Here is a 115,343-nt window from a genome sequence, read left to right on the forward strand (position 1 = left end):
CAGCCAAAAGGTCGGCCAGTGGCATTTCTTCAAGCGCAACGACGCGATCATCGAGTCGTTCGTCGAGCGCATCGGCCAGGAACTCTGAGTCCCTTTTCGCACCACCAGTAAAGGAGCGGTATTGCTATGCCCACACTTTTCGACCCGATCAAGATCGGCGATCTGGAACTGCACAACCGCGTCATCATGGCGCCGCTGACCCGCTGCCGCGCCGAGCCCGGCCGCGTACCCGGCGATCTTATCGCCGAGTACTACGCCCAGCGCGCCGATGCTGGTCTGATTATCAGCGAAGCCACTTCGGTGACCCCGATGGGCGTCGGCTACCCGGACACTCCCGGCATCTGGTCCGCCGAACAGGTTCAGGGCTGGAAGAAGGTTACCGACGCGGTGCACGCCAAGGGTGGCAAGATCGTCCTGCAGCTCTGGCATGTCGGCCGTATCTCCGACCCGATATATCTCGACGGACAGCTGCCAGTCGCGCCCAGCGCTATCAAGCCAGCCGGTCACGTCAGCCTGGTTCGACCAAAGAAGGATTACGAGACACCGCGGGCGCTGGAAACCGCTGAGATTCCCGGCATCGTCGAGGCCTACCGCAAAGGTGCGGAGAACGCCAAGGAAGCCGGTTTCGACGGCGTGGAGATTCACGGCGCCAATGGCTATCTGCTCGATCAGTTCCTGCAGGACAGCACCAACCAGCGCAGCGACGCCTACGGTGGCTCGTTGGAGAACCGTGCACGGCTGATGCTGGAAGTGACCGATGCCGCCATCTCCGTATGGGGTGCCGGCCGCGTTGGTGTGCATCTGGCGCCACGAGCCGACTCCCATGACATGGGCGATTCGGACCGTGCGCGAACCTTCGGCTACGTCGCTCGAGAGCTGGGCAAGCGCGGCATCGCCTTCATCTGCACTCGCGAAAAAGCCGGTGAGGACAGCCTCGGCCCACAACTGAAGCAGATATTCGGTGGCATCTATATCGCCAACGAACGCTTCACCAAGGAACAGGCCAATACCTGGCTAGATGAGGGCAAGGCCGATGCCGTGGCCTTCGGCATCCCTTACATCGCCAACCCTGATCTGGTTGAGCGGTTACGTAAGGACGCTCCGCTTAACGAAGCAAAGCCCGAGCTGTTCTACGCTCAGGGTCCGGTTGGCTATACCGATTATCCGTCGCTCTAGCTCCTTGCGATGGAAGGCCCGACCGGTCACCCGGCCGGGCCTTTTTTGTTTCTCCCAGGCATCAGGCCGCCGCGCAGGGTGGGCATCGGCCCACCACCCAACGGCGGATTACGCGCCCCAACATCAACGTTTCAACGCCTCGGCATGATGCTGCAGGTGGTCATCGATGAAGCTGGCGATGAAGAAGTAGCTATGATCGTAGCCCGGCTGGATGCGCAGCGTCAGCGGGTGATTGGCCGCGTTTGCTGCCGCCTGTAGCGCCTGCGGCTTGAGCTGGCCATCCATGAAGTCATCGCGATCGCCCTGATCGATCAACATCGGCAGCTTTTCCCTGGCGTCGGCGATCAGCGCACAGGCATCCCACTCGCGCCAGCGCGAACGATCCTCGCCCAGATAACGACTGAAAGCCTTCTCACCCCACGGGCAGTTGAGTGGATTGCTGATCGGCGCAAAAGCCGACAGCGACTGGTAGCGACCAGGATTCTTCAGTGCGCAGATCAGCGCACCGTGGCCACCCATCGAGTGCCCACTGATGCCACGGCGGTCGGAGACCGGGAAGTTCGCCTCGACCAAAGACGGCAACTCGTCGACCACGTAATCGTACATCCGGTAATGCTGCGCCCAGGGCTCCTCCGTAGCATTGAGGTAGAAGCCGGCGCCAAGACCAAAATCCCAAGCACCGTCAGGATCGTCCGGCACGCCGGCACCCCGCGGGCTGGTATCCGGCGCAACGATGATCAGGCCGAGCTCGGCAGCCAGACGCAGCGCCCCGGCCTTCTGCATGAAGTTCTCGTCGGTGCAGGTCAGCCCGGACAGCCAGTACAGCACCGGCAGCTTCTCGCCCTGTTCTGCTTGGGGTGGCAGGTACACGGCAAAAATCATGTCGCAGTTCAGGCTGGTGGAACGGTGACGATAGCGTTTGTGCCAACCGCCGAAGATCTTGTTGCTGGAAACGATTTCAAGACTCATAGGCCCTCCGGGCAGCACAACGCGGCAAGCCACAAGCGGTTGCTCAGCCATTGCTTGTGGCTTGTCGCCGTTGACTTAGAAATGGATGACGGTACGAATGCTCTTGCCTTCGTGCATCAGGTCGAACGCTTCGTTGATCTGGTCCAGCGGCATGTTGTGGGTGATGAAGGTATCCAGCGGGATCTCACCGCTCTGCGCCTTCTCCACGTAGTTCGGTAGCTCGGTACGGCCCTTTACGCCGCCGAACGCCGAGCCGCGCCAGACACGCCCGGTGACCAGTTGAAATGGCCGGGTGCTGATCTCCTGCCCGGCGCCGGCGACGCCGATGATGGTCGACTCACCCCACCCCTTGTGACAGCACTCCAGCGCCGCGCGCATCAGCTGCACGTTGCCAACGCACTCGAAGGAGTAATCGACGCCGCCGTCGGTCATCTCGACGATCACCTCTTGAATCGGCTTGTCGTAATCCTTCGGATTGACGAAGTCTGTAGCGCCCAGCTCTTCGGCGATGGCGAACTTGCTAGGGTTGATGTCAATGGCGATGATTCGGCTGGCCTTGGCCATCTTCGCGCCAATGATTGCCGCCAGGCCGATGCCGCCCAGGCCGAAGATCGCCACGGTCGCGCCTTCTTCGACCTTGGCCGTGTTCAACACCGCGCCAATGCCGGTGGTCACGCCGCAACCGAGCAGACAGACTTTTTCCAGCGGTGCCTCTTTCGGGATCTTAGCCACCGAGACTTCCGGCAGCACGGTGTATTCGGAGAAGGTCGAACAGCCCATGTAGTGGTAGATCGGCTCGCCCTGATAGCTGAAGCGGGTGGTGCCGTCTGGCATCAGGCCCTTACCCTGAGTGGCGCGAACGGAGCTGCAGAGGTTGGTCTTCTGAGACTTGCAGAATTTGCACTGACCGCACTCGGCGGTATAGAGCGGGATCACATGATCGCCAACGGCGACCGAGGTGACGCCCTCACCCACCGCCTCCACAATCCCGCCGCCCTCATGGCCGAGGATGCAGGGGAACACGCCTTCTGAATCCTCGCCGGAGAGCGTGTAGGCGTCGGTGTGACAGACGCCTGTGGCCACAATACGGATCAGGACCTCGCCAGCCTTGGGCGGCGCGACATCCACTTCAACGATCTGTAGGGGCTGATTAGGGCCGAAGGCAACGGCAGCACGCGACTTGATGGTCATGGTCATCACTCTCGATGATTGGGAAAGCCAACAGTGTAATTCACGGCCAAGATGGGATTAACGATCGCTTTTGGAAAACATTATTGCCATACAGGGACAATGCTCGTGCAGACAGCTACGATCACACCCCATTAGTGTTGATGCCGCTGGATACTCTAATCATTGGAGAACCTCATGAACCGCTGGGAAGGCCTCGACGAATTCGTCGCCGTAGCCGAATGCGGCAGCTTCATGCGTGCCGCCGAGCGCCTGCGCGTGTCGTCCTCGCATGTCAGCCGACAGGTTGCGCGCCTAGAAGAGCGCCTGCAGGCGCGCCTGCTCTATCGCACCACCCGCCGCGTCTCGCTCACCGAAGCCGGGCATACCTTCTTCGCACGCTGCCAGCGGCTGATCGAGGAACGTGACGAAGCCTTTCTCGCCATCAGCGACCTGCACAGTGCGCCCACCGGATTGCTACGCATGACCGCAGCTGTGGCCTATGGCGAGCGCTTCATCGTGCCGCTGGTAAACGAATTCATGGCCCGGCACCCGCAACTGCGAGTGGATATCGAGCTGTCCAATCGCACCCTCGACCTGGTTCAAGAAGGCTATGACCTCGCTATCCGCCTCGGCAAGCTGGGCGAGTCGCGGCTGGTTGCCACGCGTATCGCACCGCGAGCCATGTACCTGTGTGCCGCGCCTAGCTATCTGGAGCGCTACGGAAGGCCGCACACCCTGTCGGAATTGGCGCGCCACAACTGCCTGATTGGCACGAGTGACATTTGGTCCTTCCAAGTCGAGGGTCGCGAGCAGCACTTCAAGCCCAGCGGCAACTGGCGCTGTAATAGCGGTGAGGCGGTACTGGACGCCGCCCTGCGTGGTTTTGGTCTCTGCCAATTGCCGGACTACTACGTGCAGGCGCCGCTGCATCGCGGTGAGCTGGTGTCATTGCTGGAAGGCAACCAGCCACCGGATACCGCCGTCTGGGCTGTCTACCCCCAACGCCGGTATCCGCTACCGAAGGTTCGCCTGCTGGTGGAAGCGCTCAAGACCGGTCTCGCCAGGCGCAACGAATACGCCGCCGGCCGAAACTGAACAGGACTTGAACCGCGCGTCCGGGGCCAGCCTTACCGTGGAACCCGCCAGAATCCCCCACGTCGTACCTTGTGTAGCTGCAACTCTTTAAGCCGAGTGCGCTGGAAGGGTGCAGCGCTGCAATCAGGAGGAAACCATGCAGGTTCTGGTGAACAGCAACCGCAGCATCAGCGTTACCAGTGAGCTTGAAGAGCGGGTCAAAGCAACGATCGAAACCGAGCTGGAGCGCTTCGATGATCATCTGACCCGAGTCGAGGTGCATCTCAACGACGAAAACAGCAACAAGAGCGGACCGCAGGACAAGCGCTGCCAGATGGAAGCGCGGGTCAAGGGCCACGACCCTATCTCGGCCACCCACAAGGCCGAATCACTTGACCTTGCAATCAACGGCGCAGCGGAAAAGCTGAACCACGCACTAGGTCACGCGCTGGACAAACTCAACCGCCACTGACCTGGCCCTCGATGGCCATTGAGCGCGCCATCGACATTTCTGCGAGGGACCGAACCACCGCTACTGGAGGCCACGCATGAACCGACTACTCGATCGAGAAACCCTGACCAAACTGTTGTCACAGCGCGATGGACCCTGCCTATCCGTTTATCAGCCCACTCATCGCAGCTTCCCGGAACGCCAGCAAGATCCGATCCGCTTCAAGCATCTGGTCAAGCAATTGGAAGACTCCCTCAAGCGACAAGGCCACGCGGACCAGACGCCCGCCTTGCTCCAGCCATTCTATGCCCTGATCGATAACAGCGACTTCTGGAACCACAGCCTCGATGGTCTGGCGGCGTTCGCCGCAAAGGACTATTTCCAAGTCTATCGTCTGCAACGCAGCGTGCCAGAGATGGCGGTCGCTAACGCGCGCATGCACCTCAAACCGCTGGTACGCATTGCTCAATCCGCTGATCGCTTCCAGATTCTCTGTCTGTCGCGCGACTCGGTGCGCCTGCTTGAAGGCAACCGCGACGCTCTTGACGAGGTCAAGCTGCACGAGGGCGTACCCAAGACACTTGCCGATGCGTTGGGCAGCGACCTTACCGAAAAAGGTCAGAGCGGCTTTCCCCAGGGTTATGGCCGCTCCAGCGAACGAGGCGATCCGATGCAGGTGGAAGCTGGCGGTAGCGGCAAGCAGGCAGAGATCGACCGGGACCGTGATCGTTACTTCCGCGAAGTCGATCGCGCCATCATGGAGCACCATTCCAAGCCTTCAGGCCTACCCCTGATTCTCGCCGCGCTACCAGAGCAACAGCCGCATTTCCGCCGGATCAGCCACAACGAGTGCCTGCTACCGGAAGGCATCGAGACTGGCCAGAGCGCCTTGAACATCAATGAGCTGCGTGAAAAGAGCTGGAAGGTAATGCAGCCGCGCTATCTCAAGCGGCTGGAGGGACTGCTCAATCAATTTGGGGCATCCCACGGGCAGGGGCTTGCTTCTGACCATCTGGAAGACATCGGCCAGGCCACTCGCCAAGGCCGGGTAGCAACGCTGCTGGTGGAAGCCGAGCGGCAGATACCCGGACATGTCGACAAGTCTGACGGAACGGCGACACCCACCAGCGAAGACGCCGTCAATACACCCGACGTGCTCGACGAGCTGACTATCTGGACGCTCGAACAAGGTGGCGAGGTCGTCGTGGTACCAACTGAACGCATGCCAACCGGCACCGGGGCGGCGGCGATCTACCGCTTCTGATGGCAAATGGCGGGCAGGCAAACCTGCCCGCTTTCAACTTGGATGGTCGGCGCTCCAGCGCTGCGCAAGCCACTCAAGGTCTTCGGGCCGAGTCACTTTGAGATTGTCTGCTCGCCCTTCCACAACCCGGGGCGAGTGACCGCCCCACTCCAGCGCGGAAGCCTCGTCAGTAACCTTTACACCGGCAATGAGCGCCGCCTCAAGTGCCTCACGCAACATTCCGAGGCGGAACATCTGTGGCGTGAAAGCTTGCCAGATGACGCTGCGGTCAACCGTCTCCACCACGTGCCCATCCGCCCCTACGCGCTTGAGCGTATCTCGCGCCGGTACTGCCAGCAGACCGCCGACCGAGTCGCACGCCAACTCGGCCAGTAACTTGTCCAGATCTCCCCGCGCCAGATTGGGCCGGGCTGCGTCATGCACCAGTACCCAGTCATTGTCAGCTGCACCCAACTCGCCAAGGCGCTGTAATCCATTGAGGACCGAATCACAACGCTCCTGCCCACCCGAAGCACGCTCAATCCGAGCGTCGCTCGCACAGGGCAGACTTGGCCAGTAGGGGTCTTCCGCGGCGATGCAGACCACGACTCCGGCCAGCGCCGGGTGATTCAGAAAACAATCGAGGGTATGTTCGATGATGCTGCGCTCGCCCAGCAGCAAGTACTGCTTGGGGCGATCAGCGCCCATGCGGCTGCCAACGCCGGCGGCCGGGATGACGACCCAGAAGGCAGGCGGCTTGCGCGAGGTCATTCGATCAGCTGATAGAGGGTTTCGCCCTCTTTGACCATGCCCAACTCCTGACGCGCGCGCTCCTCGACGGTCTCCATCCCCTGCTTGAGCTCCAGAACCTCGGCTTCGAGAATTCGATTGCGCTCCAGAAGCCGTTCGTTCTCGCCCTGCTGATCGGCGATCTGCTTATTCAGACCATTAACCTGCGCCAGGCTGCCCTCGCCCACCCAGAGACGGTACTGCAGCCCGCCGAGGAGCAGTATCAGTACGACGAACAACCAATAAGGGCGACGCATAGAAGGCATGAAACGACTTCGGCAGTAATTCAGGTATTGGGCGACAGCGTTGGCAACTCGCGCACGATGAAGTGAATGCGCAAAAGGTGCGGTGCCGATTGAAACAAAAAAGGGCGACTTGCGCCGCCCTTTTTTATAATCCGCCGATCAACCGCGGAACTCGGCGCGCCCCTTGTAAGGTGCCTTGCCAGCCAGCTGCTCTTCGATACGCAGCAGCTGGTTGTACTTCGATACACGGTCCGAGCGGCACAGCGAACCAGTCTTGATCTGACCGGCGGCAGTACCCACAGCCAAGTCAGCGATGGTGCTGTCTTCGGTCTCACCGGAACGGTGCGAGATAACCGCGGTGTAGCCAGCAGCCTTCGCCATCTGGATAGCCTCCAGGGTTTCGGTCAGCGAGCCGATCTGGTTGAACTTGATCAGGATGGAGTTGGCGATGCCCTTGTCGATACCTTCCTTGAGGATCTTGGTGTTGGTCACGAACAGATCGTCACCCACCAGCTGCATCTTGCCCCCGAGCTTTTCAGTCTGCACCTTCCAGCCAGCCCAGTCGGACTCATCCATGCCATCTTCAATGGAAATGATCGGGTACCGCTCGGCCAGTCCGCCCAGATAGTCGCTGAAACCAGCAGCGTCAAAGACCTTGCCTTCACCGGCCAGATCATACTTGCCGTCCGAGTAGAACTCGCTGGACGCGCAATCCAGCGCCAGAGTGACGTCGTCGCCCAGGGTGTAACCAGCATTGGCCACGGCTTCAGCAATCGCGCTCAGGGCATCCTCATTGGACTCAAGGTTTGGCGCGAAGCCGCCCTCGTCGCCGACCGAAGTGCTCAGGCCGCGAGCCTTGAGCACCGCCTTGAGGTGATGGAAGATTTCCGCACCCATGCGCAGCGCATCGGCGAAAGTCTTGGCGCCGACCGGCTGAATCATGAATTCCTGGATGTCGACGTTGTTGTCGGCATGCTCGCCGCCGTTGATGATGTTCATCATCGGTACCGGCATTGAGTACTGACCCGGCGTACCGTTGAGGTTGGCGATATGCGCGTAGAGCGGCAGGTCCTGATCCTGTGCGGCGGCTTTGGCAGCAGCCAGAGACACGGCGAGGATGGCATTGGCGCCCAGCTTGCCCTTGTTCTCGGTACCGTCGAGCTCGATCATCGCGTGGTCCAGCGCTTTCTGATCAAGCGGGTCCTTGCCCAGCAGCAGGTCACGAATCGGGCCGTTGATATTGGCCACGGCTTTCAGTACGCCCTTGCCCAGGTAGCGGCTTTTGTCGCCATCGCGCAGTTCCAGAGCCTCACGGGAACCGGTGGATGCACCAGACGGCGCACAGGCGCTGCCGATGATGCCGTTGTCCAGAATCACGTCGGCTTCCACGGTGGGGTTGCCACGGGAATCGAGAACTTCACGCCCCTTGATGTCGACGATCTTTGCCATTGTTATTAACACTCCGTAGATAGCTGCAAGGCTTCAAGCAGTTTCGATTGGCGGGAAATTCTTGACGAGATCATCCAGCTGCTTGAGCTGGGTAAGGAAAGGCTCGAGCTTGTTTAGGCGTAGCGCGCACGGGCCGTCGCACTTGGCGTTGTCCGGGTCCGGATGCGCTTCGAGGAACAGACCGGCCAGGCCTTGGGACAGGCCGGCCTTGGCCAGATCGGTGACCTGGGCGCGACGTCCACCCGCCGAGTCGGCGCGGCCACCCGGCATCTGCAGGGCGTGGGTAACATCGAAGAACACCGGGTACTCGAACTGCTTCATGATGCCGAAGCCGAGCATATCGACAACCAAGTTGTTGTAGCCGAAGGACGAACCACGCTCGCAGAGAATCAGTTGATCATTCCCGGCCTCCTCGCACTTGCGCAGGATGTGCTTCATTTCCTGCGGCGCGAGGAACTGCGCCTTCTTGATATTGATAACTGCACCGGTCTTGGCCATCGCCACAACCAGATCAGTCTGCCGGGAAAGGAAGGCCGGCAACTGAATGATGTCGCAGACTTCCGCGACCGGCTGCGCTTGCCAGGGCTCGTGCACATCGGTGATGACCGGCACACCGAAGGTCTTCTTCACTTCCTCGAAGATCTTCATGCCCTCTTCCAGGCCCGGACCGCGGAAGGAGGTAACGGAAGAGCGATTGGCCTTGTCGAAGCTGGCCTTGAACACATAAGGGATTCCGAGCTTTTCGGTGACCCTTACATACTCTTCGCAGGCCTGCATGGCCAAGTCACGGGATTCCAGCACGTTGATCCCACCGAACAGCACGAATGGCTTGTCGTTGGCGATCTCGATGTTGCCTACGCGGATGGTCTTCTGGCTCATGCCTTGCTCGCCTTATGTTCCAGCGCTGCCTTGACGAAACCGCTGAAAAGCGGATGGCCATCACGCGGCGTGGAAGTAAATTCAGGGTGGAACTGACAGGCGACGAACCAGGGATGATCCGGCGCCTCGACCACTTCCACCAGCGCGCCGTCACCGGAGCGCCCGGTAATCTTCAGACCTGCTGCCTGCAGCTGCGGCAACAGGTTGTTGTTCACTTCGTAACGATGGCGATGACGCTCGACAATACGTTCCTGGCCATAGCACTCGAATACCTTGGAGCCCGCTTCGAGGCCGCATTCCTGAGCGCCAAGACGCATGGTGCCACCCAGATCCGAGTTATCGCTGCGAGTTTCGACAGCGCCGCTGGCGTCTTCCCATTCGGTGATCAGGCCGACTACCGGGTGCCCACTGTCCTTGTCGAACTCGGTGGAGTTGGCGTCGGACCAGCCCAGCACGTCACGGGCGAACTCGATGACCGCGACCTGCATACCCAGACAGATGCCCAGATACGGAATCTTGTTCTCGCGGGCATAACGCACCGTAGCGATCTTGCCCTCTACGCCGCGCAGACCGAAGCCGCCCGGAACGAGGATAGCGTCGACACCTTCCAGCAGGTTTGTGCCCTGATTCTCGATGTCTTCCGAGTCGATATAGCGCAGGTTCACTTTGGTACGGCTCTGGATGCCAGCGTGGCTCATCGCCTCGATCAGAGATTTGTAAGCGTCCAGAAGTTCCATGTACTTGCCGACCATGGCGATGGTGACTTCCTTCTCCGGATGCAGCTTGGCATCGACAACGCGATCCCACTCGGATAGATCAGCCCCCCCGCATTCAAGGCCGAAGCGCTCTACGACGTAGTCATCCAGCCCCTGTGCGTGCAGGATGCCGGGAATCTTGTAGATCGTATCGGCGTCCGGCAGGCTGATAACAGCGCGTTCTTCGACGTTGGTGAACAGCGCGATCTTGCGGCGCGAGGACACGTCGATTGCCCGATCCGAGCGGCAGACCAGCACGTCAGGCTGCAGGCCGATGGAGCGCAGCTCCTTCACCGAATGCTGCGTGGGCTTGGTCTTGGTTTCGCCGGCAGTAGCGATATAGGGCACCAGCGTCAGGTGCATCAGCATGGCGCGCTTGGCGCCCACTTCCACACGCAACTGGCGGATCGCCTCAAGAAACGGTTGCGACTCGATGTCGCCAACGGTGCCGCCGACTTCGACCAAGGCCACGTCGGCATCGCCCGCGCCCTTGATGATCCGACGCTTGATCTCGTCAGTGATGTGCGGAATGACCTGAATGGTCGCACCCAGATAATCACCCCGACGCTCGCGACGCAGGACGTCTTCGTAGACGCGACCGGTGGTGAAGTTGTTGTTCTGGGTCATGCGGGTGCGAATGAACCGCTCGTAATGGCCCAGGTCGAGGTCGGTCTCAGCGCCGTCATGAGTGACGAACACCTCACCGTGCTGGAACGGGCTCATGGTGCCCGGATCGACGTTGATGTAAGGGTCCAGCTTGAGCATCGTGACCTTCAGGCCCCGCGCCTCCAGGATGGCCGCCAATGAAGCCGAGGCGATGCCTTTCCCCAATGAAGAAACAACACCACCCGTGACGAAGATGTAGCGCGTCATGAAAAACCCTAGAAGTCTGCGTTAAGCGGCTAGCGCCGCCGGGGGAAAGCGAAGATGCCATTGCGCCCTTGGCGGCAATAGCGCAACTGCCACGGATTTCGAAGAAACCGCAGAAGCTGTATTGAGACGGGAGCGTAGTCTACCGGAAAGGCCCTATCAGCTCAAACCACTTAGAACGGCGGCGCGCACCAATACAGGGCGGGACATCCCTGACTGAGTTGCGGCAGATTGGCCACCGCGATCAGGTCGTCGTCGCAGTAAAGCAATGGCAGTCGACTGCGCACGAAACGGGGTACGCCGGCCTCGTTGAGCAAACGCTTAAGGTCGCGCCTGCCCCGGCCCACCACAAGCAGGGCCTCGCCACCTTGCCGATAGCGAACCTGGAGTTTACCGGCAGGCAGTCCACCCTCCGCGCGGAGCGAACCATTGCCGGGGAGCACCAGACCAGCAGACTTATCCGACCAGTCGATCGGCGCAACAGGCGATTTCAGCCAGACATCAGGCAGCCACCAGAGCCGATCCCCACTGCGTTGCAGCTCGCCCCCCGCCAAGCGCCATCGGGGAGAGGCATCCGGCCTGGCATCCAGCAGCGATGCCCAGCCTGCCCAGTGATCCTCATCCGGTGACAGCGTGAAATCAGCCAGCCAATGACGCAGCGCATTGCGCTGGCGCGCTGGCGTCAATGCCCGTAACGGCGGTAGCGCAAGACTGGGCAAGCGCAGCCATTCGAAAGTGCTGGCCGTGTTCGCGGCGAGCAGATCCAGTTGCGCCAGCTCATCCAGCAGCTTTTGCGCTTCGGCCATATGGGCCGATGCTCGGGCCATGCTCGACACCGCCTGCGGCCAACGCTGTTGCAGCAGCGGCATGACCTCGCCGCGAAGGAAATTACGCGCATACCCGTGATTCTGGTTGCTCGGATCCTCGACCCAGTGCAATGCGTTGCGCCGTGCGTAGGCGTCGAGGTCGACGCGTGACGCGCCGAGCAGCGGTCTTACCAGCCTGCCTAGACCCAACGGCCGCTCAACAGGCATCGCTGCCAGGCCTCGTACGCCAGCACCTCGCAGCAGACGAAACAGCACCGTCTCGGCCTGGTCGTCACGGTGCTGGCCTGTCAGCAGCAGCTCGCCCTCCCCCAGGCAGCCAGAGAACGCTTCATAGCGAGCCTCGCGAGCTGCGCGCTCCAGACTTGCGCCAGGCGCGACCTCCACGCGAACCACTTGCAGAGGGACATCTAAACGGTCACAGACCGCCTGACAGTGCGCCGGCCAGTCATCACCAGCGGTCTGCAGACCATGATGCACATGGATCGCGCGGATAGCGGGCAGCTCATGCTGGTCAGCGAGCCGTACCAGCGAATGCAGCAGGACGGTCGAATCAAGACCACCAGAAAACGCCACCCACCACGTCGGTGAATGACGCCAAGGCGCGAGCACTGAAAGCAGGAGGGAATCGAGGGACATGCGAGCGCTTCGATAGCCAACGTTGACGGCAAGCATAAAGCTCAGCGGCTGAAGCAGCGATAGGACAGGGCGATCGCCCCACTGACGTTCGCGTCTCGATTTCTGAACGATCGAAAATCGAGACGCGAATACAGGCGTGACGGATCAGGCGATGCCGTAGCTCATCAGACGCTCATAACGGCGCGCGAGCAGTGCATCGGTATCCAGCGACTTGAGCATATGCAACTGACTGTTCAGCTGTTCACGCATTGCGGCGGCCATGACAGCCGGATTACGGTGCGCGCCACCCAGTGGCTCGGGGATCACCTTGTCGACGATACCAAGGTCCTTGAGGCGCTCAGCCGTAACGCCCATCGCCTCGGCCGCCTCCGGTGCCTTCTCGGCAGTGCGCCAGAGAATCGAGGCGCAACCTTCCGGCGAAATCACAGCGTAGGTGGAGTACTGCAGCATGTTCAACTGGTCGCAGACGCCGATAGCCAGCGCGCCGCCGGAACCACCCTCACCGATCACGGTGGCGATGATCGGCGTCTTAAGGCGAGCCATGACGCGCAGGTTCCAGGCGATGGCCTCGCTCTGGTTGCGTTCTTCGGCATCGATACCCGGATAAGCGCCAGGCGTGTCGATAAAAGTCAGGATCGGCATCTTGAAGCGCTCGGCCATCTCCATCAGACGGCAGGCCTTGCGATAACCCTCGGGCCGCGGCATACCGAAGTTACGGCGTACCTTCTCGCGCACCTCGCGACCTTTCTGGTGGCCGATGATCATTACCGGCTGACCGTCCAGGCGAGCGGTACCGCCAACGATCGCCGCGTCATCGGTGAAGTGCCGATCACCATGCAGCTCTTCGAACTCGGTGAATAGGTGATTGATGTAATCAAGGGTATAAGGCCGCTGCGGGTGGCGGGCCAGACGAGCGATCTGCCAGCTGGTCAGATTGCCGAAGATGCTTTCGGTGAGCGACTCGCTCTTGTCCTGCAGGCGGGCAATCTCATCGCCGATATTCAGCGAGTTATCGTTACCGACCAGGCGCAATTCTTCTATCTTGGCTTGCAGGTCGGCGATCGGCTGTTCGAAATCCAGGAAATTCGGGTTCATAGGCATCCGTCATGCGTCGACGGCCAGGAGGCCGGAGGCTGTTCCGTTTTTTGCGCCTTACCTTACGGGACGGGCGCATTCAGGTCGAACAAAAATTGTTCTGAACCATGACCCGGTTGATACCGGGCCGTTCGGGCCTAGCTCGGAAAGCGCACATCAGCCGCTCTCCGGGCATCCGCCCTCTATCGGTATTGCAGAAAGACGTTGTCGCGCCCGAACTGGTCACGCAATGCCTGAATCAAGTTGTCGGCTGGATCAATCCGCCAGGCTTCACCAAATTGCAGCAAGGCCCGCGCATCACGTCCGGTGTACTCCAGGGTGATCGGGCAGGCCCCGCGATGACGACCACAAACCTCGGCCAACCAGCGCATACGTTCACCCTTGAGCGCTTCGCCAGCAACCTTCACGCGCAAGCTTTCGGCCAACCCGGTACGCGCCTCTTCCAGGCTCATCACCCGCTTGGCCCGCAGACGCAGGCCACCAGAAAAGTCATCGTTGCTTACCTCGCCCTCCACCACAACCAGCGCATCGGTCTGCAGCAACGCTTGAGCCGTATTGAATGCCTCGGCGAACAGCGACGCTTCGATACGACCGGAGCGGTCATCCAGGGTGATGAACCCCATCTTGTCGCCTTTCTTGTTCTTCATCACCCGCAGGTTGACGATCAGCCCGGCAATAGTCTGCTCACCCCGCGCCGGCCGCAGATCAATAATGCGCTGACGGGCAAAACGACGCACTTCGCCTTCATACTCGTCGATTGGATGACCGGTCAGATAAAGGCCCAGCGTGTCCTTCTCACCCTTGAGGCGCTCTTTGAGCGAAAGGTCGCGCGCATTGCGATGATTGGCATAGACGTCCGCTTCGGGCTCGGCGAACAGGCCACCGAACAGGTCCATGTGACCACTATCAAGACTACGGGCCGTCTGCTCGGCAGACTGCACCGCCTCCTCCATAGCCGCCAGCAACACCGCCCGATTACGGTCAATATTGGCCTGATAGGCCTTGGCCTCTTCGAAAAAATATGGCCCGAGGCGATCCAGCGCGCCGGAGCGGATCAGTGCCTCGAGGGTACGCTTGTTGATGCGCTTGAGCTCGATCCGCGCGCAGAAATCGAACAAATCCTTGAACGGCCCGCCTTCGGCGCGGCATTCGGCAATGGCCTCCACCGGCCCCTCACCAACACCCTTGACCGCCCCCAGCCCGTAGACGATGCGACCGTCGTCGTTCACGGTGAACTTGAACTCGGAAACGTTCACATCCGGCGGGTCGATGCGCAGCTTCATGCTGCGGCATTCCTCGATGAGGATTACCACCTTGTCCGTGTTATGCATGTCCGCCGAAAGCACGGCAGCCATGAACGGCGACGGGTAATGCGCTTTGAGCCACGCGGTCTGGTAGGACACCAAGCCATAAGCCGCCGAGTGCGACTTGTTGAATCCGTAACCGGCGAACTTCTCGACCAGGTCGAAGATGTTGCCTGACAGCTCCTTGTCGATGCCGTTGTTCGAACAACCTTCGATGAAGCCACCGCGCTGCTTGGCCATCTCTTCGGGCTTCTTCTTACCCATGGCGCGACGCAGCATGTCCGCACCGCCAAGGGTATAGCCAGCCATGACCTGGGCAATCTGCATCACCTGTTCCTGATACAGGATGATGCCGTAGGTGGGCTTGAGTACAGGCTCAAGCCCTGCGTACTGGTAGTCAGGATGCGGGTAGGAGACTTCGGCACGCCCGTGCTTGCGGTTGATGAAGTCATCCACCATGCCCGACTGCAGCGGGCCGGGACGGAACAGAGCCACAAGTGCGATGAGGTCTTCGAGGCAGTCGGGTTTGAGCTTCTTGATCAGCTCCTTCATGCCGCGCGATTCCAGCTGGAAGACCGCGGTGGTTTCAGCCTTCTGCAGCAACTGGTAGGTCGGCTTGTCATCCAACGGAATGAAGTCGATGTTGATCGGCTCCAGCCCGCTCTTGGCCTGCTCCCGGTTAATGGTTTCCAGCGCCCACTTGATGATGGTCAGCGTACGCAGGCCAAGGAAGTCGAACTTCACCAGGCCGGCAGATTCGACATCGTCCTTGTCGAACTGGGTCACCAGACCGCCACCTTCCTCGTCACAAGCGATCGGCGCGAAATCGGTCAGCTTGGTCGGCGCGATCACGACCCCACCGGCATGCTTGCCGGTGCCGCGGGTAATGCCTTCGAGCTTGCGCGCCATCTCCCAGATTTCGCGGGCATCCTCGTCCACAGAGAGGAAGTCTCGCAGTGGCTCTTCCATCTCGTAGGCTTTTTCCAGCGTCATGCCGACTTCGAAGGGAATCATCTTCGACAACCGGTCGGCCAGGCCGTAGGACTTGCCCTGGACCCGCGCCACGTCCCGCACCACAGCCTTCGCAGCCATGGTGCCGAAGGTGATGATCTGGCTGACCGCGTTACGGCCATACGCCTCGGCCACGTAGTCGATCACCCGGTCACGGCCATCCATGCAGAAGTCGACGTCGAAGTCGGGCATGGAAATACGTTCCGGGTTGAGAAAGCGCTCGAACAGCAGGTCATAGGCCAATGGGTCGAGGTCGGTAATCTTTAGCACGTAGGCCACCAGCGAGCCGGCACCCGAACCACGGCCCGGCCCAACCGGTACGCCGTTGTTTTTCGCCCACTTGATGAAGTCCATGACGATCAGGAAGTAGCCGGGGAAGCCCATCTGGATGATGGTGCCCAACTCGAACTCGAGACGATCGATGTAGACCTGCTTCTTAGCCTCATAGTCAGGCGTGTCCTTGGGCAGCAACACTTCCAGACGCTCATCAAGCCCCTCGAACGACACCTGCCGCAGGTAGTCGTCGATGGTCATCCCCTCGGGCACCGGGAAGTTCGGCAGGAAGTAGGTGCCCAGCTGCACCTCGATGTTGCAGCGCTTGGCGATCTCGACAGTGTTTTCCAGCGCTTCGGGCAGATCCGAGAACAGCTCCGCCATCTCCTCGGGCGTCTTCAGATACTGCTGATCGGAATAAGTGCGCGGCCGCCGCGGATCGTCCAGCGTCCGACCTTCACCGATACAGACGCGGGTCTCATGGGCCTCGAAATCCTCCTGCTTGAGAAAACGCACGTCGTTGGTCGCGACCAGCGGCGTTCCGCTACGCTCGGCGAGGGCGACGGCGGCGTGCAGGTGTTCTTCGTCATTGACGCGGCTGGTGCGCTGAATTTCCAGATAGAAGCGGTCGGCGAACACTTCGCGCCATTCAGCCAGACGGGACTCAGCCAGCGCTTCATCGCCATTGAGCAAAGCCTGACCGACCTCCCCTTCCTTGGCACCGGACAACGCAATCACGCCTTCGGCCGCCTGCTTGACCCAATCGCGTTCGATGATCACCAGATCATTGCGCTGGCCTTCGGTCCAGCCGCGGGAAACCAGCTCGGTGAGATTTCGGTATCCCTTGGGATTCATTGCCAACAAGGTCAAACGGCTGAGCGGACCGTCTTCATCACAACCAGCCATCCAGATATCGGCGCCACAAATCGGCTTGATACCCGCACCTTGGGCGGTTTTATAAAATTTGACCAGCGAGCACATGTTGCTCATGTCGGTGACTGCTACCGCCGGCATCCCGCCCGCCGCAACCGCCTTGATCAGCGGCTTGACCCGAACCAGTCCATCGACCAGTGAGTACTCGGTGTGCAGACGTAAATGGACGAAGGAAACAGGCATGAAAAAACCTTGAGCTGGCAGAACGACAAGCGCGAGATTGTACCGGAAAGCACGAATCGGCTGGGGACTTGGGGAGCGGCATCGCACAGCGTAGCGAGCCTGACGCTATGAGAAATGGTGCGGGAGTTACGAGGGGGATGGAATGCTGCGGGATACTTCCCCGCGGGCTAGACCAGCAGCACGCTGGTCGGAACCGCGACCTCGATGCTCGCCTGCTCGAGCATCACCCGGACAGGGGCGAAGGAGCGGCGATGGATGGGCGTCGGCCCCAGCCGCCGAAGCGCTTCCAGATGACTTGGGGTCGGGTAGCCCTTGTGACCGGCAAGACCATAGCCTGGGTAACAGAGGTCCAGCGCCTGCATTTCACGGTCACGACTGACCTTGGCCAGAATGGACGCTGCGGCAATTGCCGGCACCTGACCATCGCCCTGAATCACCGGCGCGCTGGGTACGTTGAGCTGTGGGCAGCGATTACCATCGATCAACGCCAGCCTTGGGGTGACACTCAACCCCTCAACGGCACGCTGCATGGCAAGCATCGTGGCATGAAGGATGTTCAGTCGGTCGATTTCCTCGACCTCTGCGCGCGCGATGCACCAAGCAACGGCCTTCTCTTGAATCTCGTCGAACAGAGCCTCACGACGAGCCTCGCTCAGCTTTTTCGAATCGTTGAGGCCTTTGATCGGACGCGCCGGATCAAGGATTACGGCTGCAGTAACCACCGGACCGCAAAGCGGCCCACGCCCCACTTCGTCGACGCCCGCAACGAGCTCCTCGACCAGATTGAAATCGAGTCCGAACTGCATCAGCGCACTCCAATCAGACGCAGCACTGCGTCGGCCGCCTGACTCGAAGCATCGCAGCGCAAGGTACGATGAATGCTGTCGAAGCCTTCGGTCTGCACATCACCATCATCCAGTAGCGGCGATAGTGTCTGGGCAAGCGCCTCCGGGGTCGCCGCGTCCTGCAGCAATTCGGGTACCAGCAGACGCTGGGCCAGCAGATTGGGCAACGCGACATAAGGGCTCTTTACCAGCCGCCGGAGAATCCGGTAGGTCATCGGCGCCACACTGTAAGCCACCACCATCGGCCGCTTGAACAACAACGCCTCGAGGGTCGCTGTGCCGGACGCGATCAGCACGGCGTTACAGGCGGCCAAGGCCTCATGGGATCGACCATCGAGCAGGGTCAGCGGCAGATCACGCGTGGCCAGCATTTGCTCCAGCTGCTGCCTCCGCTCTGGACTGGCGCAGGGCATGACGAATCGAATTCCGGGGCGCATGGCGCGCAGCCGCTCGGCAGCGGAAAGGAACAGATCGCCGAGCCGAGCTACCTCGCCTCCACGACTGCCCGGCATAAGCGCCACGACCAGCCCGTCCACTGGCAGCCCAAGTGCTTGCCTTGCGGCAGCGCGGTCAGCACATAGCGCAATGGTGTCCGCGAGAGGGTGACCAACAAAGCGCACCGGCACCTGGTGCTCATCGTAGAACTTGGCTTCGAATGGAAACAGCGTAAGCATCAGATCGCAGGCGTCACGGATCTTCAGCACCCGCTTCTGCCGCCAGGCCCAGACCGAGGGGCTAACGTAATGCACGGTCTTGATACCGGCGCGGCGCAGTTTGAGCTCAAGCCCCAGGTTGAAATCGGGCGCATCAATACCGATGAAGACGTCGGGGCGAAGCTGGCTCAGCGTCTGCACCAGGCGTCTGCGTCGAGCGAGCAGTTCCGGCAGCCGACCAAGCACCTCGACCAGCCCCATTACGGCTAGGCGCTCTAGCGGGAAATACGGTGTCAGCCCTTCAGCCTGCATGCGTGGACCGCCGACGCCCACGAACTCGACATTCGCATACTGGGCCTTCAGTGCCTGCATCAAGCCAGCCCCAAGGATGTCACCGGACGACTCTCCAGCGACCAGCGCCACCTTCAGCGGCCGACTCATTTCAGCGGGTAATGCCACGGGTGGAAGCCTGGATAGAGTCGCGGAAGATGGCGACTTCCGGGAATGCCGCAGCGCTTTCGGCCAACTCGGTGAGCGCAGCCTCTACCGTAAGCCCCTTGCGATAGACGATCTTGTAAGCACTGCGCAGGGCATGCACCGCCTCCGCGCTGAAACCGCGCCGACGCATGCCTTCGAAATTCATGCTGCGTGCTTCCGCAGGATTGCCGAACACCGTCACGAATGCCGGTACATCCTTGCCAATCGCCGTGCCCATGCCGGAAAAGCTGTGAGCACCTATATGACAGAACTGATGCACCAGGGTGTAGCCGGAAAGAATAGCCCAATCGCCGACGTGGACATGGCCTGCCAATGCAGTGTTGTTGACCAGAATGCAATGGTTGGCGATCACGCTGTCATGACCTATGTGCGCATAAGCCATGATGAGGTTGTGGTCACCGAGGGTGGTTTCGGAGCGATCCTGAACGGTGCCGCGATGGATGGTGACCCCCTCACGAATCACGTTGTGATCACCAATCACCAGGCGTGTAGGCTCACCCTTGTACTTTAGGTCCGGCGTATCTTCGCCAATCGAGGAGAACTGATAGATGCGGTTGTGCCGACCTATGCGGGTCGGCCCTTTGATAATCACGTGCGACGCAATCACCGTACCCTCGCCGATCTCGACATCCGGGCCGATGATCGACCAGGGGCCGATCTGGACGTCATCCGCCAGCCGGGCCGCAGGGTCGATAATGGCGCGAGGGTCGATCAAACTCATATCTTCTGTTCCGCGCAGATGATTTCAGCGGAGCAGACCGGCTTGCCATCGACGCTTGCACGGCAATCGAACTTCCAGATACCGCGCTTGGCGCTGATGAAGGAGGCCTCCAGAATCAGCTGATCACCGGGAACGACCGGCTGGCGAAAGCGTAGCTTGTCAGAGCCAACGAAATAGTAAAGCGTGCCATCGGATGGCTTGACACCCATCATTTTGAACCCAAGCAGGCCGGCAGCCTGCGCCATGGCCTCGATGATCAGCACGCCCGGCATAATCGGATGCTGTGGAAAGTGCCCATTGAAGAACGGCTCATTGATGGTCACGTTCTTGTATGCACGAACGCGCTTAGCCTCGACGTCCAGTTCCGTTACGCGATCCACCAGCAGGAACGGGTAGCGGTGAGGCAAATATTCGCGAATTTCGTTGATATCCATCATGTCAGGGAAGAGCCTGTAAAAAAGTATAGGGCAGCCTGCGCTGAAAGCGCGCGCGAGCACTGACAGGCAGCAACCCCGAAAAAAAACCGAATCAGACGATAAGCTCAGGCATCAGAAGCTGGATTCTGAGCCCGAGTCACGGCGGCGAGGCTTTTCTCCAGCTGTTGCAGCCGGCGGGCCATGTCGTCCAGCTGACGAATGCGCGCCGCGCTCTTTCTCCAATCGGCAGCATTTTGCATTGCCGTGCCAGAGGAATAGCTACCAGGTTCAGTAATGGAACGCGTGACCATCGTCATGCCAGTCACAAATACGTTGTCGCAAACCTCGATATGCCCAACCATGCCGACGCCGCCGGCAATCATGCAGTTGCGCCCAATCTTGGTGCTCCCAGAAATACCTGCGCAACCGGCCATTGCCGTGTTGTCACCCACCTGAACGTTGTGGGCAATCATGATCTGATTATCCAACTTCACACCGTTGCCAATCAGCGTATCGGAAAGCGCACCACGGTCGATGGTGGTGTTGGAGCCAATCTCGACGTCGTCACCAATGCGCACGCCACCGATCTGAGCGATCTTCTGCCAAGCACCCTGCTCCTTGGCGAAGCCGAATCCCTCACCACCAATCACGGCACCAGACTGAATGACCACTCGCTCGCCAATCACCACATCGTGATACAGCGTGACGCGCGGCGCTAGCCGCCCGCCGTCACCGATCCTACTCCGCGCACCGATGAACGATTGCGCGCCGATCACCACATCCGCTCCGATACATGCCCCTGCCTCGATCACCACGCAGGCGCCGACGCTCGCCGACGGATGGATCTGAGCGTCCTCAGCCACCACCGCCGTTGGGTGGATACCGGGTGGAGCCACCGGACGCGTTTCGAACAAATGCGATGCGCGTGCGTACGAGAGGTAGGGATCGCTGACGATAATCGCTGTACCGTCGTAGCCATCGGCATCGTCAGGAGACAGCAACACCGCAGCGGCCTGAGTGGCCGCTAGGTATTTGCGATATTGAGCATTGGCGAGAAAGCTCAGCTGCGAGGGGCCTGCCTCCTGCAATGTGGCAAGTCCGCTGATAACCTGGGCAGCATTACCTCGCAGGCTGCCACCCAGCTCCTCGGCCAACTGGCCGAGCGTAAAGACTGCGCCCGCCATATCAGCGCGTCTGATTCATGCGCTCGATGACCTGGCGGGTGATATCGAACTGAGGTTTGACATCCACCACGGCACCACGCTCGAACACCAGGTCGTAGTTACCTTTCTTGATGACTTCTTCGACGGCCTGGTCGAGCTTCGGCTTGAGCTGCTTGAGCATTTCGCGATCAGCCACCGCCTTCGACTCGTTCAGCTCCTTGGATTGGAACTGGAAATCACGCGCCTTCTGCTTGAATTCAAGCTCCAAGCGCTCGCGTTCCGCTTGCTGCATCTTGTCACCGTCCTTGACCAGACGATCCTGAATACGCTTGGCATCGCTTTCCAGAGTCTTCAACTTGCTTAGCTGCGGGCCAAACTTCTTCTCCGCGTCAACCGCGTAGCGCTTGGCGGCATCGGACTCCAGCAGCGCCATCTGGTAATTCATGACGGCGATCTTCATTTCGGCAAAAGCAGGGGTCGCTACCAGCGCGGCAACGACGAGAAACAGTTGAGTCAACTTACGCACGGTAAACACCACTCCTGAAAGAAACACTGAAGCATCACGCCACAATGTTAGAACGTTTGTCCCAGCGAGAACTGGAATACCTGAGTATCGGCATCGTCTGGCTTGACCACCGGCATAGCCAGGCTGAAGCTCAGCGGGCCCATCGCGGTGATCCAGGTCAAGCCGACGCCGACCGAACTGGCCATGTCGCCGAAGTCGATGTCGCTGCAATTAGCCGCGCCCGACGGGCAATTGGTATCAAACACATTACCAACATCCCAGAACACGGAGGTGCGCAGCGAACGCTGATCCTTCACGAACGGCATCGGGAACAGCACTTCCAGTCCACCCTGTATCAGTACGTTACCACCGAAGGGCAACGGGTCCTGATCCGGATCAGCAATGGTTCCCGGGCGTGTACCGTCGCTCGGTGTACTGCGCGGTCCCAGGCTGCTGTCCTCGAAACCACGCACGGAATTGAAGCCACCAGCGTAATAATTCTCATAGAACGGCAGCTTCGATGTCGAACCATAGGCGTCGCCGTAACCGAGGCGCGTGTGCATGCGCAGGGTATAGTCCTTGCTCATCGGCACGAACAGCTGACCGTTGTAGTCGAGCTTGTAGAACGACAGGTCACTACCCGGAATGGTGGTCTCGAAGACCAGGCTCTGGGAGTGGCCACGGGTTGCCAGCACGCCACGGTTGAGAGTCGACTCGGACCAACCTACCGACGCCTTGAAGTTGAGGAAACTGTCGCCCTCTTCTTCCATGAATTTGAAAATCTCATCCACGGTATAGCGACCGGTATCCAGGTCATCCTGCTGCACGGTCAAGCCGAACGACAGCCGAGATGTCTCACTGATCGGATAGCCGATGTTGACCCCACCACCCAGGCTATCGACCGAGTAGCTGGAAACATCGTAGTCCAGCTCATCGTAGTCTGTGGTGCGATAGAAGGCGTTGTAGCCGAGACTTACACCATCTTCGGTCCAGTAGGGGTCGACGAAGCCGAAGTTGTACCGCGACTGGTATTCACTACGAGTCAGGCCGAGCGACACACGGTTACCAGTGCCGAGGAAGTTGTTCTGGCTGATGGAGCCACCAAGGATCAGACCTGCGTTTTGCGCAAAGCCGATGCTGGCCATGATCGACCCCGAGGGCTGCTCTTCAACGCTGTAGTTGACGTCGATCTGATCATCGGTACCCGGTACCTGGGGCGTTTCTACGTTCACTTCCTTGAAGAAGCCGAGGCGCTCGAGGCGGGTCTTGGACTGATCGATCAAGTAAGTCGACGCCCACCCACCTTCCATCTGGCGCATCTCACGACGAAGCACTTCGTCCTCGGTCTTGGTGTTACCGCGGAAATTTACGCGGTTAACGTAGGCGCGCTTACCCGGATCGACAACGAAGGTGATGGAAACCGTGTTGTCTTCGTCATGTGCTTCCGGAACGCCGTTGACGTTGGCGAAGGTATAGCCTTCGTTACCCAGCCGGCGGGTGATCAGCTCGGACGTGGACGTCATGACCTTGCGCGAAAACACCTGCCCTTCCTTGGCCAGCAGCAGCGCCTCGATCTCCTCCTGCGGAACCTTGAGATCTCCGCTGAGCTTGACGTCGCGAACGGTATAACGCTCGCCTTCGTCGATGTTCACCGTGACGTAGACATCTTTCTTGTTCGGCGTGATGGATACCTGGGTCGAAGTGATATCCATGTTGATGTAGCCGCGATCCAGGTAATAGGAGCGCAGACGCTCAAGGTCACCGGATAGTTTTTCGCGCGCGTACTTGTCGTCATTGCGGAAGAAGGACAGCCAGTTGGTGGTCTTCAGCTCGAACAGATCGACTAAATCTTCATCAGGAAATACCGAATTCCCCACAACGTTGACGTGCTTGATAGCGGCAACCGAGCCTTCGTTGATCTTGATCTTCAGCGCCACCCGATTACGCGGCTGCGCAATGACTTCGGTCTCGATGGTGGCGGAGTAGCGACCTTGAGCAACGTACTGACGCTGCAGTTCGTTACGCACGCCTTCGAGTGTGGCTTGCTGGAAAATTTCCCCTTCTGCCAGGCCAGACTGTTGCAGGCCCGATAGCAGGTCCTCGGTCTTGATCGCCTTGTTGCCTTCGATTTCGATACCGGAAATGGACGGACGTTCGACCACGCTGATGACCAGCACATCGCCATCACGCCCAAGCTGGATATCTTGGAAAAAACCGGTTCGGAAGAGCGCGCGCGTGGCATCGACCAGACGAGTGTCATCGGCGGGCTCGCCCACGTTCAGAGGTAGCGCGCCGAATACGCTGCCAGCAGAAACCCGCTGCAGGCCGTTGACCCGGATATCGGAGATAGTGAAGGACTCAGCGTGAACTTCGGCAATCATCAATGCGGAAATAACCGCAGGTAGCAGCAGACGTTTCATGAAGTCCTTTCTTATTCAAACCTGATAAATGAACCGGCGATTCGGCACGGCGACACTACGGATTCGGCGTTACAGACGGCCAATGTCATTGACCAGCGCAAGCAGCATCACCCCTACCATCAGGCTGATGCCGATCTGTACTCCCCACCCCTGCACCCGTTCCGACAAAGGACGACCGCGGACCCACTCGACGAGATAGAAGAGCAGATGTCCACCATCGAGCACCGGGATAGGCAATAGATTGAGAACCCCCAGACTTATGCTCAGGTAGGCGAGGAAATTGAGGAAATCCCCCAGGCCGGACTGGGCAGAAGCGCCCGCCACTTTAGCAATGGTTATCGGGCCGCTCAAGTTTTTTACCGAGAGCTCCCCGAAGAGCATTTTCTTTAACGAGTCGAGGGTCAGCAGACTCATGGTCCAGGTGCGCTTCGCCCCTTCTACCACCGCCTCGACTGGCCCGAAGCTGACCTCACGCAACATCTCCGCCGGCCACGCGCCGGCTTCAACGCCCGCCCCGAGATATCCGCGCCGCGCATCACCCTCACCGCGCGCAGCGAGGGTAAGAGGAACGTCCAGGCGCTGACCGTCCCGCTCGACCTGCAAGTTTACGCGCTCGCCAGGCAGAATCTTGACCGCATCGATCACCTGCTGCCAATCGCCGAGCGGCTGCTGATCAAGGCCGAGCAGGCGGTCACCGAGCTGTATACCTGCCGCTTGTGCAGGCCCTTCTGGATCCAGCTGAGCGATAACAGGCGCTATCTGCGGGCGCCACGGCCTGATGCCGAGTGATGTGATTGGGTCTGGTTCTTCCACCCCTTTGAGCCAGCTCTGCAAGGGAATCTGCAGATGCCTTTCGCCCGAACTGCCGATGTCGCGCACCGTCAGATCCAACTGTCCGCTTTCGCCCAGGCGGCGTACCAGCTGGAGATTGACTTCGGACCAGCCGCTGACCGGTTTGCCGTTGACCGCGACGATTTCCTGATCGACCGCCAATCCTGCCTGTGCGGCAAGACTTCCCGGCTCGACCGCGCCAACCACGGGACGAATCTGCTCACTGCCCAGCATCGCCAGCAGCCAGAAGAACACCAGCGCCAGCAGGAAATTGGCCGCAGGACCGGCGGAAACAATCGCGAAACGCTGGCGAACCGTCTTCCGATTGAACGCACTTTCGAGCAATGCAGGCGGAACATCGCCCTCACGCTCGTCGAGCATCTTGACGTAACCGCCTAGCGGTATCGCAGCGATGACGAACTCGGTCCCCTGGCGGTCATGCCAACGCACCAGCGGAGTGCCAAAACCGACCGAGAAACGCAGGACCTTCACGCCACAACGCCGCGCAACCCAGAAATGACCGAATTCATGAAAGGTAACCAGTACCCCGAGCGCAACGAGGGTGCCGATGATCATGTAGAGCGCGCTCATAATTTCCTCCGGGGGTGGGTCTGTTGACGTTTCGCTGCAAGCCTCGCGACCGGCAAACCCTATCGCCCGTTACGGTTAAGCCAGGACACGGCAACTTCACGCGCCTGCCTGTCTGCCGCCAATACATCTTCGAGGCAATCGGTTGGAACCGATGCCTCACGATTCAATACGTCGTCGATGATACTCGCGATCTCGGTGAAGCGGATGCGCCGATTGAGAAACGCATCGACCGCAACTTCGTTCGCGGCGTTCAGCATCGCCGGTGCCGTGCCGCCGCTCTGCGCAGCGAGCCGGGCAAGCTGCAGGCAAGGGAAACGCAGGTCATCAGGGGCCTGAAAATCCAATCGCCCGATTTGCAGCAGATCCAGCGCTGAAACACCGGAGTCGATGCGCTCCGGCCACGCCAGCGCATGGGCGATCGGCGTGCGCATGTCAGGATTGCCTAGCTGAGCGAGCACTGAACCATCTACATAATCCACCATGGAGTGGATAACACTCTGCGGATGAATTACCACCTCCACCTGATGCGGCCGCGCATCGAACAACCAACAGGCCTCGATCAGCTCAAGCCCCTTGTTCATCATGCTCGCCGAGTCCACGGAAATCTTGCGGCCCATAGACCAGTTTGGGTGCGCACAGGCCTGCTCAGGCGTGACATCCGCTAGCAACTCGGGCGCCAGGTCACGAAATGGGCCGCCGGAGGCAGTGAGCAGCACTCGGCGCACGCCGACCGCCCCCAGCCCCTGCGAATAGTTGGCGGGCAGACACTGAAAAATCGCGTTATGCTCGCTGTCGATGGGTAGCAGCACTGCCGCGCTGTCACGCAGGGCCTGCATGAACAGGGCGCCTGACATGACCAACGCTTCCTTGTTCGCCAGTAGCACACGCTTGTCAGACCGCACTGCAGCAAGCGTGGGCTTCAGCCCGGCCGCGCCGACGATGGCCGCCATCACCACATCAACCTCAGGGTGAGCCGCCACTTCACTGAGCCCACCCTCGCCACTCAGTACCCGAGTGGTCAGGCCGTCACGCTGCAGCTGGTCCTGCAGCATTATCGATTGCGCCTCATCACTGACAACGGCGTAGCGCGGACGGTGCTGGACACAAAGTGCGCGCAGCTCGGCAATCCGACTAAAGCCAGTCAAGGCGAAAACACGATAGCGATCCGGATGACGGGAAACGACATCAAGAGTGCTCAAACCAATCGAGCCGGTCGCTCCCAACACCGTTATCTGCAAGGGTCGGGTCACAACGCGCCCCAACCGGCAAGCCACAACAGCACTGCAAAGACAGGAATGGCCGCGGTCAGGCTATCAATGCGATCCATGACGCCACCGTGCCCAGGCAGCAACTGGCTGCTGTCTTTAATGCCAGAACTGCGCTTGAACATGCTTTCGGTCAGATCGCCGATCACCGAGATCAAAACCACGACAGCCGCCCCCAACAGCGCAAGAATCAGCTCTCGAGCCGACCAGCCGCGATAGATACCCACAGCCAAGGTGATCGCCAAACTGGTAAGAAGGCCACCGACTAGCCCTTCCCAGCTCTTGCCTGGGCTTACCTGTGGCGCGAGCTTGCGCTTACCAAAGGTCTTGCCCGAGAAGTACGCGCCGATATCCGCAGCCCAGACCAGAATCATCACTGCCAGGATCAACCAATTACCCAACTCCCACTGCTTGAGCATGATCAGTGCTTGCCACGAAGGAAGCAGGATCAGCAAGCCGATCACCAGACTGCCAACCGAACCACCCCAGAGCCGACTGCTCTGGGGATACGTCAATACAAGGTAGGTTGCAGCGAGCCACCAGAGCACAGCAAGCGCCAATAGCCACGGCGCCAAGACCGGCAGCTGATAGAGCACGCCCAGCAGCACCACGACCAGCACGGCGTAACCAACTCGCACCGGCTGACTGGCAAAACCGGCCAATCGCGCCCACTCCCACGCACCGAGCGATACGACCAGCCCGATAAAAATTGCGAAGGCAAGCCCGTGAAGGAGGAAGAAACCAATGATCGCGACAGGTAAGAGGATTGCTGCGGTGATGATTCTCTGCTTCAGCATTCGGCCTTTACCTCGCTTTCGACCTGCTCGCCAGTCTTGCCGAACCGCCGCTGCCTCGTCGCGAAGTCCGCTAGCGCCTTGCGCATGGCGACGTGCTTGAAATCCGGCCAGTACAGGTCAGAGAAATATAGTTCTGCGTAGGCAAGCTGCCAGAGCAGAAAATTGCTAATACGCCGCTCACCGCCGGTGCGGATGCACAGGTCCGGCAACGGCATGTCGCCGGTCGCCAGATAGCTCTGGAACAGGGCGGGCGTAATCTCGGCAGGATTGAGACGCCCCGCCTGGGCTTCAGATGCCAGATGCTGGGCCGCCTGAAGAATGTCCCACTGGCCGCCGTAATTCGCCGCAACCTGGAGTACGAAGCGATGATTGGTAGCGGTCATCTCCTCGACGTCCAGCATCGCTGCCTGCAATTCGGGATGAAAACGTGAGCGGTCGCCAATGATACGCAACCGAATACCGTTTTCGTCGAGCTTGCGCGCCTCGCGCCGTAGCGCGGAGAGAAACAGCTCCATCAGCGCTCCGACCTCATCGGCGGGACGCTGCCAGTTCTCGCTGGAGAACGCAAAGAGCGTCAACACCTCGACACCGGAATCGGCGCAGACCTCAATCACGGCACGAACCGCGTCGACCCCGGCCTTGTGCCCGGCCACGCCGGGCAGCAATCGCCTCTTCGCCCAGCGGTTGTTGCCATCCATGATGATCGCCACGTGACGGGGTACGTTCCGCCCGGCGAACTGCCTGACCTTTTCCATGAACAACTCTACTTGCGCTAAAACACGCTGCGAACCAAAAGAAAAAGCTGCAAGCAACAGCTCGATGGCATCTCGTGCGGCCGCGCCAAGGGACAGCCTTCACCGATCCAAGGGCGCGACCACCACGATCTGATGCCGCCTTATACGGCCATCAGGTCGCCTTCTTTGGCTTCGAGAGCCTTGTCGATCTCGGCAACGTGCTTGTCGGTAAGCTTCTGGACATCATCCTGGCCACGACGCTCCTCGTCCTCGCTGATTTCCTTTTCCTTGACCAGATCCTTCAGCTGCGCAATGGCGTCGCGACGAATGTTACGAACCGCGACACGGGCATTCTCGGCCTCAGCACGAGCCTGCTTGGTGTAGCCCTTGCGGGTCTCCTCGGTCAAAGCCGGCATTGGCACACGAATGGTGGTACCCGCGGTGGCTGGATTCAACCCGAGATCCGAAGTCATGATCGCCTTCTCTACCGCCTGGATCATGCCCTTGTCGAAGACGGTCAGAGCCAGCGTGCGGGAGTCTTCGGCAATCACGTTGGCCACCTGACGCAGCGGCGTATCAACACCGTAGTACGAGACCATCACGCTATCGAGAATGCTGGGATGGGCACGGCCAGTACGAATCTTGGCGAAGGCATGGTCCAGAGATTCCAGAGTTTTCTTCATGCGCTCCTGCGCGTCTTGCTTGATCTCGTTGATCATTCGTTCGATTCCTCGATCAGTGTTCCTTCGGCGCCGCCCAGCACGATATTGAGCAGGGCGCCGGGCTTGTTCATGTTGAAAACCCGCAGCGGCATATTGTGATCGCGGCACAGGCAAATGGCTGTCAGATCCATCACACCAAGCTTGCGATCGAGCACTTCGTCGTAGGTCAGCTCGGCGAACTTCTCAGCGTTGGGGTCCTTGAACGGATCCGCGGTATAGACGCCGTCGACCTTGGTGGCCTTGAGCACGACATCGGCCTGAATCTCGATTGCTCGCAGGCAGGCAGCGGAGTCGGTGGTAAAGAACGGGTTGCCGGTACCCGCCGAGAAGATGACTACTTCACCGGTCTTGAGATGGCGCATCGCCTTGCGGCGATCGTAGTGATCCGTGACACCCACCATGGAGATCGCCGACATCACCAGTGCCGGGATATTCGAGCGCTCAAGCGCATCGCGCATCGCCAGCGAGTTCATCACCGTGGCCAGCATGCCCATATGGTCGCCGGTCACCCGATCCATACCCGCCGCCGAAAGCGCAGCACCACGGAACAGGTTGCCACCACCGATAACCAGCCCGACTTCGACGCCGATGCCAACCAGTTGGCCGACTTCCAGAGCCATACGGTCGAGAACCTTGGGATCGATGCCGAAATCTTCGGAGCCCATCAGGGCTTCGCCGCTTAATTTGAGCAGAATGCGTTTATAGCGAGGATTGCGTGCACTCATCTGCTGAGCCATTGGCGTGTTATCTCCTGCGGCGTACTGTGACTGGAGCCTGAGCGAATCAGACTAAAAATATCTGCGCTATGACAGCGCAAGCACGGCTTTGTGCCGGGCGATGACTATATCGTGACAAAAAAAACAATTCCGCTGCCCAATTCGACAAAGAGGCCGCACGCGTGAGCGGGCAGCCTCTTGTCAAAACCATCGAAATGGAATTACTTCTTGGTCGCAGCTACCTGAGCGGCAACTTCAGCAGCAAAGTCGACCTCGGCCTTCTCGATACCCTCGCCCACTTCGTAACGAACGAAGGATAGGATCTCAGCACCGGCTTTCTTGGCCAGCTCGCCAACCTTGACTTCAGGGTTCTTGACGAACGCCTGCTCAACCAGGCTAGCCTCGGCGAGGAACTTGTTGATGCGGCCTTTTACCATGTTCTCAACAATGTTCTCCGGCTTGCCGGCGATCTTGTCAGCGTTGAGCTGCAGGAAAATTTCCTTTTCCTTGGCGATCAGCTCTTCGGAAACATCGGTCGGGCTCAGAACGGCCGGATTGCTGGCTGCCACGTGCATGGCGATATCCTTGGCCAGCTCGGCATCACCACCCTTGAGGGTGACCAGGACGCCAATGCGATGACCGTGCAGATATGCACCGACAACCTCGCCTTCCACAGCGGTCAGGCGACGGATGTTCACGTTCTCGCCGCACTTGGCGACCAACGCCTCGCGAGCGGATTCGCGAGAAGCGACCAGCGGAGCGACGTCATTCAGCTTCTGCTCGAAAGCTTCGTCCAGGCTTTCCTTGACGAATGCTTTGAAATCGTCCTGCAGGGCAAGGAAGTCGGTCTGCGAGTTAACTTCGATAATCAGACCACGACCACCTTCGACGCGAACAGCGATCGATCCTTCGGCAGCGATGTTGCCCGACTTCTTGGCGGCCTTGATGGCGCCGGAAGCACGCATATCGTCGATGGCCTTCTCGATGTCGCCTTCAGCGGCAACCAGAGCCTTCTTGCACTCCATCATGCCCTGACCGGTGCGCTCGCGCAGTTCTTTGACCAAGGCTGCAGTGATTTCTGCCATGTTGGGAATCCTCTCGATTTGGTTTCTAAACCACTCGCCCAAGACTCGGGCGATCAATTCGCAAGAGACAAAAAGGGGGCCTAGCCCCCTTTTTGTTCATCGGGTATCACGCTGCAGTGCGCCGGACTCAGCCCTGAGCCGCGTCGGCAGCGACTTCTTCGACGAACTCGTCAGCGCCACCGGCACCATTCTGGCGACCGCGCAGAACAGCATCAGCCATGGAGCCGAGGTAGAGTTGCACGGCACGGATGGCGTCATCATTACCAGGAATGATGTAGTCGACACCTTCCGGGCTGCTGTTGGTATCGACAATGCCGATAACCGGGATACCCAGCTTGTTGGCTTCGGAGATGGCGATGCGCTCGTGATCGACGTCGACTACGAACATGGCGTCCGGCAGGCCGCCCATATCCTTGATACCACCCAGGCTGCGATCAAGCTTTTCCAGATCGCGGGTGCGCATCAGGGCTTCTTTCTTGGTCAGCTTGTCGAAAGTGCCGTCCTGGGACTGCACTTCCAGCTCACGCAGACGCTTGATGGAAGCGCGGATGGTCTTGTAGTTGGTCAGCATGCCGCCCAACCAGCGATGATCGACGTACGGCGAGCCGCAACGAGCAGCTTCTTCGCGAACGATCTTGCCAGCGGAACGCTTGGTGCCGACGAACAGAATCTTGTTCTTGCCTGCAGCCAGCTTTTCAACGAAACGCAGCGCGTCGTTGAACATCGGCAGGGTTTTTTCCAGGTTGATGATGTGGATCTTGTTGCGCGCGCCGAAAATGTACTTATCCATTTTCGGGTTCCAGTAACGGGTCTGGTGGCCGAAGTGCACACCGGCCTTCAGCATATCGCGCATAGTGACTTGAGACATGTTAAGTCCTCGAATAAGTCGGGTTAGGCCTCCACGCGTCCCGATATCCAACTCTTGCGAGCACCCAGGATACCGTGTCGACACGTGTGTGGGGTTAGGCGCAACGGGTCTCCCCGCTGAGCGGCGCGTTTTATAGCATAACGAGGATCGAGAGGCTACTGATTTGAGCACCCACTGCGACTCGCTCCGGCCCTGACCTGTAGGCAGTAGGTGCTTTGGTTTATCATCGGCGCTTTCCGTTCTTGCCTTCGCCTGTGGGCGTATTAAAGAGGTTTGCATGACAGTTACCATCAAGACGCCCGAAGATATCGAAAAGATGCGCATCGCCGGGCGCCTCGCCGCCGAGGTACTCGAGATGATCGGCGAGCACGTCAAACCGGGCGTCACCACCGAGGAGCTCAACAGCCTCTGCCACGACCATATTGTCAATGTTCAGCAGGCCATTCCCGCACCACTGAATTACAAGGGCTTCCCCAAGTCCATCTGTACCTCGATCAATCACGTCGTCTGCCACGGCATCCCCAACGACAAGCCACTGAAGGATGGAGATATCCTCAACATCGACATCACCGTGATCAAGGACGGTTATCACGGTGACACGAGCAAAATGTTCATGGTGGGTAAAGCGCCGGAGTGGGCCGAGCGACTCTGCCAGGTCACCCAGGAATGCCTATATAAAGGCATAGAGCTGGTTCGCCCCGGAACACGCCTCGGGGATATCGGTGAAGTGATCCAGAAGCACGCAGAAAAAAATGGTTTTTCCGTCGTGCGTGAATACTGCGGCCACGGCATCGGCAAGGTCTTCCACGAAGAGCCGCAAGTTCTGCATTACGGACGCGCCGGCACCGGCCTGGAGCTCAAGGAAGGCATGACCTTTACCATCGAACCGATGATCAACCAAGGCCGCTCGGAAACTCGCCTGCTGGGTGACGGCTGGACTGCAATAACCAAGGACCGCAAGCTTTCTGCCCAGTGGGAGCACACCATTCTGGTTACCGCAGATGGTTACGAGATATTCACGCTGCGTAGCGACGACACCATCGCCCGCACTTCTGCCTGAGATTCCCCAGCCGCAGTACCATGGGAGGACGTTCGCATGCCCCAGGTTGATCCGGAGCTGTTTGATCGCAGCCAGTTTCAAGCGGAGCTGGCACTCAAGGCCAGCCCCATCGCCGCATACAAGAAGGCCATACGCCAGGCGCGGCAGGTGCTGGACGAGCGTTTCAAAAGTGGCCGCAATATTCGGCAACTGATCCAGGACAGAGCTTGGTTCGTCGATCAGATACTGCGCTCGGCCTGGGATCGCTTCGACTGGGACAAAGGTGCCGATATTGCCCTAGTTGCGGTAGGCGGCTATGGCCGGGGTGAATTGCACCCCTACTCCGACATCGATCTTCTGATCCTGCTCGATGACAACGACCAGGAAATCTTCCGCAACGCCATCGAAGGCTTTCTCACCCTGCTCTGGGATATCGGACTGGAAGTCGGCCAGGCGGTGCGGTCGGTGGCGGAATGCGCCGAAGAAGCGCGCGCCGATCTGACGGTCATTACCAACCTCATGGAAAGCAGGACCATTGCCGGTCCTGAACGACTACGCCAAGCCATGTTGCGGGTCACCAGCGCGCAGGAAATGTGGCCTAGCAAAGAGTTTTTCCTGGCTAAGCGCAACGAACAGCGCGCTAGGCACGCCAAGTACAACAACACCGAGTACAACCTGGAGCCTAACGTGAAGGGCTCTCCTGGGGGACTGCGCGACATCCAGACCATTCTGTGGATTGCACGGCGGGAGTTCGGCACGCTGAACCTGCAAGCGATGGTCGATCAGGGTTTCCTCACCGAAGGGGAACACAGCCTGCTGACAGCTTCGCAGGAGTTCATCTGGAAGGTGCGCTATGGCCTGCATATGCTCGCCGGTCGCGCTGAGGACCGCCTGCTGTTCGACCATCAACGAAGTCTGGCTGCAATGCTGGGCTACGAAGACAACGACGCCAAACTGGCCATCGAACGCTTCATGCAGAAATACTACCGGGTGGTCATGAGCATTGCCGAACTCAGCGACCTCGTCGGCCAGCATTTCGCTGAAGTCATCCTGTGGGAAGGCGAATCTGGGCCTACTGTGCCGCTCAACAGCCGATTCCAGGTACGTGACGGCTATCTGGAGGTCACCAGCCCGGCGATATTCAAGCGCACTCCGTTCGCCATCCTGGAAACCTTCGTACTGCTTGCCCAGCACCCCGACATCCAGGGTGTGCGATCCGACACGATCCGCCTGCTACGCGACCATCGCTATCTGATCGACGACGCCTTCCGCCAGGACCTGCGCAACACCAGCCTGTTTATCGAGCTGTTCAAGTGCAAGGAAGGCATCCACCGCAACCTGCGGCGAATGAACCGCTACGGCATCCTCGGTCGCTATCTTCCTGAGTTCGGCCATATCGTGGGCCAGATGCAGCATGACCTCTTTCATATATATACGGTCGATGCGCACACCCTGAACGTCATCAAATACTTGCGCAAACTGACCAAACCGGGTGTTGCCGAGAAGTACCCGCTGGCCAGCAAGCTGGTGGAAAAGCTGCCCAAGCCCGAGCTGATTTACATCGCCGGGCTCTACCACGACATCGCCAAAGGGCGTGGTGGCGACCATTCAGAGCTGGGCGCGGTCGATGCCGAGCAATTCTGTAGCCGACACAAGTTGCCGGCCTGGGACACTCGACTGGTGGTCTGGCTTGTGGAAAACCATTTGGTCATGTCCACCACAGCCCAGCGCAAGGATTTATCCGACCCACAAGTGATAAACGATTTCGCCCAACTGGTTGGCGACGAAACTCATCTGGACTACCTCTACGTACTCACGGTCGCAGACATCAACGCCACCAACCCGACACTGTGGAATTCCTGGCGCGCGAGCCTGTTGCGGCAGCTATACACCGAAACCAAGCGGGCGTTGAAACGCGGACTGGAAAACCCCCTGGGACGCGAGGAGCAGATCCGCCAGACCCAACGCGCCGCGCTCGATGATCTGGTCCGCCACGGCACCGATCCGGACGACGCCGAGCAGCTCTGGGCGCAACTGGGCGACGACTATTTTCTGCGGCATACCGCGACCGATGTCGCCTGGCATACCGACGCGATCATCGAGCATCCGGCCAATGGCGGACCGCTGGTACTGATCAAGGAAACCACGCAGCGGGAGTTCGAGGGCGGTACCCAGATATTCATCTACGCACCAGACCAGCACGATTTCTTTGCGGTAACGGTGGCCGCCATGGATCAGCTGAATCTAAACATTCATGACGCGCGCATTCTTACATCCAGCAGCCAGTTCACCTTGGACACCTACATCGTGCTGGACGTCGATGGTAGCCCTATCGGCAATAACCCCGAACGTATAGAGGAAATTCGCAGAGGCCTAATTACTGCACTGCGCAATCCGGACGACTACTTGAATATCATCCAGCGCCGTGTGCCTCGGCAGCTCAAACACTTTGCGTTCCCGCCACAGGTCACGATTCACAACGATACCCAGCGACCACAAACCATTCTGGAGATCATTGCACCGGATCGGCCTGGGCTACTGGCCCGCGTAGGTCAGCTTTTTCTGGACTTCGACCTATCGGTACAGAACGCGAAGATCGCGACGCTCGGCGAGCGAGTAGAAGACGTCTTCTTCGTGACCGATGCTCACAACCAGCCGCTCTCCGATCCGCAATTCTGCCTGCGCCTGCAACAGGCGCTGGTCAAGGAACTGCAACAGGAGAATGAGCAGCTGCCCTCACCGAGCAGCATCCTCATCTGACGCCTGGTCCTGCCCGTTGCGCGCCAACGCAGCGGGCAGGGGCTCAATCCCAGGGCTTGCCCTGGGTCTGCTCGACAGCTGGCAGCTTTTGTTGCATGGCGGCCTTGGCGAGTATGTGCGCACTGACCGGCGCCGTGAGGAAGAGGAATAGCGTGATCAGCAGCTCGTGCAGGCTCAGACCGCCGTTTCGGGTACTGAAGAAGATCATCGAAGCAATGACGATGCCGCCTACACCGAGCGTCGTCGCCTTGGTCGGGCCGTGCAGACGCGTGTAGAAATCCGGCAGCCGGTAGAGTCCGATCGCTCCAATCAGGGCGAACAGACTACCGATGATCAGGAACACGCTTACAAGCACTTCAATCCAAAATGGCATGTTAGCCCCTCAATCGATGATGTCACCATGCAGAAGGTGCTTGCCCACTGCCACGGTACTGACGAAGCCCATAACGGCAATCAGCAATGCAGCCTCGAAAAACAAATCCGAGGCGAGCCATATGCCGAACAACACGATGAGGGCGAGCGCATTGATGTACAGCGTATCGAGCGCGAGCACTCGATCAGGCATGTCCGGCCCCTGGACCAGGCGCACGACGTTCAACACAGCCGCCACCCCGAGCACGGCCATGCAGAGCGGAATCACGTAGGCGAGCATTCGAAGATCTCCAACAGCGGCGCTTCATAATTACGTTTGACGTCAGCGATCAGCGCATCAACATCTGGCGCATCCAGCGCATGCACCATCAGCATTCGGCGATCCTGACTCAGGCAGGCTGACACCGTGCCAGGCGTCAGCGAGATGATGCTTGTGAGAGTCGCCAGGGCGAACTCGTTCTCGATCGCCATGGGCACCTCGATGAATGCTGGCCGCAGGCTCTTCTTAGGCCCAAGCACCAGCTTGGCGACCTGCATATTGGCCACGACGATGTCATAGATCACTTTGAGCGTGAACAGGCAGAGCTTAAGCGGCTTACGTATGCGCGGTACCTCGATGAGGAAGCCGCGAACAAGAAGCGGAATGCCCCAGCCAAGGAAAAGCCCGAGCAGAACCTGTCCGAAACTGAGCGTGTTATGAAGCAACAGCCAAAGCAGCGCCAGGAACACTGTCAGCGCAGGACTCGGTAACCAACGCGCCCTCATGCCGCACCTCCGTGAATAATCTGCAGATAGGGTGCGATATCCAGCAACTGCGCAGCAGTAGCCTGCATGAATGCCTGCAAAGGACCGGCGGCAGCCACCAGCACGACACTCCCGAGCAGCAGGCCGACCGTCGCGAGGACACGAATCGGGTCGGCTGTCTGCCCTGTCGCTTCCGAAGCGGAACGCCAGAACACCAGGCTGCCAGCGCGGCTCAGCGCAATCAGCATGCCTAATCCACCTACTAATACTACAGCCCACAGCGCTATCGCCTCAGGACCCAGCTCGATGGCACGCAACAGCATTACCTTGCCGAGAAAACCGGAGAACGGGGGTAAGCCGGCAACTGAAATTGCCCCAACAAAGAACAGCGTTCCGAGCAGCAGCGGCTGCCGCAACGCGGGTGCGGAAATCAGGTCGGTACCGAGATCGCCACGCTGACGAGCAATCAGATCTGCCAGCAGGAAAAGCCCCCCCGCAACCAACGTGCTATGCACTAGGTAATACAGCGCCGCGGCAAGTCCTACTTCGGTGCCTAGCGCTATGCCAGCCAGCAGCGTACCCACTGATACCACGACCAGATAGGCCAGCAGCACCTGCAGGTTACGCGCAGCCAGCGCACCCAGCACAGCGGCGCCCAGGGTCAGCAAAGCCAGTGGCCAGAGCCAGAACTCGACCATGTTGCTTAGCTCTCCCGCTTCACTGCCAAATACCAGCGTAAATACCCGGACGATTGCATATAGCCCGACCTTGGTCATGATGGCGAACAGCGCGGCAACCGGTGCCGTGGCCGATGCGTAGGCCCGGGGCAGCCAGAAGTAGAGTGGCAGAATCGCCCCCTTAAGAGCGAAGACAACCAGCAGCAGGTAACCAGCGGCAGCGAGCAGCGGCGCGTCAGCCGGGTCGGCAGCACTCACCCGAGCAGCCATATCAGCAATGTTCAACGTGCCCAATAGGCCGTAGAGCATGCTGACACCGATCAGGAATAACGATGAGCCGAGCAGGTTCAACACGACGTAGTGCATACCCGAACGCACCCTTCTCTGCCCATGTCCATGCAGCAGCAGGGCGTATGAGGAGATCAGCAGGATCTCGAAGAAAACGAACAGGTTGAACAGATCGCCGGTAAGAAAAGCGCCGTTGATGCCAAGCAACTGAAACTGATACAGCGCGTGGAAGTTAGGGCCACGCTCGTCATCGCCTCGACAGGCGTACAGCGCCGCGAAACCTGCCAGGACGGCCGTCACTAGGAGCATCAGTGCACTCAACCGATCGAGCATGAGGATAATGCCGAAAGGTGGCTGCCAACTGCCCAAAGCATAGATACGCAGCTGGCCATCATTGGCGAGCAGCAATAGCCAGATCGCAATAGGAACCAGTGCCCAGGTAGCCGCTAACGAAAGTATGCGCTTGGTGGGTTTGCCCATACGGTGCCCAAGCAACAACAGCGCACCCACGAACAAGGGCACCAAAAGTGGGAGGATCAACGCATGGTTCATTCGCGCGGCTCCTGCCCATCGACATGGTCGGTGCGCAACTCACCAATGCTGCGCAGCGCCAATACCACCACAAACGCCGTCATGGCGAAGCCGATGACAATCGCGGTCAGCACCAGAGCTTGGGGCAGCGGATCTCCATACTCGGCACTCTTGCCAATTACCGCCGGCGCACCCGTAGCCAGTCGTCCCATGGAAAAGATAAACAAGTTGACCGCATAGGAGATCAGCGTGAGGCCCATCACCACCGGAAAAATCCGAGCGCGCAACAGTAGATAGACGCCGCTCGCCGTCATGATCCCGAGCGTAATTGCAAACACCGCCTCCATTACAGCACCTCCATGTTGGAATCGTCCTGCCGGACCTGGCCTATATTGGAAAGGATCAGCAATGTCGCCCCTACCACCACCAGATAAACCCCCAGATCGAACAGCATTGCAGTGGCCAACTCGAACTCACCAATGAGCGGCAAATGGAAATGGTCGAATGCGGACGTCAGGAACGAGTGACCGAACAGCAAACTACCCAGCCCGGTCGCGCCCGCAATAAGCAGGCCGGCACCGCACAATGAGTGATAGCTGAGAGGCTGCCGCGCCTGTGCCCAGCTAACGCCGTGAGCGATGTATTGCAGAATCAGCGCAACGGCGGTAATGAGGCCAGCGATGAAGCCACCGCCTGGCAGGTTGTGCCCACGAAGGAAAATGAATGCAGATATCAGCAACGCCATCGGCAGCAATGCGCGCGCTAGCGCATCCAACACCATCGGATGCTTGTCTACGGACCAGAGCCGGCCACCAGGGTCGCGAATCGGGTGAGGCAGTCGCAGGCCGTTGAGCAGGCCGTAGATGCCTACGCCAGCAATGGCCAGCACCGCGATTTCACCCAGAGTGTCGAAGCCGCGGAAGTCCACCAGGATCACGTTCACGACGTTAGTGCCACCACCGCCGGAGACACTGTTCTCAAGGAAGTACGTTGCAATGCTGTCATACGGGCGAGTAAGTACCGTATAGGCGAGCAGAGCAACCATGGTGCCGCACCCTCCTGCGAGCAGGAAATCGCGGAACCCCCGCAAACTACTCGACTCGGCCGGCGTTCGGTCCGGCATGAAGAACAGCGCAAGGATCAGCAGAATGATCGTCACGACCTCTACCGATAGCTGTGTCAGCGCGAGATCAGGAGCCGAATAGCGAGCAAATGCCAGTGCGACCATTAGCCCGACTACGCTAAGCACGATGAGCGCCACCAGACGCCGACGATGGAACAGCACGGTAAGCAGCGACGTGAGCGCGAGAATCACCATACCAGCAACAGTGATGCCATCCAGCGGCGTCAACGCAACCGGGCCGTGCAGCGTTTCCAGCGGCGTCAGCGCAAAGACCACCAGCACTAGCGTGCTGATGAGCATCAACGCGATGTAGCGTTGCAGCGAGCCGTTCTCCAGCAGGCCGGTAATGAACCGCGCGCCAAGGGTAAGGCCACCCATGATCCGCTCGAATACCTCCAGCGAGTCGACCGAAGGCAAGCCCTCGTACCAGCGGAACGCCCATTTGCGCATCGAGTAAATCAGGATGCCACCGACCAGCGCGACCAAACTCATGGCCAATGGCAGATTGAACCCATGCCAGATGGCCAGACTGTACTCAGGCACGTTGCCATTCAGCGTTCCTGATACCGCCGCAGCAAGCAACGGGCCTACGGTAAGCGCTGGCAGCATGCCCACAAGCAGGCACAGCAACACGAGGATCTCCACCGGGATCTTCATGTAGCGCGCCGGCTCGTGCGGTGGGTACTTCGGTAGATCGATCGGTTCGCCGTTGAAGAACACGTCATGGACGAAGCGGAGCGAATAAGCCACCGAAAACGCGCCGGCCAGCGTCGCCGCTGCGGGAATCGTCCAGTAGAAACTGCCAAGCAGATGCTGGTCGAGCGTCTCGGCGAAGAACATCTCCTTGCTCAGGAAACCGTTGAGCAGGGGCACACCAGCCATTGCCAAGGACGCCACCATGGCCAGCGCCGCGGTGTGCGGCATGTACTTCCACATGCCATTTATCCGTCGCATATCGCGGGTGCCGGTCTCGTGGTCGATGATCCCGGCGGCCATAAATAGCGAGGCTTTGAAGGTCGCGTGATTGATGATGTGGAAGATTGCCGCCACGGCCGCCAGACGCGAGTCCAGCCCGAACAGCAGGGTGATCAAACCCAGGTGACTGATCGTTGAATAGGCAAGCAGACCCTTGAGGTCGTGTTGGAACAACGCCATCACGGCGCCCAGCAGCAACGTGGTCAAGCCAGTGATGCTGACCAGATAGAACCACCACTCCGAATCCGCCAACGCCGGATAAAGACGGGCGAGTAGGAATACCCCGGCCTTGACCATCGTTGCCGAATGCAGGAAAGCCGACACAGGCGTCGGCGCAGCCATCGCTTGTGGCAACCAGAAGTGGAACGGAAACTGCGCAGACTTGGTGAACACGCCAAGCAGCACGAGAATCAGGGTCAACGGGTATAGGGCGTTTGCACGAATCAGATCGCCTGACGCAAGCACCGTAGTGAGTTCGAAGCTGCCGACGATATGCCCGATCAGCAAGATTCCGGCGAGCAGCGCCAGACCGCCGCCACCGGTAATGGCCAGCGCCATGCGCGCACCTTGGCGGGCATCGGCTCGGTGATTCCAATAACCGATTAGCAGGAACGACGACAGACTCGTCAGCTCCCAGAACATGAGCATGAGCAGCAGGTTTTCGGATAGCACTACGCCGAGCATGGCGCCCATGAACAACAGGAAAAAACCGAAGAAGCGCCCCATCGGGTCTTTCTTCGACAGGTAATAGCGCGCGTAGAGAATGACCAACAGGCCAATACCGAGTATCAACAGAGCGAACAGGAAACCCAATCCATCGAGCCGCAGGCTGATATTCAGCCCCAGTTCCGGCAACCAACTGTAATGAATGATCTCTGTCTCGCCGGCGAACACTTCGGCTCGCTTGGAGAGCAGCAGTACCAGCGCCGTCAGTGGCGCCACACCGGCGCCAAATGCGCAGGCCGAACGACCGAAGCGCTCGAGCAACAAAGGCAGGAATATGCCCAGAAATGGCAAAGCGATGATCAGCGCGAGCGCCATGAACGAGACCCCTTAAGCCACCTGTTCGGAGGCATTCTTATCCTTGCAGGCACAGCAACTGCCTGAAACAGCACAAAAATGTGCGGCCCGATTATCCATATGGATGATGCCGGCGTCATGAATTCATGTATTTCAAAAACAAAAAAGGCGCTGCCTCCGCTCCCTTTAGGAACGGATAGCAGCGCCTTGACTTCAGTGCGCGATAGCTGGGGCGATGATCAAGGCGCCACGCGACTGGTGCCACTAACCGTCATGATACGAACCCTCTGCCCGACCCGGAAGACTTGGTTAGGCTCGACCGCCTGCACATAAGCGCGCATGTTCCCATCATCCTCACGCACCGTGATTTCGACGCCCTGAGTGCGGGTAATCCCCTCCTCGGCCGCTGCACCCAGCATACCACCGGCTACTGCACCGATAACTGCGGCAACCGCACTGCCGCGTCCTCCGCCGACACCACTGCCGGCCACACCACCAACGACCGCACCTGCCCCGGTCCCGATCGGGGTCTTGGTTCCCTCGATCTTAACGGGGCGAAGTGACTCGATGGTGCCGTAACGCACGGTCTGAACGGCGCGCGCTTCATCTCTGGAGTAGGTATCTCCAGTCAGACTCGAGGCGCAGCCGCCCATGGTCAGCGCCAAGGCAGTAAATGATGCGACAAATATGGACTTACGCATTGGAATTCTCCTGGAGACAACTGTTTCATTCCGGTGGATGGTGCTGGCCCCTCGCGACGAAATAGCGCTTGGCAACTTCGCTGTCCTGACTCAGCATTTACCATCTCCGAAGCATACATATGCGAGTCGAACCTGGCGTCCCGGGTTCCTTCTAGCGAGGCTAACCATGGATTACTTCATCATAGTCGTCACCACAGTGGCAGGTCTTGCTTTTCACGCCTGGCTGATCATCCGCATCCGCCGCTGGGGCGATCGGGATCTGGCTTTGTCCATTGCCGGCAGCGACCCAGATAGGCGCAGCTGGATGTTACAACGTCTCACTGAAGCGAAAACGCAGAGAATAAAGCGCCGAGACCTGCAGGACTGGCTGGAACAACAGGCTCAGCGCTACCCGGGCGCTTGATAGGAAGATCCGCGATGGGGTGGACTGAAAATCCTAGCTGGCCCTGGACATCGGACCACTCAAACGGACATTTTCCGCGCCGCTGTTCCCGGCTGGTGGTTACAGGAGATTGCCGAGTTACATCGGCCGCATTAGCGACACTGGGGCGCCGGGGGACGATACCTCAAACGAGGCGCGCCAGCCCCGGCCACAGATGGACTGATTCAGGGTGCCAGCCGCTCTCGCTGCCAGCTGTTTGCGACCAGGCGATAATCGAGCCGATCATGCAGACGGCTTGCTCGACCCTGCCAGAACTCGATCCGCTCCGGAAGCAGGCGATAGCCTCCCCAGTGCGATGGACAATGAGGGGCCTTATCGAGGAAGCGTTGCTCGGTTTCCGCAAGTAAACGCTCCAACTCTGCCCTATCGCGGATCACCTGGCTTTGTGGCGATGCCCAGGCGCCAAGCCGGCTCCCCAACGGGCGCACCTGAAAATAGGCATCCGATTCATCCTCAGTAACCCTCTCCACACGCCCCTCGATGCGCACTTGCCGCTCAAGGGTAGGCCAGAAAAATGTCATGGCCGCGTAGGGTGTCACTTCAAGTTGCTCACCCTTGGCACTGTCGTAATTGGTGAAAAAGGTAAAGCCACGCTCATCCAGCGCTTTGAGCAGAAGGATCCGACAATGGGGACGACCCTCAGCGTCAACCGTCGCCAGGGACATCGCATTGGGCTCTACGGGTGCCTGTTCTGTTTTCGTTGCCTCAGTGAACCATTGATGGAACAGACCGAACGGCTCAGCAGGCGCATTGGCCTCACTGAGGCCATCACGGGTGTAATCACGGCGCATATCGGCCAGGGTCTGGATCATCGCGTGGCTCCTCGTCATGAAATAAGCAGGCTTCAGCGTACCAGGCAGTTCGTAGCCGGGCGACGAGCTGCGGACCTAGCAGGCCTGCGGAGGCAAAGCGTATCTGCGTTAACGCACATTACGCTTGATTCAAGGCAACCATGCTCAACGAAAACAGGCCCGCATGCGGGCCTGTCTCTATGGCGCTTGGCAGAACTACTTCGCGACTTCGGCTTGCGCCACCTGAGTTGCGCGGGGCGCAGGCTGCTCATACTGGGCGATCAGCGCCAACATCGTCGTCTGAGGTGCAAGGACCATTTCGACACGGCGATTGAGCGCCCGACCTTCCTTGCTGTCATTGGCTGCACGCGGCATGTCAGAACCCAGACCACGAATGCGCAGACGGTCATGCTTGAGACCGCTCAGACGGAAAATAGCTGCAACCGCGCCGGCACGCTCGCGGCTGATGGTGCGATTGATGTCATCAGAACCCGTACTGTCGGCATGCCCGAGCACCACCACTGCAGTTTTGTCGTCCTTTTCAACCAACTTCGCCACTCGGGTGATCGGCCCCAAGGTCACTGGCAGCAACATGCCAGGACGATCCGGGTTGAAAGAAGAATCTACCGGGGCCGTCACGATAAGCACACTGTCGCGCCGCTCCACCTCGAAACGACTGCCCACGAGTGCGTCCCGCAGTTGGGGCTCGTACTCATCGAGCCAAGCGTAATCCACCTTCACCGCAGCAGGGGCCGCGGCCTCGCTCGGTTTTTCGCTCTTCGAGCTACAGCCGGCAACGACAATCATGCAGAGAATCAGGGAGGCGCTCTTCAGCAGGTTCATGAGCAGGGTTCCGTCAACCAGAAGCGTTCTAGGAGGGGGCGACCAATCGAGGTGAGGCCACTATTGAGTTCGAGTTGAAATTGTGGACGCAAGTCTTTCTTTTGAAAAGCCTGTCGGGCCAGAAGTGACGAGTGGTTCAACGCAGACATCCTGCGACGCAACTGGCCAATGTCTGAGCGCGCGGATCCATCAACACGTAGGGACCCAGGGTATTGGTCACGAAACCGAATGCCAGCTCTCGATCCGGATCAGCAAAACCGATGCTCCCACCTGCACCGGGATGGCCGAACGCCCGTGCGCCCATACCAAAGGTGGCGTTGGTCACGCCCGGTTGATCCAGCCAGCATCCCAATCCGAAACGAGTGGAGGCCAACAACGTACGATCCTCACCAACACTTTGCTCACGCGTCATTTCGCCCATCAGCGCCTGATCTAGCAGCTTGCCTTGCAACAGGCCGGTATAGAAACCCGCCAGTGAGCGGGCATTGCCATGGCCGTTGGCAGCCGGCTGCGCCATGCGCCGCCATTCGGGCTTATTGCCGCTGCTCATTATGGACGGCGGATTGTTGAATGCCCTGGCACTGACGGAGTCCGGCTCGCTCATCAGCGCTTTGAACAGACGCTGCGCCGCTGCATCACCAAAGTCATTCTTGGTCCGAGTGAGATATGCGACGCGGTGGGCCTCGCTATCGTCCAGACCGATATGAAAGTCGAGCCCGAGCGGCGCTGCCGTGCGCCGCACGATCGACTCTCCAGGGCCGCAGCCATCGAGGCGCCGCAGTAGCTCCCCGACCAACCAGCCGTAGGTCATCGCGGCATAGCCTTGATCTGTCCCAGGCTCCCACCAGGGCTGCTCGGCCGCGAGCGCAGCGGTCATGCTCGCCCAGTCATACAGCGCCTCCGCATCCAATGGCTGACGTATCGCGGGCAACCCGGCGCGATGGCAGAGCAAATGTCGCAGGGTGATTGCCCCTTTGCCATTGACAGCAAACTCCGGCCATATCCGTGCAATGGGCTCGTCCAGCTCCAACAACCCTTGCTGAATCAGTTGAAGTGCCGCTACCGCGGTAAACGTCTTGGTACAGGAGAACAGATTGACCAACGTGTCGCTTTGCCACACCTGTTCGCCTTGATTGTCCGCAACTCCCGCCCAGAGATCGACTACGGTCTCGCCGCCGATTTGCACGCACAGTGCCGCACCGCGCTGTTGAGTTCCATCGAACAGCGTACTGAACGCGTCGCGGACGGCCTCGAAGCGAAGATCGAAATACCCCTGAATCTGCACGCTGTTACCTCTCGAATCCAATGCTGGCCATTCTCGCAATCGGCGCCAGCCAAAAACACTGTTCCGCGATGCGGTGATGAATGCTGATAGCACACGATGATGCCAAGCCCAATCAACCGATCTCACGCCGAAACGGCGGTAGCGCGTTAAGAATCGCCTTGCCATAGCGCTGGGTCACTACCCGACGATCAAGCAATGTGATGGTGCCTCGATCTTCTTCGGTGCGCAGCAACCGTCCGCAAGCCTGCACCAACCGAAGCGAAGCATCTGGGACAGAGATTTCCATGAAAGGGTTGCCGCCGCGTGCCTCGATCCATTCCGCCAACGCAGCTTCGACCGGATCGTCGGGAACGGCAAATGGAATCTTGGCGATCACCACATGCTCGCAGTACGCACCCGGCAGGTCGACGCCCTCGGCGAAGCTGGCCAACCCGAACAGTACGCTGGACTCACCATCATCAACCCTCGCCTTGTGCTTGTTCAGGGTTTCCTGCTTGGAGAGATTGCCCTGAATGAGCACTCTGCGCCGCCAGTCACGCTCGAGTCCGTCGAATACGTCCTGCATCTGTTTGCGTGATGAAAACAACACCAGCGTTCCCCGCGAACCCTCGACCAGGGCCGGCAACTCCCGGATGATGGCCGCCGTATGTGCGGCGGCATCGCGCGGATCAGCCTTCAAATCCGGAACCCTGAGCACACCGGCATCAGCATGGTGAAACGGGCTCGGTACCACGGCGGTGACCGCAGCCTTGGGCAAGCCGGCGCGCATCCGGTAACGGTCGAAGCTGTTCAGTGCAGTAAGCGTCGCCGAGGTTACCAGCGCCCCGAAAGCAACGTTCCAAAGGTTGCGCCGCAGTGTTTCCGCCGCAAGGATAGGGCTGGCATTGACCTCGATATCGAACAGCGCGCCACCCTCTGCCAACGTCAGCCAACGTGCCATTGGTGGACTGTCTTCCGGATCCTCAACAGTAAACGCGGTCCACAAGTCCCAGTTGCCCTGCGAGCGAGTCAGCAGATTACCAAACAGTGGGTACCACTCTTCAGCCTGATGGCTGGCGATCCCGCCGCCAGTTTCCCCATCCATCGCTTCCTTGAGCAGCTCGGCGATACGGCTGAACAGGTCGGTCAGCTTGGAAAAGCCCCTCTTCAGCTCGGTGCCCAACTCGATCAGGTGCTCGGGCACCACACCGCCCACGAAGCGATGGCGCGGCCGCTCACGACCCTCCATGTCTTCGCCTGCTTTGAAGTCAGCCAACTGCTCGCAAGCGCTGAACATGAATTGCTGCTGGGTACGCAGATCGCGTGCGAGCTCGGGAATGCCTTCGACCAGGCGGCCGAGCTCGCCAGGTAATGGGTGCTGGGCAAGCAGCTTGGTCAGGTTCTTTTCGACCTGCCCGAGCCAGTCCGCCGTGGAACGCAGCCGCGTGAAATGCGCGAAATGCCCGATGGCCTTGTCCGGCAGATGATGGCCTTCGTCGAAAACGTAAATCGTGTCACGCGGATCGGGCAGTACGGCTCCCCCGCCGAGCGCAAGGTCGGCCAGCACCATGTCATGGTTGGTGACGATAACGTCGACCTTGGTCATGCCCTCACGCGCCTTATAGAATGCGCACTGCTGAAAATTGGGGCAGTGCCGGCCGGTGCACTGACTATGATCGGTGGTCAGCTGGGACCAGTCGGTGTCTCCCAATTCCTCTGGCCAGCTGTCGCGATCACCATCCCAGCGATTACCAGCCAACTTCTCGATCATGCTGGTGAACAGCTTCTGGCTGCGTTCATCGACCTCGATGCGAAAACCTTCTTCCTCGAACAACTGTGCGGTGGCGCTTTGCGCCTGGCCTTCCTGCAACAACAGGTCCAGCTTGGACAAACACAGGTAACGCCCGCGCCCTTTGGCCAGGGCGAAACTGAAGTTCAGCCCACTGTTGCGCATCAGGTCCGGCAAGTCCTTGTAGACGATCTGCTCCTGCAAGGCGACGGTCGCCGTGGCGATGACCAGCCGCTTGTCGGCAGCCTTGGCCGTAGGTATTGCGGCAAGGCTATAGGCAACGGTCTTGCCGGTCCCTGTTCCGGCCTCGACCGCAACCACGGCTGGCTCACTATCGCGGCGCCCTTCATCGTCGGTCTTGATAGTGCCCAACACCTTCGCCACCTCGGCAATCATCAGGCGCTGGCCATAACGAGCCTTGAGCCCCTTGGCTTCGAGAAAACGAGTGTAGGCGCCCTGAATCTGGGACTTGAGTTCGGTGCTAAGCATGGGCGCGGAGCTGTATATATTTTCAGTATTTCAATGGGGCGGCTATGATAGCGCGCGTTCGCTCAACCGCCACCGGAGATTTGCCCATGACGCCATTCGCCTTGCTTTACGCGCTGCACGTACTCGCCGCGACAGTATGGGTGGGGGGTATGTTCTTCGCCTGGATGGTGTTACGCCCAGCCGCGGTAGCGGTACTGCCACCACCGGAGCGTCTGAAGCTCTGGGCAGATGTGTTCGGCCGCTTTTTCGTCTGGGTCTGGGTCGCAGTATTGGTGCTGCCACTGAGCGGGATCGGCATGTGGCATATGAGGTTCGGCCCGCTGGAAAGCGCACCTCGCTACGTCCACATCATGACTGGCCTGTATTTGGTGATGCTTGCGCTATTCCTGCGCATTCAGCTGCTGCAACTGCCCGCGCTCAAGCGCGCAATCGCAGCCGAGCAATGGCCGGATGGCGGTGCAGTGCTAGGGCAAATCCGCCGCTTAGTGGGAATCAACCTGATACTGGGCCTGGCGGTGATCGCGCTGGCGAGCGCTCGGCCAATATTCTGACTGCGAAGGAATGAAACAGCCGGGCACAAGGCCCGGCTGGAGTGCTACCTGCCGTTGCTCAGGGGCGAGCTTCGACTTCAGCCTCTACACGACGGTTGATAGCGCGGCCTTCTTCTGTGGCGTTATCGGCCACCGGACGCGACTCGCCATAGCCAACCGCATTCACACGACCGCCCTCGACACCGTACTGGTCGACCAGCACATTGCGGACTGCGTTAGCGCGACGCTCGGATAGACGCTGGTTATAAGCATCGGTGCCCACCGAGTCAGTGTGACCTTCGAGCACTGTGGTGGTTTGGCCGTATTCCTTCATGAAGTCAGCCAGGTTCTGGATGTCACCGTAGCTGTCCTGCTTGACTACGTCGCGGTCAAAGTCGAATTTAACATCCAGCTCGACGCGTACCGGCTCAGCAGCAGGCTCGGGTTCCGATTGAGACTGAGGCATAGGCTCGACGGTCTCAACCATCGCAACGGTTTCCTCCTCCGTCCCATTGGCCCAACAATAAGCGGCAGCCACACCACCGCCAATCAGCGCGCCCCAGCCAGCATAGGAGCTGCTTTCGATGGCGCCAAGCGCGGCACCAGTGACGCCGCCCACCGCCGCACATGTCGGCCAGTCCTGCTTCTGCACGCCTGCACAACCTGCCAGGAACGTGGTCATGACAATAACGGGTACTGCTGTCCGTAAGGTACTCATCGATCAAAACCTCCAGTGTGAAATTCAGCCAAAGCGCCACGCATGGGAATCGGGACCGCTCCGGTTACTCTCAGACTAGGCCGACAAACGGCACCGCGCTAGTCTTCCCCTTTGAAACGAGGATTCTCGATTGACTGAAAACCCTGTACCGCACACGCCACAGCAAGCGCTAGCGGCGATGCTTGATCACTATGCCCCGCGCCACATTCTGCACGTGGGGCGCAGTGACCAACCTGCTCTGGCTGCATACGCCGAAACTCATCCGGAGTATCAGCTCGATCGCGCAGAAACAGCGCCGCTGCCGGAAAAGCTAGCTTTGCAGCGCTACGATTTAGCCCTGTTCGTTGACTGCCTCGAGCACCTACCCAAACGCAACGGCCTGGAACTGCTTGGCAGCGTTCGAAATCTGAATGCCAGCCGCATGGCGGTACTCGTAGATCTCGACGCAAGCGGATGGAAGACCACCGACTTTTACGCCTTGGCGTTGCAAGTCAGCGAGCGCTTTCAGCGCGACGGACAGACCTTGACGCTCTTCACTTACGACCTGCTCCAATACAAGCAGGTTCCGGACTGGCTGAATGCCAGGTTCTGGGCGAACCCCGAAATGTTTGGCAAGTACTGGTGGTGACATGAGCGAACAACAACCACTCGACCTCAATTGCCCCTGCGGCAGTGGCAATGCGCTCGGTCAATGCTGCGGTCGGTATCATGCGGGCACGCCCGCTCCCAGCGCCGAGCTGCTGATGCGCTCGCGCTACTGCGCGTATGTCCTGGGTCTAGTCGATTATCTGCAGGCAACCACACTGCCATCGCAACAGGCGGCACTGGACGTGGAAGGGATGCGTCGCTGGAGCCTGGAAAGCACCTGGCTAGGACTGGAAGTGAACGAAAGCGCGGTACTTGGCGGCAAGCCTGAACATGCTCTGGTGACGTTCACCGCCCGTTGGCACGACCAGACAGGCGAGCACGCACACCAGGAGCGCTCCGCCTTCGTTCAATGTGAGGGCCGTTGGTATTTCATCGACCCGACAGTACCGCTCAAAGCCGGACGTAACGATCCCTGCCCATGCGGAAGCGGTTCGAAATTCAAGAAATGCTGCGCTGCGTACGTCTGACGCGCGCGACGCTGCACTGAGATAGCCGCGGCGGGAACCGCGGCAGCGCCATCCGCGATGCTACTTCTCGACGAAAGCACGCTCGATCAGGTAATGCCCCGGGTCACCCATGCGAGGTGAAACACTGAGACCAAAGCTGTCCAGCACCTGGCTCGTTTCATCCAGCATGCTCGGACTGCCACAAATCATTGCGCGGTCATCCTGAGGATTGAGTGGCGGCAGACCGATGTCGCGAAACAGCTTGCCGCTGCGCATCAGCTCAGTCAGACGCCCCTGATTCTCGAATGGCTCGCGGGTCACTGTCGGGTAGTAAACCAACTTTTCCTTCACGGCCTCGCCGAAAAACTCGTTCTGAGGGAGATGTTCGGTGATGAACTCCCGATAGGCGACCTCGTTGACGTAACGAACACCATGCACCAGTACGATCTTCTCAAAACGCTCGTACGTTTCGGGGTCCTGAATGACACTCATGAACGGCGCCAGACCAGTCCCGGTGCTCAACAGATAGAGATGCTTGCCCGGCAAGAGATCGTCGAGCACCAGTGTTCCAGTAGGCTTACGGCTGACCATGATCTGATCGCCTTCCTGCAGGTGCTGCAACCGAGATGTCAGCGGGCCGTTCTGCACTTTGATGCTGAAGAATTCCAGGTACTCTTCGTAGTTCGGGCTGGCGATGCTGTAGGCGCGCATGAGCGGACGGCCCTCGACCTCCAGACCTATCATGACGAACTGACCATTCTCGAATCGCAGCCCAGCATTGCGGGTGGTCTTGAAGCTGAACAGCGTGTCGTTCCAATGGTGCACACTGAGAACGCGCTCTACGTTCAGGTTGCTCATGCTACGAATTCCTCATGATTTCGCGACGGATGTCGTTTCGTTTCGGCAGTCTAGCGATAGCTGCTTTATTCGTTAACTGGATAATAAAGATATAGGTTATCGGTTATATAGATATGCATTTCACTCTCCGCCAGATCGAAGTATTCGCCGCCGTCGCGCGCCAAGAAAGCGTGTCTCGCGCCGCCGAAAGCCTATCGCTGTCGCAATCGGCTACAAGCACGTCGCTCGCTGAACTGGAGCGCCAGTCTGGATGCCAGCTCTTCGACCGAGCGGGCAAACGGCTCAGCCTGAACTCACTCGGGCAGCAACTGCTGCCACAAGCCGTCGCCCTGCTTGATCAAGCGAGGGCTATAGAGGACCTGCTCAACGGCAAAAGCGGCTTTGGTTCGCTGGCGGTGGGCGCAACGCTGACGATAGGCAACTACCTCGCCACCCTGCTGATCGGCAGCTTCATGCAGCGCCACCCGGAGTGCCGGGTGAAGCTGCACGTACAAAACACTGCGCATATCGTGCATCAAATCGCACAGCACGAACTTGATTTGGGTTTGATCGAGGGTGATTGCCAACATCCTGACCTGGAAGTCCAGCCATGGATCGAGGACGAGCTAGTAGTGTTCTGCGCGCCGCAGCATCCGCTCGCCGGGCGCGGAATGGTGGATCTGGAGGAGCTGGCCAACGAGGCGTGGATTCTTCGTGAGCAGGGCTCCGGTACGCGCATGACATTCGAACAGGCCGTACGGCATAGGCCAGGCAAGCTGAATGTGCGACTGGAACTGGAACACACCGAAGCCATCAAGCGCGCGGTGGAATCAGGACTTGGGATTGGCTGCATTTCCCGCTTGGCCCTGCGCGATGCATTTCGCCGCGGTAGCCTGGTGCCGGTAGCAACACCGGAACTGGATCTGCGCCGCCAGTTCTACTTCATCTGGCACTCACACAAGTATCAGACCGCCGCCATGCTCGAGTTTGTCGAGCAATGCCGGGCGCTGACCTCAGGCGTGCGCCGCAGCGATGAGATTCAGCTGCCGCCAATCGCCTGAAAGCCGCACCTCACGACGCGGCCTGAATTCAACTGGTCGGAATGGATCCCATCTGCTGCAGCAGCAACGCAGCCTGGGTTCGCGTGCGCACACCCAACTTGCGAAAGATGGCTGTCACGTGTGCCTTGATGGTCGCCTCCGACACGCTGAGCTCGTAGGCGATCTGCTTGTTCAACAGCCCGTCACACACCATTGTCAATACGCGAAATTGTTGCGGCGTCAGGCTGGCCAAACCGGCACTGGCAGCCTTGGCTTCATCGCTGACGTTAGCTACGTCCTGGATGTTGGTCGGCCACCAGACGTCACCATCGAGCACCGCACGCACCGCTTCCTGAATGGTTTCCAGAGAGCTGGACTTGGGAATGAAACCGCTGGCGCCGAACTCACGCGACCGCGCGACGACCGCTGCGTCTTCCTGCGCCGAGATCATTACCACCGGTAGGTGCGGGTACTGCCCCCTTAGCAGTACCAGACCCGAGAAGCCGTAGGCTCCTGGCATGTTCAGATCCAGCAGCACAAGGTCCCAATCGGCACCCTGATTCAGAAAGCTATCCAGCTCGGCGATACTTGCCGCCTCCACCAGACGCACATTGTCCCCAAGCCCCATGGTGAGCGCTTGCTGAAGCGCACTGCGAAAAAGCGGGTGATCATCGGCAATGATTATTTCGTAAGCAGCCATTGGCAGACCTGTAGTTTTTATTGGCGCTTTTCATCGGCTTGAGCAGCCGATGCCGACAAGATGACGGCAGAAATCCCCAAGAAACTGCCCTGAGGATGGTCCGATGTGGAAATTTCGGCCGGCCAGACCGAATATCGGTCGCCCGCCACAACAAATCAAGCGGCGCAAGCATGCCCACCGATGAATAAGTGGTCAAGCACGGCGCTTTGTAGCAAAGTTTGCGACTTTTCCTCAATGAGCTGAAACATGCGTAGCCAAGCCCTCCGCGCAGACTTCCTGATGCTGATCACCGCAATGATCTGGGGCACGGCCCTCGTCGCTCAGCGCATTGGCATGGACAATATCGGCCCGTTTCTTTTCACCGGGCTGCGCTTCGCCCTCGGTGCTATGGCCCTGCTGCCTCTGGTGATCTATCAGGGGCGCACCAAAGCCCGCCACGAACCATTCATGCAGCGCGGTCTGTTGCTGGGCGGCCTAAGCATGGGGCTCGCGCTGACTCTGGGGATCAACCTTCAGCAGGTTGGCCTGCTATTTACCAGCGTGACCAATTCCGGATTCATCACCGGCCTCTATGTGATCGTGGTACCGCTGCTGGGGCTGATCATTGGCCACAAGACCGGGCTTGGGACTTGGGTCGGTGCCTTTCTCGCCGTTGCCGGCATGGCGCTGCTAAGCATCGGCGAAAATTTCACGGTGGCGTCCGGCGATTGGATTCAACTGGCCGGCGCATTCGTCTGGGGCGTGCATGTGCTACTGGTGAGCTTCTTCGTCAGCCGACACGATGCTATTCGCCTGGCCTTTCTGCAGTTCGCAACCTGCGCCGTCGTCAGCCTGCTGCTTGCGCTGTTCTTCGAGGAGATAAATCCCGCAAGCATCTGGCTCGCAGGCCCTGCTCTTATCTATGGCGGGCTCTTCGCGGTTGCGGTCGGTTATACGCTGCAGGTCGTTGCGCAGAAGCATGCGATCGCGTCCCATGCGGCGATCATTCTTTCGCTGGAAGCCGTATTCGCGGCCATCGCGGGCGCACTGTTTCTCGACGAAAGCTTATCCGTACGTGGCTATATGGGTTGCGTACTGATGTTCATCGGCATGCTGGCCGCGCAACTGTGGCCGCGCAAACCGGAACCGCTGGTTGCCGATGCCCCAAGCAAGGCCTGACACGACGCTCCATCAGGACGTGGAATGTGGCTGCAGTAACAGGTGCGCGGAGTTTTGCAGATCTGGCTGACGGTGATATTTGGCCCCCAGATAGTGTTCGGTGAATACATCGAGCCAGGCATCCAGCGCATTCGCTGCAACCGAGTCGCCGGCCAGCTCCAGGCACAACGCAGCGACTTCGGCGGTGCAGAGGTGATCACTACGGGTCGAGCGGCGCAGCCGGTAACGTGAAAGCGCCTCGGGCTGCAGACTCAGCACCGGCAAGCTATCCAGATAGGGGCTTTTGCGAAACATCTTGCGCGCCTCAGTCCAGGTCGCATCAAGCAAAATGAACAGCGGACGCTTGCCGGGCAGTCGCTCGACTTGCTCGGTCACCCGCTGCGGCGCGGCATATTCGCCAGGAAATATCACCAGCGGCTGCCACTGCGGATCGGCCAGCAGCGCCAGTAAGCGTGGATCGACGCCAGTACGCTGCCAGGTGAAGGCGAAGGTGTTGGGCACCACATCGGCGATCAACCACCCTGTATTGCTCGGCTTCAGCGGTTCGATATCGTGCATCAACAGGCAAACGCCACATTCGCTGTCGATCTTTGGTTGCCATGGGCAAAGGCAGTGACTGAACGGCACCCTGCAGCGAACGCACCGGGGCGCGCGCGAGCCACGGGCGACGAAGGGTTTCAGGCTTTTCGCCAGGCGCTCATTGCGCAGACGTGCAACCGCGTGGGGCATGGATCGACTCGAGGATGACGACGAAGCGCGGCAGTCTACCAGCGCGTACCTGAGTGCGGCGAAGCCATGGCAAATGAACCGTGCCCCAGCCTGCCGGTCGAAACAGCGCAGCCATAAGGAGACCGCCATGTATCGTCTGACTACCCTGCTCGCTTTGAGCCTCGCCCTACCCCTTGCCCACGCAGCCTCGCTACAGGAGCAGCAGCTGAGCCAGCTGCTCGATCAGGTTGCCCGTGAAAGCAGCGTCGGCACTCCCCGTGCGATCAACGAAGACATCCTTGATCAGGGCTACACCGTAGAGAACAACCAGCTGATCAACCATCTCAGCGTGCAGCCCCGCCATGCCGCACAGATGCGCGACAATCCTGGCGACGTACGCAGCCAACTTACGGTCAGTGTTTGCGGCAATGAAGGTCTGCGCAAGCTGATGAGTCAAGGCGCCGTCCTGCGCTACGACTTCAGCGAATATCAGAGCAACAAGCCCATTGCCAGCGAGCGCTACAAGGCCTCGGACTGCGGTCTTTAAGCCATAAAACAGGGCGGGGCCGGACGATTATCCGGACTCCCGCCGGGCTCACCTCTCTAGTCGTTTCCTCGCAAGATCTGCGGATCGCCCTTACCCGCCACCGCGGCCGCCTCGTCCCGAGTCAGCAGGGCCGTACGCGGCACGTTGCGCAAGCGCGCGCAGGCTGCAAGCACATTGGCCCAGCTAGCGCGATTGGCGAACTGCATGCCGAACTCATCCAGCGTCCCGCCACGGTTGCGATAACCGAGTGCCGAGCATTTGCGGGCATCCGGCAGGATCGGCCAGAGATGGCCACGAGCAACTTCCGGCCGCATATGCGTGAGCAGCACGCGCATGTCCATCGAGTCCGGGAATAACCTCTCCGCGACGCCCTCGCTGGCACGCGCCTCGACTTCCCAATGATCGCGCGGCCCGCGGAAACACCCCGGCTCCTGAAGATAGACCAAGCGATAGGCGCACTCGGCCTCCCTGAGTCGCTTGGCTGCGCGGAGCATCTCGCCCATCTGATAGCTCCCATTGGCGATCAACAGCAATGGCTCGTTACCTGGGTGCTCGTCGACCACGATGGCGCCGTCACGCGCCAGCTGCTCGGCCTGAGCTCGATCGAAATAACACGGCCGATCACGCTTGGGCATGACCAGGCACGCCAGCTCGCCGCGCGCCTGATAGATCGTTGGCAGCAGCGCCAGTGTGCTGTTGTGATCAGCCGGAAATAGCACCCGAACCATGTCGTTCATTTCACCGAGCAGCGCCTCGCAGAACGTAGTGTCCTGGTGGGACTGCTGGTTCTTGCCGTTCTCCCAGGTGTGCGATGTGGCGATCAGCGGCCAGCCGAGCCAGCCGGCAGGCCTGCCAATCTCCTTTTGCTGCCGGGAAAAGATGATGCTCTGGCGCACCACGCCGAGCATCTTCACGCAGAAAGCCTCGTAACTGGCCACCAGGTTCAGCCCGCCCTGATTGGCGAGGCAAGCGGAAACCACAGCCTCTTCATTGAGGGCGGTAATGATCGCGCCGTCCACTGCCTCCAGTTCGCTTTCCGGCTCGATCACGCGATGTTTGAGCGCCTTGAGCACACCGCCCAGGCGATTGCTAGCCAGCTCGTCGGGGTTACCCACCCGGGGCCGCAGCGAGGGATTGGCCTCGGTAAGCTCAACGAAGAAACGGTCGACTGCCGCCATCGGCGAGCAGACGTCGTCGCGGTAATTGAGCTTCGGCATGGTCGGTGCCGGAGGCCGGCGCAGTGCCAGCGGATTGTCACGTTCCAGCAGTCGCCCCTGACGGCTACGGGCGAACAGGTCCAGCGAAGCGCTTAGCTCCTGCTGAGGTACGAACAGACGCGCCGCGTGCTCATTGAACAAGTCGCGTGACACTTCATCCACGCTCGGATTCCCCGGCAGGGGCAGGTTATGCGCAGCGTTGCTACCTGCTCCGTAGAAGCCGAAGCCCTTGACTGTCTCGGCGATACCGTAAGGCATCGGCAGTGGGTAGTTGAGAATACCGCGCGCCTTCTCCTCCACTCGCCGCTCAAGACGCAGCTCCATTTCCCATAGCGTGGTGACGAATGCAGCAGGATCGCGGCCATCGAACGGCATCGGATCGAAACCGCACTGACTTAAATGCTGACGAAAATCCTCCAGCCCCTGCTCGGTGCCAAGGGCGGTGCGCTGTTCAATTCGCCGCCCGTTGGCGATCATCACCGGCAGCGCTACGCCGCAATCTTCGGCACGCCACCAGCGCGGTATCCAATCACTGCCGCGCTGCTCCTCCGCAGCGCCATCGGAAAGAAAGGCAACCAGCGTCTCCCCCGGTAGCGGCATATGAGCATATTGCAGCTCGGCGAACCCCAGATAACCACCTTCGGCGATGCCACCAGCAGTGTGCGGATTGACATGACTGCCCAACGGCGCGAGCGGACTGCCATCAGCCGCCTGTTGGTAGCCGTAAAAGTCCTGCAGCAAGCGATTCATACCCGCCTCGCCACCACCATAGGCCTGCGCTTGCTCCGGGTGCAGATTGCCGGTCAGCAGATTTAGCGCGTCGACAGCGGCCACGCAGTGGCCCTGCCCCATCAGCCAGGCCCGAGTGCGGCCGGTAAGAGCGTTGAGAGCCATATAGCCGGCATAGGCCGGCACCATGTTCAGGGCTCCACCGGTATGTCCTTCGGGGTTGCGCTTGAAGTCGTCCGCCGCCAGCGGCGCACCATCCAAATGCACCTGCCGCGCATACGTCATATGAACAACCAGCCAGAGGCCGGCGCTGGCGACACGGTCGACCGCTTGCAGTAGCCGGTACACGCTAGCCAGATCTGGCTGATGACCTGCTTGCACCAGCTGATGAGCCAGACGGAATACCGCCGCCTGGGTCTCCAGCGCATGCTCGAATGGCCCGTAACCACCACGCCAGGTGGCAAATTCCGGTTCGGCTTGCGCGTGTTGATCCAGCTCGACAAGGCTGGGCAATAGCTGACTCATGGGATCACTCCGTAGGTAAGCGGGTTGTGCGGTAGTCTAGGCAGGGCTCGGGTTGCTATCTCTGATATGTATCAAGTCGTCATGGCAGCCGAGCGGGCAATGTGGACATCATCGTACAGACAGGAAGGCAATATGGCTTTGCTCAGTTTTCTCGGCGCCATTCAACAGGTAACAGGTTCTTGCTACCTCATAGAGACCCATGACGGCGTAAGGGTTCTGCTTGAATGCGGTATGCACCAGGGTCGTCGAGAGGAGGAAAGCGGAAATCGCGGCACATTCCCCTTTGATCCCAAAACGCTGGATGCGGTGGTCCTGTCCCATGCGCATATCGACCACAGCGGTCTGCTGCCGCGTCTGGTCGCGCAGGGCTACCGCGGCAAGGTGCACTGCACCGAAGCGACGGCCGAGTTGCTTGAACTCATGTTGCTGGACTCGGCGAACATCCAGGAAAAGGATGCTGAATGGGAGAACAAGTGGCGCGCGCGTATCGGCAAACCGATGATCCAGCCACTCTATACGCGCGTCGACGCCGAACGCATGTTGAGCCAGCGTGCACCTCACCCCTACAGCGAGACGTTCGAAGTCGCTCCGGGTGTAGCGGTGAGCTTCCACGACGCAGGCCACATCCTCGGCTCGTCCATCGTGCAACTGGACGTGCAAGACCATGGCAGAACACGCCGCGTGGTTTTCTCAGGCGATCTCGGTAACGACTGCTCGCCGTTGATGCACCCGCCAACGGTGCTCAAAGAAGCCGACGTGGTGCTAATGGAGTCCACCTACGGTGACCGCGACCACCGCAGCCACGAAGACACCATCGAAGAGCTGGCCGGCATCCTGCAACAGGCCCACCGCGACGGTGGGAACGTACTGATGCCCTCCTTCGCCGTCGGCCGTACTCAGGACCTGATCTACTACCTCGGACGCTTCTATCGTGAAGGCCGTCTCCCGCAACAGGCGGTCTTCCTCGACAGCCCAATGGCCATCCGCGCCAACGCCGTCTATTCGCACTACAAAGACCAGCTGGATCTCGACGGCATCGATCCGGCACTGAGCGCGACCAGCGGGAAGCTGTATGCCGAACGCTGGCTGCCGATCCTCAAATCCACGCCGACACCTGAAGAGTCAATGGCGATCAACCGTTTCAAAAGCGGCGTGATCATCATCGCCGGCAGTGGCATGTGCACTGGCGGGCGAATTCTGCACCACTTCAAGCACAACCTCTGGCGCGAGGAGTGCCACCTGGTAATCCCCGGCTTCCAGGCCCGCGGCACACTTGGCCGCGTCATCGTCGACGGCGCCGACAGCGTCAAGCTGCTGCACCAGCGTATTGCCGTGAATGCAAAAGTGCATACCCTGGGCGGCTTCTCCGCGCACGCCGGACAATCCCAGTTGATCGACTGGGTGAGCAACTTCGAAAATCGCCCCGAGCTTTACCTGGTTCACGGTGAGGTTGAAAAGATGCGAGTGCTGCAACAAGCGCTGCGCGACCGCCTCAACTGGGAAGCCCATATACCCGAGGCGGGTGATCGAATCGCCCTGTGAATATGCGCAACCGAAGCCCTTCAGGGCTTCGGCTGTCACCCTCGTCCTTGATCCGGCTTGAGCGCACTGGCCTCAGCCTATAGCCTGAACGCGACGCCCATACATGGAGATGTTGTATGTCCTTTGATTCGGATGACTACCTGTCGCGACACTTCAAGACCAGCGGCGCCGAGCTGGAAAGCAAGATCGACGAACTGGCCGCCATGGTTGTCCCCGAGACCAGCCCCAACCTGCCGCTGTACCGCGAAATGCTGGTAACCGTTTTACGTATGGCCCAGGCCGATCGCAGTCGCTGGGATGCAAAAATCCTGCTTCAGACCATGCGTGAGATGGAGCATGCGTTCAGTCGTCTTGACCAGTTCAAGCGTCGCCGCAAGGTTACGGTATTCGGCTCCGCACGCACGCCGGTCGAACATCCGCTGTATGCACTGGCCCGCCAGCTCGGTACCACGCTCGCGCAATACAACTTCATGGTTATCACCGGTGCTGGCGGCGGCATCATGGCGGCCGCTCACGAAGGTGCCGGGCGCGACAACAGCCTAGGGCTGAACATCACCCTCCCCTTCGAGCAACACCCCAACCCAACGGTCGGAGGTACCGACAACCTGCTGTCATTCCACTTCTTCTTCGTTCGCAAGCTGTTCTTCATCAAGGAGGCGGATGCGCTGGTGCTATGCCCTGGCGGCTTCGGCACCCTGGATGAGGCACTGGAAGTACTGACCTTGATCCAGACAGGCAAGAGCCCGCTGGTTCCGGTAGTGCTGCTCGACGAACCTGGAGGCAGCTACTGGAAAGATGCACTGCAGTTCATGCGTGGGCAGTTGGAAGAGAATCGCTACATCCTGCCCAGCGATATGCGACTGATGCGCCTGGTAGATAACGCCGATGAGGCCGCGAAGGAGATTGCCAACTTCTATCGCAATTTCCACTCCAGCCGCTGGCTAAAAGATCGTTTCGTCCTGCGCATGAACCATGCACTGAACGCCCAGGCGATGGAGTATCTAAACGAGGAATTCACCGATCTGTGCCTGAAAGGCCTGTTCGAGCAACAAAACTGCTGCGAGTCGGAGCTTGATGAACCCGAGCTTCAGCGCCTGCCGCGGCTGAGTTTCGTGTTCAATGGTCGTGACCACGGTCGTCTGAGGGAGCTCACCGACTATGTCAACGAGCCGGCAAACTGGGCAAGACCGCTGGCAAATGAGGATTGACCACGCTGACTACATCAGGCCGTTGCGCAGCACCGGCCGCTGTTCTCACCCACAGGCAACAGCAGCACTGTAGCCGGCGATGAACTCAGTCGTCTGAGCCACCACCGCGTAACAACCGGCTGATCATTTCCAGCGAATAACCCCGATAACTGAGAAAACGCCCCTGCTTCGCCCGTTCCCGAGCATCTGCCGGTATCTGGCCAGCGAACTTGCGTTGCCAGAGATCACGCAACTGCTCCGCCCAATCGAACCCGCTGTCACGCAGCGCCTGCTCGATATCCGCCTTCGGCAACCCACGCTGGCTAAGTTCTTCGCGGATGCGCAAAGGCCCGTAGCCAGCGTTGGCGCGGCTTCTGACATAGCTCTCGAGATAGCGGGATTCGGACAACAGACCCTGCTCGCAGAGGCGATCCAGGGCCGGTTCGATAAGGTCAGGCGGAGCGCCACGCTGGCGCAACTTGCGAGTCAGCTCGACGCGACCATGTTCGCGTCGGGCTAGCAGGTCCATGGCTACCCGTCGCACCGCGACGGGGTTATCGAGCACGGCAGCCATATGGATCAGAGGTCGGCGTCAGCCAGGTCTTCAGTGACCACGTTCGCCTTGCTACCGCCAGAAACCACGAGCAGCTTGTCGCGAATCTGCTGCTCGATCTCGCGGCCAATTTCCGGATTGTCTTCCAGATACTTGGCGGCATTGGCCTTGCCCTGACCGATCTTGTTGCCCTTGTAGGCATACCAGGCGCCAGATTTCTCGACCAGGCCCTGCTGCACGCCGAGATCGATGACCTCGCCATTGCGGTAGATGCCCTTGCCATAGAGGATCTGGAACTCAGCCTGACGGAACGGCGGCGCCACCTTGTTTTTCACAACTTTGACGCGGGTTTCGCTGCCGACCACTTCGTCGCCTTCCTTCACCGCGCCGGTACGGCGGATGTCTAGACGAACCGATGCGTAGAACTTCAGCGCATTACCGCCGGTGGTGGTTTCAGGGCTGCCGAACATCACACCGATCTTCATGCGGATCTGGTTGATGAATATGACCAGGCAGTTGGCGTTCTTGATGTTACCGGTGATCTTGCGCAGCGCCTGGGACATCAGACGCGCCTGCAGGCCGACGTGCGTATCGCCCATCTCGCCTTCGATTTCGGCCTTGGGCACCAGCGCGGCCACGGAGTCGACGATGATCACATCCACCGCATTGGAGCGCACCAGCATATCGGTGATTTCCAGCGCCTGCTCACCGGTATCCGGTTGTGAAACCAGCAGATCATCGACATTCACGCCCAGCTTGCCGGCGTAATCCGGGTCCAACGCGTGCTCGGCATCGACGAAGGCACAGGTGGCACCCATTTTCTGCGCTTCAGCGATTACCGACAGGGTCAGCGTGGTCTTACCGGACGACTCGGGACCATAGATCTCGACGATACGGCCCTTCGGCAAGCCGCCGATGCCAAGCGCGATATCCAGGCCCAGCGAGCCGGTGGAGATGGCCGGAATGGCCTGGCGATCATGATCGCCCATGCGCATCACTGCACCCTTGCCGAACTGCTTTTCGATCTGGCCCAGGGCTGCAGCCAAGGCGCGCTTCTTGTTCTCGTCCATCAAATCCTCACTTGATCAAGAGGGCCGGAGGCCACAACAACTGTATAAGTAGCCAGTATTAGAACATAGGCAAATTTGCTCGCCTAGCCCCGAACCGGTTTTTCTCCGACCGCCAGTGCGATCAGGCCTTGCAACGCAGCCGCTATCGTCTGCTCGCGCACGGCGTGGCGATCACCGGCAAATAAATAGCGCTCGGCATGCACCTGAACGCCATCGGCCCAGGCGATCCATACCGTACCGACCGGCTTTTCCTCAGATCCTCCACCGGGCCCCGCAACGCCGCTGACCGCCACGGCGAAACGCGCCCCACTGTTCTGCTGTGCGCCGCGGGCCATTGCTTGTACAACCTCGATGCTGACGGCGCCAACTTGCTCGAACAACTCGGCGGGCACACCTAGCTGACGGGTCTTCTGCGCATTGGAATAGGTGATATATCCCGCCTCGAACCACGCCGAGCTACCGGCGATACGGGTAATCGCCTCGGCGATACCACCACCGGTACAGGATTCGGCAGTGCAGACCTGCGCGCCATGCCGTTGCAACGCTTTGCCTAGCTGCGCAGCCAGTTCAGTGAGATTCATCTGCGCTCCGTACAATCTGAAAGAAAGCCCCGTACCCTACACCAGCGAGTCGAGTAGTTCAGCCCACCTCAGCCGTGACTGCCGAGCGGCATTTACCCCAGCCCGCTCAGGCATCCTGACGGATCGGCACGACGGCACGCTCACCAACACGCCGTCCGCGACGGCTAACCACGGCGTCGCCATAGCGCTGGATGGGGTCGGCCAGGGTGCGCTTCACGAAGAAGCCGAACAGCGTCAGCACTATCAGCATTGCCGCGATGTAAAGCGGCCCCGGGATAACCAGATCACCTGCACCGAAGCCCAGCCACTCGGCGATCGCGAATACCGAAGGATGAGAAAGGAAAACGATATAGCCAATCCCACCAAGCGGTGCGATCCAGCGGAGCTTCTCGCCAGTGATGCGCGTGGCGGCGAGAAAAACGGCGACGCCGACGGCATAACTCACAAAGTAGCGGTACCAGGTTTCGCCGAACCCCGTGTCACGTGAGTAGGCGAGCACGCAAATCGGCAGCAGGAACAGATAGAACAGGCCAACCGCGAAGTGCGCGTAACGCCCTGTATCGGGTGCCCGACCATTGTCTGTCGACTTCCACAGCGCGCCGAGAAAACATACGCTCAGCATCAACGGCAAGGCCACCGGCAGTTTGATCTCCAGCTTGTAGCGCATAAAGGCCAATGACAGCGTAAACAGATACTGCACCAGCAGAAACAGCAGATCCCTTTTTGCCGAACCACCGAGACGCAGCGCGAAGATCAGGATGCAGAGAACGTAGAAAGTGATCTCGATCTGCAGTGTCCAGTAAAGCCCAATCACGTTTTCAACGAACACGAAGCCTTGCAGCATCGTCGCATTGATGGCGATGACGGTCGGGGTGAAGACCTTTCCCGGATCGTCCCAGGGGAACAGCACCCCGAGAAACAGCGACAGCCAGTACAAGGGAAACAGCCTGAAAAAGCGCTGATAGACGAAGGCCGCGATAGGCCGTTCATACCTGCCACGGCTTTTGTATAACGCTGCTACGACGAAGTAGCCGCTGAGCGCGAACAGCACCAGCACGCTGGTCTTGCCGACATCCAATACCGCCTTGCTGACAAGAAACAGATCGCCAGTCAGACCATCGAAATGGCCGTCACGCTTCATTTTTGCGATCAAATGGGAATATGCGACGCACAATGCCGCTACGCCGCGCAGGGCATCGAGTCCGAATAGTCGGGACATGGCTGCTGCTCACTTTGGCCAAAAGGGAAAGGTCGCCAGAGTTACTGCAGGGGAACTGACGCGAGGGGGTTAAACACTAGCGCTCGCTGTTCATCGGCCGCCGGTGTGGTGGCCAGAACCATGGCGAGACAAGAGCGACGATCAGGCAAGCTACCGCGACAGATGCCGAATGGCCCTGGGTACTTGAGAGATCGGAGGAATCGAGAGGCAGATCGCAGGTCACGCGCATGGCGTGCCGGCAGCCCGTCGACAGGCCAGAGTTATCGACAGCACCGGTTCGCTTGTCAACGCATTCCTTCGCTGGGCCGACAGATGACACGCGCCCCGCCACCACAAGGTGGCTGCGGCCTGCTGATCGCTACAGCCCCGTGTTAACCTTACCGGCTTTTAGCGGGAATCCTCGCGTCGTCAGACGGCCTCCCAACGCCGGCAACCTGAACGCACCGTGGGGGTTCTTTCGCCCATCAACGAGCCGCACGCAAGCCGATGACCAAGCCCAACGCCGACCTTTCCGCACATACGCCCATGATGCAGCAATACTGGAGACTCAAGCGCGAGCATCCAGACCAGCTGATGTTCTATCGCATGGGCGACTTCTACGAGCTGTTCTACGACGACGCCAAGAAGGCCGCCGCGCTGCTCGACATTACCCTGACTGCGCGCGGACAGTCGGCGGGCACGGCAATCCCCATGGCCGGGATTCCTTTCCATTCTGCCGAAGGCTATCTGGCACGACTGGTCAAGCTGGGCGAATCGGTGGTGATCTGCGAGCAGATCGGCGACCCGGCCACCAGCAAGGGGCCGGTGGAACGCCAGGTGGTGCGCATCATCACCCCCGGTACGGTGAGCGACGAAGCGCTACTCGATGAGCGCCGCGACAACCTGCTGGCCGCAGTAGTCGGCGATGAGCGCCTGTTCGGTCTGTCGGTGCTGGACATCGCCAGCGGACGCTTCAGCGTGCAGGAACTCAAGGGCTGGGAAACCCTGCTCGCCGAACTGGAGCGCCTGAGCCCGGCGGAATTGTTGATTCCCGACGACTGGCCGCAGGGCCTGCCGCTGGAAAAGCGCCGCGGAGTGCGCCGTCGCGCGCCCTGGGATTTCGATCGCGATTCGGCATTCAAGAGCCTCTGCCAGCAGTTCTCCACCCAGGACCTCAAGGGCTTCGGCTGCGAGAGCCTGACGCTGGCCATCGGCGCCGCCGGCTGCCTGCTCGCCTATGCCAAGGAAACCCAGCGCACCGCCCTGCCCCACCTGCGCAGCCTGCGCCACGAGCGGCTCGACGACACGGTGATCCTCGACGGCGCCAGTCGGCGCAATCTGGAGCTGGACGTCAACCTTTCTGGTGGCCGCGACAACACGCTGCAATCGGTCATGGATCGCTGCCAGACCGCCATGGGCTCGCGGCTCCTGACCCGCTGGCTGAACCGCCCGCTGCGCAACCGCGAGATTCTCGAAGCGCGCCAAGACTCGATCACCTGCCTGCTCGAACACTACCGTTTCGAGCAGCTGCAGCCGCAGCTCAAGGACATCGGCGACCTGGAACGCATCCTCGCCCGGATCGGTCTGCGCAACGCCCGCCCGCGCGATCTGGCGCGCCTGCGCGACGCCCTCGCCGCGTTACCGCAGCTGCAGGCCGGCATGCAGGATCTGGTGGCGCCGCATCTGCTGGAACTGGCGACAAGCATCAGCACCTACCCGGAGTTGGCCGAACTGCTGGCCCGCGCCATCATCGACAACCCGCCGGCGGTGATCCGCGACGGCGGCGTACTGAAGACCGGCTACGACCCCGAGCTGGACGAGCTGCAGTCCCTCTCGGAGAACGCCGGCCAGTACCTGATGGACCTGGAAACCCGCGAGAAGGCCCGCACCGGCCTGGCCAACCTCAAGGTCGGCTACAACCGTGTGCACGGCTACTTCATCGAACTACCGAGCAGACAGGCAGAATCCGCGCCGGCCGACTACATCCGCCGGCAGACGCTCAAGGGCGCCGAGCGCTTCATTACCCCTGAGCTGAAGGAGTTCGAGGACAAGGCATTGTCGGCCAAGAGCCGCGCCCTCGCCCGCGAGAAGCTGCTCTACGACGAGCTGCTGGAAATGCTCATCGGCCACCTGGCACCGCTGCAGGAGAGTGCCGCCGCCCTGGCCGAGCTGGACGTGCTGAGCAACCTCGCCGAGCGCGCGCTCAATCTCGACCTGAATCGCCCGCGTTTCGTCGAGCAACCGTGCATGCGCATCGAGCAGGGTCGCCATCCAGTCGTCGAGCAGGTATTGGAGACACCTTTCGTGGCCAACGATCTGGGTCTCGACGACGCAACCCGCATGCTGGTGATCACCGGGCCGAACATGGGCGGTAAATCGACCTATATGCGCCAGACCGCGCTGATCGTGCTGCTGGCACAGATCGGCAGCTTCGTCCCGGCTGCGGCTTGCGAGCTGTCGTTGGTGGATCGCATCTTCACCCGTATTGGCTCCTCGGACGATCTGGCCGGCGGTCGCTCCACGTTCATGGTGGAAATGAGCGAAACTGCCAACATCCTGCACAACGCCAGCGATCGCAGCCTGGTGCTGATGGACGAAGTGGGCCGCGGCACCAGTACCTTCGATGGCCTTTCGCTGGCCTGGGCTGCCGCCGAGCACCTCGCCAAACTGCGTGCGTTTACCCTGTTCGCCACTCATTACTTCGAGCTGACCGTATTGCCAGAAAGCGAGCCAGTGGTGGCCAACGTCCACCTTTCTGCTACTGAGCACAACGAGCGCATCGTCTTCCTGCACCACGTACTGCCGGGGCCGGCGAGCCAGAGCTACGGCCTGGCGGTGGCACAGCTGGCCGGCGTGCCGGGCGAAGTCATCCAGCGCGCGCGCGACCATCTGTCGCGCCTGGAAACCACCAGCCTGTCCCACGAAGCACCGAGAATAACGCCCGGCCAGCCTGCACCACCCATGCAGAGCGACATGTTCGCCAGCCTGCCACATCCGGTGCTAGAGGAATTGGGGCGGATCAATCCCGATGATGTAACGCCGCGTCAAGCGCTGGAACTGCTATACAGCTTGAAAACTCGCATTTGATACGCCGCGAAAGCTGCTAGAATCGCGCGCATTTTTTTGATAAGCGGCATTTGCCTGTGCCGCCTACTCACAGGGGCGTCACCGTAACGCCTACCTGACACGCCTGAGGAGATAGCTAGACATGACCTTCGTCGTCACCGACAACTGCATCAAGTGCAAATACACCGATTGCGTGGAAGTCTGCCCGGTGGACTGCTTCTACGAAGGCCCGAACTTTCTGGTGATTCACCCGGACGAGTGCATCGACTGCGCACTGTGCGAGCCGGAGTGCCCGGCTCAGGCGATCTTCTCCGAAGATGAGGTACCGGAGGATCAGCAGGAGTTCATCGAGCTCAACGCTGATCTGGCGGAAGTCTGGCCGAACATCACCGAGAAGAAAGATGCCCTGGCCGATGCCGAGGAGTGGGATGGCGTCAAGGACAAGCTGCAGTACCTGGAGCGCTAGTTCTTAGCCGAATCCAGACAAAAAAATGCCCGCATCGCTGCGGGCATTTTTATTCGTACTGCCGTTAGGCGGTGACAGATCAGGCCTTGTCGATGCCTTTTTTCAGGGTGTCTTTCACATCACCCTTGACCTGTTGGGCTTCGCCCTTGATCTCTTGACGCTGACCTTCGCCTTTCATGCGCTCGTTGTCAGTCGCTTCGCCCACGCCTTGCTTGATCTTGCCAACGGCTTCGTTAGTGTTGCCCTTGATCTTGTCTTCAGTACTGCTCATGGCGGACTCCTAGCTTATTCATTGGTGACGTAGAGTGGACCGCCCAATCGAAACGATAGTTTCCCCCGGCCATCGGCCCAGGGATGGTTTAGACGTGACGCGATGGCATCAATCGGCGCAGCAGCGGCCGCCCCGCCAGGTGCATAAACACTGGCGCGCCGGCGATGAGGTAGAAGTAATAGGTCACGAAGCGCCAGATCAGAATCGCCGCTGCAGTTGTCGACTTGCCCACCATCGGCGTCAGCAGCGCCGCCGAGGCCAACTCTGCACTGCCCGCTCCACCCGGCAACAGGCTGAGCTGGCCGGCAGTCAGCGCCAACAGCTGCACGAGGAACGTCCACGCCCACGCCAGTTCGCTGCCCAGCCCCTGCAGCGTCAGGTACAGCACGCTGAAACGCAGTAGCCAGTGCAGCGTGGTGAGACCGAATACCGCCAGCAAGATCCGGCGCGGCAGGCGAAAGCAATCGATCAGCGCGTTGCGGAAACCCAGCACCTTGCGAGCCCATCGGCGCTTGCGCGGCTGCTTCATACCCAGGCGGCTGACCAGCCAACCGTTGAGCAGAAACACCTGGCGATGAAAGCGCCCGAGCAGTGCTAGCAGCACCAGTACCCCGATGAGCAGCGCCACACTGAAACCTAGCAGGCTGGCGATATGCGCGTTCAGCTTGTGGGTCAACGCATAGAACAGCACACCTATTAATGCGCAGGCGAAAAACAGCAGATCACTCAGCTGCTCGACGGCATAGGTTGCTGTGCCCTTGGCCGGCGCCACGCCCTGGCGCATCAGCAGTGCCATAAGCGTCAGCGGCCCACCCGCGCCGCCAGGCGTCGCGCAAATGGCAAACTCGGTTGCGACGACGATGCCGAATGCGCGGCGTTGGCCCAGTAGTCGACGCCCCAGAAGCAAGCGCAAGCGCAGCGCATTGAGGTTCCACCCTACGACTATCATGCCGAGCATCATCGCCAGCAGGCTGCCGGGAAAACTGCGCAGACGCTCGAACAGGCCGGTGCCGCCAAGCAACAGCGGCACCATGGCCGCGCCGAGCAACGCGCCGCCCATAATCCACCAACGGCGGTTCATGCCACGGCGCTCTTCGACCGATACTGGCGCAGCCAATCAATCTTGGTCATCGGTTGCCTACCTTCCTGCAGCAAGCGTTCGAGTACACCGAGCCAGTATCGACGGGAAAACTCATGGCGCATATCCACCGGGTGCAAGCCCAGGCGCAGCAATGGCGCGCTGCGACTCTGCCGTAGCTGGCGTTCACTGACCAGCCAGGACACGCCACGACGCCAAGGGCTGCGAGCACTCCAGACAAGCCCAGGAGCGGTGATCGCGGAGAAATCGGGCAGCAGATAAAGATGGCCCGGATCGCTGGTATAGACCAAATCGCTGCTGGCCAATGCTCGCCGCGTTCCTTCGCTCATCAGCCAGGCGGGCGCGACGAAGCCGTGCAGCGGCCATTGCTGGCGCCGGAACAACTCCAGGCCATGCGCAAGGCGCTCACCCGCCGCCTGTTCGTCCAGGCCGTAGAACTCGCCTTCATGGGTGTACACCCGGCGCATGAACCAGTCCCGCGGTGTCTTCGGCGCGGGCTCGAGATCGGCGTGATAGCAGCCGTGCAACACCAGTTCATCACCGCGTTGCACGCGTTGATCCAGCAGATTGCAGAAATCCGGTTGCTGCTCCAGCGAATTGCGCTGATGAAAATCCGGGACCACCAACCAGGTGATCGGCACGCCGCCGATGGCGTCCACCGCCTCTACGAAGGGCTGGTAATCCGGCCAGGTTTCCGCAGCCACGTCGTGCAGCACCACCGTCAGAGCAGCCTCAACCATGTACGGCTACCGGTACGTCCGCCGTTCCCAGTACAGCGTGGTAGTGCGCGAGCAGTCCTGCCACCACCGCATCCCAGGCATGATGAGCTTCGACATGTTGGCGCGCCTGCACGCCCAGCAACCTGGGGTCGTCCTCGAACAATTCACGCACGGTATGCGCCATGGCCCTCGGGTCAAGCGGCCGGCATAGGCGCCCACTGTAGAACGGCACCAACTCAGGCAGCGCTCCGGCACGCGCGGCCACCACTGGAATGCCGCTGGCCATGGCCTCCAGCGCCACCAGACCAAAGGTTTCCTGATTGCCTGCGTGCAACAGCACATCACAGCTAGCCATGTAGCGCGCCACTTCGCTGGCGGAACAGAAGCGGTCAATCACAGTGACATTGTCCGGCACCCGTTGCGGCATACTCGAACCCACCAGCAACAAGTGGTAGGGCCTGCCGAGCTGGCGCGCGGTTTCTAGCAAGATATGCAGGTTCTTCTCCCGCGAACCGCGGCCGGCAAAAATCATCAACCGGGTGTCGTCGGCCAGCCCCAGTTCGCGGCGCAGGTTTGGATCACGACGCTCGGGGCAGAAGGTATCCAGATCGACCCCCAACTGCTGCACGAATACATTCTTGACGCCTAGGTGAATCAGCTTGTCAGCCATTACTTCGCTGGGGGCAAGCACCCGGTCGAAGCTGCCGTACAGCCGCGAGACGTACCCATTGAAATTGGGCCCTAGCCAGCCGCCGATGCGGTTGCTGACCAACAGCGGCAGATCGGAATGATAGAAACCGATCACCGGAATATTCAGTTGACGCCCGGCGTCCAGCGCCGCCCAGGCCGTCATGTAAGGGTCACCCACCTCGATAAGATCAGGTCGCAAAGACCGCAACAGGTTGCGCCAAGGCGCACGTCTGATCGGAAAGCGATAGCCCTTGCCGAACGGCAGAATGGGCGCCGGCACCTGATAGATGCCATCGTTATGGTGGTAGTCATCGCCCGGTACCAGAATGCTATGGCGCACGCCCGAATAGAGCTGCAACCTGCGATGCTTGGCCTCGAGGTACGTGCGCACGCCACCACTAGCGGGCGCGTAAAACATGGTCACATCCGCGATATGCAAGGTACTTCTCCGGTCCGTTCCGTTGCAGAACCCGGTCTACCGCCGGCCACGCCGCCCAATGGCGGCCTGCTCCGCATCCTTGCGGAATAATTCTGTAATGAAATAGATGACCGTTACGTACAAGGGTTGTTCGCCGCGGAGCGCCAGACGGCGCCTCAGCTGTCGAGCTGCTTGTCGCCCTCGTCCTTGCCCTCGACCGAGGCGTGCTCAATGACCGCGTTCAACTCGGCACCGAACAGCAATACAGCAGCGGAGATATACAGATAGAGCAGCAGCACGATGATGGCGCCGATGCTGCCGTAGGTGGCGTTGTAATCCGCAAAGTTTTGCACGTAAATGCCGAAGCCGATCGACGCGATGATCCACACCAGCACGGCCATCACCGAACCGGGAGTGATGAAGCGAAAGTCCTGCTCCACGTCAGGCGTAACGTAGTACAGCAGTGCCACCACCAGCATCAGCATCAGCACGATCACCGGCCAACGCAGCCAGGTCCAAAGCACCACTACCACATCACGCATGCCGACTTGCCCAGCCAGCCACTCCATGGCCTGCGGACCGATAATCATCAGTCCGGCGGTGAACAGCAGCAGTATTGCCACGCCCACGGTGTAAGCCAGTGACAGCAGGATCAGCTTCCAGCTCGGTCGCCCCTCCTCAACGTCGTAGGCCTTGTTCATAGCGATCATCAGCGAGCGGAAACCGATGGAGGCGGTCCACAATGCCACCAGAATACCGAAGGACAACAACCCGGCCTGTTGCTCCTGCAGTTGCTCAATCACCGGATTAATCTGCTCCATGGCCATCGGAGGCAGTGCCAGCTCGGCCTGCAAGCGCAACCAATCGAAGAAATTCTGCAGGTCGAGAAATCCCAGCAGGGCAATCAAAAACACCATGAACGGAAACATTGCGAACAAGGCGCGATACGCCAGCGCCGAGGCATAGGTCGACATGTCGTCGTCGCCGAATTCCTTGACGGTTCGCTTTAACAAGGTGAAGGCCCCGATGCCGCGGGTGTCCAGCATGGCCATTAGTATTTCCCCAGTCGGTGAATGTGCGGTCTAGAAAATGGGACGACCGCTCTGCTGGAGAGTTCGCTGCTAGTCGCTCGCAAGCGGCTCTACGCGGATCGAACCTTCGTGCAGCACCGCTCGCCATCCCCTCCCGGCGGGATCGCGCAACAGGGCTTCCGCCAATGCTGGCTCGAGGCGCGCGCGCACCCTCCGGCTGAGGTCGCGCGCGCCGAAGCGCGAGTCGTGCACGCGGCAGATGGCGCGTTTTACGGCGTCATCGACTTGTAGCTGTACGCCCTGTCGGGCCAGGCGCTGTGCCAGTTTGCCCAGCTCGACATCAAGCACCGCCAGCAGTCGGTCGCCCTGGATGCTCTCGAACTGCAGCGTGCGGTCGAGGCGATTGAGGAACTCCGGATCGAAATGCCGATGCAGCGCCTGCCCGAAGCTGCGGCTTCGCAACGCGGCACGGCCCATGGGCGGTATCGGCCAGCGCTCCCACCGTGCAGCCTGCCGTGAGCCGATATTGCTGGTCATGAACACCAGCGCGTTGCGGAAATCCAGTGTCCGGTTGCCAGCAGCCAAGGTCAGTCGTCCGCTATCCAGCACATTGAGCAGGCTGCGCACGACTTCCCTACTGGCCTTCTCCAGCTCATCGAACAGCACGATACCGGGCCGGCTGAAGCTTCCGGCGATGGCCTCGGCGTCGAACAGGGTCGTACCTTCCTTGCTACCCACGTAACCGGGCGGAGCTCCGGTTAGCGCGGCGGCGTAGTGCTCCTGGGCCAGGGTATTCATGTCGATGCGGCAGAAGGCGTCCGGCTTGCCATGAATGGCCTGGGCCAGCAGACGGACGATCTCGGTCTTGCCAACGCCGGTCGGGCCGAGGAAGAGATTGACCGTCAGCGGACGTTCGGGATCGCCGATTCCGGCCTTGATCACGCGAAGCATCGCCTCGATTTCGCCCAGCACCGCATCCTGACCAACGATACGACTGCGCAGCAGTGTCATGACGGTCTCGACGTCGAACAGGAAGCGCGACGCCGGCATCGGCCCGTGGCCCGCCCGATCACTGGCTTGCGCGATCTGGGTACGGTTGTGATCGATCAGGTCATTCACGAACGGCATGGGCCCCCGGTGCAGAGTATTGAACGTGCGCCCCTCAACCCAGCGTCCGCTCCCGCCCAGCGTGCGGCAGTTCGTACACGGGGCAGTCGGCGACGCCGACAGTGGTGCGGGTCATGGCCTCGACGTTTTCCTGCGCCTTTTGCGCATCCAGCACCCAGGTGCGGTAGAACTCGAACGGACAGTCAGCCACCCCCTTGTCACCGTCACCGGAGTTGTAGACGCCGGTGTAGCCGCGGTGCAGCAGCTTGAACAGGTGGTTCTGCGACTGATCGTTGGCACGGGCGTCGCGGATCTGCGAGATCGACAGCTGGGCGTACTGGATGCCCATCTCTTCCTCACCACACTCGCCCAGGGTGCGCCCGTCGAAGCCGACGATCGCGGAATGGCCGAAGTAGCTGTAGACGCCATCGAAGCCTGCAGCGTTGGCCACCGCTACATAGCAGTTGTTGGCCCAGGCCATGGTCTTGGACATCAGCACCTGCTGCTCCTTGGCCGGGTACATGTAGCCCTGGCAGCGCACGATCAGCTCGGCGCCCTTCATCGCGCAGTCGCGCCAGATCTCGGGATAGTTGCCGTCGTCGCAGATGATCAGGCTGATCTTCATGCCCTTGGGGCCATCGCTGACGTAGGTGCGGTCACCCGGATACCAGCCCTCGATCGGGCACCAGGGAATGCACTTGCGGTACTTCTGCACGATCTCGCCTTGATCGTCGATCAGCACCAGCGTGTTGTAAGGCGCCTTGCCCGGGTCTTCGTTGCGCTCTCCAGTGAGCGAGAAGATGCCCCAGGTCCGAGCCTCGCGACAGGCAGCCGAGAAGATCGCGGTTTCCTCACCGGGAATGGTCGCGGCGGTGGCCATCATCTCGCCAGGGTCATACATGATCCCCATGGTGCTGTACTCGGGGAATACCACCAGGTCCATGCCCGGCAAGCCGAGCTTCATGCCCTTGATCATCTCGGCGATCTTGCGCGCGTTGTCGAGCACCTCGGCGCGGGTGTGCAGGCGCGGCATCTTGTAGTTGACGACGGCTACGCCGACGGTATCGGGACTGCTGGAAATATCACCGTGACGCATGGGTGCCTCCCCTTGATTATCGAATCAGTGCTTCGTTAACGGCTTTTGCCGCATTGCCCGGCGCTGCAGCCGAGGCCCTAAACGAGGTTAAGTGACGCCTCAGTGGCTGATCATCCACGGCCGGTTCGACGGGCTGGCCTTGAGCGCATGGGGATTGGCCTTGGTCGGTACCACCGGCTTGCTCGGGCCGCAGCAGCTGCAGCCAGCCGGGTGGCGCTTGCTGTCGGCATACTCGGCGACTGTCTTGGGCGCGTGGCTGGCGCGCTCATTGGTCTCGTGCGCCGCGCGGGTGCTGCCGGCCATGGTTGCCAACCCTGGAGAGGTGCGAATCACCCGCGGGCTGGGTGTGCCACAGGCCGGGCAATCGCAGGGTTCGCTACGCACGCTCATCGGGCGCAGGGCGGTGAAATCACCGCAGGCGTCGCAGTCGTATTCATAGATCGGCATCGCGTCATCCTCCGTGTCCCTCCATCCGGGCGGGCCAGGCCGCCGTCCAGAGCACCTGCCCCGCCCGGATGAACGAACTCATTTGTCGTAGGCGATCGGCAGGTCGATGCTGCCGTCGAGGAACCGGGTCGGCCCGGACGCGTTCGGGTGGATGTCGAATTCGAAGATCTCGGTCGGCAGCCAGAGCGTGGCGCAGGCGTTGGGTATGTCCACCACACCGCTGATATGCCCCTGCACTGGCGCCGAACCGAGCAGCGAGTAGCCCTGCGCCGGCGAGTAGCCGAATTTGGTCAGGTAGTTGATGGCGTTCAGACAGGCCTGCTTGTAGGCGATGTTGACGTCCAGATAGTGCTGCTTGCCGCTCTCGTCGACCGAGATGCCTTCGAAGATCAGGTAGTCCTTGTAGGTCGGCACGATGGGGCTGGGCTTGAAGATCGGGTTCTTGATGCCGTACTTGGCCATGCCGCCCTTGATCAGCTCGACCTTCATGTGCACCCAGCCGGCCATCTCGATGGCGCCGCAGAAGGTAATCTCGCCGTCGCCCTGGCTGAAGTGCAGGTCGCCGACCGAGAGCCCGGCGCCATCGACATAGACCGGGAAGAAGATCTTCGAGCCGCGCGAAAGGTCCTTGATGTCGCAGTTGCCGCCATGCTCGCGGGGCGGCACGGTACGCGCGCCCTGGGCCGCGGCCTTGTCACGCGCCTCGCCGGTGAGCTTGCCCATGTGTGCGGTAGCGGCGAATGTCGGATTGGCCAGCGGCGGGACGCGGTTGGGATTGGTGTCGATCAGGCCCTGCTCGCGCTCGTTCCAGGTCGCCAGCATCTTGTGGTCCGGCAGGCAGCCGATCAGGCCGGGATGGATCTGCCCGGCGAAACGCACGCCTGGGATGTGCCTGGAGCTGGTGAACAGGCCCTGGAAATCCCAGATGGATTTTTGCGCGTGAGGGAAGTGGTCGGTCAGGAAGCCGCCGCCGTTCTGCTGCGAGAAGAAGCCATTGAAGCCCCACAGCGAGTCCTGCTTGGCACCGATGTCGAGCAGGTCCACCACCAGCAGGTCGCCCGGCTCGGCGCCCTCGACCCCGACCGGGCCGGACAGGTAGTGCACCGTGGTCAGGTCGACGTCGCGCACGTCGGATGCATCATCGTCGTTCTTGATCGCGCCTGCGGTCCAGTCATAGGTTTCGAGAATGAAGTCGTCACCCGGCTTGACCCAGCAGGCCATCGGAATGTCCGGATGCCAGCGGTTGTGGATCTGCTCGTTCTCGGTGGCAGGCTGATTCAAGTCGACCTTGATCAGGGTATCGGTCATGACGAAGCTCCTTTGCGTTGGAAGGACATCAGCGTTGCGCTGAACACGGAGCTAGTCTTTTCCGTCGCCAGCTTTTCTGAAATACGTTGGATGACGTATGCCCGGAGCCAGCAAATGCGCGGTCTTCAGGTCTATTGGACAGGCAGGCGAAAGCCGGTGCGCATGAAACACACACCGGCCTGGCGATCAGGAAAAGTGAGAAATCACACTGCTCTATCGCCACATGAACGGGCCTGGGCCGCGAAACCAGCCTGCGCAGTTCGCAACCATGCCGCGCCCAGGGACAGCGCGCCCTTACACCGACAGGTAACGACTGATGGTCGCCTCGTCGGCATTGGCTGCGCTTTCCTCCAGCACGAAGCGGCCCTTCTCGATGACCAGGAAGCGGTCGGCGATTTCCATGGTGAATGACAGCACCTGCTCAGAAACCACGATGGTCAGATCGCGAAGCGAGCGGATCTCCTTCAGCGTGCGCGCGATGTCCTTGATGATCGACGGCTGGATGCCCTCCGTCGGCTCATCCAGTAGCAGTACCTTGGGATTGGTCGCCAGTGCCCGGGCAATCGCCAGCTGCTGTTGCTGGCCGCCGGACAGGTTGCCGCCCTTGCGCTTGCGCATGTCGTGCAGTACCGGGAACAGCGCGTAGAGATCATCCGGCACCTTGCCGCCTGCGGCTGCCGGCAAACCCGTTTGAATGTTCTCCAGCACCGTCATGCTGGGAAAGATCATCCGCCCCTGAGGCACGTAGGCCACACCGCTGGCGACCCGTTGATGAGTCTCCAGCCCGGCGACTTCCTGCCCATCCACCTGCACGCTGCCTGCCGTCTGCGGGACGATACCCATCAGTGTCTTGAACAGGGTGGTCTTGCCCATGCCGTTGCGGCCCATGACCGCGACGATTTCCTGCTTTTCGACCTTGAGATTGAGGTCATGAAGGATCTGACTCTGGCCGTAGCCCGAAGCGAGGCTGCTGATCTGGAACATGCTGAACTCCTGTTTGTACCTGTCGGGTGCGACACGCGTGGACATGCCTGCGGCGATGCCCACCCTAGGGTGCGCGGGCCAGCCGTCGGCGTAGCGTCGATAACCGCAAAGCGTTATCCACGCGTGCCAGGGCCCGCACCGCCTCAATGCCCCAGATAAACCTCAATGACCTTGGGATTGCTCTGCACCGCCTCCATGCTGCCCTCGGCCAGCACCTTGCCCTGGTGCAGCACTGTGACTTTGTGGGCGATGCTCTTGACGAACTCCATGTCGTGCTCGATCACCAGCACCGACCGGCCCTGGCTGATGCGCTTGAGCAGCTCGGCGGTCTGAGCCCGCTCGCTGACGCTCATGCCCGCCACCGGCTCGTCGAGCATCAGCAACTCCGGGTCCTGCATCAGCAGCATGCCGATCTCCAGCCACTGTTTCTGGCCGTGGGAGAGCAGCCCTGCCTCGCTGTACAACTGCCCGGTCAGGCCGATTTCCGCCGCGATTTCCTCCACCCGGGCGACGACGTCGGCACTGCGCTTGAAGAACAGCGCGCCGAACACCTTGCGCCCGGCCGGATAGGACATTTCCAGGTTCTCGAACACGCTGAGGTTTTCGTAGATCGACGGGTTCTGGAACTTGCGCCCTACCCCGGCGCGAACGATGTCGAACTCCTTCATCTTCGTCAGCTCGCGCCCGTCGAACTGGATCGAGCCGCCGGTGGCGCGGGTCTTCCCGCAGATCAGGTCGAGCACCGTGGTCTTGCCGGCACCGTTGGGGCCGATCACCACGCGTACCTCGTTGCGGTCCAGATAGAGGTTCAGGTCATCGACAGCCTTGAAACCATCGAAGGAAACGGTCAGGCCCTCGATGGCCAGCACCGGTTTGGGCATCTGAAATCCACTCATGGCGTGCTCTCCAGTTGCTTGGCGGGAACCGCTTCAATCGTCGCGCCGCCCGCACCCGGCTGCTCTGCCGGCGGCTTGGGCTTCATCAATGGCTGGCGCCGATCCGGCAGCCGCACACGCGCCAGCCAGGGGCGGGCATGGCTCTGCCAGAGGCCTGCCAGACCGTTGGGGAAATACATGACCACCGCGATGAACAGGCCACCCATGAAGTACAGCCAGAGTTCGGGGAAGCTCTCGGAGAACACGGTCTTACCGTAGTTGACCAGCAGCGCGCCGTACACCGCACCGAGCAGCGACATGCGCCCGCCCACGGCGGCGAAGATGACCATCTCGATCGACGGCACGATGCCGACGAAGCTCGGCGACATGAAGCCCACCTGCAGGGTGAACATCGCCCCGCCGATGGCCGAGAAGCTCGCTGCCACGCAGAACACGAAGATCTTGAAGCTGGCCACGTCGTAACCGGAGAAGCGCACTCGCTCCTCCTTGTCACGCATGGCCATCAGCAGGCGCCCGAGCTTCGAGGCGAGGATGAAGCGCCCGATCAGGATGCAGCCGATGAGCAGCGCCGCGTTGACGAAGTAGAGGATGCTCTTCGCCTCGTCAGTGCGAATGTCCCAGCCGAGCAGCGTCTTCAGGTCGGTGATGCCGTTCACCCCGCCGGTCAGGCCCTGCTGGCCGATGATCAGGATGGTCAGGATCGCCGCGATGGCCTGGGTGACGATGGAGAAGTACACGTCACCCACCCGGCGCTTGAACATCGCCACACCGATGATCAGTGCAAGAATCGCCGGCACCGCGACCACGGCGAGCAGGGTGAAGCCGAAACTCTGGAAGGGCTGCCAGAACAACGGCAGTTCGGTGATCTGGTTCCAGTCCATGAAGTCAGGGATGCCGGGCGTGGACTGGATCCTGGTGCTTTCCGGATCGGATGCCTCGAGCTTGAGGAACATCGCCATGCAGTAGCCGCCGAGGCCGAAGAAGATCCCCTGCCCCAGGCTGAGAATGCCGCCGTAGCCCCAGCAGAGCACCAGGCCCACGGCAACGAAGGCGTAGGTCAGGTACTTGCCCACCATGTTCAGGCGGAAGCTGTCGAGCAGCAGCGGAAACGCCAGCAGGAGCAGCGCCGCGAGGATCAGCAGACCGATGCCGCCCTGCTTTCCGCCGAAGAATTTATCGAGTGTCGAGTTCATGCCTTGGCCCTCACGTCGTTCGCCATCGCCACCAAAAAACTGTTCATCATTTGCGCACCTTGGCCGTGAACAGCCCCTGCGGACGCAGCATGAGGATCAGGATCACCGCAGAAAGGGTCAGCACCTTGGCCATCGAGCCGCTGATGAAGAACTCGGCCATCGATTGCGCCTGGGCGATGGAGAACGCCGAGGCGATGGTGCCGAACAGACTGGCCGCGCCGCCGAAGACCACCACCAGAAAGGTGTCGACGATGTACAGCGAACCGGAGGTCGGGCCCGTCGAACCGATGGTGGTGAACGCCGCGCCGGCGACCCCTGCCACGCCGCAGCCCAGGGCGAAGGTCATGCGGTCGACCTTCTTGGTGTTGATCCCCACCGAACGCGCCATCACCCGGTTCTGCACCGTGGCGCGCACCTGCAGGCCCCAGCGCGAGCGGTACATAAGGACGAAGATCGCCGTGGTGAGCAGCAGTGTCAGCGCCATCACGAACAGCCCGTTGAGCGGAATGTCGATGGTGTCAGTGGGCATCCAGGACCCCATCAGCCAATCCGGCAGCGTGGCGCTGACCTCGCGCGCACCGAAGATCGAACGGAACGCCTGCTGCATCACCAGCGACAGCCCCCAGGTCGCCAGCAGCGTGTCTAACGGGCGGTGATAGAGCTTGCTGATCAGCGCCCATTCGGCGAGCCAGCCAAGCGCACCGGCAATCACGAATGACAGCGCGATGGCGACGAAGAAATAGTAGGGCTGCAGCTCAGGCAGGTACTTGAGCGTCAGCACCGAAACCAGATAGGTGGTGTAGGCACCCACGGTGAGGAACTCGCCATGGGCCATGTTGATCACGCCCATCTGGCCAAAGATGATCGCCAGACCCAGAGCCATCAGCAGCAGCACGCAGAACACCGACAAGCCGTTGAAACCCTGCATGGCCGCGATGGCACCAAACTCCGATAGCCATTCCATGATGATGTCTCCTGATGGCAAAAGAGATCGCCGCGGGCCTGCCGGCACGCGGCGCTTAGAGGGTTACTGGTAGCCTTTCGGGAAGGGATTCGGCTCGATCAGGTCAGACTCGAAGACCACCTGGAACTGGCCGTCGGCCTGCACCTGGCCGATGCGCGTCTTGCTCCACAGGTGCTGGTTTTCGTGCACCTTCACGTAGCCTTCGGGCGCGGTGTTCAGCTCCAGCCCGGCGGAGGCGGCGACCACCTTGTCGACGTCGAAGCTGCCGGCCTTCTCGACCGCGGCCTTCCACAGCCATGGGCCGAGATAGGCGGCCTGGGTGACATCGCCGATCACCGCGTCCTGGCCGTACTTGGCCTTGAAGGCCTTGACGAATTCGGCGTTGTTCGGGTTGTCGAGGCTCTGGAAGTACTTCATCGAGGCGTAGAAGCCGGCCATGTTCTCGCCACCGATGCCGAGCAGTTCGTCCTCGGTGACCGAGAGGGTCAGCAGGGTCTGCTTGTCCGCGGTGATGCCGGCGGCCTTGAGCTGCTTGTAGAAGGCGACGTTGGAACCACCGACCACGGCGGCGAAGATCACGTCAGGCTTCTTCAGCTTGATCTTGTTGGTCAGCGAGCCGAACTGGGTATTGCCCAGCGGGTAGTACTCCTCGCCCACCACTTTGCCGCCGAGCACGTTCTCGATGTGCTTGCGGGCGATCTTCATCGAGGTGCGCGGCCAGATGTAGTCCGAGCCGAGCAGGTAGAAGGTCTTGGCGCCCTTCTCCTTGGCGACCCAGTCGAGGCCGGCGAGGATCTGCTGGGTGGCCTCCTGGCCGGTGTAGACGACGTTCTTCGACTGCTCCAGGCCTTCATAGAAGGTCGGGTAGTAGAGCAGCCCGTTCTCCCGCTCGAAGATCGGCAGCACTGCCTTGCGCGAGGCCGAGGTCCAGCAGCCGAATACCGCGGCGACCTTGTCGCGCTCCAGCAGCTTCTTGGCCTTTTCGGCGAAGGTCGGCCAGTCGGACGCGCCGTCTTCCTGCACCACCTTGATCTGCCGGCCAAGGATGCCGCCTGCCGCGTTGATCTGCTCGATGGCCAGTCGCTCGGCCTGGATAGAACCGGTCTCGGAGATGGCCATGGTGCCCGTCGCCGAATGCAGCTGCCCGACCACCACTTCCGTATCGGTGACCGCCAAGCCGGTGGTGTTGACCTCGGCGCTGGCGCTCGAGGCGAAGATGCTCATTGCCAGCATCGAGAGTGCCGCAGCCCCCTGCGCAAGCCGGCGGGGAAGGCGGCGTGACGAACCCGTCAGTTTTGATTCCATGATGATTGCTCCTGTCTCGGTGGGCCGTGCTTGGCTTGCCGCAACACTGCTGCTGCGTGCCGGCATCGGGTCGGGAGCAAGAATGGGCTCGGCTGTCTGGCCGGGGTATACGCAGGATGACGTAAGCGGGTACGTCATCTGACGTATCCGTAGCAGGTGCATTGCTGGTGCATCCTTGCGCCGGTATGGAGCACGGCAGCAGCGGCAACCCTCGCCCCTGCCGATCACGGCAGCGCTGCGCGGGCATGCGTTCTGGTGCTTCGCCGCGGGTCATCAGCAGTGCCGAACGGGGGCACGGAAGTTGCTCAAACCAGGGAAACGACAACCAGCCGGGGCCGCCAGCGTGCAGATCACAGGCACACAGCGCATCGTCAAGATTCGCCGCGACTACAACAGCTGGGTCGCCGACGAGACGCTGGAAGACTACGCCCTGCGTTTTACCCCCAAGTCGTTTCGCAAGTGGTCGGAATTTCGTATCGCCAACACCGCGCTCGGTGCGGTTTCGTTCCTGGCCCTGGAAGCCATCGGCGGCACGCTGGCCCTTTCCTACGGTTTCACCAATACGCTCTGGGCGATCCTTGCGGTGGCGCTGGTGATCTTCCTCACCGGGTTGCCGATCAGTTACTACGCGGCGCGCTACGGCGTGGACATGGACCTGCTGACCCGCGGCGCCGGCTTCGGCTACATCGGCTCGACCATCACCTCGCTGATCTACGCCAGCTTCACGTTCCTGTTCTTCGCCCTCGAAGCGGCGATCATGGCGCTGGCGCTGGAGCTGTATTTCGGCATCCCGCTGGCGCTCGCCTATGTGGTCTGTTCGATCATCATCGTGCCGCTGGTGACCTACGGCATCACCCTGATCAACCGCCTGCAGCTCTGGACGCAACCGGTCTGGCTGATCCTGCTGTTGCTGCCCTACATCTTCGTCATCGCCAAGAACCCCGAGGCGCTGAGCGATCTGACCAGTTTCGCCGGCCGCGAAGGCGACGGTGGCTCGTTCAACCTGCTGTCCTTCGGCGCCGCCTGCACGGTGGCGCTGGCACTGATCACACAGATCGGCGAGCAGGTCGACTACCTGCGATTCCTGCCCGAGAAAACACGGCAGAACCGCGTCCGCTGGTGGCTGGCGATGCTTGCCGCCGGCCCCGGCTGGATCATCCCCGGCGCGCTGAAGATGCTCGCCGGCGCCTTTCTCGCCTTTCTCGCGCTGCAGCACGAAATCCCGGTGGACAAGGCGGCCGAACCGACGCAGATGTATCTGGTGGCCTTCAGCTATGTGTTCGCCTCGCCGGAATGGGCGCTGGGCGCCATGGTGCTGTTCGTCATCGTCTCGCAGGTGAAGATCAACGTAACCAATGCCTATGCCGGCTCCCTGGCCTGGTCGAACTTCTTCGCGCGCGTCACCCACAGCCATCCGGGGCGGGTGGTCTGGCTGGTATTCAACGTGTCGATCGCGCTGATGCTGATGGAGCTGGGCGTGTTCGACGCCATCGAGCAGGTGCTCGGGCTGTATGCCAACGTGGCCATCGCCTGGATCGGCGCGCTGGTCGCCGACCTGGTGATCAACAAGCCGCTGGGCCTGTCGCCGCGGCAGATCGAATTCAAGCGCGCACACCTCTACGACATCAACCCGGTGGGTGTCGGCGCGATGCTGATCGCCTCGCTGCTGTCGATCCTCGCCCACAGCGGCGTGCTCGGTGCACTGGCCCAGGCAGCCTCGCCGATGATCGCGCTGGGCACCGCACTGATCTGCGCGCCGCTGATCGCCTGGCTCACCGGTGGGCGTTTCTATATCGCCCGTAAACGCCAGCCAGAGCTGCTCTACCCCTATACCGAGCGCGGCAAGATCGCCTGCGTGCTATGCAGCAACCCCTTCGAGGAGCCGGACACCGCCTTCTGCCCTGCCTACGGTGCGCCGATCTGCTCGCTGTGCTGCTCGCTCGATGCCCGATGCGACGACCTGTGCAAGCCGCACGCGCGCCTTTCGGCGCAGTGGGACAACTTCGTTCGCTGGGCCTTCCCGCAGGTGTCCATCCCACGCTTGCACACCCGCCTGGCGCACTACCTCGGAGTACTCGGCCTGATCATCGGCCTGCTTTCGCTGGCGCTCTGGCTGATCTACAGCCAGGTCTCGCCGAGCGTCGTGGCCAGCCCGCAGGAGGCGGGAGAAACCCTTTATCAGGCATTTCTCAAGGCGTTCCTAGTGCTCTCGTTGTTCGCCGGCATTCTCGCCTGGTGGGTGGTGCTGACCCGCGAAAGTCGCCACGTCGCCCAGCAGGAATCGGATCGCCAGACCCACCTGCTGATGCAGGAAATCGAAGCCCACCGCAAGACAGACGAACAGCTGCAGAAGGCCAAGGAGGCGTCCGAGGCAGCCAATGCCGCCAAGAGCCGCTATGTGACCGGCCTGTCCCATGAGCTGCGCACGCCGCTCAACAGCATCCTCGGCTACGCGCAGATCCTGTTGCGCGACGGTGAGCTGCCTACGCGACACAAGGAAGCGCTGGGCACCATCCATCGCAGCGGCGCTCACCTGCTCTCGCTGATCGACGGGCTGCTCGACGTGGCCAGGATCGAGGCCGGAAAACTCAATCTGGAGCCCTCCGAGATCGCCTTTCCCGAATTTCTCCTGCAACTACGCCAGATGATCGCGCCACAGGCCGAGGAAAAGGGTCTGCGCTTCCACTTCGAAACCCAGGGCCGCATCCCGGCCGTTGTGCGCGGCGACGAGAAGCGCGTGCGGCAGATTCTCATCAACCTGCTCGGCAACGCGGTTCGTTACACCGACGCTGGCAGCATCACCCTGCGCGCCAGCTACCTGCGTGAAACCGCGACCTTCGAGATCGCCGACACCGGTATCGGCATCGCCCCCGAACAGGTGGAGCGCCTGTTCCAGCCGTTCGAGCGCGGTAATCCGTTGCGTCAGGACAGCGGTCTGGGCCTCGGCCTGACCATCACCCGCATGCTCACCGCATTGATGGGCGGCGAGCTGTCGATGAAAAGCGAGCAAGGTCGCGGCAGCGTTTTTCAGCTGCGCCTGTTCCTCTCCGAAGTGCGCGTGCCGCAGGCGGTGGTCCATGTCGAACACGACATCATCGGCTACCACGGCCCGCGCCGCCGCGTGCTGGTGGTCGACGACCACATCGAACACCGCAAGGTGCTGGCCGGCATGCTCGAGCCGCTGGGCTTCGAGATACTCATGGCCAGCAACGGCCAGGAAGCGCTTAGCCAGGTTTCGCTGCACAACCCCGAGCTGATCCTGATGGACCTTTCCATGCCGCAGCTCGACGGCTGGCAGACCGCCCGGCTGATTCGCCGCTCGGTGGGTTCGACGGCACCGATCATCGTCATTTCCGCCAATGCCTTCGTAGACGGCGCCAGCGTCGCTGCCGATTGCAGCGACTACCTGCCCAAACCGGTGCACGCCCCGGTGCTGCTGGACAAGATTCGTCAGCAGCTGGCGCTGGACTGGGTCAGGCGCGATGCGGACGCCTCCGCGTCGATGGTCGCCGCCCTGCCGCTTGATGCACTGCACGCGCTGCAACAGCAGGCTTCGCTCGGATATGTGCGTGGCGTGCTGGAGCTGCTCGACCGACTCGAACACGACCTGCCCGCCGCCGCCGCGCAACTCCAGGAACTGCGCCAGCTGGCCAGGCGCTTCCAGTTGAACGAACTGGGCCAGCGCCTGGATCAGGCCATGACCAACGAGATTCAGACGACCATGGAGAACACCCATGCATCCAGCTGATCATCCGCAGAACCAGGGCATCGTGATGATCGTCGATGACGTGCCTGACAACCTCGCCCTGCTCTCCGGCGCACTCGACCAGGCCGGCTACATGGTGCTGGTGGCGTTGGACGGCCTCAGCGCGCTGGAGCGAATGCAGCGGCTGAAGCCGGACATCGTTCTGCTCGACGCCATGATGCCCGGGCTCGACGGTTTCGATACCTGCCGCCGGATCAAGGCGCAGGCCGAGCTGGAAGACGTGCCGGTGCTGTTCATGACAGCCCTGACCGAAAGCGAGCATGTGCTCGCCGGCTTCGAGGCCGGCGGCATCGACTACGTGACCAAGCCTATCCACCCGGAACAGGTGTTGGCCCGAGTGGCTGCACACCTACGCACTGCCCGCGCCCTGCAGAACGCTCGCCTTATCTCAACTCAGACGCTCCCCGCAGATAACAGGCAGATTCAGGCCATGCTAACCCAGCGCTATCAATTGACCGGGCGAGAAGTTGAAGTTCTGCACTGGGTCTCCTGCGGCAAGACCAACCGCGATATCGGCGACATCCTCGGGCTTAGCCCGCGGACAGTGAACAAGCATCTGGAACATGTCTACGTGAAACTCGGCGTCGAGACGCGAACGGCCGCCGCCGCCATCGCAATGTCGGCGTCCGCCCGCTGAGCTTGGCATTCCCGGAGTGCGCACCAGTCGGGAACGATTTTAATGTGCGCCATGTCACATAGGGGCAGATTGGCATCAGGCCGTTCTGGGCCGCATTACGCATCGTGCGATGCCGCCATTACCCGCAGAGGATGACAGGATGTTTTCCAGCTATCTCTATGAAGCCGCACTCATTTATGGCCTGGTTTTCACTTCGGTGGGATTCGTGCTGGGCATGTTCTACAACAATCGCAAGGTCTTCCAACTGGAAGACAAGGTGCAGCGCCTCAAGCGCACGATAAGGCACCTGCAGAGCAAGATAGAGCCGCCTAGCGCAAGGCCGAAACCGGCCCAGCGAGCGCGTAGCGTAGGGCTAAGCACCGCCCGCTAAGACACTGCGGGCGGTCTCCAGGCCGACTGGCTGACGGAATTCCATCCGTCGCAGTCGGCCTTTTTATTGGTTCGATGAGCGGCGCCGACGCCATTCAAATTAGCCATGGGGAACTTTACCGACCGACGGGAACAAGCTGCAGGGCGCGCCAGCAAGGGGCTGTTTGCCCTGCGTCAACTGGACGCCCAACGGTACCGCCCGAATCTGAAACTTTTTTTTACATCTTCCAGTCGGAGCCATAGGAGCTCAGAGGATGCCAGTCGAAAGACTGTCACCCGAGCGATGCATCCGCCAAGGGACCGAGGATGCCGCGACACCGGAGCGAGGATGAAATCCCGGTAGCGCGACTGCAGCACACGGACCAGGGAGGATGTCCGCTCCGTCGCATAGACGGCCTGAGCAGCGATGCACGTACGCTGAGCAGGGATAGGGAAGATGCTTTTCAATTCAGTGGATTTCATCGCCGGATTTCTTCCGGTGGTGTTGATTGGATTCTTCGTGCTGACCGGATCGGGCCGACAGCGGCTCGCGGTGATCTGGCTGACCGTCGTCTCGTTGGTGTTCTACGGCTGGTGGAACCCGGTCTATGTACCGCTGCTGGTCGGCAGCATGCTGGTCAACTATCTGCTCGGTGGCTACCTGCGCCGGCACCCCTCACGCCTGGTGCTCGGGTTGGCGGTCGCGGCCAACGTGCTGCTGCTGGTCTACTGCAAGTACACCGGTTTTCTACTCGGCACGCTGGATGCGGCGCTGGATCTCGGTTGGCGGGTGGAAGACATCATCCTGCCGCTGGCGATCTCCTTCTTCACCTTCCAGCAGATCGCCTACCTAGTCGATGCCCATGATGGCGTGGTGGAAGAACACGACTTCGCCAACTATTGCCTGTTCATCAGCTTCTTTCCGCAGCTGATCGCAGGGCCGATCACCCACCACGGTGAGATGCTTGCGCAGTTCAACGACCGCGACAGCTTCCGCGCGCGCATCGACAACCTGTCGCTGGGCGCCACGGTGTTTCTGCTCGGCCTGTTCAAGAAGGTGGTGATCGCCGACACCCTCGCGCTAAAGGCCACGCCGGTCTTCAGCCTGGCTGCCGACGGCACCATCCCGGCGTTCTACGATGCCTGGACCGGCGCGCTGACCTACACACTGCAGATCTACTTCGACTTCTCCGGCTACAGCGACATGGCCATCGGCCTGGCGCTGCTGTTCGGCATCAGCCTGCCGGCCAACTTCAACAGCCCGTTCAAGGCGCGCAACGTCATCGACTACTGGTCGCGCTGGCACATGACGTTGACGCGTTTTCTCACGGCCTACATCTACAACCCTATCGTGCTGCGCGTGACCCGCGCGCGCATGGCGGCCGGCAAGCCGCAGCCGCGACGGGGCAAGATGACTGCCGGCACCTTCTTCGCACTGGTTGCCTACCCCACCGTGTTCACCATGTTCATCTCCGGCATCTGGCACGGCGCCGGCTGGCACTTCGTCGCCTTCGGCCTGCTGCATGGCTTCTATCTGGTGGTCGCCCACGGCTGGCGTGCCTGGAAGGCACGTCAGGGCTGGAAGCTGGACAGCGACATCTGGTGGCACAAGGCGGCGGCCGTCTCCCTGACCTTTGGCTGCGTGGTGGTGGCTATGGTGTTCTTCCGCGCCAGCGACGTGCCGACCGCCATGGCGATCCTCGCCGGCATGCTCGGCCTGAGCCCGATCAGCACGGCGATGGATCGCTCCGACTTCGTCTATATCGCCGCATTGCTGGTGTTCGTCTGGGGCATGCCGAACGTGCAGCAGTGGATGGGCCATTTCCGAACCGCGCTCAACTTCCAGGCCCAGCCGCACTGGACCGAGCGGTTGCTGCCGGTCAGCGCCTGGCGCCCGACGGCAATCCACGGCATGGCGATTGGTGTGCTCGGTTTCTTCGCCCTGGCGATCGCCTTTTCCATGGCGCCGACCGAATTCCTCTACTTCCAGTTCTGACCACGACAAGGAGTCACAGGCATGCAACAACTTTCCTGGCTGCCGCCGCACCCGGATCTCTCCGCCGCGGTCAGCCAAGCCAAACGTATCGATGACCCGCTCCCGCGCCTGCACGAAGCCGCGCGGCTGGCGACCTTTCAACGGGATTTCACCCTGACCGCACGGCTGGACAAGCTGGCCGCCGCCGGCATCGAACAGCATGCCGCGGCGGCACGACTGACGCCGCTGCGGGTGGCACTGCTGTCCTCGCATACGGTCGACCACCTGCTGCCGGCTATCCGCGTGGCCGGGCTGCAGCGACGGCTGGCGCTGTCACTGCACGTTGCTCCCTATGGCATGTACCGCCAGGCACTGTTGGCCGATGACCCGGCGCTAAACGCCTTCGCCCCACAGCTGGTGCTGCTGGCGCTGGACGCCCATGACGCGCCGCTGCAACTGCCCTTGCAGGCAGGCCAAGCGGAGGTGGATGCCGCGGTGGCGGAGCGCGTCGAGGAACTGCGCATGCTCTGGCGTCGGGCTCGCGAGCGATTTGCCGCGCAAGTGGTGCAGCAAACCCTGGTGTCGGTCGCGCCGCCACTGTTCGGCTCTTACGAAGCACTGGTGCCGGCTTCGCCACGGGCAGTCATCGAACGGTTGAATGCGGCCATCCGCGCCGCTGCCCGCGAGGATGGCGTGCTGCTGCTCGATCTGGCCTGGCACGCAGCCGCTTATGGCGACGGCCTGGCCGAGCCGGTGCGCTGGCATCAGGCCAAGCAGCTGGTCAGCCCGCCCCTGGCACCGCTATATGGCGAACATCTGGCGCGGATCGCAGCGGCAACTGCCGGGCTTTCGCGCAAATGCCTGGTACTCGATCTGGACAACACCCTCTGGGGCGGTGTGATCGGTGATGACGGCATCGACGGTATCCAGCTCGGCCAGGGCAGCCCCAGCGGCGAGGCGTTTCTCGCCTTCCAGCGTTACGCCGCGCAACTGGCGCGCCGCGGGGTGATCCTCGCGGTGTGCAGCAAGAACGACCTGCACGTCGCCGAGGCGGCATTCGCGCATCCGGAAATGGCACTCAAGCGCAGCGATATCGCGGCATTCGTCGCCAACTGGGAAGACAAGGCCGGCAACCTGCGGCGCATCGCGAGCATGCTCGATATCGGTCTGGACAGCCTGGTGTTCGTCGACGACAACCCCGCCGAGCGCGACATCGTGCGCCGCGAGCTGCCGGAAGTCGCCGTACCGGAACTGCCCGACGATGTCGCCGATTACCCCGCGCGCATCGCCGCGGCGGGCTATTTCGAGGCCGTGTCCTTTACCTCCGACGACGCCGAGCGCGGCCGCAGCTATGCGCTGAATGCCGAACGCAAGGCCGCGCTGGGCCAGGCGACTGACATGGAGGGCTACCTGCGCGGGCTGCAGATGGTGCTGCGCGTCAGCCGCATCGGCGCCGCCGAGCTGGCCCGCGCCACCCAGCTGATCAACAAGACCAACCAGTTCAATCTCACCACCCGCCGCTATACCGAAGCCGAAGTCGAGCGCATGGCCAACGATCCGCAAGCCATCGTGCTGGCCCTGCGGCTGGAGGACAAGTTCGGTGACAACGGCCTGATCAGCGTGGTGCTGGCAAGACCCGATGCAGCTCTCGGAGCCGATGAGCTGCTGATCGACAGCTGGCTGATGAGCTGCCGCGTGCTGGGCCGTCAGGTCGAGGCGGCGGTGCTGGAAGTGCTGGCCGAGGCGGCCGCGGCTGCCGGCTGGCGTGCCCTGGTTGGCGAATACCGCCCCACCGAACGCAACGGCATGGTCGCCGAGCACTACCCGCGGTTGGGCTTCGAGCAGCGCCCCAACCCTGCCAACGCCCCTACCGATGCAAGTTTCTGGCGCTACGAGCTGGCCTCGCGCGCTTCCATCAACCACCACATCCAGGTGCAAGCATGAACGAAAGGGAAATTCTCCAGGCGCTGACCCAGGTCTTCCACGACGTGTTCGACGATGACGATATCGTCCTCACGCCCGAAACCACCGCCGACGACATCAATGGCTGGGACAGCCAGACCCATGTCCTGCTGATCGTGGCCGCCGAGCAACGCTTCGGCATCAAGTTCCGCACCGCCGAACTGGAATCGCTGAAGAACGTCGGCCACTTCGCGCAACTGATCCAGACCAAACTCGGAGGGCGTTGAGCCATGGCCAGATCCGTCGATACATGCCCGGGCGGTGATGCCGCCCGGGCCGAGGCAGACCGGCGGCCGTTCCGTGCCGGCTACCTGCTGGGCATGTTCGCCGGGCTGTTCGGGATGCTCGGCGGCTTTGCCGCCCTGCTCGCCTGGCTCAATCACACCGACAACCTGCCGCCACCGGCCTTCTCCAACAGCCTGTGCGTGGATGAAAAGCTGCACTTTCTGCGGCACAACCCCATTGCCGATCCGAACCTGCTGATCGTCGGTTCCTCGGTCGCCTGGCGCCATGTCGATGGTGACGTGCTGATCAAGCAGACCCCGGGCCTGCGCCCGCTCAACGGTGCGTTCTGCGGCCTGCACGCCAACCAGTCGACCTATGTCGCCAACTGGCTGCTGGATCGTGAACCGAGCGTCCGCCAAGTGGTGATGATCGTCGATCCGCTGGACTTCGCCGGCTGCTGGAAAGTGCCGGATGCGGTGTTCGACCGCGAGGATGCCGATCACTACGTTTATCAGCGGGCCTCACGCTGGGGTTACTACATGCGCTACTTCTCGCCGCGTTCGCTGTTGCGCAATGCGCAGACGGTCAAGGCGCAGCGGGCCAACGAGATCGAATGGGACCCGCTGGTATTCACCCGTCACGGCGACGGGCCGCTCGAGCCACGGGGCGACCGTGGTCTGTTCTACGACAAACCGGACGCGTTGGATGACAGCTGCTTTGTCGCGCTGGGAGAGCTATCGAAACGCCTGCAGCAGGAGCAACGCCAGCTTCTCGTAGTGTCGACACCGCTACACCCGCAGTGGAAAGCCAAGGTCGACGGCGACGGTAGTTTTCTTGCCCGTTTCGACGCCAAGCTGAATGCGGCCATTGCCGGCAATGGGGGCGCGCAGTATTGGAACGCCGATCGCGAATGGGTCGCCCCACCGGCGGCGTTCGTCGACGCCATTCACCTGCGCTGGTCCGCCGTGCAGGGGTTTTCCGAGGCGCTGGCCGAGCGGCTGCGCGAAGCGGAGCAGGCCCGGATCGGCAGATCAGTGCTGGCCGGCAACGGCGCCCTCGCTGCACCGTAAACCGCGAGCGGAGGTGCCGTGCGTCCGTTGCTCAGTACGCTCAGCGAATCAGTTGCGCGAAATGCCGTGTTTGCGCAGCTTGCGATAGAGCGTATTGCGACTGATCCCCAGCTGTTCCGCCACCCGACTGACCTGCCAGTGCCGTTCGCGTAGCACCGTGAGCAGCGCCTCGCGCTCGGCCGACTGCAACGGGTCGCGCGGTACCTCGACCTCGCCCATTTCGACCGGCAGCACGGCAAGCACTTCGTCCAGCCCGATGCGACCCTGCTCGCTCAGGGCTACCAACGTGCGCAGCTGATTGCGCATCTGCCGCACGTTGCCCGGCCAGCTGTAGCGCAGCAAGGCCTGCCGTGCAGCCGGCTCGAGGCAGATCACCTCGCCTTGGGCTTCTTCCGCCAACAGATGATCGAGCAACGCCTCCTTGTCGCTGCGCTCGCGCAACGGCGGCAACGCGACCATCAGCCCGCCGAGCCGGTAATACAGGTCTTCACGGAACGCACCGCCGGCCACCAGCGCGCGCAGGTCATGATGGCTGGCGCTGATCAGACGGATGTTCAGCTCGGTCGGCATGGCCGCACCAAGTGGCGTGACCTTGCGCTCCTCCAGCACACGCAGCAAGCGCGTCTGTAGCGCCAGCGGCATGTCGCCGATCTCGTCGAGAAAGAGAATCCCGCCGTTGGCCTGCTCCAGCTTGCCGACCATGCCCTCGCGCCGCGCGCCGGTGAAGCTGCCGCCGCGATAGCCGAACAGTTCGCTTTCGATCAGCGTCTCGGGAATCGCCGCGCAGTTGAGCGCCACGAACGGTCGGCCGGCGCGGCTGCTGGCGCGATGCAGCGCGCTGGCGAACGCCTCCTTGCCGGTGCCGGTTTCACCTTGCAGCAGCACCGGCACGTCTCGCTCGAGAACCTTCAGCGCACGGCCGAAACCCGCGCACATCGACGGATCGAGCAGACAGAAACCACCGACCAGCTCTGCCGCTTCTTTCGGCGGCGCGACCACCACGCGCATCTGCGGTCCGCGCAACTGGCAGTACAACCGCTGACCGGCGTGGGTATGCAGCGGCCAGCAGGTGCCGGGCTGCGGCCTGGCGCGCTGCAGCAATTGCTCCAGACGCACATCCAGAACAGTTTCCAGCGGTTGGCCCACTAGCGCCTCGCGGTTACCGGCGAGCAGGTTCAGCGCGGTTTCGTTGATGGTCGTGATGCGCCCGTCGCCATCGAACGCCAGCAGGCCTTCGCTGAGCAGGCCGATGTATTCGGGCTGGGCATGGAAGCGCAGCAGGTAGTCGCCCTCGCAATGCTGCAGGAAGAAGCAGCTCTCGATGAGTTTGGCCGAGAGATTGGTCAGCGCCATGGTGTGAAAACGCCGCTGGCGCGACAGGTCTTCGCGCGCCGACGACACATTGAGTACGGCAAGCAAACCGCCTTCGGCATCGAACACAGGGCTCGCCGAACAGGTCAGTGCTGCGTGCCGGCCACGGAAGTGCTCGTCACGCCGAATGGTCAGCGCCTGGCGCTCCAGCAGGCACAGGCCGACACCATTGGTGCCCTCGGTCGCCTCGTTCCACACCGCACCGAGCCAGAGCCCGGCGCGCTGGAATTCCGCACGCTCGGCCTGATCGGCCACGCTGTCGATCACCACGCCGCTGGCATCGGTCAGCAATACTGCGTGGCCGCTGCTGCCCAGCTGCTGGTGCAGGCTGTTCATCTGCCAGTGGGCGACAGCGATAACCCGATCGAGCCGCTCGCGGTGCTCGTTCAGTCGCGGACGCTCGATCACGCAGGGCGCACGCGGGCTGGTCGGGTCGAGCTGATGCTGTTCCAGGCAACGGCGCCAGGAGCGCGCTATGGCGGGATCGGCAGCGGGGCCCTGGCTGGCTGCGGCGCCTTCACCGAAGCTGAGGACCTGGTGCGCGTGCTGACTGAGGCGAGAGGTCATTCTTGTTGTTCTCCGCAATGTTTCGAGGCGGTTTCGCGCTCAGCATAGGCCAATCGCCCGGCCGCCGCATGCTGTGCCACGGCTGGTACAGAGTGTCACCCCCGCCGCGCCAGGGATGGCGCAGCGCAGTCCCGACCGGCCAGTCCCGATACGACTCCAGGCCAGCCACGACGCGGTGCGCCGCTTGCTGGCCCGCCGCTTGCTCTGCTGCAAAGCACGGTATCCCCGTGAATAACAACAATGACCAGGAGAACCACCATGCGTCCCAGCAACGACGTTCCCTTCGATCTGAAAACCGATAACGGCAGCGACCTCGGCGGCGACAGCCAGGCCAGCGTCACCCGCACACCTACCGAACAACTGGCCGCCTGGGTCGAACGCCTCGGCCAGCGACTGGCGCAGCGCGACATCGACGGCACACTTGAGCTGTTCGCCGACGACTGCCACTGGCGTGACCTGGTGCTATTCAGCTGGAACCTAGTCACCCTCGAAGGCAAGGCCGACATTCGCGACCTGCTGGAAAGCCGCCTGCAAGCCACCCAGCCGGACAACTGGAAGCTCGAAGGTGACGCGAGCCTGGCCGACGGCGTGCTCGAAGGCTGGATCAGCCTGGAAACCGATGTCGCCCGCGGCAAGGGTTATGTGCGGCTGAAGGACGGCCTGTGCTGGACGCTGCTGACCACCATGCGTGAACTCAAGGGGCACGAGGAACCGCTCGGACGCCGTCGCCCACTGGGCGCCGAACACGGCCACGGCCTGGCCGACAAGCGCAACTGGCTGGAAAAGCGCCGCGACGAGGAAGCCGCGCTTGGCATCACCGAACAGCCCTACTGCCTGGTCATCGGCGGCGGCCAAGGCGGCCTCGGCCTCGGCGCACGGCTCAAGCGCCTCGGCGTGCCGACGCTGATCGTCGACAAGGCCGAGCGCCCCGGTGATCAGTGGCGCGGGCGCTACAAGTCGCTGTGCCTGCACGACCCGGTCTGGTACGACCACATGCCCTACCTGCCCTTCCCCGACCACTGGCCGATCTTCACGCCCAAGGACCAGATCGGTGACTGGCTGGAGATGTACGCCAAGGTCATGGAGCTGAACTACTGGGCGAAAACCGAATGCGTGAAGGCGAGCTTCAACGAAGCCGAAGGCCGCTGGACGGTCGAGGTGCTGCGCGACGGCAAACCAATGACGCTCAAGCCCGCGCAGCTGATCCTCGCCACCGGCATGTCCGGCGTGCCCAACGTGCCGGTCTATCCGGGTGCGGAAACCTTCGCCGGCCAGCAGCACCATTCCAGCCAGCATCCCGGCGGCGACGCCTGGCGTGGCAAGCGCGCGGTGGTCATCGGTGCCAACAATTCGGCTCATGACATTTGCGCAGACCTGGTGGAGAACGGCGCGGACGTCACCATGGTGCAGCGCTCCAGCACCCATATCGTGCGCTCCGACACGCTGATGGAAGTGGTCTTCGGCCCGCTCTATTCGGAGGATGCGGTCGAGAGCGGACTGACCACCGACAAGGCCGACATGCTGTTCGCCTCGATCCCCTACAAGGTGCTGCCGCAGTTCCATCGCCAGGCCTTCGAGCAGGTCAAGGAACGCGACAAGGCCTTCTATGATCGCCTGGCCGCAGCGGGCTTCATGCTCGACTTCGGCGATGACGAATCCGGTCTGTTCCTCAAGTACGTGCGCCGCGGCTCGGGCTACTACATCGACGTCGGCGCCTGCGAGCTGATCGCCGACGGCACCATCAAGCTGAAAAGCGGGCCCGGGCTCGGCGTCGATCACATCGAGGCGGATGCCGTGGTACTCAATGATGGTAGCCGCCTGCAGGCGGACCTGATCGTCTACGCCACCGGCTACGGCTCGATGAATGGGTGGGCGGCGCGGCTGATCTCCCAGGAAGTGGCCGACAAGGTCGGCCGCTGCTGGGGCCTCGGTTCCGGCACCACCAAGGACCCGGGTCCGTACGAAGGTGAGCTGCGCAACATGTGGAAGCCCACCCAGCAGCAGAACCTGTGGTTCCACGGCGGTAACCTGCACCAGTCACGGCACTACTCGCTGTACCTGGCACTGCAGCTGAAGGCACGCTTCGAGGGGCTGGATACCTCGGTCTACAAGCTCGCGCCGAGCTACCACCAGGGCTGAGTTAGCGCAGTCTCACGCACAACACGAACAGGCCCGCATCAGCGGGCCTGTTTCGTCGTCAGGCAACCACTGCCCAGACCAACAGCCACAGCGGAATACCCACGACAGGGAAGACTACGGCGATTCGCGCCTGATAGGGCAACAGCCACGCCAACACCAGCGCCGCCAGCGAGATCGCACCGAACCAACCGACCGGCCCTATCGCCCAACCCCAGGCCCAGACGCAACTGGCGAAACTCGCCAGCAGTAGCCCCCTCCCAGCCATGCGCAAGGCACGACGCAGCAGCGGCGATGGTTCGCACTGCCAGACCAGTTTGAAGTTACGCTCCATGCCCTGACACAACCCGACCATGCCGCCATAGGCGAACAGCAGGCCAGCCGCTAACGGCAGCATCATGAGTGCATCTCCTTGAGCTTCATAGGGGCTCGCCGAGGTGCCGGCTGCGCAACAGCGGCACGCAAAGCTACCTTGCGCGCCAGCCACAGCAGGGCCGCGCCCATCGCCACGCAAGTGAGTTCCAGCCAGAGCCGCACAGGGTCTGTCCATGGCACTTCACTGGTGGTCGCCAGGCTCAGCACAGGCAACCCCAGGCAGAGCAGCGCCAGCAGAACGAGCTGCTCCACCCAACCGCGCAGCGATGGCCGCCATAGGGCGTGGGCCAAGCCCGCCGCCCAGACGATGAAGAACACCCGCACCTCCCAATCGCCACGCTGCGGCAACTGCATCGGCAACAGGCGATTGGCCCATAACAGACCGATGCAAGCCAAGGAAAGGCCGACCACCGCAGCGAGGTTGAGCGACTCGACAAGCCGATGGAAACGCCGCGAAGCCGGGCTCTGCTCGGCGTACTTGCGCCGGCGCTTGATACAGAAGTGCACCAGGCCGGTGGCGATCATGCCGCAGCTGACCATGCCGCACAGCCAATACAGCCAGCGCATCGGGTAACCACCGAACTGGGCGAAATGCAGCCCGGCCATGACCCTCTGCGTGAGCAGGCTCGGCCTACTCTCGTCAGGTGCTCGCAGCACAGCGCCGCTGACGCCATCGAAGGACATGCTGCGGCCCTTGGTCAGCTCAATGCGATTACCAAGCACGGGGCGCACCTCGATACGTGCACCACTCCGCACCGGGTTCTGAATGGAAAGCCCACCAACCGGCCCCATCGCCGCCTCGGCCTGCGTCAGGATCGGCCCGAGCGGCGCAAGCGGAACATCCGCCATCGGGGGATTCACAGCACCGGCTCGTGCGGCCCGTTGCGCCACTGCACCACCGCGAAGATCATCGATGGCTGCCTGGCGGTCGCCAGCGTAAAGCGCATCCACCGCTGCAGGCATATAGAGCAGAAAGAAGATCACTAGCCCGGTATAGGTGATCATCAAGTGGAACGGCAGTAACAGCACACCGCTGGCGTTATGCGCGTCGAGCCAGGAGCGCTGCCCTTTGCCGGGGCGGAAGGTGAAGAAATCCTTGAAGATCTTCTTGTGAATCACGATGCCGCTGATCAACGCCACGAGCATCGCCATGGCTGCCACGCCGACGATCCATATTCCGATGGTACGCGGCATGTTCAACGTGAAATGAAAGCGAAAGAAGAAGCCACCTCCCGCTGTTTCCCGCGCAGTGATCGGCTCGCCGGTAGTCGGATCGAGCAGTTGCCCTCCCCCGCGACGCTGCTCGCCAGTCGACACGCTGAGGTTCGACGAACGCGCTGTCGGTAGATTGATGTTCCAGCTCGGCGCATCGGCATGATGCGCCTGCAGGTAATCGACTGCGCGTTGCAGCGCGTCCTCCTGAGTGCCCATGTAAGCCGGCACTTCCGGGCGCATCCAGCCGTCGATTTCCTTGTCGAACACCGCCAGGGTGCCGGTGAGAAAAATGGCGAACAGCACCCAGCCCAGCAGCAGGCCGCCCCAGGTGTGCAGCCAGGCCATGGACTGCGTAAAACTCTGCGTCTTCATCCGATATGCTCCAGCAGCCGCGGCCAGAAGCCTATCAACGCCAGGGGCAGCGCCGTCACTACACCGCCCCAGGCGTGCCACAGATTACGGGCCGCAAATGCCCAGAGAATCGCGGCGGTATAGACGAGATACGCCGGCAGCGTCGCGACGATCAAGGCATCGACGGCCGCCAGCGGCAACAAGCGGGCGAGCGCGGCAGTGAATGCGTAGCTGAATACGTAGCCGCCGAAAACGGCTGCCAGCAGCCGCGAGGTTACCGGCCACCAGGGCCGCAAATGGGTTTTCATCTTCAACATTTCCATGGCCAGCAAGGAGCCCTGACGAGGCCTGCGTTGCTGGCACCAAACCTCAAAAAGCCCCGCCGGTGAGCCCGGCGAGGCGTTGGGTGGCGAGTTGCCAATCAGAAGGAAGTCGTCACCGACGCATAGAACGACCGGCCCGGCTCGTTATAGGTGTTGGCGCCAGCACTAGTCCCCGCACCTTCGCGGTAGAGACGCTTGTCGAACAGGTTGTTGATGCCTGCACCAAACGACAGCTTTTCGCTCACCGCATATGTGCCGCCCAGGCTCCAGATATGGTACGGATCACGTGTCTGCAGCTGATTCTCATCGGTCACTGCCACAGCGCTCGTGCTGTTGAAACGACGCGGCTCCTGCTTGCCATAAAAAGTACCGGTCAGGCTCAGCGCCAGCTGCTGTGTGGCCTGCCAGTCGAGCATGCTGTTGATGGTGTATTCAGGCACCACTGATAGCGGATTGCCGGAGCTGTCGCTGTTGTCCTGCATGTAGGTGAAGTTGGTGTTCCAGCTCAGCACCTCACCATCGGTACCCAGCAGCGGAATTCCGACATGCCCCTCCCATCCCTTGATCACAGCGTCGGTAGCGTTTTCCCACTGCAGAATGCCGGCGTACTGCGCCGGGTTACTGGGGTTGACCACGGTGCCGGTCACCCGGTTGGATGAGACGATTTTGCTGTCGTAGTCGTTGCGGAAGTAGGTGATACCGGCACGCCAGCCGTCTCGGGCGAAGGCAATACCCAGCTCTTTGTTGATGCTTACTTCCGGGTCGAGATTGTCGTTGCCGAGCACGTAGCAGCCGCCGCCATTCTGGGTTCCGTCAGCGCAACCATTGCCCCGGCTGCGATACAGATAATTAGGGTTGGACTGATACAGGTTCGGCGCCTTGAACGCGCGGGCGACGCCGCCTTTCAGAGTAATGCTGTCGGTCAGCTGATAGGAGCTGTTAAGGCTCGGGCTCCAGTTGAAGCCGAACTGGTCGTGGTGATCCACGCGCAGACCAGGGGTCAGGATCCAACTCGGCGTCAACTCGATGTTGTCTTCTACATAGATTGCCATCAGCGTTGCATCCATCTCGCTGGAGCGTGCATCGGCGGACGAGTTGGGCAATTCATACCAACCGTCATCGCCAATATTGCGATTGAAGGTGGATGGATCGTCCAGCTCTTGGCGATTCCACTCTGCGCCAACCGTCAGCACCTGGTGCCGCAGGATTTCCAACGGTATGTCCAGCTGGCCCTGAACCAGATAGCTCTCATAGACACTGGTCTGCTTGTCGCTGCCCGCGCTGATATCACCATCCACGCCGCCGGTTTGCCCCTCGAGCAGCCGGCGGTTATCGGTGCGCTCGTACTGCGCCATCAGCCGCGACGTACCGAAGTCCCAGTTGCCGTTGTGCGTCACCGAGTAGCTCTGCCGGTACATGGTGTTGGTTTCACGGCCCAACCACGGATTGATGTTGCTGCCAGGATCGAGCGATTCCGTGCCGCCAGTACCGACGTCGCCGGTGTAGATATTGCCCTGGCGGCTGTAGCCAGCCTCGAAATCCAGGGTCTGGTTGGGGTCAAGCGCCCAGCTCAGCAGGCCGTTGATGTCCTTGTTGCGCACACCCTCGCGCCCCGCCGCCAGCGATGCACCGGATGCAGTATCGGTATGCGCCAGATTGATATCGGCGTCATCGGCGTCGGTCTTGCTGAGGTTGCCGAACACCCGGAAAGTCAGAGACTCGGTCAGCGGGCCGGCCAGGCTAAAGTTGGTGCGCTTGGTCACGCCCTCGGCGTCATCCTCGGGGATGTTGGTGTAGGCAGTGATCGAGCCACTCAGTTTGTCGGTCGGCCGCTTGGTGATGATATTCACGACCCCGCCCATGGAACCAGACCCATAGCGCGCCGCCGCCGGACCGCGCAGCACCTCGATCCGTTCGATCTGCTCGGCCGGCACCCAATTGCTATCGCCGCGGGTGTCGCGCTCCCCGGCGCGGGTGTAGCGCACCGAGTTGCGCGAGGTGACGGGTTTGCCGTCGATCAGGATGAGCGTGTTCTCCGGCCCCATGCCACGCAGGTCGATCTGCCGGTTGTTGCCGCGTGAACCGGTGGTGCCGTTGCCGGTAAGGTTGACGCCGGGCATCTTGCGCACGATATCGGAGATGTCGTTTACCGGTGGGCGCTTCTTGAGATCTTCCGAGGTGATTATCGATACGCCAGGCGCCTGCTTCAGCTCCTCCTCCGCCGTACCCAATACCCAGGTATCGCGCAACTCAAGTGTCGCTCCGTCAGCGTTTTCATCCGCCATTGCCAGTGGCGAAGCCGCCAGCAGAACAGCCAGCGCCATGGTGCTCAATCTGAAGTCCGGTTGCATCTTCCTCTCCTGTCGAATGACCGGCCAGCCAGAGTCGAGCGGCGCCACCGAACCAACCGCGACGCCCCGACCAGCCAGCCGGAAGCGACGCAGATGATATTGATTATCAATTGATAGTAAACATCATTTACAAACTATACAGTTGCCAGAGTCAGGTGCATCCGCAGCCCCTCGCCCAGGTTCTCAGCCCATAGCTCGCCGTCTTGCAGGCGCACCATGCGTCGAGCGATCGCCAGTCCCAGCCCATAGCCACCATCTCCGGGTCGAGCCGCATTGAGCCGGGTAAAGGGGCGAAAAATCAGTTCGAGCTTGTCCGGCGGTACTCCTGGCCCAGCGTCTTCAATCCACAGATGCCAGCGCCCCTCCTCCAAGCGGCCTGCCAGACGCACAACGCCTTCGGCCGGCGAATGCCTGATGGCATTGCGCAGGACGTTCTCCAATGCTTGGGCCAGCCCGTTAAGATGCGCGTAGACCCGGCAACCTTCCGGTAAATCACAGGGCAAGCGAGCCGGCGCCCAGCCAGATTCGAAGCAGGCGTTGTCGCGCAACACGTCCCATAGCGCCGCAACATCAACCTCCTCTCGGGGCAGCGAAGGACACTCGGTGTCCAGCCAGACCAGTTCGAGAATGCCGCCTATGAGCTGCTCCATGCCCTGAACTTCCTGAGTCACCCGCCGGCTCAACGCGTCGGCGCCCGGCTCACGCTCGGCAGCGGCACGCAGGCGGCTGAGCGGTGCACGCAACTCATGGGAAAGGTCACGCAGTAGCTGGCGTTGGAAAGACACGGCGCTGTGCAGGCGTTCAGCCATATGGTCGAACGCCTGCGCCAGCTCGCCGAGCTCGTCACGACGATCAATCAGCTCGCCGCCCCGCATGCCGAGCTGGTCTGCACGCAGCGCGTTGGCCTGTGCCTGCAGGCGTTTCAAAGGTTCGATCAGCAGTCGGTAGATCAGCCCGCAGAACAGCAGCGCCAGCACGCCCGGCATCACGATATTGATCAGCACCTGCAACTGGAACATGGATCTGCTGGGCATCAGCCGCTCGGGCAATTGCAGGACCAGCTGGCCGCTATCCGGGTGCGACGGGAACGGCACGCTCATATAAGGAGGTTCGCCACTGCGGCGGCTGATCCGCCAGTCCAGCCCGCGCACCAACTTCAGCCGTACATAGTCATCGGGGCCGAGTGGCTGGGCGCTCAGCGAATGCAGATCCAGGCTGAGTACGGCGGCCCAGCTGCCTTGCGCGTGGCGAAACTCATCCAGCCAACGCTGCAGGCCTTCGCGACCGCCGCGGCGCCAAGCTTGCTCGGCGCCTGCCGCGTAGCGCACCAACTCCTCCCGCGAACCGGCCGGCAGGTGGCTGCTGCGCTCGTATACATATTGCGTCCAGGACTGACTCAACCAGATCAGCGACAGGCAAAAGCCGATCTGTAACAGCGCCAGGCGCCAGAACAGCGAGTGACGCGAGGGCAGGCTCATCGCTCGCCTCGGCTCACCATATAACCCGTACCCCACACCGTCTCCAGCTGCAGCGTGGTGCCAAGCGTCTTCAGCTTGCGCCGCACATGGCTGACATGCATGTCCAGGCTGCGGTCGTGGCTGGAGTAGTTGCGGTGCAAGGCCTGCTGATACAGGTGGGCTTTGCTTAGCGCCATTCCAGCGTTTTGCCACAGCATAGCGAGCACCCGGTATTCGCTAGGTGTCAGTCCTGCCCAACGGCCAGCGAGTGCAACGTCTCGTTGCTGCTCGTCGAACTGCAGCTGGTCGTCGTCGAGTGCCGGCTGTCCATCCGAGCGCTCGTACGCCACGCGACGCAACACTGCCTCGATGCGTACGCTCAACTCACGCAGGCTGAAGGGCTTGGGCAAATAGTCATCGGCGCCCTGGCTGAAACCGGTGATACGGTCCTGCTCGTTACCCAGCGCAGACATCAGGATGACCGGCACACCACGGCGACGGCGCAGCCGCTGCAGCACATCCAGCCCACTGGCGCCGGGCAGCATGATGTCCATCAGAATCAGGTCGAAGTGCTCGGTTTGCGCCCGCGACAGGCCATCTTCGCCATCCTGGCAATGGCTGACCGAATAACCGATCGACTCCAGATGGTCGACCAGATGACGGGCAAAGACAGGATCGTCTTCCACGGCAAGGAGCCGGGTAGCAGGCGCGGTAGTGTCTGGCATGGGGATCGGACGAGAGAAGGAAATGCGAGTGATTATTATCCACGCAGGAGCCCAATACCAGTAAATCGCGGGATTCCGTACATACGCTGACTGCTCACGAGCGGCACACTGCCTGTATCATTCCCGCCCTTTTGGCTTCCGCGCGATACGAAGTCTGACAGCAACCTCCATTGGCGCCAGGCCAAGCATGCATTCGGAGATGGAAGCTTCATGTCCCGGCTGGATCTACAGAAACTCACCCTGCTGCTAGCCCTGCTGGCCGGTCTGCTGACGTTCGGCAACAGCTTCTTCGCCGGTTACAGTTCTCAGCGTGACCAGCTGTTCGAGCAGACACTTGAGGCCAACCGGGCTTACGCACGCAAGCTGGCTGAAACCACCGACCAGTTCTTCCTCAATAGCCACCGCGAACTCGCCTATGCCGCGGAGGTGCTTTCGACTCAGTTCGATGACCCCGATGCGCGTGATAGCGAGACCGAGCGGCTCAAGCTCAAGAGTGACCAGTTCAGCCGGGCCGTGATCGTCAGCGCTGCCGGTGAAATCGTCTCAGCGTCGCCGGAAAGCGCCGCCCTGGTCGGCCTCAAGGTCAACAGCGTAGGGGCGACACGCGCGCTAAAGGAGCGCAAGCCGCTGACCAGCGATCCCTATGTCGCCACAGACGGCACCTACCTGATCGCGGTAACCCACCCCATCTTCGGCCCCGATGGAAGCTATCTCGGCTACATCAGCGCCTCACTGTTCCTGCGCGAGCGCAATGCACTGCACGGCCTGCTCGGCGTGCACTACTACCGCGACGGCTCCTACCTGTACGTGGTCGACACCCAGGGGCATCTGGTCTTTCATGAAGACGGCCAGCGGGTCGGCCAAAAGGTGACGAGCAATGAGGTGGTCCAACAGGTGCTGCTGGGTCGGGAAGGCAGCCAGCGGGTGATCAATACCCGTGGTGTGGACATGCTCGCAGGTTACGCGCCGGTCCAGAGCACTGGCTGGGGCATCGTCGCCCAACGCCCCACGTCGGCAATCACCGCCAAGCTCTCTCAACTGGCACGCTCGACACTGCTCAATGCGGTGCCGTTCACAATCGCTTCACTTGCCGTGTTCTGGTGGCTCTCCAGACTCATATCCGGGCCTATTCGCGCGCTGGCCGATACCGCCGAGCACTGGGGCGCGCCGGAAGCAAGCACCCGTATCTCGACGGTGAACTCCTGGTATTTCGAGGTTTCTCGATTGAAGATCGCGATGCTTGCCGGCGTTTCCCTGCTGCAGCAGAAGATGGGCGCCCTGGAAGCCGCATCCATGACCGACCCGCTGACAGGCCTGCGCAACCGTCGCGGGTTGGACCTAGCGTTCAAGCAGCTCGACCTGCTCGATCAGCGCTACGCGGCGGTGACGTTGGATATCGATCATTTCAAGCAGGTAAACGACCAGCACGGCCACGATGTAGGCGACGACGTGCTGCGCTTTCTGGCAGCGGAAATGAAGGAATGCTCACGCCCCACCGACGTGCTCTGCAGGATGGGAGGCGAAGAGTTTCTGATGCTGCTCCCCGAAACCGACGCGATCGGAGCCAGCATTGCCGCAGAGCGACTACTCGCACGGCTTCGGCAGACCGCAAGTCCGACCGGTGCCCCGGTAACGGCGTCCATCGGCATTGCCTGCAGCGGTAGCTATCCAACCGTTGAAGCAACATTCAAAGCCGCGGACGATGCGCTTTATCAGGCGAAAAGAGCCGGCCGTGATCGCGTCGTCCTCGCCTCCACCTGAGCGCCGAGCAGACGCCGGGGTGACGCCCGAGCCACTTGGCAACCGCAGCCCATGTGAACTGCGCGAAGTACCGTGCGTCTGCCGGCGCGCGCACGATCTGCCTGCCCCCACCATGCCTCACCGCAACCCGCGATAGATCAGAACAGTTGAGATTACCTTCTATTTGATAATCGTTTTCGTTGCGATTAGGGTGCCCGCCCTCGCTCCCTCCGTTCAAGGATCATTCGATGCGGCGCCTTCTCCTCCCGATGCTCGCAATTCCCGCCTTTACCTGCCCTATCGCAGCTTCAGCCAACGACGCACCGCCCGCTGAGCCGCTGGCGCTGGAGGAGATGCAAGTCACCGCCTCCGCCGAGCGCGCCGACGGCCCCGTGCAAGGGTATCGCGCGACTCGCTCGGCCAGCGCCACGCGCACTGACACCGCCATCCATGAAACCCCACAGTCGATTAGTGTCGTGCCGGCGCAGGTCGTCGAAGACATCGGCGCAACGCGTCTGGAAGACGCGCTCGATTACGCCGGCGGGGTGGAACGCGGCAACAACTTCGGTGGCCAGGGCTTGACCGAGTTCCTGGTGCGCGGCTTCAGCACTCAGGAGTTCTATCGCAACGGCTTTGCGGTGAACCGCGGCTATCCCAACATGCCTGACGCCAGCACGCTGGAGCGCATCGAAGTGCTGCGCGGCCCGGCCTCGATGCTGTACGGGCGCGGCGACCCGGGCGGCACCTTCAACATCGTCAGCAAACAGCCGCAGGCGGAGCGGCGCACGGTGCTCGGCAGCCAGGTGAACACCGACGGCCTGCGCCGCGGCACACTGGACACCACCGGAGCCGTGGACGAGAGCGCGGCGTTTACCTATCGCCTCAACCTGGTCGCCGAAGGCAGCGACAGCTTCCGCGACCACGTCGAAAGCGAGCGCTACAACATTGCGCCAGTGCTGCGCTGGCAGCTCAGCGACGACACCGCGCTGATCCTCGAAGGCGATTATCTGCACAACCGCCACCCCATGGACCGCGGTCTGACCCGTTACCCCAACCAGGCCGGCGACCTGTCGCGCGATCGCTTCCTCGGGGAGGAAAGTGCCGGCAAGCTGACCAACAAGAACGCCACGACCCAACTGCGCCTGGAACACCAACTGGATAGCCAATGGATGTTGCGCGGCGGCATCCAGTACCTCGACGGCAGCCTGGACGGCGGCGCAGTGGAGAACAACGGTCTGGCCAGCGATGGTCGAACGGTAGGCCGCAACTACAGCGAGCGCTGGCTGAACTGGAATGACCTGGCAGTGCAGGCCAATCTGGAAGGGCATTTCGACGCCGCAGGTTTGGCGCACACGCTGCTGCTCGGGGTGGAGTTCGATGAATACAACTACGACTCGCTGATCCGTCGCTCCGGCGGCTTGACCAGCGACTTCCCCATCGACCTTTATGAGCCGGTCTATGGCCAGCCGCTGCCGGCGCTGACCCGCACTACCACCTACGATGACGAGAACCTGAAGTCCTACGCATTCTTCGTGCAGGATCAGATCGCCCTCACCGAGCGCCTGAAGGCGCAAGTCGGTGCGCGCTTGGAGCGTTTCGAGCAGCGTTACGACAACAAGCTCACCCCCGCCGGCAGCTGGGATCAGGCGCACAACGCCGTCTCCCCGCGTTTCGGGCTGATCTACGACCTGACCGAGGAGCTGGCCGTCTACGCCAACACCTCGCGCTCGTTCAAGCCCAACCGCGGCGCCGACCGCAGCAGCCAGGCGTTCGACCCGGAAAAAGGCATCGCCCACGAAGTCGGCATCAAGTACGAGCTACCGGAGCACGACCTCAGCATCACTGCGGCGCTGTTCCATATCACCAAGGAAAACGTGCTGACCAGCGACCCGCTCGACAGCAATTACCAGGTCGCCGCCGGCGAAGCACGCAGCCGTGGCTTCGATATCAGCGTGGCGGGCAACATCACCCCGCAGTGGCGCGTGATCGGCGGCTACGCCTATGTCGACGCCGAGGTTACCGAAAGCTCGAGCGCATCGATGCCGGTCGGCACGCGCCTGGCCAACGTGCCACGCCACAGCTTCAACCTGCTGGACACCTACGAATTCGCCGATGGTCCGCTGGCAGGGCTCGGCGTCGGCATGGGCGTCAAGTACGTCGGCGACCGCAAGGGCGGCGCATCCAGTACAGCCTTCGACATGGATGCCTACACCACAGTCGATCTGCTCGCTTACTACCCACTGACCGAACGGGTTCGCCTGAACCTGAACTTGAACAACGTGTTCGACGAAGAGTACGAAGAGCGCGCCTGGGGCAACATCTGGGCCTACCCGGGCGCCCCCCGCACGCTGCAGGCAGGCATCTCGGTCACTCTGTAAAAAAGATCGGGGCGCAGCCAGTGCGGCTGTGCCCCGGTCATGTGTGCCGGTTCCGGCATCCAATCTTCCCTGCATCGCAGGTAACCCAGTAAATCGCAGCGGCGTGCTCGGCGCTCGGATTACTCATAGAACCTGCCAAGCCCCCGTGCGCTTCTTCCATATTGCCAGCAGGTAATCACGCCAGCGGCCGATCGGGCCGTCAACTGTCCGAGCGGACCAGCGCGGCAATGTCGCTCATGACATCCGCCCATTCCTCCTCGCCTATATCCATCAGGCGAAAAAAGCGCAGCGTGAAAATCCCTTCCGTAGCGAAAAAGGCGAGCCGGGCACGGCGACCTTCTTCGGTGGAGGTATCGAGCCCCGCAAGACGTTCCTGATACCACGCCTGAGTCGATACCAGGTGCTCGGGGGTCTGCAGTAACGCAGCCATCAGACTCGCCGCCTTGGCGTGCGATCCGGAGTCAGAAGCACGTGTCGCCTCCACGTGAGCACGCACTGCTGTCAGCGCATCGGGCGCATCCCCGGCGATGCGCTGGAACTGCTCGGTGTAACCCTTGCCCCACCGCTTGAACATGGCGTTGATCAAGTCGTCCTTGCTGCCGAAGCTGTACTGCACGCCGCCTTTGGTAATACCCGCCGCCTTGGCGACAGCATCGATGGTCAAGGCTGCAGCGCCCTGGCGATTGACGATGCCTTCGGCCACATCCAGCAGTGCCTCGCGATCGATCGTTTTCTTTCTACCCACGCGCGCCCCTTTCAATTCAATACGTATGTATTTATATTCTGCCGCAACGTGTTCCTCCCGCCAATCGAGCTTGTAGCACCAAACCGAGGATTGCACCGTGAACTCCCCTCTTCGCTGGCTGGTCCTGGGCATCTTGTCCAGCGCGCTGCTGCTGATCGTCATCGACATGACGGTCATCTACCTGGCCCTCCCCAGCCTGACCTACGAGCTGCAAGCATCAGCCAATGAAAAGCTGTGGATCGTCAACGCCTACGCCCTCACCGTTGCCGGCCTGCTACCCGGGATGGGGGCACTGGGTGACCGCTTCGGCCACAAACGCATGTTCATCGCCGGCCTGGTGGTATTCGGCTGCGCCTCGCTCGGCGCCGCCTTCTCCCCGACGCCCGAGTTGCTGATCGGCGCCCGTGTCGCGCTAGCCGTAGGTGCAGCGATGATGATGCCAGCAACCCTGGCAATCATCCGCCACGTTTTCGAAGACGCCCGCGAGCGCGCCCTGGCCTTCGGAATCTGGGCTGCCATCGCGTCGGGCGGAGCAGCTTTCGGCCCAGTAGTTGGGGGTGTATTGCTGGAGCATTTCTGGTGGGGCTCGGTGTTCATCATCAACGTGCCCATCGTCCTGCTGGCGCTGGTGCTTGCCGTGATCTGGGTGCCGACCCGCCCCGGTAATCCTGGGCGGCCGTTCGACCTGCTCGCCTCCTTGTGGGTCATGGGCGCACTGGTCGGATTGACGCTAGCCATCAAGGAAGCCGGCAAGGCCGACCCTTCCGCACTGCAAGCCAGCGTAGCGGCAATCACCGCTGTCATTTGCGCGCTGGCCTTTCTGCGCCGCCAGCGCCAGACCACCGTGCCGATGATCGATTTCACGCTGTTCCGCGACCGCAGCTTCTCGGCTGGCGTAGTCGCCGCTTCGGTTGCTTCGGCAGCGCTTATGGGCATGGAGCTTGTCGTCAGCCAGCGGCTGCAGCTGGTAGTCGGTCTGTCGCCCCTGCAAGCTGGGCTGACCATACTGCCAATCCCACTCGGCGCCTTCATCGCAGGCCCACTCGCCGGCCTGGCGCTGCCGCGCATCGGTGCCGAACGGATTCTGAGCGCGTCCCTCGCACTGTCCGCCGCCGGCGCCCTGCTCTACCTGCTGGGCTACGGGGCTTCGCAATGGGTGCAGATACTGTCGTTCAGCCTGCTCGGTTTTGGCGTTGGCGCGGCAATGACTGCTGCCTCCAGCGCCATGCTGCTGCATGCCCCGCCCGACCGCGCCGGCATGGCCGCCTCCATCGAAGAGGTGTCGTACGAGCTAGGTGGTGCACTGGGCATCGCCATCCTCGGCAGCGTGATGTCCGCGGTATATACCGCAGCCTTCCTCACTCCCGCCGGCATGCAGACACCAGCCCTGGCCCGCGACAGCCTTGACGGCGCCCTAATTGCCGCCGAAACCCTACCCGACGCCATTGCTGCCCCTCTAATCACCCTGGCAAAAAGCGCTTTCGATGGCGCCTTCGTGACCGTAATGATCGTCGTGGTCGCCCTGCTTGGCATCACATCGGTCGGCATCGCCTTGAGCACCCGCGGAACGCGTTAGCGCGCCTGACCGTCGGAAACAAAAAAGGCCCGCAGCGATGCGGGCCTTTCAATTTCTTTGGTGCCGGAGACAGGAGTCGAACCTGCGACCTTCGCATTACGAATGCGAGGGTGTATGGATACCCACGCATTTATGAAGCTTCACGGACCTATACAGAGCGCGGCTTCAAGCCTATTCTAGGCTTAACGGGGTTACACCGAAATATCCATATTTCGACCAAATATGTAACCCCAGTGTAACCCCAGAGGCGGCGAGGAAGGCATGAGCGGCGCGACCCACATTGCATTCAGCAAAGAAAGGCTGCTGGCGCTACCGCCGCCCGAGGTAGGAAAGCGTGCCACTTATCACGACACCAAGATTCAGGGGCTACAGCTTCGAGTGTCACCGAGCGGCGTAAAGACGTTTTCCATTTATCGACGCATGAAAGGTGGCCAGCCCGAGCGCGTTACCCTTGGCCGATTCCCTGCCATGACTGTCGAGCAGGCGCGCAAACAGGCCACTGCCGTTAATGCCGAAATTGAAGCCGGCGGGAACCCAGCAGCAGCCCGTCGAGCTATCCGAGTGGAGCAAAGTTTCGGCGAGGTATTCGATGACTTTCTCAAGAAAAAGCGCAAGCGCGACGGCACACCACTCGGCGAGCGTACGAAGCGTGATTATTCGGACGTGTTACGCCTGTACCTAGAGCCAATCAAGGCAAGGAAGCTTTCGCAGATTACGCGCGCAGATATCAAGGCAATCCACACCAAGGTCACCAAGAGGAGCGCCGCGCAAGCCGATCGCGCACTTGCTGTCGTTTCTTCGGTTTTCAGCTACGCCGCGGACATGGAGCTATTCGAAGGTACCAGTCCCGCGAGCCGCGTCCAGAAGAACCATGCGCCATCTCGTGACCGCTTCGCCCAAGGGGTAGAACTGCCCTACCTATTTGAAGCAATCGGCGAGTCGAGCTTGAGTGATTTTTTTCTGCTAGCACTGCTAACCGGGGCGCGGCGCTCAAATGTACAGGCGATGGCCTGGCGCGACCTCGACCTAGAGGCTCATGTCTGGCGCATCGGCATGACCAAGAATGGCACTCCGCAGAACGTGACTCTGTCCCCCGAGGCAGTCTCCGTTCTACGCGCCCGCAAACAAACAAGCTCCGCGTCAGCTTTCGTATTTCCAGGCGACGGCAAGACTGGCCACCTGGTCGAACCCAAGAAAGCTTGGGCCGCCATCCTGCGGCGTGCCAGCATGCGTCGTCTGTTCGACCGTATGGAAGAACTGGGCAAACTGACCGCCGAGGAGCGCCAGCAGGCAAACGCGGAAGTCATCGTCGCGGCAGCCGCAGCGGAGAAACGTTATCGAGGCATAGCCGATACGCTAAATATTGACCCGGCGCTTTACGACATGACTGATCTACGCATCCATGATTTGCGGCGCACGCTTGGGAGCTGGCAAGCCAAGACCGGGGCGTCGCTGTCCATTATTGGAAAGTCGCTTAACCACAAGACCCACCAAGCAACGGCCATCTACGCCCGTCTCGATCTGGACCCGGTACGCCAATCGGTTAATACGGCAACACAGGCAATGCTAGCGGCTGCCGGGATGAAGCCATATCATGACGTCTCGTAGACTGCTCTAGCGATATCTAGCACACCAACGCAAGGTTAGTGGTCCTGGCTGAGCAGGTGGGTCACAGCATCGTTACAGAAGAGATGTAATAGCGCGGCCCGGGGGCGATATCGTTGCCTAGCAGGCAGTGCAACGGTCGCTTGACTGCCCCTTGGGCGAATGCGGACCTTGCAGCAAGCCCCGCTTCCGACTAGGCATGCCCGTAACGTGACTAAAGCCCCATTGAGTAAATCATCTCGCTCTCACTAACCGCTTCCGGTGTCACCACCGCGTCCTTGAGCATTAACTTGCCGCGCAGCAGCCGATCCAGATGCACATCGAAAGAATCGAATTGCGGATGCGTTACGGCGGGCAGATGAATAAACACCTCCTTCTGCTGCCCGATGCGATAGACACGGTCAGAGGCCTGCGCCTCTTTTGCTGGGTTCCAGTGCCGTTCCAGGTGAACAACGTGGTTAGCTCCGACAACCGTCAACCCTACACCCGCTGCGACCGGAGACATGATCAAGAGATTGAATCCTGACTTCGCTTCAAATGCTGAAATGAGCTTCTTACGAGTCATTTCTTCCGCTTTGGTAGCTACCGCTTTTGTATCTCCGTTGATAACTGCAATGTCCAGGCCGTAGATCTGATCAAGCCACAGTTTCAAAACCCTTTGCAGGCGCTTGGTCATCATGAACAGGATGACCTTTTCGCCCTTATCCCGAATCTCGTCCAGCAGTTTGAGCATCACGGCTAGCTTGCCGGACTCGGACATCAACTGCCGCGCATGGTGGCCATCCCGACTGTAGAGCGATGGTTCATCATCCAAACGAGGGTGCAACGATACCGAGCGCAACTGCGTAAGCGCCGCTAGAGCCGAACCACGCATGTCATCTGCGCTGGCGCGTCGAGCACGGTATCCATCTAGCACATCGTCATACACCTGCAATTGAATCCCGCGCATTGAGACACCCAACTCAGGCGCGTAACGCTGAATGCCTCGATCGACCTGCTCTACCCCACTACGGATAGTTTTGCTGGGCAGGCCTTTGAGCTGGTCTTCCTTCACGCGACGCAGCATGAACGGCCCGACAGCCTTGCGCAGTTGCTCACCCAGACGAACACGGACCTCGTCGCGCTCCTCCTCGCCGGCCGAGAGAATCGGCTTGATCCAAGTGTCTCGGTAGTTTTCCCAGCTGCCAAACAACCCTGGCTGAGCCGTATCCATCAAACACCAGAAGTCGCCGAGGCTGTTCTCCACGGGCGTGCCTGTGGCCAACAATTTGAAGTCAGCCTTTAACCCCTTTGCCGCACGGGTTTGCAGTGCGTTAGGGTTCTTGATGTTCTGCGCCTCGTCGAAAATGACCATGCCCCAGTCGATCCTGCACAGAGAAAACTGGTAGTCACGCAGCGTCTGGTACGTTGTTAGAACCAAGCGACGGTCCATATCCAGACGTTGAGCACCCGCCTCCGGGCCAATGGTCAACGCATAGCGAATGCTCTGGGCATCCATCATGCCGTCATCATCGGCCAGGGCAGCCAGTTGAACAGACTCTCTCTCGGCGCCCTTGACGCGGTAGCGGTTCAGGTCTCGTCCAGCTTGCAGCACCACGAGATCGCGGAACGGAATGCTTAGAAAGGTCTTTCCAACTTCGTCTTCCCAGTTTTCCAACAGGCTAAGTGGTGCGACTACCAAGACTGGTTTTTGCGGCTTTTCGCTTCGGCGCTGGGCTGCCAGGTATTCACCGATTGCGACCAGCGACATGTATGTTTTGCCCAGCCCCATATCGTCGGCGAGCAGGCTGCCCTGTAGGCGATAGAGGTCATCATGATCGTCAGATAACGCGGCGTTCATCAGCCTGAGCATCCACTCAATACCTTCGACCTGATGCGGGAATGGCTGCCGCGCATAAGCGGACCAGTCTGGTGCTTCCAGTAAGCGAGCGTTGCTGGCTTTTGCCAGTAGTGTCGAGTTGATTTCGCCGGCATCCTTAAGAATGACGGCAACCTTCTCCTTGGGCTCGTCAAAGAGGTCTTCAGCTGCGGCCGGCGGCTCCGACAACTCGGGCTTCTCGAGCGTCTCTTTCACCCGTTCCAATTGACGCGCCACAAGCGGCGCGTCTGAAATGTCGATGACCTCACCAGCAAAACTGAGACTCGTCGCACCCTGCTCTATCGCGGACCGCAGCACCTCCTCAAAACGCTCCAACTCCTCTGGCGTCTGAACCAACTTCGGGATGATCTCTGCTGGCGCGGGGCGCTTATCCAAGGCAAACCAGTCATTCTTAGCCGTATCCAACGCGCCAAAGTCCATATGCTGCAGCTTGCCAATGCCAGCTACGCGGACCGAGAAACCGACCTCGAGATTTACCAGTGCAGCATCCAGAAAGGCCGTAGGCGAGGCGATGAACTCGGCGACCTTATCTGGCGGGATTCGTTTGTTGGCCAGCACATTGCGAATGCCGTCCATCTTGGCCTGATCGAGCAACACCACACGATTGTCGATTCGCAGCACACCCCCGCCAGCGCTCATGTCGAGCTGCGACCAGCGCTTCTCCAGCTGATCGGGCGTCGATCCATCCCCCAGACTCGGGCACAGCATCAGGCTGCCATCTGGCAGTCGGGTCGCAATGACGCCAACATTTTCCGGCACGACAACATCAAGCCGATCGAAATGACTCAGATCGATGCGCATACCGCTTCGGGCAGCTGTCTGTAGCTCGGCCATCAAACGAAGGTTAGCCGCCTCCCCTCGCTGTGCAGGATCGAGAGATTCATGCTTTTCCCAAGCCATCAGCCCCATTAGCTCAGCTGGCGTAAGCCAGTAGCGCTCGGTACTCGTCAGGTATAAATACGGGCCTTTGCGCGAGAAAGGTGTAACGCCTTCAGCCACTTCAACGGCAATCCCAACGCGAAAGCCGCTATTACCTGTGCGCCCGCTGATGGAAGTCTGAAAGCGGCCAGTGAATCGCCGTGGCAGCCGCAGAATATCGGCCTGCTCACTGTCCATACCGGCAATATCTTCAGCGCCGATATGGAAGCCGTTGGCCGTCTGCTCTGCTATGCCCTGCTCAGCGAGCATGTTCAGGACAATCAGCTGAATTTTCTGCAGCGCGTTGCCTTTGCCTTCCTGCAACGCTTTGAACGTCTGGACGGGAAGATAAAAATTGACTCCGTTGGAGTCTGCAGTCGACGCAAACCCCTCCTGACTACCGACCGCCACATCACGTTCGCCAATCAACGACTTCAAAACATCGAAAAGTCTCATTACTGCTCTCTCCCCTCAGCCTCGAACGCTTCCAGCTCCCGTTGAGCCGCGCCCGTCAGCTGCCATCCGTACTTGTCATCCTGCGTACAGATCCCTTTCAATGGCCCGTATAGAGCCTGATTTACCAGCCTCGCGTCGACCTCCAGAACGTTCGCCGCATAACGAACCTTATCGCCTGGATTGGCTGCGAAATAACGCAGTACGGCAAGCGCAAACGGCTCTAGCCTAGCGACCCTCGAGCCTGCGTTTTCGTTTGCGTTCATATTTGCCGCACTCGGCACGCTCTGACCTGCATCCGATGGCTCCGACCTGGCCAGCTCGGCTAACAACTGCTCACCATGGGTCGACAGCAACCAATTCCCCTCTTCGTCCTGCTGGACGTACTGAGAGAGGCTGCTCTCCAACATCGTTTTCACGTTCAACACATTGCCGCCCTGGTTGCTTACTGCTTCCAGCAACGCATAGAAACCGCAACGTGGATGAGTCTCGAGATAACGCAGGGCCGCCATTTGGAGCGAGCTGAAGGGCGGCAGCTTCGTTCGTTGCGGAACCGGGTTGTCCCGCCAGGAGGCAATGGTGCTTGATCTCATCGCACCATTTGCAGCCACTGATTCAACATCGGCTGAACGCCGTGCTGGGGTTGGCACATCGGCGTTGCGTGGCATCGGCGCCGCAGCGCGTTCAGTTCCTTGTTGAGCAGCCGTCGGCGCTCGCGTTCCCGCTTTGGCCCCTTCTTTCGCCGGAGCGGGAACCAGCGTGCGCTTGGCATTTACGGCAGGGATTCCGAATTTACTCAGCTGGCGGCGGTAATCTTCCGGACTTAGAAGCTGCTCAATATCAAGGGCGATGCCGTTTTCAGCTAGAAGGGTGAAAACTTTGTTCTGCCAGACGTGTGGGATGTGCACGAACGAGTTGTAGGGCAGCCCTGGATAGAGTTTCTTATAAGTCCCGGGGACCGTGGTGGTCAGGTCGTAGTGGCTGAAGGTATTGCGCTCATAAGTTCTGAGGGCTTCGCCAGGGGCGGCCAGATAGACCCAAATCTTGAAACTATGTGAGCCCTCAACCAGATGGAAGTCACCGCAGTCCAGATAGATAACGGCCTTGTCATTCATCGGCCCATCCATCCGCGCGAAGCTGGTCTTAACGTCCTTGCCCAGGATTCGCTTGACCGACTGTTGAGCCTTGCCGCCCAGTAGGAGTCGAGTGTTACGAATCAACTTCAGTTTGAAGAGCCCTTCAAGGAATCGCTTGCGGGCGGGGAACATCCGCTGCATTTCCGTATTGGCTGTTTCAAGCCCGTATTGCTCGACTGCCTGCAGGAACAGCCGCAAGTCTTCCTTGGATAACCAGCCCCGTACCTTTTGAATTCGCTCTTCACCGAGCGGGCGCCACCACTCTACAAACCTTTCGTTCGTGCTAGAGATACGAGGATCGCCAGCCAAGTTAAGAATGAAGTTCTGCCAGACTTCGCCGGGTTCCTGGCCAGCACGGTCGATGAGGATCTCAAGCGCAACGTGGCCGATACGCCGCGCGCCTTCGAAGGGCGCCTTGGCCACTGCGGGCTTGAGCAGCTCATCCAGCACCGGATCAGACTCGCCAGGGGGCAAATGTCGCAGCGTTTCGAGATAAAAGTGCGCCCGGCAGATATCGCCATAGCGGCCATCATCAAAGCCGTGCAGACCGAGCTCCATGAACGTCTCGCCAAGCTCACGTCCGCCTTGACGCACTCGTTCAGCGAGATGACGTGGACCATCGAGGCCTAGCAACCAATGCCCCTCGCGCTTGAGCGTAACCAGCGGATCGGCTCGCGATGTCTGGATCTTCGACGGCGGTATCAGGTCAAGCTGCTGTAACAGGCTTCGCTCCAGAAGCTCGCGCACCCCTTCCTTTTCATCCAGCCGATCGAATCGCCGGAAATACAGCTGTGCCAACTGCTGCAGCGTCATACGCGTTAGACGTGGCTGCTGGGCATCCAGCAAGGCAGCTAACAAGCGCGTATTTAGCAGGCGGCTGCCGATCACCTCGTCATTGAGCCACAGCCAGCTCAACGCCCGAGCCGTAATACGCCGCCGCAGCAGCGCCGGCAGGCCATCGAATCGACCCGAGCTGGCCATGCCACGCAGCACTGCGAGCATGCGCTCAAACGCATCATTGTTTCCGGCCTCCGTCTCCATAGTGGCAGCTTTTT

At 60.9% G+C, this 115,343-nt stretch carries 98 protein-coding genes and 1 pseudogene (2 of these 99 only partly in view); 30 read left to right on the top strand and 69 right to left on the bottom strand.

The genetic code is table 11. From position 1 onward, the window contains the following. Both AAEZ08_RS09325 and AAEZ08_RS09330 read left to right on the top strand, forming a co-directional pair. Window positions 1-88, top strand: partial view of an ArsR/SmtB family transcription factor gene (locus AAEZ08_RS09325; protein WP_003285796.1) — the 3' portion only. It extends 215 nt beyond the left edge of the window; 88 of the gene's 303 nt are visible here — the last part of the coding sequence; the start codon falls outside the window, past its left edge; it ends in the stop codon at window positions 86-88. Window positions 89-126: 38 nt separating this feature from the next. Beyond that, the gene (locus AAEZ08_RS09330; protein ID WP_003285795.1) at window positions 127-1,176 is read left to right on the top strand and encodes an alkene reductase; all 1,050 of its coding nucleotides are present in this window, start codon (window positions 127-129) and stop codon (window positions 1,174-1,176) included. 123 nt (window positions 1,177-1,299) lie between these two features. Here AAEZ08_RS09330 and fghA read toward each other — a convergent pair whose 3' ends face one another. Further along, window positions 1,300-2,145: an S-formylglutathione hydrolase gene (gene fghA, locus AAEZ08_RS09335; protein WP_058065698.1), complete on the bottom strand. Its 846-nt coding sequence runs from the start codon at window positions 2,143-2,145 to the stop codon at window positions 1,300-1,302. A gap of 75 nt (window positions 2,146-2,220) precedes the next feature. Then, window positions 2,221-3,336 (bottom strand): S-(hydroxymethyl)glutathione dehydrogenase/class III alcohol dehydrogenase, encoded by a 1,116-nt coding sequence (locus AAEZ08_RS09340; RefSeq protein WP_036992218.1) that lies wholly within the window; start codon window positions 3,334-3,336, stop codon window positions 2,221-2,223. Between the two features lie 174 nt (window positions 3,337-3,510). On the opposite strand from AAEZ08_RS09340, the gene AAEZ08_RS09345 reads away from it, so the two are divergent. From AAEZ08_RS09345 to AAEZ08_RS09355, 3 genes are all read left to right on the top strand, one after another. After that, window positions 3,511-4,410 carry a LysR substrate-binding domain-containing protein gene (locus AAEZ08_RS09345; protein WP_003285790.1) on the top strand — a complete coding sequence of 300 codons (900 nt, stop codon included), beginning with the start codon at window positions 3,511-3,513 and terminating at the stop codon, window positions 4,408-4,410. A 136-nt stretch (window positions 4,411-4,546) separates the two neighbouring features. Then, window positions 4,547-4,861, top strand: coding sequence for a ribosome hibernation-promoting factor, HPF/YfiA family (gene hpf / locus AAEZ08_RS09350; protein WP_102820474.1), 315 nt, complete (start codon window positions 4,547-4,549; stop codon window positions 4,859-4,861). A gap of 76 nt (window positions 4,862-4,937) precedes the next feature. Then, window positions 4,938-6,104 carry a baeRF3 domain-containing protein gene (locus AAEZ08_RS09355; protein WP_500124140.1) on the top strand — a complete coding sequence of 389 codons (1,167 nt, stop codon included), beginning with the start codon at window positions 4,938-4,940 and terminating at the stop codon, window positions 6,102-6,104. A gap of 33 nt (window positions 6,105-6,137) precedes the next feature. On the opposite strand, the gene ispD is transcribed toward AAEZ08_RS09355, so the two are convergent. The 23 genes from ispD to rpsB form a co-directional block, all read right to left on the bottom strand. After that, on the bottom strand, window positions 6,138-6,854 hold the full coding sequence (gene ispD / locus AAEZ08_RS09360; RefSeq protein ID WP_500124141.1) for a 2-C-methyl-D-erythritol 4-phosphate cytidylyltransferase: 717 nt from the start codon (window positions 6,852-6,854) through the stop codon (window positions 6,138-6,140). Continuing rightward, entirely contained in the window at window positions 6,851-7,129 is a 279-nt protein-coding gene (gene ftsB, locus AAEZ08_RS09365; protein ID WP_003285785.1) for a cell division protein FtsB, read from the bottom strand. The genes ispD and ftsB overlap by 4 nt, the downstream gene beginning before the upstream one ends. 147 nt (window positions 7,130-7,276) lie before the next feature. Then, window positions 7,277-8,566: a phosphopyruvate hydratase gene (gene eno / locus AAEZ08_RS09370; protein WP_003285784.1), complete on the bottom strand. Its 1,290-nt coding sequence runs from the start codon at window positions 8,564-8,566 to the stop codon at window positions 7,277-7,279. A gap of 33 nt (window positions 8,567-8,599) precedes the next feature. Further along, the gene (gene kdsA, locus AAEZ08_RS09375) at window positions 8,600-9,445 is read right to left on the bottom strand and encodes a 3-deoxy-8-phosphooctulonate synthase (protein WP_003285782.1); all 846 of its coding nucleotides are present in this window, start codon (window positions 9,443-9,445) and stop codon (window positions 8,600-8,602) included. Beyond that, window positions 9,442-11,073, bottom strand: coding sequence for a CTP synthase (gene pyrG / locus AAEZ08_RS09380; RefSeq protein WP_003285781.1), 1,632 nt, complete (start codon window positions 11,071-11,073; stop codon window positions 9,442-9,444). The genes kdsA and pyrG overlap by 4 nt, the downstream gene beginning before the upstream one ends. Window positions 11,074-11,243: 170 nt before the next feature. After that, window positions 11,244-12,533, bottom strand: coding sequence for a tRNA lysidine(34) synthetase TilS (gene tilS, locus AAEZ08_RS09385; RefSeq protein ID WP_500124144.1), 1,290 nt, complete (start codon window positions 12,531-12,533; stop codon window positions 11,244-11,246). Between the two features lie 144 nt (window positions 12,534-12,677). Continuing rightward, a complete protein-coding gene (locus AAEZ08_RS09390) occupies window positions 12,678-13,628 on the bottom strand; it encodes an acetyl-CoA carboxylase carboxyltransferase subunit alpha (protein WP_003285778.1) in 951 nt (316 codons plus the stop codon). A 182-nt stretch (window positions 13,629-13,810) separates the two neighbouring features. Beyond that, complete coding sequence (gene dnaE, locus AAEZ08_RS09395) at window positions 13,811-17,332, bottom strand: DNA polymerase III subunit alpha (RefSeq protein ID WP_500124145.1); 3,522 nt, start codon at window positions 17,330-17,332, stop codon at window positions 13,811-13,813. 167 nt (window positions 17,333-17,499) lie between these two features. Beyond that, window positions 17,500-18,138: a ribonuclease HII gene (rnhB, locus tag AAEZ08_RS09400; protein ID WP_003285776.1), complete on the bottom strand. Its 639-nt coding sequence runs from the start codon at window positions 18,136-18,138 to the stop codon at window positions 17,500-17,502. Then, on the bottom strand, window positions 18,138-19,271 hold the full coding sequence (gene lpxB, locus AAEZ08_RS09405) for a lipid-A-disaccharide synthase (protein ID WP_003285774.1): 1,134 nt from the start codon (window positions 19,269-19,271) through the stop codon (window positions 18,138-18,140). Before lpxB ends, rnhB begins: the two co-directional genes overlap by 1 nt. Before the next feature lies 1 nt (window position 19,272). Then, complete coding sequence (lpxA, locus tag AAEZ08_RS09410; RefSeq protein ID WP_003285773.1) at window positions 19,273-20,049, bottom strand: acyl-ACP--UDP-N-acetylglucosamine O-acyltransferase; 777 nt, start codon at window positions 20,047-20,049, stop codon at window positions 19,273-19,275. Further along, on the bottom strand, window positions 20,046-20,486 hold the full coding sequence (fabZ, locus tag AAEZ08_RS09415) for a 3-hydroxyacyl-ACP dehydratase FabZ (protein ID WP_003285772.1): 441 nt from the start codon (window positions 20,484-20,486) through the stop codon (window positions 20,046-20,048). The genes lpxA and fabZ overlap by 4 nt, the downstream gene beginning before the upstream one ends. Before the next feature lie 104 nt (window positions 20,487-20,590). Further along, window positions 20,591-21,649, bottom strand: a complete 1,059-nt coding sequence (gene lpxD / locus AAEZ08_RS09420; protein WP_102820468.1) for a UDP-3-O-(3-hydroxymyristoyl)glucosamine N-acyltransferase — start codon at window positions 21,647-21,649, stop codon at window positions 20,591-20,593. A 1-nt stretch (window position 21,650) separates the two neighbouring features. Continuing rightward, window positions 21,651-22,154, bottom strand: coding sequence for an OmpH/Skp family outer membrane protein (locus AAEZ08_RS09425; protein WP_003285768.1), 504 nt, complete (start codon window positions 22,152-22,154; stop codon window positions 21,651-21,653). Window positions 22,155-22,201: 47 nt separating this feature from the next. Then, window positions 22,202-24,553 (bottom strand): outer membrane protein assembly factor BamA, encoded by a 2,352-nt coding sequence (gene bamA / locus AAEZ08_RS09430; RefSeq protein ID WP_058065705.1) that lies wholly within the window; start codon window positions 24,551-24,553, stop codon window positions 22,202-22,204. Window positions 24,554-24,622: 69 nt separating this feature from the next. Further along, window positions 24,623-25,975 carry an RIP metalloprotease RseP gene (rseP, locus tag AAEZ08_RS09435; RefSeq protein WP_500124146.1) on the bottom strand — a complete coding sequence of 451 codons (1,353 nt, stop codon included), beginning with the start codon at window positions 25,973-25,975 and terminating at the stop codon, window positions 24,623-24,625. Window positions 25,976-26,034: 59 nt separating this feature from the next. Further along, the gene (ispC, locus tag AAEZ08_RS09440; protein WP_500124147.1) at window positions 26,035-27,225 is read right to left on the bottom strand and encodes a 1-deoxy-D-xylulose-5-phosphate reductoisomerase; all 1,191 of its coding nucleotides are present in this window, start codon (window positions 27,223-27,225) and stop codon (window positions 26,035-26,037) included. Next, a complete protein-coding gene (locus AAEZ08_RS09445; RefSeq protein ID WP_500124148.1) occupies window positions 27,222-28,037 on the bottom strand; it encodes a cytidylyltransferase family protein in 816 nt (271 codons plus the stop codon). Before AAEZ08_RS09445 ends, ispC begins: the two co-directional genes overlap by 4 nt. Further along, on the bottom strand, window positions 28,031-28,792 hold the full coding sequence (gene uppS / locus AAEZ08_RS09450; RefSeq protein WP_003285761.1) for a polyprenyl diphosphate synthase: 762 nt from the start codon (window positions 28,790-28,792) through the stop codon (window positions 28,031-28,033). The genes AAEZ08_RS09445 and uppS overlap by 7 nt, the downstream gene beginning before the upstream one ends. 140 nt (window positions 28,793-28,932) lie before the next feature. Continuing rightward, window positions 28,933-29,490: a ribosome recycling factor gene (gene frr, locus AAEZ08_RS09455; protein ID WP_003285760.1), complete on the bottom strand. Its 558-nt coding sequence runs from the start codon at window positions 29,488-29,490 to the stop codon at window positions 28,933-28,935. After that, window positions 29,487-30,230, bottom strand: coding sequence for a UMP kinase (gene pyrH / locus AAEZ08_RS09460; protein ID WP_003285758.1), 744 nt, complete (start codon window positions 30,228-30,230; stop codon window positions 29,487-29,489). The genes frr and pyrH overlap by 4 nt, the downstream gene beginning before the upstream one ends. A 200-nt stretch (window positions 30,231-30,430) precedes the next feature. Beyond that, on the bottom strand, window positions 30,431-31,294 hold the full coding sequence (gene tsf, locus AAEZ08_RS09465; protein ID WP_500124149.1) for a translation elongation factor Ts: 864 nt from the start codon (window positions 31,292-31,294) through the stop codon (window positions 30,431-30,433). 127 nt (window positions 31,295-31,421) lie between these two features. After that, a complete protein-coding gene (gene rpsB, locus AAEZ08_RS09470) occupies window positions 31,422-32,162 on the bottom strand; it encodes a 30S ribosomal protein S2 (RefSeq protein ID WP_500124150.1) in 741 nt (246 codons plus the stop codon). A gap of 277 nt (window positions 32,163-32,439) precedes the next feature. Between rpsB and map the strand changes: the two genes are divergently transcribed. Together map and AAEZ08_RS09480 are read left to right on the top strand one after the other, a co-directional pair. Then, a complete protein-coding gene (gene map / locus AAEZ08_RS09475; protein WP_003285755.1) occupies window positions 32,440-33,222 on the top strand; it encodes a type I methionyl aminopeptidase in 783 nt (260 codons plus the stop codon). A gap of 36 nt (window positions 33,223-33,258) precedes the next feature. Then, complete coding sequence (locus AAEZ08_RS09480; RefSeq protein WP_427702357.1) at window positions 33,259-35,961, top strand: [protein-PII] uridylyltransferase; 2,703 nt, start codon at window positions 33,259-33,261, stop codon at window positions 35,959-35,961. 43 nt (window positions 35,962-36,004) lie between these two features. Here AAEZ08_RS09480 and AAEZ08_RS09485 read toward each other — a convergent pair whose 3' ends face one another. From AAEZ08_RS09485 to AAEZ08_RS09515, 7 genes are all read right to left on the bottom strand, one after another. Further along, a complete protein-coding gene (locus AAEZ08_RS09485; protein ID WP_003285752.1) occupies window positions 36,005-36,334 on the bottom strand; it encodes a Na+/H+ antiporter subunit G in 330 nt (109 codons plus the stop codon). Window positions 36,335-36,343: 9 nt separating this feature from the next. Then, entirely contained in the window at window positions 36,344-36,613 is a 270-nt protein-coding gene (locus AAEZ08_RS09490) for a K+/H+ antiporter subunit F (RefSeq protein WP_003285751.1), read from the bottom strand. Next, entirely contained in the window at window positions 36,598-37,098 is a 501-nt protein-coding gene (locus AAEZ08_RS09495) for a Na+/H+ antiporter subunit E (protein WP_500124151.1), read from the bottom strand. Before AAEZ08_RS09495 ends, AAEZ08_RS09490 begins: the two co-directional genes overlap by 16 nt. Then, window positions 37,095-38,594, bottom strand: a complete 1,500-nt coding sequence (locus tag AAEZ08_RS09500) for a monovalent cation/H+ antiporter subunit D (RefSeq protein WP_427702359.1) — start codon at window positions 38,592-38,594, stop codon at window positions 37,095-37,097. The genes AAEZ08_RS09495 and AAEZ08_RS09500 overlap by 4 nt, the downstream gene beginning before the upstream one ends. Continuing rightward, the gene (locus AAEZ08_RS09505; protein ID WP_003285747.1) at window positions 38,591-38,920 is read right to left on the bottom strand and encodes a Na+/H+ antiporter subunit C; all 330 of its coding nucleotides are present in this window, start codon (window positions 38,918-38,920) and stop codon (window positions 38,591-38,593) included. The genes AAEZ08_RS09500 and AAEZ08_RS09505 overlap by 4 nt, the downstream gene beginning before the upstream one ends. Next, window positions 38,920-41,712 carry a monovalent cation/H+ antiporter subunit A gene (locus AAEZ08_RS09510; protein WP_482693539.1) on the bottom strand — a complete coding sequence of 931 codons (2,793 nt, stop codon included), beginning with the start codon at window positions 41,710-41,712 and terminating at the stop codon, window positions 38,920-38,922. The genes AAEZ08_RS09505 and AAEZ08_RS09510 overlap by 1 nt, the downstream gene beginning before the upstream one ends. Before the next feature lie 218 nt (window positions 41,713-41,930). Next, a complete protein-coding gene (locus AAEZ08_RS09515) occupies window positions 41,931-42,392 on the bottom strand; it encodes an outer membrane lipoprotein (RefSeq protein WP_058065714.1) in 462 nt (153 codons plus the stop codon). Window positions 42,393-42,558: 166 nt separating this feature from the next. Here AAEZ08_RS09515 and AAEZ08_RS09520 point away from each other — a divergent pair, with 166 nt between their 5' ends. Beyond that, window positions 42,559-42,795 carry a hypothetical protein gene (locus AAEZ08_RS09520; RefSeq protein ID WP_003285743.1) on the top strand — a complete coding sequence of 79 codons (237 nt, stop codon included), beginning with the start codon at window positions 42,559-42,561 and terminating at the stop codon, window positions 42,793-42,795. A 203-nt stretch (window positions 42,796-42,998) separates the two neighbouring features. Here the strand turns inward: AAEZ08_RS09520 and pdxH are convergent, their stop codons facing one another. The 4 genes from pdxH to dinG form a co-directional block, all read right to left on the bottom strand. Continuing rightward, window positions 42,999-43,646: a pyridoxamine 5'-phosphate oxidase gene (gene pdxH, locus AAEZ08_RS09525; protein WP_500124152.1), complete on the bottom strand. Its 648-nt coding sequence runs from the start codon at window positions 43,644-43,646 to the stop codon at window positions 42,999-43,001. Window positions 43,647-43,841: 195 nt separating this feature from the next. After that, complete coding sequence (locus AAEZ08_RS09530) at window positions 43,842-44,468, bottom strand: OmpA family protein (protein ID WP_003285740.1); 627 nt, start codon at window positions 44,466-44,468, stop codon at window positions 43,842-43,844. A gap of 136 nt (window positions 44,469-44,604) precedes the next feature. Then, complete coding sequence (locus AAEZ08_RS09535; protein ID WP_482693547.1) at window positions 44,605-45,753, bottom strand: serine hydrolase domain-containing protein; 1,149 nt, start codon at window positions 45,751-45,753, stop codon at window positions 44,605-44,607. A 112-nt stretch (window positions 45,754-45,865) separates the two neighbouring features. Beyond that, window positions 45,866-48,010 carry an ATP-dependent DNA helicase DinG gene (gene dinG, locus AAEZ08_RS09540; protein ID WP_500124153.1) on the bottom strand — a complete coding sequence of 715 codons (2,145 nt, stop codon included), beginning with the start codon at window positions 48,008-48,010 and terminating at the stop codon, window positions 45,866-45,868. Between the two features lie 86 nt (window positions 48,011-48,096). Between dinG and AAEZ08_RS09545 the strand changes: the two genes are divergently transcribed. After that, complete coding sequence (locus tag AAEZ08_RS09545) at window positions 48,097-48,561, top strand: CopD family protein (RefSeq protein ID WP_427702361.1); 465 nt, start codon at window positions 48,097-48,099, stop codon at window positions 48,559-48,561. Window positions 48,562-48,619: 58 nt separating this feature from the next. On the opposite strand, the pseudogene AAEZ08_RS09550 reads toward AAEZ08_RS09545, so the two are convergent. Further along, a pseudogene (locus AAEZ08_RS09550) lies at window positions 48,620-48,973 on the bottom strand (OmpA family protein); the annotation flags it as partial. Between the two features lie 415 nt (window positions 48,974-49,388). Between AAEZ08_RS09550 and AAEZ08_RS09555 the strand changes: the two are divergent. Continuing rightward, window positions 49,389-49,886, top strand: coding sequence for a DUF6231 family protein (locus tag AAEZ08_RS09555; protein WP_500124154.1), 498 nt, complete (start codon window positions 49,389-49,391; stop codon window positions 49,884-49,886). A gap of 1 nt (window position 49,887) precedes the next feature. After that, window positions 49,888-50,373 (top strand): YchJ family protein, encoded by a 486-nt coding sequence (locus AAEZ08_RS09560; protein ID WP_102820461.1) that lies wholly within the window; start codon window positions 49,888-49,890, stop codon window positions 50,371-50,373. A 60-nt stretch (window positions 50,374-50,433) separates the two neighbouring features. Here AAEZ08_RS09560 and fpr read toward each other — a convergent pair whose 3' ends face one another. Continuing rightward, window positions 50,434-51,210 (bottom strand): ferredoxin-NADP reductase, encoded by a 777-nt coding sequence (fpr, locus tag AAEZ08_RS09565; protein WP_058065722.1) that lies wholly within the window; start codon window positions 51,208-51,210, stop codon window positions 50,434-50,436. A 113-nt stretch (window positions 51,211-51,323) separates the two neighbouring features. Between fpr and AAEZ08_RS09570 the strand changes: the two genes are divergently transcribed. After that, window positions 51,324-52,250: a LysR family transcriptional regulator gene (locus AAEZ08_RS09570; protein WP_003285728.1), complete on the top strand. Its 927-nt coding sequence runs from the start codon at window positions 51,324-51,326 to the stop codon at window positions 52,248-52,250. A 28-nt stretch (window positions 52,251-52,278) separates the two neighbouring features. Here AAEZ08_RS09570 and erdR read toward each other — a convergent pair whose 3' ends face one another. Beyond that, window positions 52,279-52,929 (bottom strand): response regulator transcription factor ErdR, encoded by a 651-nt coding sequence (gene erdR / locus AAEZ08_RS09575; RefSeq protein WP_003285727.1) that lies wholly within the window; start codon window positions 52,927-52,929, stop codon window positions 52,279-52,281. A 246-nt stretch (window positions 52,930-53,175) separates the two neighbouring features. Between erdR and AAEZ08_RS09580 the strand changes: the two genes are divergently transcribed. After that, a complete protein-coding gene (locus tag AAEZ08_RS09580; protein ID WP_500124155.1) occupies window positions 53,176-54,087 on the top strand; it encodes a DMT family transporter in 912 nt (303 codons plus the stop codon). 12 nt (window positions 54,088-54,099) lie between these two features. On the opposite strand, the gene AAEZ08_RS09585 is transcribed toward AAEZ08_RS09580, so the two are convergent. Then, window positions 54,100-54,816, bottom strand: a complete 717-nt coding sequence (locus AAEZ08_RS09585; RefSeq protein ID WP_058065726.1) for a tRNA-uridine aminocarboxypropyltransferase — start codon at window positions 54,814-54,816, stop codon at window positions 54,100-54,102. Window positions 54,817-54,943: 127 nt separating this feature from the next. Here AAEZ08_RS09585 and AAEZ08_RS09590 point away from each other — a divergent pair, with 127 nt between their 5' ends. Further along, a complete protein-coding gene (locus tag AAEZ08_RS09590; protein WP_003285723.1) occupies window positions 54,944-55,342 on the top strand; it encodes a PA3611 family quorum-sensing-regulated virulence factor in 399 nt (132 codons plus the stop codon). Window positions 55,343-55,398: 56 nt separating this feature from the next. Here AAEZ08_RS09590 and AAEZ08_RS09595 read toward each other — a convergent pair whose 3' ends face one another. Continuing rightward, a complete protein-coding gene (locus tag AAEZ08_RS09595) occupies window positions 55,399-57,813 on the bottom strand; it encodes a phosphoketolase family protein (RefSeq protein ID WP_500124156.1) in 2,415 nt (804 codons plus the stop codon). Window positions 57,814-57,945: 132 nt separating this feature from the next. Between AAEZ08_RS09595 and AAEZ08_RS09600 the strand changes: the two genes are divergently transcribed. Both AAEZ08_RS09600 and AAEZ08_RS09605 read left to right on the top strand, forming a co-directional pair. Then, entirely contained in the window at window positions 57,946-59,355 is a 1,410-nt protein-coding gene (locus tag AAEZ08_RS09600) for an MBL fold metallo-hydrolase RNA specificity domain-containing protein (RefSeq protein WP_500124157.1), read from the top strand. A gap of 116 nt (window positions 59,356-59,471) precedes the next feature. Next, window positions 59,472-60,563 carry an LOG family protein gene (locus AAEZ08_RS09605; RefSeq protein ID WP_003285719.1) on the top strand — a complete coding sequence of 364 codons (1,092 nt, stop codon included), beginning with the start codon at window positions 59,472-59,474 and terminating at the stop codon, window positions 60,561-60,563. 85 nt (window positions 60,564-60,648) lie between these two features. Here the strand turns inward: AAEZ08_RS09605 and recX are convergent, their stop codons facing one another. The 4 genes from recX to AAEZ08_RS09625 all read right to left on the bottom strand — a co-directional run bounded on the left by recX (window position 60,649) and on the right by AAEZ08_RS09625 (window position 63,965). After that, window positions 60,649-61,116 carry a recombination regulator RecX gene (gene recX / locus AAEZ08_RS09610; protein WP_003285717.1) on the bottom strand — a complete coding sequence of 156 codons (468 nt, stop codon included), beginning with the start codon at window positions 61,114-61,116 and terminating at the stop codon, window positions 60,649-60,651. A 5-nt stretch (window positions 61,117-61,121) separates the two neighbouring features. Next, window positions 61,122-62,165: a recombinase RecA gene (recA, locus tag AAEZ08_RS09615; protein ID WP_003285715.1), complete on the bottom strand. Its 1,044-nt coding sequence runs from the start codon at window positions 62,163-62,165 to the stop codon at window positions 61,122-61,124. An 83-nt stretch (window positions 62,166-62,248) separates the two neighbouring features. Continuing rightward, window positions 62,249-62,746 carry a CinA family protein gene (locus AAEZ08_RS09620; protein ID WP_003285714.1) on the bottom strand — a complete coding sequence of 166 codons (498 nt, stop codon included), beginning with the start codon at window positions 62,744-62,746 and terminating at the stop codon, window positions 62,249-62,251. Between the two features lie 106 nt (window positions 62,747-62,852). Continuing rightward, entirely contained in the window at window positions 62,853-63,965 is a 1,113-nt protein-coding gene (locus AAEZ08_RS09625) for an acyltransferase family protein (RefSeq protein WP_003285713.1), read from the bottom strand. A 486-nt stretch (window positions 63,966-64,451) separates the two neighbouring features. Between AAEZ08_RS09625 and mutS the strand changes: the two genes are divergently transcribed. Continuing rightward, entirely contained in the window at window positions 64,452-67,031 is a 2,580-nt protein-coding gene (mutS, locus tag AAEZ08_RS09630; RefSeq protein ID WP_500124158.1) for a DNA mismatch repair protein MutS, read from the top strand. A gap of 121 nt (window positions 67,032-67,152) precedes the next feature. Continuing rightward, window positions 67,153-67,476, top strand: a complete 324-nt coding sequence (fdxA, locus tag AAEZ08_RS09635) for a ferredoxin FdxA (RefSeq protein WP_003285709.1) — start codon at window positions 67,153-67,155, stop codon at window positions 67,474-67,476. Window positions 67,477-67,555: 79 nt separating this feature from the next. On the opposite strand, the gene AAEZ08_RS09640 is transcribed toward fdxA, so the two are convergent. The 14 genes from AAEZ08_RS09640 to urtA form a co-directional block, all read right to left on the bottom strand. Continuing rightward, a complete protein-coding gene (locus tag AAEZ08_RS09640) occupies window positions 67,556-67,747 on the bottom strand; it encodes a CsbD family protein (protein ID WP_003285706.1) in 192 nt (63 codons plus the stop codon). An 88-nt stretch (window positions 67,748-67,835) separates the two neighbouring features. Beyond that, window positions 67,836-68,828 carry a glucosaminyl phosphatidylglycerol flippase gene (gene gpgF / locus AAEZ08_RS09645; protein WP_003285705.1) on the bottom strand — a complete coding sequence of 331 codons (993 nt, stop codon included), beginning with the start codon at window positions 68,826-68,828 and terminating at the stop codon, window positions 67,836-67,838. Continuing rightward, window positions 68,825-69,586 carry an N-acetylglucosaminyl phosphatidylglycerol deacetylase gene (gene gpgD / locus AAEZ08_RS09650; protein ID WP_003285704.1) on the bottom strand — a complete coding sequence of 254 codons (762 nt, stop codon included), beginning with the start codon at window positions 69,584-69,586 and terminating at the stop codon, window positions 68,825-68,827. Before gpgD ends, gpgF begins: the two co-directional genes overlap by 4 nt. Continuing rightward, window positions 69,579-70,694, bottom strand: coding sequence for an N-acetylglucosaminyl phosphatidylglycerol synthase (gene gpgS / locus AAEZ08_RS09655; RefSeq protein WP_003285703.1), 1,116 nt, complete (start codon window positions 70,692-70,694; stop codon window positions 69,579-69,581). The genes gpgD and gpgS overlap by 8 nt, the downstream gene beginning before the upstream one ends. 155 nt (window positions 70,695-70,849) lie before the next feature. Next, window positions 70,850-71,725, bottom strand: a complete 876-nt coding sequence (locus AAEZ08_RS09660) for a YihY/virulence factor BrkB family protein (RefSeq protein WP_003285702.1) — start codon at window positions 71,723-71,725, stop codon at window positions 70,850-70,852. 69 nt (window positions 71,726-71,794) lie between these two features. After that, entirely contained in the window at window positions 71,795-72,832 is a 1,038-nt protein-coding gene (locus AAEZ08_RS09665) for an AAA family ATPase (protein ID WP_500124159.1), read from the bottom strand. A 34-nt stretch (window positions 72,833-72,866) separates the two neighbouring features. Continuing rightward, on the bottom strand, window positions 72,867-73,907 hold the full coding sequence (locus tag AAEZ08_RS09670) for an aliphatic amidase (RefSeq protein WP_500124160.1): 1,041 nt from the start codon (window positions 73,905-73,907) through the stop codon (window positions 72,867-72,869). A 99-nt stretch (window positions 73,908-74,006) separates the two neighbouring features. Continuing rightward, on the bottom strand, window positions 74,007-74,354 hold the full coding sequence (locus AAEZ08_RS09675; protein WP_058065735.1) for an FmdB family zinc ribbon protein: 348 nt from the start codon (window positions 74,352-74,354) through the stop codon (window positions 74,007-74,009). Window positions 74,355-74,432: 78 nt separating this feature from the next. Next, window positions 74,433-75,662 carry a formamidase gene (fmdA, locus tag AAEZ08_RS09680; protein ID WP_014819851.1) on the bottom strand — a complete coding sequence of 410 codons (1,230 nt, stop codon included), beginning with the start codon at window positions 75,660-75,662 and terminating at the stop codon, window positions 74,433-74,435. Window positions 75,663-75,956: 294 nt separating this feature from the next. Further along, a complete protein-coding gene (gene urtE, locus AAEZ08_RS09685) occupies window positions 75,957-76,646 on the bottom strand; it encodes an urea ABC transporter ATP-binding subunit UrtE (protein ID WP_023443812.1) in 690 nt (229 codons plus the stop codon). Window positions 76,647-76,789: 143 nt separating this feature from the next. Further along, on the bottom strand, window positions 76,790-77,542 hold the full coding sequence (urtD, locus tag AAEZ08_RS09690) for an urea ABC transporter ATP-binding protein UrtD (RefSeq protein ID WP_038661820.1): 753 nt from the start codon (window positions 77,540-77,542) through the stop codon (window positions 76,790-76,792). After that, complete coding sequence (gene urtC / locus AAEZ08_RS09695) at window positions 77,539-78,735, bottom strand: urea ABC transporter permease subunit UrtC (RefSeq protein ID WP_500124161.1); 1,197 nt, start codon at window positions 78,733-78,735, stop codon at window positions 77,539-77,541. The genes urtD and urtC overlap by 4 nt, the downstream gene beginning before the upstream one ends. 46 nt (window positions 78,736-78,781) lie before the next feature. Next, entirely contained in the window at window positions 78,782-79,699 is a 918-nt protein-coding gene (gene urtB / locus AAEZ08_RS09700) for an urea ABC transporter permease subunit UrtB (protein ID WP_058065738.1), read from the bottom strand. A gap of 63 nt (window positions 79,700-79,762) precedes the next feature. Next, window positions 79,763-80,932, bottom strand: coding sequence for an urea ABC transporter substrate-binding protein (gene urtA, locus AAEZ08_RS09705; RefSeq protein WP_376781327.1), 1,170 nt, complete (start codon window positions 80,930-80,932; stop codon window positions 79,763-79,765). Between the two features lie 415 nt (window positions 80,933-81,347). Here urtA and AAEZ08_RS09710 point away from each other — a divergent pair, with 415 nt between their 5' ends. The 7 genes from AAEZ08_RS09710 to AAEZ08_RS09740 all read left to right on the top strand — a co-directional run bounded on the left by AAEZ08_RS09710 (window position 81,348) and on the right by AAEZ08_RS09740 (window position 90,987). Further along, a complete protein-coding gene (locus tag AAEZ08_RS09710) occupies window positions 81,348-84,752 on the top strand; it encodes a hybrid sensor histidine kinase/response regulator (protein WP_500124162.1) in 3,405 nt (1,134 codons plus the stop codon). Beyond that, window positions 84,739-85,407: a response regulator gene (locus AAEZ08_RS09715; protein WP_058065741.1), complete on the top strand. Its 669-nt coding sequence runs from the start codon at window positions 84,739-84,741 to the stop codon at window positions 85,405-85,407. The genes AAEZ08_RS09710 and AAEZ08_RS09715 overlap by 14 nt, the downstream gene beginning before the upstream one ends. Before the next feature lie 139 nt (window positions 85,408-85,546). After that, the gene (locus tag AAEZ08_RS09720) at window positions 85,547-85,777 is read left to right on the top strand and encodes a hypothetical protein (RefSeq protein WP_003285701.1); all 231 of its coding nucleotides are present in this window, start codon (window positions 85,547-85,549) and stop codon (window positions 85,775-85,777) included. 435 nt (window positions 85,778-86,212) lie between these two features. Beyond that, window positions 86,213-87,751, top strand: coding sequence for an MBOAT family O-acyltransferase (locus AAEZ08_RS09725; RefSeq protein WP_500124163.1), 1,539 nt, complete (start codon window positions 86,213-86,215; stop codon window positions 87,749-87,751). A 21-nt stretch (window positions 87,752-87,772) separates the two neighbouring features. Continuing rightward, window positions 87,773-89,674, top strand: coding sequence for an HAD-IIIC family phosphatase (locus tag AAEZ08_RS09730; RefSeq protein ID WP_500124164.1), 1,902 nt, complete (start codon window positions 87,773-87,775; stop codon window positions 89,672-89,674). Beyond that, window positions 89,671-89,919 carry an acyl carrier protein gene (locus AAEZ08_RS09735; protein ID WP_500124165.1) on the top strand — a complete coding sequence of 83 codons (249 nt, stop codon included), beginning with the start codon at window positions 89,671-89,673 and terminating at the stop codon, window positions 89,917-89,919. Before AAEZ08_RS09730 ends, AAEZ08_RS09735 begins: the two co-directional genes overlap by 4 nt. Before the next feature lie 3 nt (window positions 89,920-89,922). Then, window positions 89,923-90,987, top strand: a complete 1,065-nt coding sequence (locus tag AAEZ08_RS09740; RefSeq protein ID WP_500124166.1) for a hypothetical protein — start codon at window positions 89,923-89,925, stop codon at window positions 90,985-90,987. Between the two features lie 48 nt (window positions 90,988-91,035). On the opposite strand, the gene AAEZ08_RS09745 is transcribed toward AAEZ08_RS09740, so the two are convergent. Further along, window positions 91,036-92,925, bottom strand: a complete 1,890-nt coding sequence (locus AAEZ08_RS09745) for a sigma-54-dependent Fis family transcriptional regulator (protein ID WP_500124167.1) — start codon at window positions 92,923-92,925, stop codon at window positions 91,036-91,038. Between the two features lie 258 nt (window positions 92,926-93,183). On the opposite strand from AAEZ08_RS09745, the gene AAEZ08_RS09750 reads away from it, so the two are divergent. After that, window positions 93,184-95,064 carry an NAD(P)-binding domain-containing protein gene (locus tag AAEZ08_RS09750; RefSeq protein WP_500124169.1) on the top strand — a complete coding sequence of 627 codons (1,881 nt, stop codon included), beginning with the start codon at window positions 93,184-93,186 and terminating at the stop codon, window positions 95,062-95,064. A 58-nt stretch (window positions 95,065-95,122) separates the two neighbouring features. Here AAEZ08_RS09750 and AAEZ08_RS09755 read toward each other — a convergent pair whose 3' ends face one another. The 6 genes from AAEZ08_RS09755 to AAEZ08_RS09780 all read right to left on the bottom strand — a co-directional run bounded on the left by AAEZ08_RS09755 (window position 95,123) and on the right by AAEZ08_RS09780 (window position 101,858). Further along, entirely contained in the window at window positions 95,123-95,461 is a 339-nt protein-coding gene (locus AAEZ08_RS09755) for a DUF3325 domain-containing protein (protein WP_500124171.1), read from the bottom strand. After that, a complete protein-coding gene (locus AAEZ08_RS09760; protein WP_500124172.1) occupies window positions 95,458-97,023 on the bottom strand; it encodes a PepSY-associated TM helix domain-containing protein in 1,566 nt (521 codons plus the stop codon). Before AAEZ08_RS09760 ends, AAEZ08_RS09755 begins: the two co-directional genes overlap by 4 nt. Continuing rightward, window positions 97,020-97,310, bottom strand: a complete 291-nt coding sequence (locus tag AAEZ08_RS09765; RefSeq protein ID WP_003285686.1) for a hypothetical protein — start codon at window positions 97,308-97,310, stop codon at window positions 97,020-97,022. Before AAEZ08_RS09765 ends, AAEZ08_RS09760 begins: the two co-directional genes overlap by 4 nt. 113 nt (window positions 97,311-97,423) lie before the next feature. Further along, window positions 97,424-99,676, bottom strand: a complete 2,253-nt coding sequence (locus AAEZ08_RS09770) for a FepA family TonB-dependent siderophore receptor (RefSeq protein ID WP_427702383.1) — start codon at window positions 99,674-99,676, stop codon at window positions 97,424-97,426. 134 nt (window positions 99,677-99,810) lie between these two features. Then, a complete protein-coding gene (locus AAEZ08_RS09775) occupies window positions 99,811-101,154 on the bottom strand; it encodes a HAMP domain-containing sensor histidine kinase (RefSeq protein WP_500124173.1) in 1,344 nt (447 codons plus the stop codon). Beyond that, a complete protein-coding gene (locus tag AAEZ08_RS09780; protein ID WP_058065751.1) occupies window positions 101,151-101,858 on the bottom strand; it encodes a response regulator transcription factor in 708 nt (235 codons plus the stop codon). The genes AAEZ08_RS09775 and AAEZ08_RS09780 overlap by 4 nt, the downstream gene beginning before the upstream one ends. A gap of 210 nt (window positions 101,859-102,068) precedes the next feature. Here AAEZ08_RS09780 and AAEZ08_RS09785 point away from each other — a divergent pair, with 210 nt between their 5' ends. Together AAEZ08_RS09785 and AAEZ08_RS09790 are read left to right on the top strand one after the other, a co-directional pair. Further along, window positions 102,069-103,619 carry a sensor domain-containing diguanylate cyclase gene (locus AAEZ08_RS09785; protein WP_500124174.1) on the top strand — a complete coding sequence of 517 codons (1,551 nt, stop codon included), beginning with the start codon at window positions 102,069-102,071 and terminating at the stop codon, window positions 103,617-103,619. A 227-nt stretch (window positions 103,620-103,846) separates the two neighbouring features. Beyond that, window positions 103,847-105,976 carry a TonB-dependent siderophore receptor gene (locus AAEZ08_RS09790; protein WP_500124175.1) on the top strand — a complete coding sequence of 710 codons (2,130 nt, stop codon included), beginning with the start codon at window positions 103,847-103,849 and terminating at the stop codon, window positions 105,974-105,976. 199 nt (window positions 105,977-106,175) lie between these two features. Here AAEZ08_RS09790 and AAEZ08_RS09795 read toward each other — a convergent pair whose 3' ends face one another. After that, window positions 106,176-106,721: a TetR/AcrR family transcriptional regulator gene (locus tag AAEZ08_RS09795; RefSeq protein WP_500124219.1), complete on the bottom strand. Its 546-nt coding sequence runs from the start codon at window positions 106,719-106,721 to the stop codon at window positions 106,176-106,178. Window positions 106,722-106,818: 97 nt separating this feature from the next. Between AAEZ08_RS09795 and AAEZ08_RS09800 the strand changes: the two genes are divergently transcribed. Continuing rightward, entirely contained in the window at window positions 106,819-108,297 is a 1,479-nt protein-coding gene (locus AAEZ08_RS09800; RefSeq protein ID WP_500124176.1) for an MFS transporter, read from the top strand. 261 nt (window positions 108,298-108,558) lie between these two features. Beyond that, the gene (locus tag AAEZ08_RS09805; RefSeq protein WP_500124177.1) at window positions 108,559-109,905 is read left to right on the top strand and encodes a tyrosine-type recombinase/integrase; all 1,347 of its coding nucleotides are present in this window, start codon (window positions 108,559-108,561) and stop codon (window positions 109,903-109,905) included. Between the two features lie 211 nt (window positions 109,906-110,116). Here the strand turns inward: AAEZ08_RS09805 and AAEZ08_RS09810 are convergent, their stop codons facing one another. Further along, window positions 110,117-113,155, bottom strand: coding sequence for a DEAD/DEAH box helicase (locus tag AAEZ08_RS09810; RefSeq protein WP_500124178.1), 3,039 nt, complete (start codon window positions 113,153-113,155; stop codon window positions 110,117-110,119). After that, window positions 113,155-115,343 carry the 3' portion of an EH signature domain-containing protein gene (locus AAEZ08_RS09815; RefSeq protein ID WP_500124179.1) on the bottom strand. It continues 76 nt past the right edge of the window, so the window shows 2,189 of its 2,265 coding nt (coding positions 77-2,265); its start codon lies off the right edge, out of view — the gene reads right to left on this strand; its stop codon occupies window positions 113,155-113,157. The genes AAEZ08_RS09810 and AAEZ08_RS09815 overlap by 1 nt, the downstream gene beginning before the upstream one ends.

Source organism: Pseudomonas sp. E45-MNA-CIBAN-0222 (assembly GCF_040310405.1).
In the GTDB taxonomy this organism is placed as follows: domain Bacteria; phylum Pseudomonadota; class Gammaproteobacteria; order Pseudomonadales; family Pseudomonadaceae; genus Stutzerimonas; species Stutzerimonas stutzeri_AC.

Coding starts and splice junctions, on each gene's coding strand:
- AAEZ08_RS09330 (WP_003285795.1), top strand. CDS start 127: ATGCCCACACTTTTCGACCCGATCAAGATCGGCGATCTGGAACTGCAC.
- fghA (WP_058065698.1), bottom strand. CDS start 2,145: ATGAGTCTTGAAATCGTTTCCAGCAACAAGATCTTCGGCGGTTGGCAC.
- AAEZ08_RS09340 (WP_036992218.1), bottom strand. CDS start 3,336: ATGACCATCAAGTCGCGTGCTGCCGTTGCCTTCGGCCCTAATCAGCCC.
- AAEZ08_RS09345 (WP_003285790.1), top strand. CDS start 3,511: ATGAACCGCTGGGAAGGCCTCGACGAATTCGTCGCCGTAGCCGAATGC.
- hpf (WP_102820474.1), top strand. CDS start 4,547: ATGCAGGTTCTGGTGAACAGCAACCGCAGCATCAGCGTTACCAGTGAG.
- AAEZ08_RS09355 (WP_500124140.1), top strand. CDS start 4,938: ATGAACCGACTACTCGATCGAGAAACCCTGACCAAACTGTTGTCACAG.
- ispD (WP_500124141.1), bottom strand. CDS start 6,854: ATGACCTCGCGCAAGCCGCCTGCCTTCTGGGTCGTCATCCCGGCCGCC.
- ftsB (WP_003285785.1), bottom strand. CDS start 7,129: ATGCGTCGCCCTTATTGGTTGTTCGTCGTACTGATACTGCTCCTCGGC.
- eno (WP_003285784.1), bottom strand. CDS start 8,566: ATGGCAAAGATCGTCGACATCAAGGGGCGTGAAGTTCTCGATTCCCGT.
- kdsA (WP_003285782.1), bottom strand. CDS start 9,445: ATGAGCCAGAAGACCATCCGCGTAGGCAACATCGAGATCGCCAACGAC.
- pyrG (WP_003285781.1), bottom strand. CDS start 11,073: ATGACGCGCTACATCTTCGTCACGGGTGGTGTTGTTTCTTCATTGGGG.
- tilS (WP_500124144.1), bottom strand. CDS start 12,533: ATGTCCCTCGATTCCCTCCTGCTTTCAGTGCTCGCGCCTTGGCGTCAT.
- AAEZ08_RS09390 (WP_003285778.1), bottom strand. CDS start 13,628: ATGAACCCGAATTTCCTGGATTTCGAACAGCCGATCGCCGACCTGCAA.
- dnaE (WP_500124145.1), bottom strand. CDS start 17,332: ATGCCTGTTTCCTTCGTCCATTTACGTCTGCACACCGAGTACTCACTG.
- rnhB (WP_003285776.1), bottom strand. CDS start 18,138: ATGCAGTTCGGACTCGATTTCAATCTGGTCGAGGAGCTCGTTGCGGGC.
- lpxB (WP_003285774.1), bottom strand. CDS start 19,271: ATGAGTCGGCCGCTGAAGGTGGCGCTGGTCGCTGGAGAGTCGTCCGGT.
- lpxA (WP_003285773.1), bottom strand. CDS start 20,049: ATGAGTTTGATCGACCCTCGCGCCATTATCGACCCTGCGGCCCGGCTG.
- fabZ (WP_003285772.1), bottom strand. CDS start 20,486: ATGATGGATATCAACGAAATTCGCGAATATTTGCCTCACCGCTACCCG.
- lpxD (WP_102820468.1), bottom strand. CDS start 21,649: ATGGCGGGCGCAGTCTTTACGCTCGGCCAGTTGGCCGAGGAGCTGGGT.
- bamA (WP_058065705.1), bottom strand. CDS start 24,553: ATGAAACGTCTGCTGCTACCTGCGGTTATTTCCGCATTGATGATTGCC.
- rseP (WP_500124146.1), bottom strand. CDS start 25,975: ATGAGCGCGCTCTACATGATCATCGGCACCCTCGTTGCGCTCGGGGTA.
- AAEZ08_RS09445 (WP_500124148.1), bottom strand. CDS start 28,037: ATGCTGAAGCAGAGAATCATCACCGCAGCAATCCTCTTACCTGTCGCG.
- uppS (WP_003285761.1), bottom strand. CDS start 28,792: ATGGAAAAGGTCAGGCAGTTCGCCGGGCGGAACGTACCCCGTCACGTG.
- frr (WP_003285760.1), bottom strand. CDS start 29,490: ATGATCAACGAGATCAAGCAAGACGCGCAGGAGCGCATGAAGAAAACT.
- pyrH (WP_003285758.1), bottom strand. CDS start 30,230: ATGGCTCAGCAGATGAGTGCACGCAATCCTCGCTATAAACGCATTCTG.
- tsf (WP_500124149.1), bottom strand. CDS start 31,294: ATGGCAGAAATCACTGCAGCCTTGGTCAAAGAACTGCGCGAGCGCACC.
- rpsB (WP_500124150.1), bottom strand. CDS start 32,162: ATGTCTCAAGTCACTATGCGCGATATGCTGAAGGCCGGTGTGCACTTC.
- map (WP_003285755.1), top strand. CDS start 32,440: ATGACAGTTACCATCAAGACGCCCGAAGATATCGAAAAGATGCGCATC.
- AAEZ08_RS09480 (WP_427702357.1), top strand. CDS start 33,259: ATGCCCCAGGTTGATCCGGAGCTGTTTGATCGCAGCCAGTTTCAAGCG.
- AAEZ08_RS09485 (WP_003285752.1), bottom strand. CDS start 36,334: ATGCCATTTTGGATTGAAGTGCTTGTAAGCGTGTTCCTGATCATCGGT.
- AAEZ08_RS09490 (WP_003285751.1), bottom strand. CDS start 36,613: ATGCTCGCCTACGTGATTCCGCTCTGCATGGCCGTGCTCGGGGTGGCG.
- AAEZ08_RS09495 (WP_500124151.1), bottom strand. CDS start 37,098: ATGAGGGCGCGTTGGTTACCGAGTCCTGCGCTGACAGTGTTCCTGGCG.
- AAEZ08_RS09500 (WP_427702359.1), bottom strand. CDS start 38,594: ATGAACCATGCGTTGATCCTCCCACTTTTGGTGCCCTTGTTCGTGGGT.
- AAEZ08_RS09505 (WP_003285747.1), bottom strand. CDS start 38,920: ATGGAGGCGGTGTTTGCAATTACGCTCGGGATCATGACGGCGAGCGGC.
- AAEZ08_RS09510 (WP_482693539.1), bottom strand. CDS start 41,712: ATGGCGCTCGCGCTGATCATCGCTTTGCCATTTCTGGGCATATTCCTG.
- AAEZ08_RS09515 (WP_058065714.1), bottom strand. CDS start 42,392: ATGCGTAAGTCCATATTTGTCGCATCATTTACTGCCTTGGCGCTGACC.
- AAEZ08_RS09520 (WP_003285743.1), top strand. CDS start 42,559: ATGGATTACTTCATCATAGTCGTCACCACAGTGGCAGGTCTTGCTTTT.
- pdxH (WP_500124152.1), bottom strand. CDS start 43,646: ATGATCCAGACCCTGGCCGATATGCGCCGTGATTACACCCGTGATGGC.
- AAEZ08_RS09530 (WP_003285740.1), bottom strand. CDS start 44,468: ATGAACCTGCTGAAGAGCGCCTCCCTGATTCTCTGCATGATTGTCGTT.
- dinG (WP_500124153.1), bottom strand. CDS start 48,010: ATGCTTAGCACCGAACTCAAGTCCCAGATTCAGGGCGCCTACACTCGT.
- AAEZ08_RS09545 (WP_427702361.1), top strand. CDS start 48,097: ATGACGCCATTCGCCTTGCTTTACGCGCTGCACGTACTCGCCGCGACA.
- AAEZ08_RS09560 (WP_102820461.1), top strand. CDS start 49,888: ATGAGCGAACAACAACCACTCGACCTCAATTGCCCCTGCGGCAGTGGC.
- fpr (WP_058065722.1), bottom strand. CDS start 51,210: ATGAGCAACCTGAACGTAGAGCGCGTTCTCAGTGTGCACCATTGGAAC.
- AAEZ08_RS09570 (WP_003285728.1), top strand. CDS start 51,324: ATGCATTTCACTCTCCGCCAGATCGAAGTATTCGCCGCCGTCGCGCGC.
- erdR (WP_003285727.1), bottom strand. CDS start 52,929: ATGGCTGCTTACGAAATAATCATTGCCGATGATCACCCGCTTTTTCGC.
- AAEZ08_RS09580 (WP_500124155.1), top strand. CDS start 53,176: ATGCGTAGCCAAGCCCTCCGCGCAGACTTCCTGATGCTGATCACCGCA.
- AAEZ08_RS09585 (WP_058065726.1), bottom strand. CDS start 54,816: ATGCCCCACGCGGTTGCACGTCTGCGCAATGAGCGCCTGGCGAAAAGC.
- AAEZ08_RS09590 (WP_003285723.1), top strand. CDS start 54,944: ATGTATCGTCTGACTACCCTGCTCGCTTTGAGCCTCGCCCTACCCCTT.
- AAEZ08_RS09595 (WP_500124156.1), bottom strand. CDS start 57,813: ATGAGTCAGCTATTGCCCAGCCTTGTCGAGCTGGATCAACACGCGCAA.
- AAEZ08_RS09600 (WP_500124157.1), top strand. CDS start 57,946: ATGGCTTTGCTCAGTTTTCTCGGCGCCATTCAACAGGTAACAGGTTCT.
- AAEZ08_RS09605 (WP_003285719.1), top strand. CDS start 59,472: ATGTCCTTTGATTCGGATGACTACCTGTCGCGACACTTCAAGACCAGC.
- recX (WP_003285717.1), bottom strand. CDS start 61,116: ATGGCTGCCGTGCTCGATAACCCCGTCGCGGTGCGACGGGTAGCCATG.
- recA (WP_003285715.1), bottom strand. CDS start 62,165: ATGGACGAGAACAAGAAGCGCGCCTTGGCTGCAGCCCTGGGCCAGATC.
- AAEZ08_RS09620 (WP_003285714.1), bottom strand. CDS start 62,746: ATGAATCTCACTGAACTGGCTGCGCAGCTAGGCAAAGCGTTGCAACGG.
- AAEZ08_RS09625 (WP_003285713.1), bottom strand. CDS start 63,965: ATGTCCCGACTATTCGGACTCGATGCCCTGCGCGGCGTAGCGGCATTG.
- mutS (WP_500124158.1), top strand. CDS start 64,452: ATGACCAAGCCCAACGCCGACCTTTCCGCACATACGCCCATGATGCAG.
- fdxA (WP_003285709.1), top strand. CDS start 67,153: ATGACCTTCGTCGTCACCGACAACTGCATCAAGTGCAAATACACCGAT.
- AAEZ08_RS09640 (WP_003285706.1), bottom strand. CDS start 67,747: ATGAGCAGTACTGAAGACAAGATCAAGGGCAACACTAACGAAGCCGTT.
- gpgF (WP_003285705.1), bottom strand. CDS start 68,828: ATGAACCGCCGTTGGTGGATTATGGGCGGCGCGTTGCTCGGCGCGGCC.
- gpgD (WP_003285704.1), bottom strand. CDS start 69,586: ATGGTTGAGGCTGCTCTGACGGTGGTGCTGCACGACGTGGCTGCGGAA.
- AAEZ08_RS09660 (WP_003285702.1), bottom strand. CDS start 71,725: ATGGCCATGCTGGACACCCGCGGCATCGGGGCCTTCACCTTGTTAAAG.
- AAEZ08_RS09665 (WP_500124159.1), bottom strand. CDS start 72,832: ATGCCGTTCGTGAATGACCTGATCGATCACAACCGTACCCAGATCGCG.
- AAEZ08_RS09670 (WP_500124160.1), bottom strand. CDS start 73,907: ATGCGTCACGGTGATATTTCCAGCAGTCCCGATACCGTCGGCGTAGCC.
- AAEZ08_RS09675 (WP_058065735.1), bottom strand. CDS start 74,354: ATGCCGATCTATGAATACGACTGCGACGCCTGCGGTGATTTCACCGCC.
- fmdA (WP_014819851.1), bottom strand. CDS start 75,662: ATGACCGATACCCTGATCAAGGTCGACTTGAATCAGCCTGCCACCGAG.
- urtE (WP_023443812.1), bottom strand. CDS start 76,646: ATGTTCCAGATCAGCAGCCTCGCTTCGGGCTACGGCCAGAGTCAGATC.
- urtD (WP_038661820.1), bottom strand. CDS start 77,542: ATGAGTGGATTTCAGATGCCCAAACCGGTGCTGGCCATCGAGGGCCTG.
- urtC (WP_500124161.1), bottom strand. CDS start 78,735: ATGAACTCGACACTCGATAAATTCTTCGGCGGAAAGCAGGGCGGCATC.
- urtB (WP_058065738.1), bottom strand. CDS start 79,699: ATGGAATGGCTATCGGAGTTTGGTGCCATCGCGGCCATGCAGGGTTTC.
- urtA (WP_376781327.1), bottom strand. CDS start 80,932: ATGCTGGCAATGAGCATCTTCGCCTCGAGCGCCAGCGCCGAGGTCAAC.
- AAEZ08_RS09715 (WP_058065741.1), top strand. CDS start 84,739: ATGCATCCAGCTGATCATCCGCAGAACCAGGGCATCGTGATGATCGTC.
- AAEZ08_RS09720 (WP_003285701.1), top strand. CDS start 85,547: ATGTTTTCCAGCTATCTCTATGAAGCCGCACTCATTTATGGCCTGGTT.
- AAEZ08_RS09725 (WP_500124163.1), top strand. CDS start 86,213: ATGCTTTTCAATTCAGTGGATTTCATCGCCGGATTTCTTCCGGTGGTG.
- AAEZ08_RS09730 (WP_500124164.1), top strand. CDS start 87,773: ATGCAACAACTTTCCTGGCTGCCGCCGCACCCGGATCTCTCCGCCGCG.
- AAEZ08_RS09735 (WP_500124165.1), top strand. CDS start 89,671: ATGAACGAAAGGGAAATTCTCCAGGCGCTGACCCAGGTCTTCCACGAC.
- AAEZ08_RS09740 (WP_500124166.1), top strand. CDS start 89,923: ATGGCCAGATCCGTCGATACATGCCCGGGCGGTGATGCCGCCCGGGCC.
- AAEZ08_RS09745 (WP_500124167.1), bottom strand. CDS start 92,925: ATGACCTCTCGCCTCAGTCAGCACGCGCACCAGGTCCTCAGCTTCGGT.
- AAEZ08_RS09750 (WP_500124169.1), top strand. CDS start 93,184: ATGCGTCCCAGCAACGACGTTCCCTTCGATCTGAAAACCGATAACGGC.
- AAEZ08_RS09755 (WP_500124171.1), bottom strand. CDS start 95,461: ATGATGCTGCCGTTAGCGGCTGGCCTGCTGTTCGCCTATGGCGGCATG.
- AAEZ08_RS09760 (WP_500124172.1), bottom strand. CDS start 97,023: ATGAAGACGCAGAGTTTTACGCAGTCCATGGCCTGGCTGCACACCTGG.
- AAEZ08_RS09765 (WP_003285686.1), bottom strand. CDS start 97,310: ATGAAAACCCATTTGCGGCCCTGGTGGCCGGTAACCTCGCGGCTGCTG.
- AAEZ08_RS09770 (WP_427702383.1), bottom strand. CDS start 99,676: ATGCAACCGGACTTCAGATTGAGCACCATGGCGCTGGCTGTTCTGCTG.
- AAEZ08_RS09775 (WP_500124173.1), bottom strand. CDS start 101,154: ATGAGCCTGCCCTCGCGTCACTCGCTGTTCTGGCGCCTGGCGCTGTTA.
- AAEZ08_RS09780 (WP_058065751.1), bottom strand. CDS start 101,858: ATGCCAGACACTACCGCGCCTGCTACCCGGCTCCTTGCCGTGGAAGAC.
- AAEZ08_RS09785 (WP_500124174.1), top strand. CDS start 102,069: ATGTCCCGGCTGGATCTACAGAAACTCACCCTGCTGCTAGCCCTGCTG.
- AAEZ08_RS09790 (WP_500124175.1), top strand. CDS start 103,847: ATGCGGCGCCTTCTCCTCCCGATGCTCGCAATTCCCGCCTTTACCTGC.
- AAEZ08_RS09805 (WP_500124177.1), top strand. CDS start 108,559: ATGAGCGGCGCGACCCACATTGCATTCAGCAAAGAAAGGCTGCTGGCG.
- AAEZ08_RS09810 (WP_500124178.1), bottom strand. CDS start 113,155: ATGAGACTTTTCGATGTTTTGAAGTCGTTGATTGGCGAACGTGATGTG.